The organism is Sphingobium sp. RS1, from assembly GCF_056156825.1.
Genome location: NZ_JBLZXE010000002.1, coordinates 794224 through 906308, shown reverse-complemented (window position 1 = coordinate 906308; position 112085 = coordinate 794224). Strand labels below are relative to the sequence as shown.

The 112085-nt window shown below is 59.6% G+C and carries 113 protein-coding genes, 1 pseudogene and 1 other annotated feature (1 of these 115 running past the window's edge); of the genes and pseudogenes, 48 read left to right on the top strand and 66 right to left on the bottom strand.

The features are described from left to right. The first annotated feature begins 11 nt into the window (after positions 1–11). From ACNHGR_RS05985 to ACNHGR_RS05975, 3 genes are read left to right on the top strand one after another with little or no spacing between them, the layout of a single operon-like run. Positions 12–962, top strand: a complete 951-nt coding sequence (locus ACNHGR_RS05985) for a transglutaminase family protein (protein WP_475284668.1) — start codon at positions 12–14, stop codon at positions 960–962. After that, entirely contained in the window at positions 956–1771 is an 816-nt protein-coding gene (locus ACNHGR_RS05980) for a transglutaminase-like domain-containing protein (RefSeq protein WP_475284666.1), read from the top strand. The genes ACNHGR_RS05985 and ACNHGR_RS05980 overlap by 7 nt, the downstream gene beginning before the upstream one ends. Continuing rightward, complete coding sequence (locus ACNHGR_RS05975; RefSeq protein ID WP_475284664.1) at positions 1749–3788, top strand: M3 family metallopeptidase; 2040 nt, start codon at positions 1749–1751, stop codon at positions 3786–3788. The genes ACNHGR_RS05980 and ACNHGR_RS05975 overlap by 23 nt, the downstream gene beginning before the upstream one ends. Before the next feature lie 235 nt (positions 3789–4023). Here the strand turns inward: ACNHGR_RS05975 and ACNHGR_RS05970 are convergent, their stop codons facing one another. From ACNHGR_RS05970 to ACNHGR_RS05960, 3 genes are all read right to left on the bottom strand, one after another. Next, positions 4024–4206, bottom strand: coding sequence for a hypothetical protein (locus ACNHGR_RS05970; RefSeq protein ID WP_475284663.1), 183 nt, complete (start codon positions 4204–4206; stop codon positions 4024–4026). A gap of 116 nt (positions 4207–4322) precedes the next feature. Beyond that, entirely contained in the window at positions 4323–4862 is a 540-nt protein-coding gene (locus ACNHGR_RS05965) for an ankyrin repeat domain-containing protein (RefSeq protein WP_475284661.1), read from the bottom strand. 2 nt (positions 4863–4864) lie between these two features. Then, entirely contained in the window at positions 4865–7060 is a 2196-nt protein-coding gene (locus tag ACNHGR_RS05960) for a catalase (protein WP_475284660.1), read from the bottom strand. A gap of 200 nt (positions 7061–7260) precedes the next feature. Between ACNHGR_RS05960 and ACNHGR_RS05955 the strand changes: the two genes are divergently transcribed. From ACNHGR_RS05955 to ACNHGR_RS05910, 10 genes are all read left to right on the top strand, one after another. Continuing rightward, entirely contained in the window at positions 7261–8007 is a 747-nt protein-coding gene (locus ACNHGR_RS05955) for a Crp/Fnr family transcriptional regulator (protein WP_475284658.1), read from the top strand. After that, the gene (locus tag ACNHGR_RS05950) at positions 8004–8264 is read left to right on the top strand and encodes a hypothetical protein (protein WP_475284656.1); all 261 of its coding nucleotides are present in this window, start codon (positions 8004–8006) and stop codon (positions 8262–8264) included. Before ACNHGR_RS05955 ends, ACNHGR_RS05950 begins: the two co-directional genes overlap by 4 nt. A 282-nt stretch (positions 8265–8546) precedes the next feature. Further along, positions 8547–9653 carry a glycosyltransferase family 4 protein gene (locus ACNHGR_RS05945; RefSeq protein ID WP_475284654.1) on the top strand — a complete coding sequence of 369 codons (1107 nt, stop codon included), beginning with the start codon at positions 8547–8549 and terminating at the stop codon, positions 9651–9653. Next, positions 9650–10570, top strand: coding sequence for a glycosyltransferase (locus ACNHGR_RS05940; protein WP_475284652.1), 921 nt, complete (start codon positions 9650–9652; stop codon positions 10568–10570). Before ACNHGR_RS05945 ends, ACNHGR_RS05940 begins: the two co-directional genes overlap by 4 nt. Next, positions 10567–11616: a glycosyltransferase gene (locus tag ACNHGR_RS05935; protein WP_475284650.1), complete on the top strand. Its 1050-nt coding sequence runs from the start codon at positions 10567–10569 to the stop codon at positions 11614–11616. Before ACNHGR_RS05940 ends, ACNHGR_RS05935 begins: the two co-directional genes overlap by 4 nt. Beyond that, positions 11613–12722, top strand: a complete 1110-nt coding sequence (locus ACNHGR_RS05930; RefSeq protein ID WP_475284648.1) for an acyl-CoA dehydrogenase family protein — start codon at positions 11613–11615, stop codon at positions 12720–12722. The genes ACNHGR_RS05935 and ACNHGR_RS05930 overlap by 4 nt, the downstream gene beginning before the upstream one ends. After that, entirely contained in the window at positions 12719–13381 is a 663-nt protein-coding gene (locus tag ACNHGR_RS05925) for a PIG-L deacetylase family protein (protein ID WP_475284647.1), read from the top strand. The genes ACNHGR_RS05930 and ACNHGR_RS05925 overlap by 4 nt, the downstream gene beginning before the upstream one ends. After that, positions 13378–13959, top strand: coding sequence for an SAM-dependent methyltransferase (locus ACNHGR_RS05920; protein WP_475284645.1), 582 nt, complete (start codon positions 13378–13380; stop codon positions 13957–13959). Before ACNHGR_RS05925 ends, ACNHGR_RS05920 begins: the two co-directional genes overlap by 4 nt. Beyond that, on the top strand, positions 13959–14804 hold the full coding sequence (locus ACNHGR_RS05915; protein ID WP_475284643.1) for a glycosyltransferase family 2 protein: 846 nt from the start codon (positions 13959–13961) through the stop codon (positions 14802–14804). Before ACNHGR_RS05920 ends, ACNHGR_RS05915 begins: the two co-directional genes overlap by 1 nt. Positions 14805–15329: 525 nt before the next feature. Beyond that, positions 15330–15737 (top strand): BLUF domain-containing protein, encoded by a 408-nt coding sequence (locus ACNHGR_RS05910; protein ID WP_475284641.1) that lies wholly within the window; start codon positions 15330–15332, stop codon positions 15735–15737. A gap of 298 nt (positions 15738–16035) precedes the next feature. Here ACNHGR_RS05910 and ACNHGR_RS05905 read toward each other — a convergent pair whose 3' ends face one another. The 5 genes and pseudogenes from ACNHGR_RS05905 to ACNHGR_RS05885 all read right to left on the bottom strand — a co-directional run bounded on the left by ACNHGR_RS05905 (position 16036) and on the right by ACNHGR_RS05885 (position 18848). Then, positions 16036–16470, bottom strand: coding sequence for a response regulator (locus ACNHGR_RS05905; RefSeq protein WP_475284639.1), 435 nt, complete (start codon positions 16468–16470; stop codon positions 16036–16038). Positions 16471–16478: 8 nt separating this feature from the next. Next, positions 16479–17132 (bottom strand): sensor histidine kinase, encoded by a 654-nt coding sequence (locus ACNHGR_RS05900; protein ID WP_475288340.1) that lies wholly within the window; start codon positions 17130–17132, stop codon positions 16479–16481. A 36-nt stretch (positions 17133–17168) separates the two neighbouring features. After that, a pseudogene (locus ACNHGR_RS05895) lies at positions 17169–17378 on the bottom strand (PAS domain-containing protein); the annotation flags it as partial. Between the two features lie 45 nt (positions 17379–17423). Then, a protein-coding gene (locus ACNHGR_RS05890; RefSeq protein WP_475284352.1) for an IS3 family transposase occupies positions 17424–18595 on the bottom strand; the annotation gives its coding sequence in 2 pieces (ribosomal slippage) (positions 17424–18331 and positions 18331–18595; 1173 coding nt in all). After that, positions 18546–18848, bottom strand: coding sequence for a hypothetical protein (locus ACNHGR_RS05885; RefSeq protein ID WP_475284637.1), 303 nt, complete (start codon positions 18846–18848; stop codon positions 18546–18548). Before ACNHGR_RS05885 ends, ACNHGR_RS05890 begins: the two co-directional genes overlap by 50 nt. A 203-nt stretch (positions 18849–19051) precedes the next feature. Here ACNHGR_RS05885 and ACNHGR_RS05880 point away from each other — a divergent pair, with 203 nt between their 5' ends. Further along, positions 19052–19534, top strand: coding sequence for a pyridoxamine 5'-phosphate oxidase family protein (locus ACNHGR_RS05880; protein ID WP_475284635.1), 483 nt, complete (start codon positions 19052–19054; stop codon positions 19532–19534). A gap of 549 nt (positions 19535–20083) precedes the next feature. Here ACNHGR_RS05880 and ACNHGR_RS05875 read toward each other — a convergent pair. The 7 genes from ACNHGR_RS05875 to ACNHGR_RS05845 form a co-directional block, all read right to left on the bottom strand. Further along, the gene (locus tag ACNHGR_RS05875; protein ID WP_475284633.1) at positions 20084–23212 is read right to left on the bottom strand and encodes a DEAD/DEAH box helicase; all 3129 of its coding nucleotides are present in this window, start codon (positions 23210–23212) and stop codon (positions 20084–20086) included. Next, positions 23209–23766 (bottom strand): PRC-barrel domain-containing protein, encoded by a 558-nt coding sequence (locus ACNHGR_RS05870; protein WP_475288338.1) that lies wholly within the window; start codon positions 23764–23766, stop codon positions 23209–23211. Before ACNHGR_RS05870 ends, ACNHGR_RS05875 begins: the two co-directional genes overlap by 4 nt. A gap of 591 nt (positions 23767–24357) precedes the next feature. Next, positions 24358–24672 (bottom strand): hypothetical protein, encoded by a 315-nt coding sequence (locus ACNHGR_RS05865; protein WP_475284632.1) that lies wholly within the window; start codon positions 24670–24672, stop codon positions 24358–24360. A gap of 68 nt (positions 24673–24740) precedes the next feature. Then, positions 24741–27134, bottom strand: a complete 2394-nt coding sequence (gene treY, locus ACNHGR_RS05860) for a malto-oligosyltrehalose synthase (protein WP_475284630.1) — start codon at positions 27132–27134, stop codon at positions 24741–24743. Then, positions 27131–28891 (bottom strand): 4-alpha-glucanotransferase, encoded by a 1761-nt coding sequence (gene malQ, locus ACNHGR_RS05855; protein WP_475284628.1) that lies wholly within the window; start codon positions 28889–28891, stop codon positions 27131–27133. The genes treY and malQ overlap by 4 nt, the downstream gene beginning before the upstream one ends. After that, positions 28888–31410: a glycogen debranching protein GlgX gene (glgX, locus tag ACNHGR_RS05850; RefSeq protein ID WP_475284626.1), complete on the bottom strand. Its 2523-nt coding sequence runs from the start codon at positions 31408–31410 to the stop codon at positions 28888–28890. Before glgX ends, malQ begins: the two co-directional genes overlap by 4 nt. A 45-nt stretch (positions 31411–31455) precedes the next feature. Continuing rightward, the gene (locus ACNHGR_RS05845; RefSeq protein ID WP_475284624.1) at positions 31456–31668 is read right to left on the bottom strand and encodes a DUF2934 domain-containing protein; all 213 of its coding nucleotides are present in this window, start codon (positions 31666–31668) and stop codon (positions 31456–31458) included. A gap of 157 nt (positions 31669–31825) precedes the next feature. Between ACNHGR_RS05845 and amyA the strand changes: the two genes are divergently transcribed. Next, the gene (gene amyA, locus ACNHGR_RS05840; protein WP_475284623.1) at positions 31826–33316 is read left to right on the top strand and encodes an alpha-amylase; all 1491 of its coding nucleotides are present in this window, start codon (positions 31826–31828) and stop codon (positions 33314–33316) included. Positions 33317–33655: 339 nt separating this feature from the next. Beyond that, positions 33656–34410 (top strand): IS5 family transposase gene (locus ACNHGR_RS05835; protein WP_475288337.1). Its coding sequence is split into 2 segments (ribosomal slippage): positions 33656–33989 and positions 33989–34410, totalling 756 coding nucleotides; the frame shifts between segments, so codons are not numbered across the junction. A 452-nt stretch (positions 34411–34862) separates the two neighbouring features. Here ACNHGR_RS05835 and ACNHGR_RS05830 read toward each other — a convergent pair. The 6 genes from ACNHGR_RS05830 to ACNHGR_RS05805 form a co-directional block, all read right to left on the bottom strand. Continuing rightward, a complete protein-coding gene (locus ACNHGR_RS05830; RefSeq protein WP_475288336.1) occupies positions 34863–35519 on the bottom strand; it encodes a sigma-70 family RNA polymerase sigma factor in 657 nt (218 codons plus the stop codon). A gap of 639 nt (positions 35520–36158) precedes the next feature. Further along, positions 36159–37247, bottom strand: a complete 1089-nt coding sequence (locus tag ACNHGR_RS05825) for a catalase family protein (RefSeq protein WP_475284621.1) — start codon at positions 37245–37247, stop codon at positions 36159–36161. Between the two features lie 70 nt (positions 37248–37317). Then, positions 37318–37518 (bottom strand): hypothetical protein, encoded by a 201-nt coding sequence (locus ACNHGR_RS05820; RefSeq protein ID WP_475284619.1) that lies wholly within the window; start codon positions 37516–37518, stop codon positions 37318–37320. Beyond that, on the bottom strand, positions 37515–38303 hold the full coding sequence (locus tag ACNHGR_RS05815; protein WP_475284617.1) for an SDR family NAD(P)-dependent oxidoreductase: 789 nt from the start codon (positions 38301–38303) through the stop codon (positions 37515–37517). The genes ACNHGR_RS05820 and ACNHGR_RS05815 overlap by 4 nt, the downstream gene beginning before the upstream one ends. A gap of 12 nt (positions 38304–38315) precedes the next feature. Next, positions 38316–39509, bottom strand: a complete 1194-nt coding sequence (locus tag ACNHGR_RS05810) for a zinc-dependent alcohol dehydrogenase (protein ID WP_475284615.1) — start codon at positions 39507–39509, stop codon at positions 38316–38318. Next, positions 39509–40099, bottom strand: a complete 591-nt coding sequence (locus ACNHGR_RS05805; protein ID WP_475284613.1) for an SRPBCC family protein — start codon at positions 40097–40099, stop codon at positions 39509–39511. Before ACNHGR_RS05805 ends, ACNHGR_RS05810 begins: the two co-directional genes overlap by 1 nt. Positions 40100–40301: 202 nt before the next feature. On the opposite strand from ACNHGR_RS05805, the gene ACNHGR_RS05800 reads away from it, so the two are divergent. Together ACNHGR_RS05800 and ACNHGR_RS05795 are read left to right on the top strand one after the other, a co-directional pair. Next, the gene (locus ACNHGR_RS05800) at positions 40302–42590 is read left to right on the top strand and encodes an FdhF/YdeP family oxidoreductase (RefSeq protein ID WP_475284611.1); all 2289 of its coding nucleotides are present in this window, start codon (positions 40302–40304) and stop codon (positions 42588–42590) included. Between the two features lie 592 nt (positions 42591–43182). Continuing rightward, positions 43183–44354 (top strand): IS3 family transposase gene (locus ACNHGR_RS05795; protein WP_475284352.1). Its coding sequence is split into 2 segments (ribosomal slippage): positions 43183–43447 and positions 43447–44354, totalling 1173 coding nucleotides; the frame shifts between segments, so codons are not numbered across the junction. 724 nt (positions 44355–45078) lie between these two features. Here ACNHGR_RS05795 and ACNHGR_RS05790 read toward each other — a convergent pair. From ACNHGR_RS05790 to ACNHGR_RS05780, 3 genes are all read right to left on the bottom strand, one after another. Further along, on the bottom strand, positions 45079–45261 hold the full coding sequence (locus ACNHGR_RS05790) for a hypothetical protein (protein ID WP_475284610.1): 183 nt from the start codon (positions 45259–45261) through the stop codon (positions 45079–45081). After that, positions 45258–45701, bottom strand: coding sequence for a pyridoxamine 5'-phosphate oxidase family protein (locus tag ACNHGR_RS05785; protein ID WP_475284608.1), 444 nt, complete (start codon positions 45699–45701; stop codon positions 45258–45260). Before ACNHGR_RS05785 ends, ACNHGR_RS05790 begins: the two co-directional genes overlap by 4 nt. 352 nt (positions 45702–46053) lie before the next feature. After that, on the bottom strand, positions 46054–46947 hold the full coding sequence (locus ACNHGR_RS05780; protein ID WP_475284606.1) for an SDR family oxidoreductase: 894 nt from the start codon (positions 46945–46947) through the stop codon (positions 46054–46056). Positions 46948–47108: 161 nt separating this feature from the next. Between ACNHGR_RS05780 and ACNHGR_RS05775 the strand changes: the two genes are divergently transcribed. Then, positions 47109–48947, top strand: a complete 1839-nt coding sequence (locus ACNHGR_RS05775) for a glycoside hydrolase family 15 protein (protein WP_475284604.1) — start codon at positions 47109–47111, stop codon at positions 48945–48947. 318 nt (positions 48948–49265) lie between these two features. Here the strand turns inward: ACNHGR_RS05775 and ACNHGR_RS05770 are convergent, their stop codons facing one another. Together ACNHGR_RS05770 and ACNHGR_RS05765 are read right to left on the bottom strand one after the other, a co-directional pair. Beyond that, a complete protein-coding gene (locus ACNHGR_RS05770) occupies positions 49266–50129 on the bottom strand; it encodes an NAD(P)H-hydrate dehydratase (protein WP_475284602.1) in 864 nt (287 codons plus the stop codon). 29 nt (positions 50130–50158) lie between these two features. Then, the gene (locus ACNHGR_RS05765) at positions 50159–50917 is read right to left on the bottom strand and encodes a histidine phosphatase family protein (protein WP_475288334.1); all 759 of its coding nucleotides are present in this window, start codon (positions 50915–50917) and stop codon (positions 50159–50161) included. Positions 50918–51068: 151 nt separating this feature from the next. Between ACNHGR_RS05765 and ACNHGR_RS05760 the strand changes: the two genes are divergently transcribed. The 3 genes from ACNHGR_RS05760 to ACNHGR_RS05750 all read left to right on the top strand — a co-directional run bounded on the left by ACNHGR_RS05760 (position 51069) and on the right by ACNHGR_RS05750 (position 53313). Then, a complete protein-coding gene (locus ACNHGR_RS05760) occupies positions 51069–51278 on the top strand; it encodes a hypothetical protein (protein ID WP_475284601.1) in 210 nt (69 codons plus the stop codon). Between the two features lie 149 nt (positions 51279–51427). Next, positions 51428–52519 carry a DUF3182 family protein gene (locus ACNHGR_RS05755; protein ID WP_475284599.1) on the top strand — a complete coding sequence of 364 codons (1092 nt, stop codon included), beginning with the start codon at positions 51428–51430 and terminating at the stop codon, positions 52517–52519. Further along, positions 52516–53313: an alpha/beta hydrolase family protein gene (locus ACNHGR_RS05750; protein WP_475284597.1), complete on the top strand. Its 798-nt coding sequence runs from the start codon at positions 52516–52518 to the stop codon at positions 53311–53313. The genes ACNHGR_RS05755 and ACNHGR_RS05750 overlap by 4 nt, the downstream gene beginning before the upstream one ends. 42 nt (positions 53314–53355) lie before the next feature. Here ACNHGR_RS05750 and ACNHGR_RS05745 read toward each other — a convergent pair whose 3' ends face one another. Next, positions 53356–53790 carry a DUF3597 family protein gene (locus tag ACNHGR_RS05745; protein WP_475284596.1) on the bottom strand — a complete coding sequence of 145 codons (435 nt, stop codon included), beginning with the start codon at positions 53788–53790 and terminating at the stop codon, positions 53356–53358. 121 nt (positions 53791–53911) lie between these two features. On the opposite strand from ACNHGR_RS05745, the gene ACNHGR_RS05740 reads away from it, so the two are divergent. Next, on the top strand, positions 53912–54481 hold the full coding sequence (locus ACNHGR_RS05740) for a DUF4142 domain-containing protein (RefSeq protein ID WP_475284594.1): 570 nt from the start codon (positions 53912–53914) through the stop codon (positions 54479–54481). Positions 54482–54646: 165 nt separating this feature from the next. Continuing rightward, positions 54647–54874 carry a hypothetical protein gene (locus tag ACNHGR_RS05735; protein WP_475284593.1) on the top strand — a complete coding sequence of 76 codons (228 nt, stop codon included), beginning with the start codon at positions 54647–54649 and terminating at the stop codon, positions 54872–54874. A 106-nt stretch (positions 54875–54980) separates the two neighbouring features. Here ACNHGR_RS05735 and ACNHGR_RS05730 read toward each other — a convergent pair whose 3' ends face one another. From ACNHGR_RS05730 to ACNHGR_RS05715, 4 genes are all read right to left on the bottom strand, one after another. Next, positions 54981–55244 (bottom strand): hypothetical protein, encoded by a 264-nt coding sequence (locus ACNHGR_RS05730; protein WP_475284591.1) that lies wholly within the window; start codon positions 55242–55244, stop codon positions 54981–54983. A 113-nt stretch (positions 55245–55357) separates the two neighbouring features. Further along, a complete protein-coding gene (locus ACNHGR_RS05725; protein ID WP_475284589.1) occupies positions 55358–55888 on the bottom strand; it encodes a GNAT family N-acetyltransferase in 531 nt (176 codons plus the stop codon). A 21-nt stretch (positions 55889–55909) separates the two neighbouring features. Next, complete coding sequence (locus tag ACNHGR_RS05720) at positions 55910–56218, bottom strand: type II toxin-antitoxin system TacA family antitoxin (RefSeq protein ID WP_475284587.1); 309 nt, start codon at positions 56216–56218, stop codon at positions 55910–55912. Positions 56219–56392: 174 nt separating this feature from the next. Next, positions 56393–56578: a helix-turn-helix transcriptional regulator gene (locus ACNHGR_RS05715; RefSeq protein ID WP_475288333.1), complete on the bottom strand. Its 186-nt coding sequence runs from the start codon at positions 56576–56578 to the stop codon at positions 56393–56395. Between the two features lie 387 nt (positions 56579–56965). On the opposite strand from ACNHGR_RS05715, the gene ACNHGR_RS05710 reads away from it, so the two are divergent. After that, a complete protein-coding gene (locus tag ACNHGR_RS05710; RefSeq protein ID WP_475284585.1) occupies positions 56966–57409 on the top strand; it encodes a hypothetical protein in 444 nt (147 codons plus the stop codon). On the opposite strand, the gene ACNHGR_RS05705 is transcribed toward ACNHGR_RS05710, so the two are convergent. Together ACNHGR_RS05705 and ACNHGR_RS05700 are read right to left on the bottom strand one after the other, a co-directional pair. Then, on the bottom strand, positions 57390–61121 hold the full coding sequence (locus tag ACNHGR_RS05705; protein WP_475284583.1) for a conjugal transfer protein TraG N-terminal domain-containing protein: 3732 nt from the start codon (positions 61119–61121) through the stop codon (positions 57390–57392). The genes ACNHGR_RS05710 and ACNHGR_RS05705 overlap by 20 nt on opposite strands. Positions 61122–61134: 13 nt before the next feature. After that, entirely contained in the window at positions 61135–62490 is a 1356-nt protein-coding gene (locus tag ACNHGR_RS05700) for a conjugal transfer protein TraH (RefSeq protein WP_475284581.1), read from the bottom strand. 193 nt (positions 62491–62683) lie between these two features. Between ACNHGR_RS05700 and ACNHGR_RS05695 the strand changes: the two genes are divergently transcribed. Next, positions 62684–63850, top strand: coding sequence for an ATP-binding protein (locus ACNHGR_RS05695; protein ID WP_475284579.1), 1167 nt, complete (start codon positions 62684–62686; stop codon positions 63848–63850). Between the two features lie 32 nt (positions 63851–63882). On the opposite strand, the gene ACNHGR_RS05690 is transcribed toward ACNHGR_RS05695, so the two are convergent. The 22 genes from ACNHGR_RS05690 to ACNHGR_RS05585 all read right to left on the bottom strand — a co-directional run bounded on the left by ACNHGR_RS05690 (position 63883) and on the right by ACNHGR_RS05585 (position 82361). Further along, entirely contained in the window at positions 63883–64479 is a 597-nt protein-coding gene (locus ACNHGR_RS05690) for a hypothetical protein (RefSeq protein ID WP_475284577.1), read from the bottom strand. Further along, on the bottom strand, positions 64476–65324 hold the full coding sequence (locus ACNHGR_RS05685; protein WP_475284576.1) for a conjugal transfer protein TraF: 849 nt from the start codon (positions 65322–65324) through the stop codon (positions 64476–64478). Before ACNHGR_RS05685 ends, ACNHGR_RS05690 begins: the two co-directional genes overlap by 4 nt. Next, the gene (locus tag ACNHGR_RS05680) at positions 65321–65920 is read right to left on the bottom strand and encodes a S26 family signal peptidase (protein ID WP_475284574.1); all 600 of its coding nucleotides are present in this window, start codon (positions 65918–65920) and stop codon (positions 65321–65323) included. Before ACNHGR_RS05680 ends, ACNHGR_RS05685 begins: the two co-directional genes overlap by 4 nt. Beyond that, the gene (locus tag ACNHGR_RS05675; protein ID WP_475284572.1) at positions 65892–66725 is read right to left on the bottom strand and encodes a type-F conjugative transfer system pilin assembly protein TrbC; all 834 of its coding nucleotides are present in this window, start codon (positions 66723–66725) and stop codon (positions 65892–65894) included. Before ACNHGR_RS05675 ends, ACNHGR_RS05680 begins: the two co-directional genes overlap by 29 nt. Then, positions 66697–67731 carry a conjugal transfer protein TraN gene (gene traN, locus ACNHGR_RS05670; RefSeq protein WP_475288332.1) on the bottom strand — a complete coding sequence of 345 codons (1035 nt, stop codon included), beginning with the start codon at positions 67729–67731 and terminating at the stop codon, positions 66697–66699. The genes ACNHGR_RS05675 and traN overlap by 29 nt, the downstream gene beginning before the upstream one ends. A gap of 59 nt (positions 67732–67790) precedes the next feature. Beyond that, positions 67791–69722: a hypothetical protein gene (locus ACNHGR_RS05665; protein ID WP_475284570.1), complete on the bottom strand. Its 1932-nt coding sequence runs from the start codon at positions 69720–69722 to the stop codon at positions 67791–67793. 367 nt (positions 69723–70089) lie between these two features. Further along, positions 70090–71103 (bottom strand): TraU family protein, encoded by a 1014-nt coding sequence (locus ACNHGR_RS05660; RefSeq protein ID WP_475284568.1) that lies wholly within the window; start codon positions 71101–71103, stop codon positions 70090–70092. After that, positions 71100–71732, bottom strand: a complete 633-nt coding sequence (locus tag ACNHGR_RS05655; protein WP_475284566.1) for a conjugal transfer protein TraW — start codon at positions 71730–71732, stop codon at positions 71100–71102. Before ACNHGR_RS05655 ends, ACNHGR_RS05660 begins: the two co-directional genes overlap by 4 nt. Beyond that, entirely contained in the window at positions 71722–71958 is a 237-nt protein-coding gene (locus ACNHGR_RS05650) for a hypothetical protein (RefSeq protein WP_475284564.1), read from the bottom strand. Before ACNHGR_RS05650 ends, ACNHGR_RS05655 begins: the two co-directional genes overlap by 11 nt. Beyond that, positions 71955–72284 (bottom strand): hypothetical protein, encoded by a 330-nt coding sequence (locus ACNHGR_RS05645; protein WP_475284562.1) that lies wholly within the window; start codon positions 72282–72284, stop codon positions 71955–71957. Before ACNHGR_RS05645 ends, ACNHGR_RS05650 begins: the two co-directional genes overlap by 4 nt. Further along, positions 72284–74803, bottom strand: a complete 2520-nt coding sequence (locus tag ACNHGR_RS05640) for a TraC family protein (protein ID WP_475284560.1) — start codon at positions 74801–74803, stop codon at positions 72284–72286. The genes ACNHGR_RS05645 and ACNHGR_RS05640 overlap by 1 nt, the downstream gene beginning before the upstream one ends. Further along, positions 74800–75378 carry a TraV family lipoprotein gene (locus ACNHGR_RS05635; RefSeq protein ID WP_475284558.1) on the bottom strand — a complete coding sequence of 193 codons (579 nt, stop codon included), beginning with the start codon at positions 75376–75378 and terminating at the stop codon, positions 74800–74802. Before ACNHGR_RS05635 ends, ACNHGR_RS05640 begins: the two co-directional genes overlap by 4 nt. An 86-nt stretch (positions 75379–75464) precedes the next feature. Further along, the gene (locus ACNHGR_RS05630) at positions 75465–76856 is read right to left on the bottom strand and encodes a TraB/VirB10 family protein (protein WP_475284556.1); all 1392 of its coding nucleotides are present in this window, start codon (positions 76854–76856) and stop codon (positions 75465–75467) included. After that, positions 76853–77632, bottom strand: a complete 780-nt coding sequence (locus ACNHGR_RS05625) for a type-F conjugative transfer system secretin TraK (RefSeq protein WP_475284554.1) — start codon at positions 77630–77632, stop codon at positions 76853–76855. The genes ACNHGR_RS05630 and ACNHGR_RS05625 overlap by 4 nt, the downstream gene beginning before the upstream one ends. Further along, positions 77616–78251 (bottom strand): TraE/TraK family type IV conjugative transfer system protein, encoded by a 636-nt coding sequence (locus ACNHGR_RS05620; RefSeq protein ID WP_475284552.1) that lies wholly within the window; start codon positions 78249–78251, stop codon positions 77616–77618. Before ACNHGR_RS05620 ends, ACNHGR_RS05625 begins: the two co-directional genes overlap by 17 nt. 8 nt (positions 78252–78259) lie before the next feature. Further along, positions 78260–78526, bottom strand: coding sequence for a type IV conjugative transfer system protein TraL (locus ACNHGR_RS05615; protein WP_062734244.1), 267 nt, complete (start codon positions 78524–78526; stop codon positions 78260–78262). 125 nt (positions 78527–78651) lie between these two features. Further along, positions 78652–78996 (bottom strand): hypothetical protein, encoded by a 345-nt coding sequence (locus tag ACNHGR_RS05610; RefSeq protein ID WP_475284550.1) that lies wholly within the window; start codon positions 78994–78996, stop codon positions 78652–78654. A 188-nt stretch (positions 78997–79184) separates the two neighbouring features. After that, the gene (locus ACNHGR_RS05605; protein ID WP_475284548.1) at positions 79185–79967 is read right to left on the bottom strand and encodes a DsbC family protein; all 783 of its coding nucleotides are present in this window, start codon (positions 79965–79967) and stop codon (positions 79185–79187) included. Continuing rightward, positions 79964–80236, bottom strand: a complete 273-nt coding sequence (locus ACNHGR_RS05600; protein WP_475284546.1) for a hypothetical protein — start codon at positions 80234–80236, stop codon at positions 79964–79966. The genes ACNHGR_RS05605 and ACNHGR_RS05600 overlap by 4 nt, the downstream gene beginning before the upstream one ends. A gap of 589 nt (positions 80237–80825) precedes the next feature. Continuing rightward, positions 80826–81323: a hypothetical protein gene (locus tag ACNHGR_RS05595; RefSeq protein WP_475284544.1), complete on the bottom strand. Its 498-nt coding sequence runs from the start codon at positions 81321–81323 to the stop codon at positions 80826–80828. A 184-nt stretch (positions 81324–81507) separates the two neighbouring features. Continuing rightward, entirely contained in the window at positions 81508–81702 is a 195-nt protein-coding gene (locus ACNHGR_RS05590; protein ID WP_475284542.1) for a DUF6961 family protein, read from the bottom strand. Further along, entirely contained in the window at positions 81699–82361 is a 663-nt protein-coding gene (locus tag ACNHGR_RS05585; RefSeq protein WP_475284540.1) for an SOS response-associated peptidase, read from the bottom strand. Before ACNHGR_RS05585 ends, ACNHGR_RS05590 begins: the two co-directional genes overlap by 4 nt. 300 nt (positions 82362–82661) lie before the next feature. Between ACNHGR_RS05585 and ku the strand changes: the two genes are divergently transcribed. After that, the gene (ku, locus tag ACNHGR_RS05580) at positions 82662–83573 is read left to right on the top strand and encodes a non-homologous end joining protein Ku (protein WP_475284538.1); all 912 of its coding nucleotides are present in this window, start codon (positions 82662–82664) and stop codon (positions 83571–83573) included. A 4-nt stretch (positions 83574–83577) separates the two neighbouring features. Then, positions 83578–83832 carry a hypothetical protein gene (locus ACNHGR_RS05575; RefSeq protein WP_475284536.1) on the top strand — a complete coding sequence of 85 codons (255 nt, stop codon included), beginning with the start codon at positions 83578–83580 and terminating at the stop codon, positions 83830–83832. A gap of 7 nt (positions 83833–83839) precedes the next feature. Here ACNHGR_RS05575 and ACNHGR_RS05570 read toward each other — a convergent pair whose 3' ends face one another. Beyond that, complete coding sequence (locus tag ACNHGR_RS05570; protein WP_475284534.1) at positions 83840–84052, bottom strand: KTSC domain-containing protein; 213 nt, start codon at positions 84050–84052, stop codon at positions 83840–83842. Positions 84053–84208: 156 nt separating this feature from the next. On the opposite strand from ACNHGR_RS05570, the gene ACNHGR_RS05565 reads away from it, so the two are divergent. Then, positions 84209–85156 carry a GNAT family N-acetyltransferase gene (locus ACNHGR_RS05565; protein WP_475284532.1) on the top strand — a complete coding sequence of 316 codons (948 nt, stop codon included), beginning with the start codon at positions 84209–84211 and terminating at the stop codon, positions 85154–85156. 39 nt (positions 85157–85195) lie between these two features. Here the strand turns inward: ACNHGR_RS05565 and ACNHGR_RS05560 are convergent, their stop codons facing one another. Next, complete coding sequence (locus tag ACNHGR_RS05560; RefSeq protein ID WP_475284530.1) at positions 85196–86341, bottom strand: extracellular catalytic domain type 1 short-chain-length polyhydroxyalkanoate depolymerase; 1146 nt, start codon at positions 86339–86341, stop codon at positions 85196–85198. A 193-nt stretch (positions 86342–86534) separates the two neighbouring features. On the opposite strand from ACNHGR_RS05560, the gene ligD reads away from it, so the two are divergent. From ligD to ACNHGR_RS05545, 3 genes are read left to right on the top strand one after another with little or no spacing between them, the layout of a single operon-like run. Next, on the top strand, positions 86535–89048 hold the full coding sequence (gene ligD, locus ACNHGR_RS05555; RefSeq protein WP_475284528.1) for a DNA ligase D: 2514 nt from the start codon (positions 86535–86537) through the stop codon (positions 89046–89048). Beyond that, complete coding sequence (gene xth / locus ACNHGR_RS05550) at positions 89045–89851, top strand: exodeoxyribonuclease III (protein ID WP_475284526.1); 807 nt, start codon at positions 89045–89047, stop codon at positions 89849–89851. Before ligD ends, xth begins: the two co-directional genes overlap by 4 nt. Before the next feature lie 52 nt (positions 89852–89903). Beyond that, complete coding sequence (locus ACNHGR_RS05545; RefSeq protein WP_475284524.1) at positions 89904–90143, top strand: hypothetical protein; 240 nt, start codon at positions 89904–89906, stop codon at positions 90141–90143. A gap of 420 nt (positions 90144–90563) precedes the next feature. Here the strand turns inward: ACNHGR_RS05545 and ACNHGR_RS05540 are convergent, their stop codons facing one another. Then, a complete protein-coding gene (locus ACNHGR_RS05540) occupies positions 90564–91478 on the bottom strand; it encodes an NAD(P)/FAD-dependent oxidoreductase (RefSeq protein ID WP_475284523.1) in 915 nt (304 codons plus the stop codon). A 307-nt stretch (positions 91479–91785) separates the two neighbouring features. On the opposite strand from ACNHGR_RS05540, the gene ACNHGR_RS05535 reads away from it, so the two are divergent. Next, positions 91786–92181, top strand: coding sequence for a hypothetical protein (locus ACNHGR_RS05535; protein WP_475284521.1), 396 nt, complete (start codon positions 91786–91788; stop codon positions 92179–92181). A 134-nt stretch (positions 92182–92315) separates the two neighbouring features. Here ACNHGR_RS05535 and ACNHGR_RS05530 read toward each other — a convergent pair whose 3' ends face one another. Then, the gene (locus ACNHGR_RS05530; protein ID WP_475284520.1) at positions 92316–93092 is read right to left on the bottom strand and encodes a Crp/Fnr family transcriptional regulator; all 777 of its coding nucleotides are present in this window, start codon (positions 93090–93092) and stop codon (positions 92316–92318) included. Positions 93093–93296: 204 nt separating this feature from the next. On the opposite strand from ACNHGR_RS05530, the gene ACNHGR_RS05525 reads away from it, so the two are divergent. Genes ACNHGR_RS05525 through ACNHGR_RS05505 form a run of 5 tightly spaced genes read left to right on the top strand, consistent with a single transcriptional unit; the run spans position 93297 to position 96723 of the window. Further along, complete coding sequence (locus tag ACNHGR_RS05525) at positions 93297–93512, top strand: RAD55 family ATPase (protein ID WP_475284518.1); 216 nt, start codon at positions 93297–93299, stop codon at positions 93510–93512. A gap of 12 nt (positions 93513–93524) precedes the next feature. Next, entirely contained in the window at positions 93525–94739 is a 1215-nt protein-coding gene (locus tag ACNHGR_RS05520; RefSeq protein WP_475284516.1) for an ATPase domain-containing protein, read from the top strand. A 37-nt stretch (positions 94740–94776) separates the two neighbouring features. Beyond that, positions 94777–95145: a response regulator gene (locus tag ACNHGR_RS05515; RefSeq protein ID WP_475284514.1), complete on the top strand. Its 369-nt coding sequence runs from the start codon at positions 94777–94779 to the stop codon at positions 95143–95145. Beyond that, positions 95145–95867: a PAS domain-containing protein gene (locus ACNHGR_RS05510; protein WP_475284512.1), complete on the top strand. Its 723-nt coding sequence runs from the start codon at positions 95145–95147 to the stop codon at positions 95865–95867. The genes ACNHGR_RS05515 and ACNHGR_RS05510 overlap by 1 nt, the downstream gene beginning before the upstream one ends. Then, complete coding sequence (locus ACNHGR_RS05505; protein WP_475288330.1) at positions 95803–96723, top strand: sensor histidine kinase; 921 nt, start codon at positions 95803–95805, stop codon at positions 96721–96723. The genes ACNHGR_RS05510 and ACNHGR_RS05505 overlap by 65 nt, the downstream gene beginning before the upstream one ends. A gap of 613 nt (positions 96724–97336) precedes the next feature. Here ACNHGR_RS05505 and ACNHGR_RS05500 read toward each other — a convergent pair. Genes ACNHGR_RS05500 through ACNHGR_RS05490 form a run of 3 tightly spaced genes read right to left on the bottom strand, consistent with a single transcriptional unit; the run spans position 97337 to position 98742 of the window. Continuing rightward, the gene (locus ACNHGR_RS05500) at positions 97337–97906 is read right to left on the bottom strand and encodes an alpha-ketoglutarate-dependent dioxygenase AlkB (protein ID WP_475284510.1); all 570 of its coding nucleotides are present in this window, start codon (positions 97904–97906) and stop codon (positions 97337–97339) included. A 2-nt stretch (positions 97907–97908) separates the two neighbouring features. Beyond that, a complete protein-coding gene (locus ACNHGR_RS05495; RefSeq protein ID WP_475284508.1) occupies positions 97909–98568 on the bottom strand; it encodes an SOS response-associated peptidase family protein in 660 nt (219 codons plus the stop codon). A gap of 9 nt (positions 98569–98577) precedes the next feature. Beyond that, entirely contained in the window at positions 98578–98742 is a 165-nt protein-coding gene (locus ACNHGR_RS05490) for a hypothetical protein (protein WP_475284506.1), read from the bottom strand. A 129-nt stretch (positions 98743–98871) separates the two neighbouring features. On the opposite strand from ACNHGR_RS05490, the gene ACNHGR_RS05485 reads away from it, so the two are divergent. Further along, a complete protein-coding gene (locus ACNHGR_RS05485; RefSeq protein WP_475284504.1) occupies positions 98872–99633 on the top strand; it encodes an ImuA family protein in 762 nt (253 codons plus the stop codon). Next, positions 99548–101068 (top strand): Y-family DNA polymerase, encoded by a 1521-nt coding sequence (locus ACNHGR_RS05480; protein ID WP_475288329.1) that lies wholly within the window; start codon positions 99548–99550, stop codon positions 101066–101068. The genes ACNHGR_RS05485 and ACNHGR_RS05480 overlap by 86 nt, the downstream gene beginning before the upstream one ends. A gap of 60 nt (positions 101069–101128) precedes the next feature. Here ACNHGR_RS05480 and ACNHGR_RS05475 read toward each other — a convergent pair whose 3' ends face one another. Continuing rightward, positions 101129–101479: a glycine zipper 2TM domain-containing protein gene (locus tag ACNHGR_RS05475; protein ID WP_475284502.1), complete on the bottom strand. Its 351-nt coding sequence runs from the start codon at positions 101477–101479 to the stop codon at positions 101129–101131. 152 nt (positions 101480–101631) lie between these two features. Here ACNHGR_RS05475 and ACNHGR_RS05470 point away from each other — a divergent pair, with 152 nt between their 5' ends. Next, positions 101632–101799: a DUF6771 family protein gene (locus tag ACNHGR_RS05470; RefSeq protein ID WP_475284500.1), complete on the top strand. Its 168-nt coding sequence runs from the start codon at positions 101632–101634 to the stop codon at positions 101797–101799. Between the two features lie 392 nt (positions 101800–102191). Here the strand turns inward: ACNHGR_RS05470 and ACNHGR_RS05465 are convergent, their stop codons facing one another. Further along, complete coding sequence (locus tag ACNHGR_RS05465; RefSeq protein ID WP_475284498.1) at positions 102192–102404, bottom strand: hypothetical protein; 213 nt, start codon at positions 102402–102404, stop codon at positions 102192–102194. 111 nt (positions 102405–102515) lie between these two features. Continuing rightward, positions 102516–103919 carry a Na+/H+ antiporter NhaA gene (gene nhaA, locus ACNHGR_RS05460; RefSeq protein ID WP_475284496.1) on the bottom strand — a complete coding sequence of 468 codons (1404 nt, stop codon included), beginning with the start codon at positions 103917–103919 and terminating at the stop codon, positions 102516–102518. Between the two features lie 250 nt (positions 103920–104169). Here nhaA and ACNHGR_RS05455 point away from each other — a divergent pair, with 250 nt between their 5' ends. The 6 genes from ACNHGR_RS05455 (at position 104170) to ACNHGR_RS05430 (ending at position 110910) form a co-directional block, all read left to right on the top strand. Further along, a complete protein-coding gene (locus ACNHGR_RS05455) occupies positions 104170–107424 on the top strand; it encodes an error-prone DNA polymerase (protein WP_475284495.1) in 3255 nt (1084 codons plus the stop codon). Positions 107425–107642: 218 nt separating this feature from the next. After that, positions 107643–108062 (top strand): helix-turn-helix domain-containing protein, encoded by a 420-nt coding sequence (locus ACNHGR_RS05450; protein ID WP_475284493.1) that lies wholly within the window; start codon positions 107643–107645, stop codon positions 108060–108062. 9 nt (positions 108063–108071) lie between these two features. Continuing rightward, positions 108072–108722, top strand: a complete 651-nt coding sequence (locus tag ACNHGR_RS05445; protein WP_475284491.1) for a GntR family transcriptional regulator — start codon at positions 108072–108074, stop codon at positions 108720–108722. A gap of 152 nt (positions 108723–108874) precedes the next feature. After that, entirely contained in the window at positions 108875–109009 is a 135-nt protein-coding gene (locus ACNHGR_RS05440; protein ID WP_475284489.1) for a benenodin family lasso peptide, read from the top strand. 84 nt (positions 109010–109093) lie between these two features. Further along, on the top strand, positions 109094–109735 hold the full coding sequence (locus ACNHGR_RS05435; RefSeq protein WP_475284487.1) for a lasso peptide biosynthesis B2 protein: 642 nt from the start codon (positions 109094–109096) through the stop codon (positions 109733–109735). Next, a complete protein-coding gene (locus ACNHGR_RS05430) occupies positions 109732–110910 on the top strand; it encodes an asparagine synthase-related protein (RefSeq protein ID WP_475284485.1) in 1179 nt (392 codons plus the stop codon). Before ACNHGR_RS05435 ends, ACNHGR_RS05430 begins: the two co-directional genes overlap by 4 nt. On the opposite strand, the gene ACNHGR_RS05425 is transcribed toward ACNHGR_RS05430, so the two are convergent. Beyond that, positions 110834–112062 (bottom strand): IS3 family transposase gene (locus ACNHGR_RS05425; RefSeq protein WP_475284053.1). Its coding sequence is split into 2 segments (ribosomal slippage): positions 110834–111774 and positions 111774–112062, totalling 1230 coding nucleotides; the frame shifts between segments, so codons are not numbered across the junction. The genes ACNHGR_RS05430 and ACNHGR_RS05425 overlap by 77 nt on opposite strands. Then, positions 111665–111781: a sequence feature (AL1L pseudoknot), on the bottom strand. Its footprint overlaps the gene before it by 117 nt. On the opposite strand from ACNHGR_RS05425, the gene ACNHGR_RS05420 reads away from it, so the two are divergent. Continuing rightward, positions 112043–112085, top strand: partial view of an asparagine synthase-related protein gene (locus ACNHGR_RS05420; protein WP_475284483.1) — the 5' end (the start) only. Its footprint extends 731 nt past the window's final position; only the first 43 of its 774 coding nucleotides appear in the window; it begins with the start codon at positions 112043–112045; its stop codon lies beyond the right edge, outside the window. The genes ACNHGR_RS05425 and ACNHGR_RS05420 overlap by 20 nt on opposite strands.

Below are 112085 nucleotides of genomic sequence, written 5' to 3'. Positions count from 1 at the left end.
ATATTCCTTTCATGCCGTTGCTGACGATCCATCACGTCACGACCTATCGCTACCAGCAGCCGGTATCGCTGGGCGAGCATCGCATCATGATGCGCCCACGCGAAGCTTTCGATCAGCGTTTGCTCTCCGCCCGGCTCGACATCGATCCTGAACCAAGTGAACTACGCTGGGTGCATGATGTTTTTGGAAACTCCGTCGCCTTCGCCTTGTTCAAAAAAAGAGCATCGCGTCTGGTCGTAAACAGCGAAGTGACGCTGGAACATGCACCACTGGCGCAGCAGGAGGTCGATGTCGAACCCTATGCCCGCCTGTTTCCTTTCACATACTCGTCGGAGGACATGCCCGACCTGCTACGGTCGATCGAACGGCATCATCTGGATCCTGAACGGGTGGTCGACAATTGGGCGCGCGGCTTTGTCCGAAATGACGGCAATACCGGCACGGTCGACCTGCTGACCCGAATTGCAACCGGCATCCAGCGCGACTTCACCTATGTTCCCCGGCATGAAAAGGGCACCCAGTCGCCGATCGAGACGCTGCGCAAACGGCAGGGCACTTGCCGAGACTTCGCGGTATTGATGATTGAGACCGTGCGGGCGCTGGGCTTCGCCGCGCGCTTCGTATCGGGCTATGTTTATAATCCGACGCGGCACGAGGGCGTGGTCGGCGGCGGCAATACACATGCCTGGGTACGTATCTTTCTGCCTGGATCGGGCTGGGTGGAGTTCGATCCGACCAACGGCATCGTTGGCAATCGCGGCCTCATTCGCGTCGCAATCGCGCGCGATCCCTACCAGGCGCTGCCGCTGTCGGGCACTTGGTTCGGCCTGCCCGCCAGCTTCGTGGGCATGGACTTATCGGTCGACGTTCATCGCGCCGATCCCACGCTCTTCCCCACCACAGGCCATGGCGCCATTAACAGCCGCATCGCCGGCGCTCCAGGAAAGACCCCGACATGCTGATCCGCTGCGGCTATGATATCGAATTTTCCACCGAAACGCGGATGGCGATGATGGCTCTGCTCAGCCTCCACCCCTCGCGACATCAGGATCTGCGCACGCCGCAGCGGCTGATCGCCAGCCCCGACATCCCGCTCTATCATTTCGAAGACGGATTCGGTAATGTTGCCACCCGGCTGACTATCCCGCCCGGCAATGTCACCCTGTCGTGCCACTTCGTAATCGAAGATAGCGGCGAGACGGACCGGCGCGCGCCCGACGGCCCGCAAATGCCGGTAGAGGACTTGCCCGATGCGGTCATGCCCTTCCTACTCGGCAGCCGCTATTGCGAAACCGACCGGCTAATGGACGTCGCCTGGGCCAATTTTGGCCATCTGGCCTCCGCGCGAGACAGGGTCGATGCAATCGTCGACTTCGTCCACAATCATATCGAATTCGGCTATCATCATGCCCGGCCGGACAAGACCGCCTGGAATGGCTATCAGGAACGGCAAGGGGTGTGTCGCGACTTTGCCCATCTCGCGATCACGCTGTGCCGCTGCATGAACATCCCGGCGCGCTATTGCACCGGATATTTGGGCGATATCGGCGTGCCGCCGGTGGATGCACCGATGGATTTCAGCGCTTGGTTCGATGTCTATATCGACGGCGACTGGTACACTCACGACGCCCGCCACAACCGACCTCGGATCGGCCGCATCCTGATGGCGCGGGGGCGGGACGCCACCGATGTTGCCTTGACCACCGCCTTCGGCCGGGCAAATCTTGTGCGATTTCAGGTCCATACCGATGAGGTTTCCTCCCTTGACTGATCCGATCGTCGACCCGCTGCTGCAACCTTGGACCGGTCCGCTCGGCGCCCCGCCCTTCGCGCAGGTGCGGGAGGTGGATTTCGTGCCGGCGCTGACGACCGCGATTGAATGGCATGCGGGTGAGATCGCCGCGATCGCCGGGCAGGATGCACCGGCGACCTTCGACAATACGATTGCCGCGTTGGAACGGTCGGGCGAGGCGCTGGCGCGGGTACGGCGGCTGTTCTGGACCCTATCCTCGGCGCAGGGCACGCCGGGCATCCGCGCGATCGAAGCGGAGATATCGGCCCGGCTGAGCGCCCATTCGGTCGCGATCAGTCACAATGCGACGCTGGCTGCGCGCATCTTCGCGGTTCATTCCACCCGGCATCAGAGCGGCCTCACCGCGGAGCAAATCCGGCTGGTGGAAAGCAGCTATGCCGGCTTCCTGCGTGGCGGTGCGGCGCTTGTCCCCGCCGACAAGGAGCGCTTTGCCACGATCGATGCGCGCCTGTCAGCTCTATCCGTGCAATTCGGGCAGAATGTACTGGCGGCGACAGCGGCCTGGGTGCTCGATCTGGCAGCGGAGGATCTAACGGGACTCCCGCCCGCCATGTGTGAGGCGGCCGCCGGGCGCGCAGCGGCCAAGGGGCAGTCGGGCCGCTATCATTTCGCGCTCGACCGCTCCGATTTTGAGGGCTTTTTGACGTTCTCGCAGCGGCGCGACCTGCGGGAAAAGTTGTGGCGCGCCTTCACCGACCGCTGCGACGGCGGGGCGCACAACAATTGGCCGATCATCGCCGAAACGCTGGCGCTGCGGCGGGAAAGGGCAGTGCTGCTCGGCTATGCCGACCATGCCCATTATGCGCTGGAAGACAGCATGGCGCATGATCCCGCTGCGGCGACCGACCTAATGCGCCAGCTCTGGGAACCGGGCAAGCGGCGCGCGACGGAGGAAGCGGCGGAGCTTCAGGCGCTGATCGATGCGGAAGGCGGCGACTTTGCCCTCGCGCCCTGGGACTGGCGCTTCTACGCGGAGCAGGTGCGGCGCGCCCGTTATGCGCTGGACGGCGCGGCGGTGGCGGCGCATCTGCGACTGGACGCGGTCCGGCAGGCTGCGTTCGATACCGCCGCGCGCCTATATGGTCTCAGCTTCATCCGGCGGGCCGACATTGCCGGCTATCACCCCGATGTCTGGGCCTGGGAAGTTACGGACAAGAATGGCGGGGAGGTAGGCCTGCTGTTCACCGACTATCTGGCGCGGCGGGAGAAGCATGGCGGCGCCTGGATGGGCAGCCTGCGTGTGCAGGAGGCGATGGACGGCGACGTTCGTCCGGTCGTCTATCTTGTTGCCAATTTTGCCGCCGCGTCGCCGCCTGATAGCGGCGCGACTCGCCTGTCGATCGATGAGGCGCGCACCCTATTTCATGAATTCGGCCACGCGCTACACGGCCTGCTTTCGCGCGTCACTTATCCCAGCCAGTCGGGTACGGCGGTCGCACGCGATTTTGTGGAATTTCCCAGCAAGTTCATGGAAAACTGGATCGTCAGCCGGGAAGTGCTGGCAGGCCTCGGTGTGCCCGACGATCTGATCGTCGCGATCCGTAACGCGGAGGCCTATGGCCAGGGTTTTGCCACGGTCGAACTGATCGGCTGCTCGCTGGTCGACCTTGCTGTCCATCAGCAACCGGCTGGGGAGGCGGACCCACGCGCCTTTGTCACGGCAGAACTTGATCGGCTGGGGATGCCGGCTGAAATCGGGCTTCGCCACCGCTTTCCCTATTTCACCCATATTTTCGACGGCGGCTATTCCGCTGCATACTACAGCTACGCATGGTCGGAGGCGCTCGACGCCGATGCGTTCGAGGCCTTTGTCGAGACGGGCGACATTTTCGACCCGCAGCTCGCTGCGCGTTTCTGCGACGAAGTACTGTCGGTTGGCGATAGCCGCGATCCCATGGCGTCGTTCCGCGCCTTCTTGGGCCGTGCACCCGACGCGCAGGCCCTGATGCGGGCGCGTCATTTATCAGAAGCGTAAAGTCTATGTTTCCACACAAGACGATTATGCGTAAGCGAGAGAAACCTTGATATAGCAAGAGCAGATTATAGCCTGCGATATCATCCGGATCCGAAGTTTGCAGGGCAGTAAACTTTACTTAAGCTGCATTCGCCCTGTCGAACGGGGATCAGGCCGTAAGGTGGGGTGGGCATTTAAACGATAGGAACAGAAACGCCGCCCGGTTCCGGGCGGCGCTGTAAGCACTAGAATTGCTCTATTCCTTGGCACCAGTGCCAGGCTCCGTGGTCTTGGGTGCTTTGCCGTCTTCGATGCGACCTTCGTTGCGAAGATCGCGACCTTCCTGCGCTTTCTTCTTGGATTCAGGCGAATCGCCATGCTCGTTCAGCTCTTCTTTCACAAAACCGGCGGCCTCTTTTGCCTTGCCTTCGATGCTCATGATGATCTCCTTTTCGTAGAGTATTTGTAAAACGCTCGTACGGACCGCGCGTTCCATTTCCGTTGTCACCCGCAGCCGACAATAATAAGCATTTGCGATGCTAATGAAACTGATCGTCAGAGTCCGGCAAATGTCGATTTCGCGGTCAAACGGGGAACAATTTTTACTTGACCTTGTGCAAGTGCTAAGGCCGCGGCATCATTACCGTTGTGGTCCCGCTGTTCGGGATTTGCTCCTGCGTCAAGAAGGATATCGATGACAGCATCGCGGCCGAACAACGCCGAAAACATCAAAGCCGTTTGACCGGCCCGGTTGCTATGGTTTGGATCTGCACCGGCACCGATCAGGGACTTCGCGATCTCTCCATAGCCTTTGAAGGCGACGCCCATCAGCGCGGAATTTCCTTCTTTCGCAACACCGTCGGGCGCTGCGCCGAGTGAAAGGAGAAGATCGGTAGTGGCTTTGTGACCATGATAGCTTGCGAGTATCAGCGCGCTATGCCCGCTCTCATCTACTGCCTCTATGTCGGCTCCAGCCTGCAGAAGAGCAACTATCATATCGTCGCGACCGAGCCGGGCGGCTTCGAATAGCAACGATTGAATCCGCGCTGGAGAAGGCAGCGGCGGAGCTGCGACGTTCGAGATGTCTGAAGTCATTCTCATAAGTCGCTCCCCTTCAGGAATGACGTGGCATCGAGATCGACCGTCAACTCGCGATCCCAGAAACGCACCTTACCGCACAGTTCGAGGAACGCTTTGGCGTCAGCGGGGCTGGCGATGGTCACGACTCCTTCGTCGCGATCTTCTCCAGCGACGCCGGCGGCATCGAACAGGGGTAACGCTTCGGCGTTGCAAGCGATGAACTTGGCGTGGCCAAAAGCATCATTCACGAAATCCTTGGCCGTCTTGTCTTTCGCAAACAGAGCGGCACCTTCCGGCGATACAAGAATGGCAACCGCGTCATAAAGGACTGACGGTCCACCATCGATCTTCTGCTTGGCTTCCAGAACTGTGCCGTCATCGAGGACGGCGCCAGCGATCTTCGGCGCGATGATCTCATAGGTAGCTGGCAGTTTTTCCACGGCATTGACCAGGGCGCTGACGAGCTTGGCTGGGGCACCATCGCTCACCAGGATCCCGAGTTTTCGTCCTTGAAAGCTATTAGGTCCTGCCTTGATGATGCTGAGAGCATCGGAGGGTGGCAAATCCGATCGCGGTGAAACCGATGCTGGGAATGCTTCGGGAAGTTCCGTCAGTCCAAGGCCACCTCCAACCACGGTAGCGAGCGTCTCGTCGATATTGCGCAGATGGGCGACGATCCGCTCGCGTATATCGGTACGCTCCACCTTGGACAGTTCGAAGACGAGTGCATCGCCGATATGCTTCTGTTCGATCGCTGTCTGGCTGATAAAGAACTGCCGGGCCTGACTATAGTGATCTGCGAAGGAGGGCGAGCGAAGCTGAGCCGTGCGGCCGCCTTCCTCTGCAGCGAAATGGCGATAGCCGGTCTGCGAGGCTTCCCGCGGGTTATCTGGTGAGGCAGCCCAGCTATTGGGCTCATAGTTCACTCGGCCTTTGGGATTGCGCATCGCCATGTGACCGTCCTGCTGGAAATTGCTGACAGGCACTCGAGGCGCGTTAACGGGAATGTGAGTGAAGTTCGGACTGCCAAGGCGCTTGAGCTGGGTATCCAGATAGGAGAAGTTTCTGCCGTGAAGCAGAGGATCGTTGGTGAAGCCGATGCCTGGCACCACGTTCTGGGTGCAGTAGGCGACCTGTTCCGTCTCGGCAAAGAAATTGTCGACAACCTGGTCGAGCACGAAACTCCCGATCACCCGCACCGGCACCTGCTCTTCAGGTATCAGCTTTGTGGCATCGAGGATGTCGAATTCGAACTTATCTGCAAAGGCGTCGTCGAAAATCTGAACGCCCAGATCCCATTCCGGCGGCGTTCCCATGGTGATGGCATCCCACAGATCGCGCCGGTGGAAATCCGGATCGGCGCCATTGATCTTGACCGCCTCGTTCCACATCACCGACTGAAGGCCTAGCTTCGGTTTGAAGTGGAATTTGACATAGGTTCCGTTTCCCTCCTCATCGATCAGTCGGAAGGTATGGACACCAAATCCTTCCATAAAGCGGAACGAGCGCGGGATAGTCCGATCGGACATGATCCACATCACCATATGCATGGATTCAGGGGTGAGGCTGATGAAGTCCCAGAAATTGTCGTGCGCGGTTTGCGCCTGCGGGAAACCTCGGTCCGGCTCCTGCTTGGCCGCATGGATCAAATCCGGAAACTTGATGGCGTCCTGAATGAAAAACACCGGAATGTTGTTTCCAACGATGTCCCAATTGCCTTCCTTGGTATAGAATTTGGCGGCGAAGCCGCGCACGTCGCGCGCGAGATCGGCTGATCCCTTGTTGCCAGCGACGGTCGAAAAGCGGACGAACATCGGCGTCTGCTCACCCACCTCCGTCAATATCTTGGCCACCGTGTATTCCGCCAGACTTTCGGTCAATGTGAACGTACCGCGGACGCCAAAACCACGTGCATGAACGACGCGCTCGGGAATGCGCTCGTGATCGAAATGGAAGATCTTCTCGCGCAGAATGAAGTCCTCGAGCAGGGTCGGACCACGCTCCCCGATTTTGAGACTGTTCTGATCATCTGAGATCGGCACGCCTTGTTGCGTAGTGAGGACAACTTCCTTTGCGACCTGGTGGAGTTCGCCACCTGCACCCACTTGAGTCTCGAACTCATCGCGTTGAATGGTTTGCTCTGTCTGGCGTGTCGCAGGAGGGCGCTTGCCGGCAGCACGCGTCTTGGCACCGTTCGAGGGGGTTCTGGCCATCGCAAGGGTTCCTGTTTTCCGTTGTGGGTGGAGCATGAAGTGCATGCCCGACCGACCAACCACCTGATGGCGATCGCGTTGCCTGGTACCGTCACGGATTAACAAACATCATAACGAAAGATGGGAGGTTTGGGATCGCATGCGAGGCTCTTCGGTTTAGCATGATGCAATCATTCACGAAGAGGATTTGCTGCTTACCTATGTTCCTGGATCGTTTTCTAGCCAACCGTCGTGGCGTCGATCTCACAAGTGAGGAGAGATTGTTGCTTGAAAGCGCGATCAGCGAAATCCGCTCGGTGGAACCCCGCCGCACGATTATAGAGGCCCGCGAACCGGTGTCTGTCAGCACCTATCTACTCGAAGGCATCTTGTCGCGATATATCGACGATAATAAAGGTCTTCGACAGTTGGTGGCCGTGCATGTGCCCGGCGAGTTTGTGGATCTACACGCCTATCCAATGCGCGAACTGGATCACTCTATCGGCACCTTGACCGCCGCGACCGTTGCTATCGTTCCGCACGAGGCCCTTAAAGACATTCTCGATCCGCGACCTGAGCTTGCCCGAAAGCTTTGGTTCTCGACCCTGATCGATGCGGCTATGCATCGCGCCTGGCTTTTTCGTGTGGGCCGGCTCGACGCGGTAGGCCGGGTCGCCCACTTCCTGTGCGAGATCAATGCACGTTTGGAAGCCGTTGCCCTTTCCGACGGTCGCCGCTTCGTGCTGTCGCTCACTCAAAGCGACATTGCCGAGATTTGCGGGCTAACGACTGTGCACACCAATAGAGCCTTTCGCCAACTACGCGAAGCAGGTCTCTGCAACATGCGCGCGTCGTTGGTCGAAATAGAGGATATCTCCGCTTTGATGCGGCGTGGGGATTTTAATCCCCATTATCTTTATCTGGGTGAAAACCCGCTAGCCGACAACAACGATGGAGAGCTGAGATGAAGGATAATCGATCTATTGAGCCGTTTGCTGACGCAGGCGTTGCAGCAGTGGAAGATGGTCATGTCGTGCTGGATGGTCCGGATGGCATTGCGATCACTCTGACGCCAGAAGCGGCGGTGGCAACCGGGCGCAGCCTCCTCGAAGCGGGAGAAGCGGCGCTGGGGAAGGGGAAGGGGAAGGGGAAGGGGAAGGGGAAGGGGAAGGGGAAGGGGAAGGGGAAGGGGAAGGGGAAGGGCGCTGAAGGCGGCAAGCCGTAGACCGACAGCTGCTTCTTACCGCGAGAAACGCTGAGTTCTTTTAAATACACATTTTATCGAGCGCGGTTCGGCCAAGGACATCTGCGCCAATCCAGGTCACCTCGGGAGTTAGAACGGTCGTACGGCTCCCATCAGCAGGATCAGGCGACGAGGAGGGGCGGACTATGATTTTTATCAATATGATTTCTGGCCAGTGATCTGGCGCCCATTGGAAATATTATACGTCAGCAACGTTTAGAAATAGACGGATGGCACTTCCTGCACATCGTGTCGGGAGGCAAAATGCGCATCGCGATCATTGCTCATTTGAAATATCCTATATCCGAGCCGTTCGCTGGCGGCCTCGAAATGCATACGCATATCCTCGCGCGCTCTCTGCGCGAGCGCGGGCATGAGGTGACGCTATTTGCTTCGACACGGTCGGACCCTTCACTGGGCGTCGAAGCCATCTGTCCCGAAACTTCGCTTCTCGAGACCGGGATAGCCGAAGCCAATGACGTCGCCTTCTTCCGTGAACACCATGCCTATTTAGGGCTGATGACCGAACTGCGCTCACGTGCGTTCGACGTGATCCACAATAATTCGCTGCATTATCTTCCTGTTAGCATGGCCGAAACGCTTAGTACGCCGGTCGTAACAACACTGCACACTCCGCCATTCTGTTGGTTGGAAAGCGGCATTCGGCTCAACCGGGGACCTATGACCTACGTTGCCGTATCCCAAGCGACTGCTGCCATGTGGAGTCACGTGGCGCGAACGGATCATGTCATTTCCAACGGCATCGATCTGACGCATTTCCCTTACCAGCCAATCGCAAGCGAAACGCCCTATCTAGTCTGGTATGGCCGGATCGTGCCGGAAAAGGGATTGGATCTAGCAATCGATGCTGCCCGCCTGGCGGGTTTACCGCTGAGGATCGCAGGTCCCGTATCGAACCAGAGCTATTTCCATCAGTCCATCGCGCCACGTCTGGGGGCAGATGTCGAACATGTGGGGCATCTCTCTCATCACGACCTTGCCCGTCTCGTGGGAGGGGCAATGGCCGCCCTCTGCACACCTCGATGGGAGGAACCGTACGGCCTGGTTGTGGCTGAAGCCCTCTCCTGTGGCACGCCCGTCGCTGCCTTCCGTCGCGGCGGCGTACCTGCGCTTCTCGCCAACGATTGCGGCGTTCTGGCGGAGCCCGACGATGTAGCGTCACTGGCGACGGCAGCGCTTGCCGCGTCAATGCTGAGCCGCGGAGCCTGCCGAGCGCATGCGGAGCGATACTGCGACGCCCAACGGATGGTCGATCAATATGAGACCGTTTATCGCGAACTTGCTGCCGCGCATGAAAGGCATAGCGTCGGACCGGTGATCGCTGCGCCACGTGTTGCGAGCGTCGCATGACCCTTGCCGCGTGCGTTTGCATACCCGCCCGCAATGAGGCGGAGCATATCGGTCGCCTTATCGAAGCATTGGCACAGCAGACTACTCAAAGTTTCTCTGTAGCGCTCTGCATCAACAACAGCAGCGACGCGACACGCGCAGTGGCGGTGAGAGCGATGCTGGAAACCCGTGCATGCTTCCATCTCCAGATCGTCGAGCATGAGTTTGAACCTGATCTTGCCCATGCCGGATCCGCTCGTCGCGCTGCGATGAGCCTGGGGGCGGATATGCTTCCCTCTGACGGTATTCTGATTTCCACTGATGCGGATTGCCGTCCACCGCAAGATTGGGTGGCTGCCAATCTTCAACATTGCGCAGCGGATCATATTATTGGTGGTCGCATTGCATTGGACGAAATGGAGGCCGGAAGCGCGCCGGAGATTTTTTCGCTACGCGGTCGCTTCGATGCTTACTGGGCGGCGGTCCGCGCGATAGAGGATGCGATAGACCCGGTCGAGTGGGACGCGCCGCCGAGGCATGGCGACCATACCGGCGCAAGCCTTGCATTGTCCGTCGATCTTTACCGCCGCGCCGGGGGTGTGCCGCTTATCCCCACCGGCGAGGACCGCGCCCTAGTCGAAGCAGCCATCGTGGCAGGTGGCAGGCTTGTCCATCCCAATGCCGTATGGACCAGAGTGTCTTGCCGGACAGCCGGGCGTGCTGAAGCAGGCATGGCAGCCGACATGCAACGATGGGTCGATTGCGTGTCTCGCGGAAATGTACCGGCCGTTCCTGCCCTCAGGCACTGGCAGGCGCGCGCAAAATGGCGCCGCGATGCAAGACGAAAATTGGGGTCGGCAGCGCTCTGGCATGCCGAACGCTCTCTTCCCGCCATGCCATGTGACATGCCGCTGCCCCAAGCCGTGGCATCCTTATGACCCGCCCGATCGGATACTATGTGCATCATCATGGCGACGGCCATCGTCGGCGCGCCATCGCTATCGGTTCTATCTTGGAGAATGTCACGCTCGTCGGAACTGGCCTTACAGGTAAGTCCGACCATTTACCCGTTCTTGATCTTCCCGACGACCGCCTCGGCAAGGAATTTACTGGCATGGACCACGCGGATCGTCCATCGTCACTACATTATGCTCCACTGGATCATGAAGGTATACGCCAGCGAACCGCATTGATCGCGGGCTGGATAGCGCATGCTCAACCGCGTCTGATGGTGGTCGATGTGTCGGCGGAAGTGGCGATGTTGGCCCGGCTAGCTTCGGTGCCCACCGTCTATGTTCGCTTGAGTGGTAGCCGGCTCGACACCGCGCATCTTGACGCCTTTCGTGGCGCGACTGCCCTCATGGCTCCTTTTCATGAAGCGCTGGACGATGAAGACATTCCGCCGTGGGTACGCGAAAAGACATTTTATGCGCCGGGGATCGTTCGATCGCTGTCCACGGCGATAAAGGAAAGCGACAGCGTTATCCTTGTCGTTCTTGGCCGCGGCGGCGGCATATCCAACGGTGAAAGGTGGGCAGATGCCGCTCGATCGACGCCGGAGCGGCAATGGCGGATCCTGGGTCCTTGCACTGTCCCTTTGGATGTCCCGGACAATCTCGACCTGCAAGGCTGGGTGGATAATGCTGAAACCCATATCGGCGGGGCAGATGTCGTTATTGGGGGCGCCGGGGACGGTGTCGTCAGCGCCGTTCTAACGGCCCGCCGCCCCTTCATCTGCCTACCCGAGCCCCGACCTTTTGCTGAGCAACTGTCCAAAGCCAAAAGGCTTGCGGTAACAGGCGGAGCGATCGTGCGTTATGGTTGGCCAGAGACAGGGGAGTGGCCAGCACTGGTCGCCCAGGCGATCGAACAGGCCAAATGCTGGCCAACCTGTCTGACTGGTAAGGGAGGACCGGAACGGGTCGCTGCCTGGCTGGATAGCCTTTCCGCTACAAACCGCGCAGATAGGAGTGGCTTCGCGTGATTCCGGATGTAGAGGAGCAAGTCGCCAGCCCCATCGATGTCGTCGATCGGCTTGCCACGCTTGGCGCACGTTATGACGCCGCACCCAATTTCCCTGCCGACAGCATGACCTTCCTGATCGAAAGCGGGCATCATCGGCGCTTCGCGCCGCAAGCGTGCGGAGGGGACGCGTTCGTTGATGAGGTCGCCCGTAACTGCGCGATGGCAGCTGCCTTGCGGCAAGTCGGACGCGGCGATCTTAGTATTGGCCGCCTTTATGAAGGCCATGTCAACGCGATGTCGCTGTTCGAGTGGTACGGAACGGCGGAGCAGCTTAGCTGGCTGGCTCAGGTGCTCGACCAGCGCGCCTGGTTTGGAGTTTGGGCTACGGAAGCGGCCCCGGGCGTCCAACTGACGCAGGGTGCGAACCTCTCGCTAATGGGCGAAAAGATGTTCGCAAGCGGTGCCGGCGGCCTTGACTACGCGCTCGTAACGGCCGCCAGCGAGAACCATGCCCGCAGGTTGGTCATCGTGCGCGCCAATGAGAGTACACGCGCCGACCTTTCCGGGTGGCGCGTGCGCGGTATGAGGGCGAGCGTGAGCGGGCGCTATTCATTGGAAGGCATGGCCGTCGAACCGCTGATGCTCTTGGGCGAGCCAGGAGATTATGATCGCGATCCTCGCTTCACGGCAGGCGCCTGGCGCTTCTGCGCGGCGCAGCTTGGCGGAATAGAGGCGCTTGTCTGCGAGATTCACCGCTCGATGCGCGATAGTGCGCGTGAGGATCCGGTCCAGCGGGCGCGTTTTGCGGACGCAGTCGTCGCCATGCGAACCGCTGGCTTCTGGGTAGCTGAGGCTGCGCGATGCTTTGCATTGGATCATCAGGATTCCGTCGCGATGGCTCGCCTGGCACGCGGAGTCGTCGAAAATGCGGGGTTCTTGGTCATGGAAGCGGCTGCGCGGATACTTGGAACACAAAGCGCTTTCGATGGGCAGCGCGTAGACAAGGTCATTAGAGACCTCTCTTTGTACCTGCGGCAGGCAGGTCCCGATCATGCGCGCGATGAAGCCGCAAGGACGCTTCTCGATCACGATATATGGACTAAGGGCGAGCGGCTTTGGGCATGAGCGAGCCCTTGGCCCGCAGCCGCTGGTCGCAGGCGCGCTGGCTCATACTAGCGCCTCACCCCGATGACGAAACGCTGGGCGCGGGCGCGCTGATAGTGGATTGTTCCGTTCGTGATAGGCTGGGCGGGATCATATTCCTGACCGATGGAACGGGATCCCATCCTGATGGGACGCCGCGCGTTGCCATGACTCGGCGGAGGGAAGCGCGCCACGCAATCGGCAGGATGGGCGCCGCGGCGATTCCGAAGATCTGGATGGGCTGGCGCGATGGCCACCCCCATCCTGTCGACAGCAGCGCATTCACGCGAGGCGCCGACCGGCTAGCAGCCTTTATTCGCTGGCACCGTATCGATGCCCTAGCCGTGTCTGACCTTAGCGAAGCGCATTGCGACCATGTTGCGGCCTATCATCTGGCTGAAGCCGCTTTGCAAAGAGCCAAACGGCCTGTCGCCTTGTTCGCCTATCATGTCTGGAGCGACGCGCCGCTTTGCGTCCGTCGGATTGTCACGCCCGCCATGCTTCCAGGGCGGCGCCTGCATGCGCTCCGGGCTCACCGTAGCCAGATGTCACCCGTGCTGGGACCTGGCTTTCGGCTTCCGCGCGAGAAGTTTCGCATGGCAACACGAGACATACTGACATTAAGGAGTGATCGCAGATGACCGGCCCGAGCCTGCAAGCTGCGTATTTCGACGGAATCTTCGCATCGGACGATGATCCATGGGATCTCGTGTCGAGCGAATATGAGGCCGCCAAGTTCGCGCACACCCATGACGTGCTCGCAGATCGTCGATATCCCCGTGCACTGGAGGTCGGATGCGCCCATGGCGTTTTGACGCGCCATCTCGCGACCCTCTGCGACAGCTTGCTGGCGATAGATATCAGCGCCGAGGCGTTGGCCAAAGCCCGAGACCGGGTTGGCGATCGTCCCGGCATAATGCTTGCCCGTATGGCGTTTCCGAAGGAGGCACCGGATACTGGGCCGTTCGACCTCGTGATACTTTCCGAGGTGGCCTATTATTGGGATCTGGTCGATCTCGCCCGTGCGAGCGAGTGGATGTGCGACAATGTGGGGCTTGGTGGCCGCGTCATCCTCGTCCATTACACAGGCGAGACCGACTATCCCCATAGCGGCGATGACGCGGTCGAGGTCCTGTGGTCAAAGTTGTGGTCAGATTTCGAAGTTGAGCGGGCGGAGCGCTGTGAAACTTATCGGCTCGATCTGTGGAAGCGTCGCTGATGAGCGTTTCTGTCCTCACCATCGTTCGCAATCGCAGCGCGCATCTGGCGCAGCTTGTGGAAGGGCTTAGGCGCAGCGAACGCAAGCCCGATGAACTCATCGTCGTTGACATGAGTGATGAACCAGTCGAAGTGAGGCCAACCGGTTTTCCTGTCCGCATTGATCGGTTCGAAACAGATGGGCTGCCACTCGCCGCCGCCCGCAATCGTGCAGCATCCCTAGCGAAACATGACATGCTGATGTTTCTCGACGTTGATTGCATTCCGATGCGCGGTTGCGTTGGTCTTCTATCTGACACGCTTACGAACCATGACGCCATCCTATGTGCCGATGTCCGCTATCTTGGACCGCATTCCGCCCGGGAATGCTGGGATGAAGCAGAATTATTAGCTGACGGTCGTTCCCATCCCGTACGCTCTTTTCCTGACCATGGAGTTAGAGAGGAGGTAAATCCGGGGCTGTTCTGGTCGCTCGCCTTCGCGCTTCGCCGATCGACTTTCGAAGCGTTGGGCGGGTTCGACGCGGGATTTACAGGATATGGAGCCGAAGACACCGATTTCGGGTTTCGGGCCGCTGAGGCCGGATTGAGACTGCTATTCGTCGGTCAGGCGATCGCGTGTCATCAATATCATGAGAGCTATGATCCGCCCGTACAGCATGTCGTCGACATCGTGCGTAATGCGATCCGGTTCCGCGCCCGGTGGCAGCGGTGGCCGATGGAGGGCTGGCTTGAGGCGCTTGCACGCATCGGCTTGGTCGCTTGGCACGGCGATAGGTTGGAGCTGGTCCGGTTGCCGACGCCTGCGGAAATGGCAGCGGCCAAAGTCGAACCGACAGGTTGGTAGAGGTTTCACGAACTAGAGATTGAGAATGGCCTGTGACGCAAGAGCCTTTGAATGGGCAGAAGCAACAACGGCCAAATAGACGCCGGATTTGTTTTTGAACCTGGCGCCGACGCCGACTCTTGATGACGATGTAGCTTGCACGCCATGATCGATGTGGCACCGGTATCAGCGTGGGAGAGCCAGTTGACATAATCGACTATAATTCTCTGCGAACAAGGCAGTTGCATCGCTGAGGTGATGGGCGTTGCCCGATCGGATTGACAGCATCGATGAGCCGGTCGACCTTGGCACCGCGCGTTAGTCCGCCGAGCAGGAAAAATTATGAACGCGCGTTGGCGCCACGACGCCATAGCATCGGCAGTGGTGTTTGCATGCCATCCCCGCGATGGTCCCGCCCAGTAAAGATCGGCCAGGGCGGTATTTCTGCACGGATCGATAAGGCGGATGCAACATAGGTTAAACAGGTCGTTAACATTGTGTTTGACCTTCTGGTTTACTGCTTCCGTACATGCCCGGAGATCTACCATGAAGCGCCTTCTTTATATCAGCACGGCACGCTCGATTCTGAGCCAGACCGAACTGGATGACCTCTTAGAAAAATCACGAAAGGCTAATTTCGCTGCGGATGTGACCGGGTTGCTAGTGGTAGGGGGGCGCCGGTTTTTACAGCTTCTTGAAGGTTCTGAGGAATCTGTACTGGCAACCTATGACCGTATCAAGCGCGACCCGCGTCATTTCGCATTGGTCAAACTTCATGACAAAGACGTGGAAACGAGGTCGTTTGCTGCATGGGCGATGAGGTTTGAACAAGGCGGAAAAGCCTCGGCATCGGGATCACTGGAACAACAAATAGAAGCCATCGTCGCGCCGATCGCCGATCCGACATTGCGCGCATATTTCACGGGCTTCGCAAACACTCACGCATCTGTATGAGCCTATCGCCGCGCGCGCTGCCTCAAAATTCGTCAGCTTGCCCGTGGCCGACCCGATCGATCCAATAAACCGCTCTTTCCAGCTTCTTCGAAATCGGATCTTTACTGCTTGCAATTCGCCTGTCTCTTCTACCGAACGGCGTTGCGATGGTCCCACTGCTTTTCAGAATCTAAGTCAAACCTTGGCTGTTGGTCGACAGCGGCATATCCTTTTTTGAGCAGCGAAATGCCACCAGATGGGTCAACGATCAGAGTATCTTTTAGGTCAGTGTCGGCTGGCGAGGCTCGTGAGATTGCCTTCAGGCTGCCGCCCACCGGCGCTCCAGATGGGACGAAACCATTAAACTGGAGGGGCGGGGCACTGAGGGAGGGGGCTCAAAGACCCCATCCGCCAGATAATTCAGCGCGTTTACCACGCCGGCATGAGAGAATGGCTTGGCAATCACGCCATGGGCTCCGGAGAAGTCGTCGGGTATTTTCGAAACGTTGGCGGTTACGAAGACGATGAGACTGTCGGGCCATCGCCGCTGAATAACCTGGCATACATCCAGCCCGTTTGAGCCTTCTGCAAGATGAAGATCCACAAATGCTAGTTGAGGTTCCAGATCGCCAGGTAGCGCTTCGACCTCTTTAAGACATACCGCTTCCGCAAGGACATGGTGGCCACTATCTTCGATCATTGCCTCCAGATCCATGGCAAGGAGCATCTCATCCTCGACGATTAGGACGTTCAATGATTTCCTCATCGGGCGCCCTCGGTCCGGGGAAATGTAATTGTGACACATGTTCCCGGCGCCATGTTGCTCCATGTGGCTTCTGCCTTGGCTTGGCGAGCCAACCTTGTGATTAAGGAAAGGCCGATGCTTTTGGTTCGTTTTGCGGAGGGAAAGCCGGGGCCGTCGTCGCAAATGCGGATCATGCCGCAAGCATCTTCATTACGTACCTGCAAGCTAAGCTTGCCGGGGCGGCCATCAGCAAAAGCGTGCTTGACCGCATTGATGAGTATCTCATTTAATATTAACCCGAGGGCGGAAGCATGGGCCGCATCGACCAGCAACGTGTCCGCATCGATTGCCAGCATAATATCCGTCCGTCCGCTCGAACCGATTACGTCGCGCGTCAGACTGCCGGCAAACTCTCCAATGTCGAACGTGGCGATGTCCTGCGACTGGTACAGCTGTCGATGTACGACAGCAAGAGCATCCACTCGCTCGAGCATGCTGTCTAGCTTGGCCGTTATGACCGGATCGTCGATCGTCCTTGCTTGCAATCGCAGCAATGAGCCAATCATGGTGAGATTATTTTTGACCCTGTGGTCTACCTCGTGAAGCAATATCGTCTTCGCATCGAGCGCGGCGCGCAATTCAGCAGTTCGCCGTTCAACCTCACGCTCCACCAGATCTTTCTGCTCGTGAATGGAATTTTGAGCTTCCACACGGTCGGTCACGTTTAGCTGCGAAGCAAAGAAAAACCTTATGATGCCATCTTTGTCTCGTACAGGCGACATATACAGGGCATTCCAAAACGTCGTCCCATCCTTTCGATAGTTCAACAGGTCGATATCGACGTCGTGACCGTCACATATCGCCTCCCGCAACTTTGCAATGGACTCGGAGTCGGTTTCGGGACCTTGAAGAAAGCGGCAGTTTCTTCTGACCTGCCCCCACCGAGTGGACCGATTGGTTTGTTAGTGGATTAATCCCATCGCCGCCATATCCGGACGGAGGTGGAGCGAAGCGGAACCGGAGGCCGGATATGGCGGTGTTGCCGTTTCTGGTGCCGGTGGTCGGTATCCAAGGCTGCTGTGCGGGCGAACGGTGTTGTAATGCCGCCGCCATGCCTCGATCAGCACCTTGGCCTCCGCGAGGCTGTAGAAAATCTCGCCGTTGAGCAGTTCGTCGCGAAGCGACCCGTTGAAGCTTTCGTTATAGCCATTCTCCCATGGTGATCCCGGCGTGATGTAGAGTGTCTTCACGCCGATCTGGCCCAGCCATTTCTGGACGGCGGTCGCAATAAATTCGCTGCCATTATCGGACCGTATATGTGCAGGCGGACCGCGCGAGACGAACAGGTCGGCCAAGGCAGCCAGAACATCCTCATGCTTGAGCTGCCGTGCAACGATGAGCGCCAGGCATTCCCTGCTGGCCTCGTCGATGATCGTGAGGATGCGGAACTTGCGGCCATCATGCGTCCGCCCCTCGACGAAATCGTAGGCCCAGACATGTCCCGGATATTCGGGTCGTAGCCGGATGCATGAACCGTCATTGAGCCACAAGCGTCCCCGCTTTGACTGGCGCGGCGGAACCTTCAGCCCCTCACGCCGCCAGATCCGCTCAACCCGTTTATGGTTCACCGTCCATCCTGCATGACACAGTAATGCCGTCACCCGGCGATAGCCATAACGACCATATTGCTTCGCCAAAGCGACGATATCCTCTGTCAGTGCCTGTTCGTCATCCGCCCCGCGCGGCACCTTGCGCTGTGTCGATCGATGCTGACCCAGCACCCGGCATATCCGTCGCTCGGACACCGGAAGCTCTCGTCGTAAATGATCGATGCAGCGCCGCCGCCGCGCAGGGCTCAGAAGTTTCCCTTGGCAGCCTCCTGCAGGATCAGCTTGTCCAGCGTCAGGTCCGAAATCGCCCGGCGAAGACGCTGGTTCTCTTTCTCCAGATCCTTCATCCGCCGCGCTTGGTCGGTCTTCAGCCCGCCATATTCCTTGCGCCAGCGATAATAAGTCTGCTCGCTGACCCCGATCCGACGGCATGCTTCGGCGGTCGAAGTCCCCTGCGCCAGCACAATCTCAACTTCACGCAGCTTGCCGATGATCTCTTCCGGCTTGTGCTTCTTGAATGGCATCTGTCGTCCCTTTCGTGGTCCAGACTATCATAGTCTCTGGGCCACTCAGCAGGGGGCAGATCATTTCTTCGCGTGCATAGCCCGTCAATTCCTGAAAGGCCACATTCCAGAACACGATAGGGTTATCGTTCTGGGACGGGTCCGTAATGACCATGGGCATCCGTGTTGCCCTGACGGCAGCGGCGAATGGATCGCCGCGACCATGTTCATAAGCAAGCTGATCCGTCAAATGCCAGTCGTCGCGTTGTTTCAAAGCCCGTCTCCGGTGATGCCGACGGGCTTCACACCTGTCCAAACCTGAGATCGAGATTCAAAGTTCCCGGCCCATTGGGACAAGTTGGCAACGACGTTATCAATGGCCACCGATGTTGCAGCCACCTGAATTATCTATGGAGTCGCCGAGAAACGCAAATTGCTATCGCGCGTTGTCCATGACGCAATCTCTAGGAGAGTAGAATGGCAGTCGACGTGCATGAGCTCAAGCGACATATGTGGGAAAAGCTTGAAAAGGGCCCCTTTATAATGATCGGCCTAGCGAATGGCGAAAGCCATTCGGAACCGCTGACCGCTCAGCTCGACAAGGACCAGGTCGACACCATCTGGTTTTTTATCGGCAAAGACAACCGCCTCGCCAAGGGCGGTCCGGCGATGGCTCAATTCGTCTCAAAGGGGCAGGACTTCTTCGCTTGCTTGTCGGGTAATGTAGCGATCGACAATGATCCGCACATGATAGAAAAGCTATGGTCAAAGCCTGTTGAAGCCTGGTTTCCCGAGGGAAAGTCAGATCCCAATCTGGCACTTCTTCGCTTCGACATTGACAACGCCGAACTCTGGGAATCAGATATGTCTCTGACCGGTAAGCTGAAAATGCTTTTCGGCGGCCGCATCCGCGTCGACGAAGAGGGCAGCCACGCCGTCGTGTCAAACACGATTGTCTAGCACCGCGTGTTGGGCAGCGTAGCATTGAACTATGGTGCCCGATCCGCTCAGCGGTAGGCAAATCCCTGGCGTCAGGCCAGCACGAGAAAATTACTGATGTCAGCGGGACCAGCTTCTCTAGCCGGCTTGCAAGGCAAAGAGATCCGCTACGGCTTCAACCTACGAGATACCGCTGCCCAATATAATCAATCCGAAATCACCAGATGCAGACGTTGCCGGATCGCCTTTCCGGACACGATGCCGCGCCTGCTTCACCTATCAGGGAAGGCGGATGTTCCTCCGATCGGTAAGGTTGCTGCTCGATGCGTAGCAGTGGGACTGAAATTGAGGCGTGAGAATATGAAACCTCTACGTAGGTATTAAGGTCTTTCGCTTGGAGCGGGCTATTGAGCTAGGTATTTCGTCGACGTCCAGTAGCACATTCGGTTGCTCTCGCTGGAGATTTCGTGGGCGCTTTCGCAAGATCGGGGGGAGGCGTGGCAAATAAACTCTGCGTCCCCTTTGAGGATGCCCGGACGGCTATCTCCTGGATGCATCCCAAGAGCTCTATCATCTGCCCTCAGGCCGGAGAAGTCTCTCAAGAAGCGCAACGATGCGCGCCGGCAGGGTGATGCCTTGGTGCTGCTCCTTTAGGAGCCAGCGTCCACCCTTTCTGGTAAGATTCAGGGAAGGAGGAAGTTTGCGCTTCTGATCGCGGGGCGTCAACGCAATACCGCCGGGGCCAGCATCGATCCGCTCGATATCAGCCTTTCGAGCTAATATCGTGATGCGGGCCGCTTCAATGAGCTTTTGTCCCGCTGGTGGCAGTGGGCCAAACCTGTCAAGCAGTTCTGCCTCGAGACTGTCGAGATCGCCTTCCAGGGCAATATGCGCGAGCTTCACGTAGAGACCAAGACGGACGTCGTCGTCGGGTATCCACGATGAGGGAAAGGCTCCGACATTACCGATATTGATATTCGGTTGCCAAAGCGTGGCATCCTCACCGCGCGCGTGGCGCAGTGCTGCCTCGAAAAGATGCTGATAGAGATCGACGCCGATGAGCTTCATATGCCCGGCTTGTGTCTGAGCAAGAGGATCTCCCGCGCCGCGCTGGTCGAGGTCGGCAGCACTGATCTCGAAACCGGCGCCGAGCCGGTCATATGTCGCCAGCGTGCGGAGCCGTTTCATGGTCCGCTCCGCGATGACCTTTTCGGTTATCAAAATCACTTGACCCCGACGGTTGCCACGCCCTACGCGGCCGCGCAACTGATGTAGCTGGGCAAGCCCAAACCGGTCGGCTCGCCAGACGATCATCGTGTTGGCGCGGGGCACGTCGAGGCCGGCTTCGATGATGTTGGTTGCAAGAAGTATGTCTCCATCGCCGTCGCTAAAGCAAACCATGGCCTCATCGATCTGGGCAGGCGCCATCTTGCCGTGAGCCTCGATTTTCCGGAGCGTGGGCACGATACGCATGAGCCGTTCAGAAAGGGGGCCGAGGTCCTCGACGCGAGGAACGACGACAAAGCTCTGGCCGCCCCGCGATTTTTCGCGAAGCAGGGCTGTCCGGATCATGGTATCATCGGGCGGGGCAATGCTCGTCCTGATCGGCTGGCGCCGAGCAGGGGGCGTTGCGATGATCGAGATCTGCTGAAGGCCGATCATGGCCCGGTGGAGCGTGCGTGGTATAGGCGTCGCACTCATCGCAAGCAAATGAACCGTCGCATCTCCCCGCAGCCTTGTCTTGTCGGCGGCGCCAAATCTTTGTTCCTCGTCAATGATAACGAGGCCAAGTCTCGCATAACGAACATCGTTTGCCATGACCGCGCCCGTGCCGATGACGATGTGGATAGATCCTTCGGCAAGTCCGGTCTTAACGGATTTCTTTTGCGCAGCGCTCGACAGACGGGACAAAGAGGCGACATTGAGACCGAAACCCGCAAACCGGCGCTGGAAGCTTTGCAGATGCTGGCGCACCAATATCGTCGTTGGAGCGGCCAGCACGACCTGATGACCGGCAAGAGCCGCCAGAGCCGCTGCGCGCAGTGCGATCTCCGTTTTTCCATAGCCCACATCGCCAACGACAAGCCGATCCATGGGCCGACCGCTCGCCAGATCGTCACGCACGGCCTGTATCGTTCGCGCTTGGTCCACCGTTTCGTTGAAGGGGAAGGTTGCGACAAACCTTTCATAGGCAATAGGATCAGGATCCAGCACTGGCGCTTCCAATCTGGCCCGCTCACGCGCCAGCTTTGTCAACGCCCGCGCGCTTGCTGCCAGCTCCTCGTCGATGGCGTGCCTGCGCTTCTCCCAGCTAGATCCGCTCAGTGTATCGAGCTTTACTGCACCCGCGTCGGCCCCGTAACGCCAGATCCGTCGCGCCTCGTGAATGGGTACTAGGCGGCGCGCGCCTCTGTCATATTCCAATGCGATGAGCTCGGCATCGTCCTCACCAGGAGCAGGTTCAAGACCGATCACCTTGCCTACCCCATGGTCCTGATGAACAATAACGTCTCCAGCGCGGATGTCGCCGTCGGCGCGGCCAAGTACAGTCATGGAAGTTACGGGTGCTTCGCCGGTAATCGCGCGGCTGCCCAGCAGATCGGCTGCGGCGATGAGAAGCAGTTTCTCGCTCATCGCACCTCCATCAACCGGCGCGGAGAGCGCTGCCAGCGCGCCCGGCGGCAGCGCGAAGACCGCTTCCATGCCGTCGACAGTTTCGATTCTTTTTCCGAAGGATTTTTCGATCTTGGCCTTCAGGAACCGCACGTCGCGCTGGCTACCGACCAGCAGAAGCCGCTTGCCCTGCTCTAGATGGGGGAGGGCGAACCGATGCAGCGCGCCTAGGGCAGCGCGTTGTTCGACAAACCTCGGGACACCCGTAATCGTGGCGCTGCACACCTTCTCCACCCAGGCTGCAATATGCTTTGACCAATGTGCTGGCGTTGCAGCATCGACCTTAGCTTCTGCGCCGGCCGCTTGTTTCGCTAGGCGATAAAAGCGTTGACGCTGATGCTCTGCGTGTTGTCCGACGTAGAGATGGCCAGGGCGCAGATGAGCGAGAATAGTGACCGTCTTCCTGGATTGGGGTTCGATCGCCCGTCCGATATCGAGGGCTTCGCATGTCTCGCGGGTCAGTTGAGTCATAGGGTCATAGCGGCGAATGCCTATGATGCGGCCTTCGGCGACATCGATGCGCGCGGGCAGACCTGCATCGGCCGGGAAAATGTCGATCACCCCACCACGGACTGCTACCTCTCCGGGCTCGTCGACCCGGTCGTCAACGACATAGCCAAGAGCCTCCATGCTGGCGGCGAAACTTTCCATATCAACCGCCTCTCCCTGCCTTAATCGAGGTGGGGCGGCGTCGAAAGCGCAAGGATCAGCATATAAGCGAGCCGCTGCTTCACCGCTTAGTACTGTGATGAGAGATGATCTGCCTTCTTCACTCATCAGCGTTCGCAAATGCCGGAGCGCCGCCACCCGCCGACCGACATTTGCGGGCGAGGCGGGCGCGCCGTCACCAGGCAGAGTATCGCTCGAGGGCACGAAGACGACATGCCGCTTCGGAGCCAACGCACTTAGTGCTGCGGCGACCGCTTGCGCCTCCTGCTCGTCGTCAGCCATATACAGGAGGTCGTTCTCATCTGGCGATCCGAGAAGCTGCAACACAGTCTCGCCCAATCCGCGTTTTGCAGTCATGGCGCGTCCTCATTCGTGATGTGTCCGGGCGCGGCTGGCCAGTCAGCGTCGGCAAGCACGGGCAGAGCCTCGAACCATTGGAGTGAATGACGTAGGGTAAGCCTGTCGCAGGCAAAATCTATCTCGGCGCGCGCAACCGCACGCAGCGCTTCACCGATGCCGCCAATCCCGCTCGAGGCAACGACGACATAGCTGACATGACCATCCTTGCAGGTCACCAGCGCCTCGACGGCATTACCAACAGTCTCTCCGTCGCACGCGGTGACCGGCATACCGGCGATGCCGGTGGCGGTGAAGAGTGTTGGAAAAGGCGATATGCGGCTGGCTTCCGCAGCGGACTTGCCACCATCTTCATAGGCGCGCTGGCGCCCGAGCCACCGCCACACCCCCAACAGATTAACAAGTGTGAGGAAGCCGTTAGTGGCAAGAAGATTGGTCTGGTTCGATGAAAAGCCCACGATCGACCAAGCGATGGATCCTACGGTGAAGACAATAAAACCCCATCCGGTTACGCGCGCGCCAAGATTGGCAGCGGTCATCATTGCCGCGATCATTGTAGCCACAGGCGCAATCCAGGCAGCGACATCTTCCAATTGCGTTGCTCCGTGGGTGAAAGGTCAGAAGGTAGCGGGATGCCTTCTATGCCGGGTTGGAGTCTTCCGCTGCAGAACGTTCCAAGCGCAACTCGTTGCTTTCTGAAGCGCTCGCGGGCGGAAAAAGTAGAACGACGGGAGCGCCAAGCCGTCGAGCCGGCTCGGAAAAAGGGTCTTGGAAAAAGCCAGCGTCCAATTGAAATAGTCAATGGTCATATGTCGACGATATTGTCGCGCGTAAAACAAGGCCATGTCGGCTACCAACCGCAGATGGCGGGCGGCTTACGGGCTGCTGCTTAAGCCTCCAGTTGAATGGCTGCACGGATGCCGACGGACGGCACCCATGCCAAGTCGCTCGATCAGGGTTATGACTGAGCGACGAGCAAGCTGGATGCCTTCCCATATCTGTTGTTTTTCAGTCCTTTGATTATCGGAACCCACAGCCGAGCTACGACAAGTTTAAGGGTTGAATTCGCCGGCCTCGGGAAGACGTCGGTGGCAAAATGGAGCTATCCAAGAGGCCTCTGATGCAAGACTGCCCGTGCCAGCTACTCAGGCTGCGGCAGCTTGTGAAATGTAAAGTCGATCAACCTTCTGGAGTAGTAACACACAATTCTCGAATTTCGCCGACGCCACATGCACTTGCTGCCCATCGATATGACGGAGACTCAGCTCCCATAGGATATCGCTGTCGACGCATTGCTGGCGCGCGTTTTCGCTCTCGAACAGGATTTTCTCTCCCCGGCGTTCACGGTCGAGCAGATGCCGCGCTACGGTTGTATGCATATCGCGATGAGCATTGCAGCGCAGCTCGATTGTGTCGACGCGGGCAGCGAACCATTCAAGCGTTCGGGACTCAAATACCACGAGCATCTCCCATTTCGGCCAATAAAGAGCCTTGACGGAGACGCGTTGTCCAAGCGGTTGTTCCGCATTTATTTCGCAACTTTATCGAGGTTAATAAGAAAGGGGTCGCGCGCAAATATTTCGCGCGCCAGCAGAGGCTGATCGAGCCGTAGACAGGTGTCCTGCCAGAAGGACGGGGGAGGGAGGCCGCCATAGGCAATTACGAGTGCTGCCGAGCGAATGACGACGGCGCATGTGAGCCGGCGCTGCTCATGGAGTCGAGTAAAGGCCAGAATGTGGCCGGCAAGCGGTCCCTCGACGAGTACCGGCTCATAGCTGCCAGCTGCAAACAGAGGTGCATTTTCGCGGCGTATCGTCAGCAGTCGGCGAACAAGGTCGAACTTGGGGTCACGGGGGCCATCTGTGTCGGACAGCTGCATCTGTCGGAATTGATAGTCGACGTCCCGCCGATTGTCCGGATCGACAAGGCTGAGGTCGGGCAACTCACATCCCTGAAAAATGTCCGGGATTCCTGGAAGGCAGAATTTGAGTACAGTCTGCGCCAGACTGATGATTCTGGCGGCTGGCGCGATCTGGCCGACGAAGCGATTGAGGTCGGCCGTAAATACCGGATCTCCTAGGAGACTGTCGACAAGTCGTGTCGCGTCACGTTCATAATCCAGTCGAGGTGCTTCCCAGCTGGAGCGCAGGCGCGCTTCCCTGAGTAATTTGAGTTGCCACGCCTGGATCCGGCTGAGAAAGGATGATTGGTCGGTTTGGCTAGGCCAGGCGCCCAAAATGGTCTGGAAAAGCTGATATCGGTCGGCTGGATGGACGCAGGCACCATGACCTTGGGCTATATGGCTCCAGCGCTCGACAGTTTGCCGCCACAAATCTGGTATGCCGCTCAGGACTGCGATCCGCGCACGGCCGTCCTCGCCGCGCTTATGGTCATGCGTCGCGGTGGCGAGCAAAGCTGCTGGGAAATCCCGTGCGCGATCCATTGCCCGGCGGTGAAATTCGGCTGGAGGGATGGCAAATTGTTCGGGCAGCGATCCGACCTCATTGGCCGATAGTAGCGGGGCGCGGCGATAGAAGGCGGTATCTTCCACACCCTTCGCCGCGATGGGCGCCGAAAGTTGTTGGAAACGACGCACGGCCTCGGCGGCCAGGTCCGGGTCGCCCGGGCCATCTCCAGCAAGCCATGCCAGGATCTGCCGCGCGACGGGTGCTTCGCCGGGGGGGAGAAGAGGCTGAATGGCCTCCCACGCTTCTGTTCGTGCGGCCTCATCGCCTGACGGCGCAGAGCGCCCATCCCCATAGGTGCGGTAGACCGGAAAAACCTGGAGCAGGCAGGTGATTGCTCGGCGCAGCATGGCGGTCGTAAAGTCTTCCAGTGCTGGGCTTTCGGTCCTTTGCGCGAGCGCCTCGAAGGCGAGGACGCAGGCACTTAGCTGCGCCTCGAACTGCCACTCGAGCATATCACGTCTAGACTTGAGGAGGACGGTCCGGATGTCCGATTGGTCCGGATCGAGAGCGGTCCAGAGCTCGCCCAGTGGCGCTTCACCCGCAGGTTCATGAAGCAGCGCCATGACATCGCGCATGAAGTCATAGCCAGTGGTGCCATCGACGCCCCAGTCGGTCGACAGCTGCTCTTGGTCACCCAGTATCTTTTCAACAAGGATGGTAGCACCCGGACGGATGGCGTCCATTCGGGCGCGCAGCTTGCGGCAATAACCGGCCGGGTCGGTCAGCCCATCGACATGGTCTATCCGCAAACCGTCTATCAAACCATCCTCATAGAGGCGAAAATAGAGCGCGTGGGTCACCTCGAAGACAGAAGGATCTTCGACCCTGAGGCCGGCAAGCTCATTGATCGAGAAGAAACGGCGCCAGTTCAGCCGATCATTGGCCGCGCGCCAGTGTAGGAGTAAATAATGTTGCGCCCGTACGATCGCTGCGATGTCACCATCCTGCGGCCCGTCGGGGCGCAGCGGCAATTTTTGATCGCCATAGAGAAGCAAATGCGGCTCGCCATGCGATCCCAGAATCAGATCGCCATGCTCAATGACGTCTGCCAAGGGCTCTCCCAGAATGGGAAGCGCAAGCGGACCGTTCCAGTCGATATCGAAAAAACGGGCAAATGAACTGGCGCGGCCAAGCCGCAAAACATCATTCCACCATGGGTTCTCGCCGCCCGCGACGCCCATGTGATTAGGAACGATATCGATGATGATGCCCATTTCATGAGCGCGGAGGTTAGCCACGAGACTGCGAAAGCCCTCTTCTCCGCCCAGTTCTGGATTTATGCATGTGGGATCGACCACGTCATAGCCATGGGTCGATCCGCGTCGCGCGGTCGTGATTGGGGAGGCGTAGAGATGACTAACGCCAAGATCCGCCAGATAAGGGACAATCGCCTCGGCCGCTGCGAACGGAAAATCGCTGGTGAGTTGCACCCGGTAAGTTGCGCGTGGCGTCATGCGGGCTTCCTTTGTCGCGGGCTCTCATTCGGGCGAGCCCTTGTCAGGCGGGCGATGCGGCGCTTTACATCGGGTCGCGTGAGGAGGGTCTCGATGCGAGCGGGAAGGCGGCGGCGCCAGTTGGGATGCTCGACCGTGGTGCCCGGAAGATTGGGCTGATCGACAAGGCCTACCAAATCCTCCATTGGCACCAGCAGCAACGGTGCGCGGGACATGGCCAGAAAGATCAGAGCCTGCTCGATGACGGGTGCCGGATCATCGTCGGCAGGTTGCGGCTTGCCCGCCCCGATCGCCGCCCACAGAGCGCGGCGGCCTTCTGCTCGCTCGCTCCTCGTTTCTCCGCCACGGTCGAGCTTTCGGTTCCAGTCAAGATCGCGTCCAGTCCACCACCCCGCGATCGTCGCCACATCATGGGTGCCGCTCATAGCGACGGAAGTCTGCGGGTAGCTGGAGTTGTCCACGAACCCATTCTGATCGCGGGCAAACGGCAGCACCGTCATACCGTAGATACCCGCAGCTTCGAGCGCTTCGCCAAAGCCGGGCGGCCGAGTGCCGAGATCCTCCGCTACGACGATTGCGCCAGCGCGCCAGGCTTCTAGCTTAAGCAGGCGGAGCATGTCGGAGAAGGGATAGGCTAGGTAGGCGCCTTCGGATGCCGGGTGCCCTTTAGGTATCACCCAAAGCCTCTGCAAGCCGAATGCATGATCGATCCGGATGCCCCCGCCTCGCGGCAGATTGGCTCGTAACATAGCTATGAAAGGCGCAAATCCCCGTTCGGCAAGGCCTCGGGGACTGTAGCTTGTGAGGCCCCAGTCCTGGCCGCGCGGTCCGAGCGGGTCGGGCGGTGCCCCGATGCTCATCCCATGAAGAAATGCGCCCGGATCGCCGCAGACTTCCGCTCCGAGCGGATCGACGCCTACCGCAAGGTCGGCGATGAGACCAATAGCCATACCGGCTTGCCGAGCAGCGCATTGCACACTCTCCAGTCCAGCGTGCGCCTTCTTCTGAAGGAAGCGCTCGAACGCGGTCTCGTCGCGTCCGTCATCTGCGCTGAGGTTGAATTCGTCACGTAGCGCGGTCAGCTTAAGGGGGCCAGCGACCTCCCAGTCGATCAAGTCGCTGGCCGCTGCGACGCCGGGCCTGTCAGCGGGGGCCAGCAAGGCATTAAGAGCGACGCGGCTCGACGGCGAATAGGGTGAGAAGCGGCCCGGTTCGGTAAGCGCTAGGGCGTGCACCGGGCTGAGCGCGATGGCGTCGGCGCCGCAGGCTCCAAGCTTTGCAACGGCATCGGCAAGCAGGCCAAAATCGCCAAAGTCTTTGTTTTCGCCGCGCAGGGAAGGTATCTGAATGGTGACACCCCAGATGCGCTGCTTGATAGCGGGACAGCGCGCAGGCGCGGCTGCTATCAAGATTGTGCCGTCTTCATAGTCGGCATGATAGTAGCCGGGCCGGGACAGACCCTGATCGATATTAAGTTCAATAGCTTCGCCCGTCTCGTAGCGAAGGCCAAGCGCGCCTTCGAGCATGGGGAGCGGCGCGCCGCAGTCAACCGTGATTAATGAAGGGGGGAGCGGCCGTTGCTGGTGCAGTGTCTCGCGTGCGACGGCGATCGTCGCATCGTCACTTGCCGGATATCCCAGTGCTGCGAGGATCGCACGCAAATTCTCGTCAGTCACGACCTGTTCTTGGCCGTTCGAATCGGTCCAGAGGCGCGCGATACCTGCTTCTTGTGCCAACTCGTGAAGCAAGGCGCTCATGGCGCCTGGACCCAGCAGGCACATGAGGCGGGTGCTCCCGGCTGCCCGGTCGCAAAAAGGGGCTCCGTGCAAAGGGGCGCGCTGACGGCTGTGTCACCCAGATTGATAAGGATGGCGAGAAGGCGGCCGTCTCCTAGGGTCCAAGACGCTTGGACGGCTGCCTTGGACAATGCGCTTGCCTCGCGGGCGCGGACGCCAGCGAGGCCTGGAACGATCTGCTCGCGCCGAAGCGTCAACAACGACTGGTAGAATCCGCACCAGTCGCCGGCGTGGGGCCCTTCGACGACGCTTGCCCTCTCGAAGGTATCTGGCGAATTGGGATCAGGAATATGCGCGCGCGCCTCCTCGCTAGCGAAGGCGGTGAAGCCCATGAACTCGCGCCGCCGGCCCTCGCGCACGGCGTCGGCGAGATCATCATGAAAGTCGGTGAAGAAGAGGAACGGGCTCTGCGCGCCGACCTCCTCACCCATGAAAAGCAGAGGGATTTGCGGCATCAGCAACAGAAGCGCAGCCGCCGCCTTCAGACGTTTGCACGAGGTCAACGTGATCAGCCGTTCGCCAAGTGCGCGGTTCCCGGTCTGGTCATGGTTCTGGAGGAAAGAGATGAATGCTGTGGGGGACAAATGGGCACTTGGTGTGCCGCGCGGTTTGCCTTCTTGATGGGGCGAAGGCTCGCCCTGATAGATGAAGCCTTCTGACAGGCAGCGGGCCAGCTTTTGCGCGGGGCTCTGCGCAAAATCCTCATAATAGGCGTCGGCCTCGCCGGTGAGCAGAACATGCATGACATTATGGAAATCGTCGTTCCACTGCGCAGCATATTTCCCCGGCCCCAGGTGCCCGGCATCGTTGCGTTCATTTTCCAACATAAGGTGGATATGGCGACCCGGTGTCGCCGCGTGGATGTCGCGCGCGAGGGCATCGAGGAAGACATCATCATCTATCGCATGGACCGCATCGAAGCGAAGTCCGTCAAAACCATAATCGTTGAGCCACATCAGCGCATTTTCGCGAAAGTAGCTTGCGACCTCTGGCCGATCGACCGCGATCGAGCCGCCCCAGGGCGTATGTTGTTCGGCATGGAAGAAGGATCCGGCATAGGCCCCCAGATAATTGCCGTCCGGACCGAAATGATTATAGACGACGTCGAGGAAGATCATGAGGCCCAAATCATGCGCGGCGTCGATCAGCGCGCGCAGGTCCGCCGGGCTGCCATAGGCCTCGGTCGGGGCAAAGGGCAGATCGGCCCGTTGCCCGGGATCGCCGCGCCAAAAACGCCGCGCAGTATCACGATATTTGTCGTTCCATTCGGCAAAGCCAGGCGGGAAATTGCCAAGCTGATAGCCGCCCATGCCCACATCCCATGGTTCGGTGATAAGCTTGAGGCGTCCGAGCACTGGATCCTGTCGCAGCACGTCAAAGAAACCGGCATTGGGATCAAAGCCATGATCGGTGCGACCTAGCGTCAGCCCAAGGTCAAACCGAAAACCGTCGACCCCGAAGCTGGTTGCCCAGTAGCGCAACGAGTCCGCCACCATCTGAATGACCCGGGCGTGGGTGAGTTTGAAGGTGTTGCCGGTGCCGGTATCGTTGAGACAATAGCGCGGGTCGTCGGGCAGCAGACGGTAGTAGGTCGCATTGTCGATGCCGCGCCAGGACAATGTCGGGCCGAGCTCGCTACCTTCGCTACTATGATTATAGACGACATCGAGGATCACTTCGATTCCGGCTGCGTGCAGGCGTCGCACTGCGATGCGCAATTCGTCATGGTTCTCGCTGGAAAAATAGCTTGGTTCGGGCGCGAAAAAGCTAAGGCTGTTATAGCCCCAATAGTTTCGCAAGCCCTTTTCAAGCAGGAACCTGTCCTGCGTAAAGGCATGGATCGGCATCAGTTCGAGCGTGGTGATGCCGAGGCGCTTCATATGGTCGATGACCTTAGGGTGCGCGAGCGCGGCGAACGTGCCACGTTCCTTCGCGGGCGCTGCTTCAAAGAGTTTAGTCAGGCCCTTGGCATGGGCCTCGTAAATCACTGTCTCTGACCAGGGGACGTTGGGTCGGACATCGCGCGACCAGTCGAAACTGTCATGGGTGACGACGGCTTTTGGCATGGCGTTGGCGCTGTCACGCCGGTCAAAGCCCAAATCTTTGCGCCGGCCACGAACGGGGTAACCGTGCAGCACGTCATTCCATCTTATGCTGCCTGACAGCCGGCGCGCATAGGGATCGAGCAGCAGCTTGTTGGGATTGAAGCGATGGCCTCGTTCAGGGGCGTAGGGGCCATAAACCCTGTAGCCATAGACAAGCCCGGGCCGCGCATCAGGCAGATAGCCATGCCAGACCTCGTCGGTACATTCCGGTAGAGTTAGCCGCGAGACTTCCTTTCGACCTCCAGGATCGAACAGGCAAAGTTCGATCCGATCGGCATTGGCGGAAAAAATCGCGAAATTTACGCCGAGCCCGTCAAAGCTCGCGCCCAGCGGATAGGGTGAGCCGCCCTCGAGGCGGTCTGGATGCGAGTTCAACAGCGCTGGTCCTGTCCTGAAGGCAACGGGCAACATCCAACCGGTTCAGACCTTGGATTTCGGCGGCCTTGCCTTGGTGAGTGCGTGTGCCGCTGCTCCGGTAGCGAGGGGAGGGGGAAGTTCGGCCAGCCTATCTACTTGCGTCACTTCCTCCGTGGCCTGACGCCAATGTTCCTCGGCGAGCCCATCGGGATGTCCCTGCGCTTCCCAGATGGCGTGTGCCCGCTCGCGAATGCGATCATCAAGGTTGTTCTGCAAGAAACCCTCCATGCGATGCCGCAATAGGCAGCGGAAGGTAAATGCTCAGCGTTCATAATAGATGCGACGCTTGATGCAGATCAGCGAGATTTTTTGGTGCACTGCAAATGACGCATTTGCTGCTCGTTAACTGGCGGCCTCTGACCAAGGATTTTCCATGGCTTCTCGCACGCTGCTCCAATTCTTTCACTGGTATTATCCTGCCGACGGTTCGCTCTGGAACGAGCTGGCGAGGGCTTCTGCTGAGCGTGCTACCATGGGCGTGACTGATGTCTGGCTCCCACCTGCATATAAAGGCGCTTCGGGTCAGCAGTCCGTAGGCTACGATAGCTACGATTTGTTCGATCTTGGCGAATTTGATCAAAAGGGTTCGATCGCAACCCGCTATGGGGACCGGTCCAAGCTCGAAAGCGCAACCCAAGCCCTGCGTGACGCCGGGATCGGCGTGATCCATGACGTCGTCTTCAACCACAAGATCGGCGCAGACGAGATTGAGCCCGTCCGCGTGCGCCGCACGAACCCTGATGATCGCACTCAGATCGAGGAAGATGCTTTTGAAGCTCATGCCTGGACACGCTTCACCTTTCCCGCCCGGCAAGGGCAATATTCGCAGTTCGTCTGGGACAGTCGATGCTTCACGGGTGTGGATCATGTCGAAGGACCGGACGAGGATGGGGTCTTCCGTCTCGTCAACGACTATGGAGACGGAGAATGGCATGACGAGGTCGATGGCGAGAATGGCAACTATGATTATCTTATGGGTGCCGACGTCGAATTTAGGAACAACGCTGTTTATGAGGAACTGAAATATTGGGGGCGGTGGCTTGCCGAGCAGGTGCCGTGCAATGGCTTCCGTCTTGATGCTGCCAAACATATCCCCGCCTGGTTCTTCCGCGACTGGGTTGGCCATATGCGTGAGAGCGTCGATCCCGAGCTTTTCGTGGTAGCTGAATATTGGCATCCCGACATGGCGGCGCTGGGCCAGTATCTCGAGCAGGTTGATCGGCAATTGATGTTGTTCGACGTTGCATTACATCATCGCTTTTACGAAGCCTCGCGCGCCGGCGGCGAATTCGACCTTCGGACCCTGTTCGACGGTACGCTCGTCGAAGCCATGCCAGATCATGCGGTGATGATCGTGGGCAATCATGACACTCAGCCGCTGCAAGCGCTAGAGGCGCCGGTCGAGGACTGGTTCAAGCCCCACGCCTATGCGCTGATCCTTATGCGGGAGCGAGGTACGCCCTGCCTCTTCCATCCCGACCTCTACGGCGCGCGCTACTGTGACAAAGGTGGTGACGGAGAGATGCATGACATAGTGATTGCCCCCGTCGACTGCCTGCCGCGTCTCGTTGAAGCCCGCAATCGCTTCGCCCACGGCGTGCAGACAGACGTTTTCGACGATCCGCACTGCCTCATGGTCGTGCGACATGGTACGGACGCGCAGCCCGGCGCCGTCCTCATTCTCGCCAACCGTGACGGCATGGAAAAGACCGTGGATCTGGGCAGCAGTCATGCCGACGCGGCGTTTGTAGATTTTCGTGGGCATTGCGGCGAGGAGCGCATCGCTGACGCGGCGGGTAAGCTAACTGTGCGGATGACACCTGGCTCGGTAAGCCTTTGGGTGCGCAGGGACGCACTTGGCTGATCAGCAAAATGGGTTGAACTCGGCATTCCCCATGCATCGGGTGGCGGTCGAAAGATCCAGCCGGCTTCAGCCTTCTGTTTGAGGATAGCGCGGCGCTCCTCGGTCGTGCGATCGCGGGCATCGGTATGTGGGCCAGCCATTATTTCGCCGAGCCGCGCATTTACGGAGTGGCATCGATCGCTGGCCGGATCTTAGCCGGGGTGGCTGCGCTGTCGGCATGAGAGGGAAAAGGCCTCCTGATCGGTTGAAGCGTAGACCCTAGGTGGTGTGGACTCTAAGGATTTCCATTTACGGTGAAGTCTGATTCAAGGCTGTCTTTTGGAGGCGGCTTTGGGTGTGATGGATCGATTGGTGCTGAGCGATGCGTCGTGGGAGCGGATGGCGCCGCTGATCATCGGGCGTCCTGATCAGAAAGGTTCGACGGGCCGGGACAACCGGATGTTCGTTGAGGCTGTGCTCTGGATCGTGCGGACGGGCGCCCCCTGGCGCGACCTTCCAGAAGTGTTTGGGGACTGGAATAGCGTTTTCCGGCGTTTCAGCCGATGGAGCGCGAAGGGCGTATGGTGGCGGATATTCGAGGCGATGTCCGATGATCCGGACTTCGAATATCTGATCGTCGATTCTACCGTGGTTCGTGCCCATCAACATGCGGCGGGGGCCAAAAAAGGGGGGCTGAAGATCAAGCCATTGGCCGTTCGCGCGGTGGCCTGAGCACCAAGATCCACCTTGCTGTTCGCGGGCTGGGCTGCCCGGTCCGGTTCGCTCTCACCGCCGGTCATCGCGGCGATGTGCCGCAAGCCGCACCGCTGATCGATGGACTGCCAGCCAAGGTCATCATGGCCGATACAGCCTACGATGCCGATCACTTCCGGCAGGCCATCGCTGCAAAGGGTGCTGTCGCTGTCATCCCCAGCAACCCGTCGCGCGCCCGCAAACATCCGCTCGACAAAGATCTCTACGCCCAGCGCCATCTCGTTGAATGCTGCTTCAGCAAACTCAAGCAGTTCCGGCGTGTCGCCACACGCTTCGAAAAAACCGCTCGAAACTACCTTGCCGTCGTAACACTCGCCGCTACCGTCCTATGGCTCAGATAAGTGTCCACACCACCTAGAGCCTCGCGTCCAAGAGCCCGCATATATTGGGCAAGGCGTTCGACATCAAACCTCGCGAACCTTCATAAGTGGCGCTTTCGCTGCTAGCTGGCGAGGTCGGCTATTATCCCGAGAGCAATTTCGTTTATGTCGACACCGGTCGGTTCGGCACGGGTAGCGATCGCATCAACCTGATCAGGCGAGACCATGAAACTTGTCGCGGTCACGCTGATCGTCCTGATAGTGGTTGATAGCGCTATATCATTGGCTGGCTTGAAACCGCCAATTGCGCGACTGTCATAGCCCATCTGCCAAGCAGGCCTTCATTTAATGCCCTTTATCGGATCGATGGACCTTGGGCATGGCAGGGTGTTCTGCTGGCGATCGGCAGGATACCAGCTTATCAAGCGCTTAGAAGGGCGCGGTGAAGCAAGCTGGACGTTGCTTCGAATTGATCAGGCGGCTGTCGTCAAGGCTGAGTATCTGTCTGACTTGATCACTTCGGTTTGGCGTGACTGAATTTCTTCAATATAAGCAAAAATTGATATGACGGCATCGGTTTTGCAGTCGACCTCGCTTCGCTGTCCATCAAGGTTGCCGCTATTCAGGATCGCTTCCAGAGCGATACGTGCTCGAGCGACCCGGCTTTTGATAGTTCCAACAGCTACCCCAGCGATCTCGGCGGCCTCCTCATAAGAAATGCCGCCAGCACCCACCAAAATTAGGGCTTCGCGCTGCGGGACGGGCAACTGAGTGAGTGCCCGCATGGTATCACGAAGTTCGACAGAACTGTCCTGCCCGGCTGGGGCTGCCAACACGCGTTCGGCGACCAGATCATCCCAATCACCCACAAAACGCTTGCGGCGCGTATCACTGAGGAAATGGTTACGCAGGATGACAAAGGTCCAGGCGCGGAAATTCGTACCAGCGATATAACGGTCGCGCGCGCGCCAGGCCTTCAGCATCGTTTCCTGAACAAGATCATCTGCGGCGTCTGCATTTCCGCAAAGGCTGCGGCCGAAGGCGCGCAGCTGAGGAATGACACGGGCAAGTTCTGACTTGAATTCCTTGTCCGAAAGCCTCGGTGTTTCCATTGCAGCACCGTCAGACATATTCATACCTTTGGCCTTCGATCGAGAATTTCGATAACGTTCTGGCGAGGTGCCGGTTCCTCGTTACCCTCGCAAAACAAATCTGCAGATGTGATGGCATCGGACGAGGTCTGACGATCGAAAATAACGCCGGAAGGCAAAGTAGCAGTTGAGATCTTAGCCCGCTTTCACCCAAAATGACATTTGCTGCTGCGGGCTGGCAGGCTATCTATCCGCGCCCGCTTGCCCGATCGCACATTGAAATCTGTTTCTGACCACCGAGCTCGATCAGTTTATACAGGCTCAGCTTTGAAGCGGGAAAAATGGCAATGCGACCAACGCTGTTTGCACGGCCGTAGAGCTGCTGCAGAATATAAATAGTGTTTCATGGGGCAGCTTACGTTGGCTGAACGGGCAGGGGGCTGGCTTCGACGTTTTGCGCTAGTTCGATTGGGCTTTGACTGAACCCGGCATCACAGTGCGTTGGTCTGTCAACTCTTGGAGACCGCCATGATCTCTTCAATTCGACCATGTCGAAGGTTATTACCCGGATGCGGACCAAATCACGACTTGCTATGGCGGTTTTGTCGCGATTGCTGAATATGATTTTGGTAGCATTTTTCACCACTTCCCGACATTGCTTCCCTAATGCCAATATAGTTAGATTTCGACATTTTCGAGGCTTGCTGGCTCATGTAGCGGGCAGCCGTTGAACCGGCTCCGATAGTTTGCAGAGTGACGATAGCTGTCCTGTCGCACCCGATTGACCCCGCCCAATGGCCTGTGCGCGGCAAGGCCATGCCAAGGACTGAACGACAGACGATCTTCCGCTTCTTCGCTTGATCCATAGTTCCATCCTGGTTGTGGTGGAACGGTTAATATCGCGACGGTCCGGAAAGGACTTTCCGCCTCGCTCCAGACGATCGAAGCATCTTCGATCGGCATCCTTTCGAGATCAGTGCAGAGTTGAACTTGCAACTCCCATTTCGCGCCGGCCTGGAGCAGACTTGCAGTCAAATCTTCTCGGATTGCATCCGGACGGCCGGTCGCACGAATGTCCTCGTCACTCAAAGCTATGTTATCGCCGATCGGAGCGAGCGAGAATTTCGCGATATAGTCTCCGAAGCGAAAGGGGGTCTGGCTAAAGTAGGTGGCGCCCAAAGGATGGACTGGCCTTGCACCACCAAGCGTAGTCAGCATGGCTGACTGCGTGCCGACGGCTTCCAACGTCGCCTCAAATCCGCGCAGCATTGCGGAGAGTAGCTTCTTTCCTGCTTCGGCCTTATCAGTCGTGGTCGCCAGCAGTTTGAGATTGCCTAGAAATTTCTTGGGATTTGGGGCAGCAAATGCTGGCGAATTTACCATGATGAAGTCTTGGGTTGTCTTGTCCTCGCTGCCTGTTAAACGGTCGCCACTCACGTTCAGGATCTTAAGTGCGATGCCGCGAGGAAGGCGGACAGAATCGTCGAGAATATCGCCCGCATTTGTCGAAAAGCGCACAATAGCTTCATAGTCACCCGCATTGCCGAACAGCCCCTGAGCGAGTTCTTTGGGCAGATCCGGCGCTATTGCCAGCCGCCCCTTCACCAATCCATGGCCTTTGGCATGGACGGCTCTGACGGCATGGCCGTAATCACGCGAAGTAATGTCCAGGATCTTGTGAAATTGCTTTTCAAGCCCTGCCAGGGTTTCTGCCTCGTCGGGCTCTATCCGTTCCACATCGGGGGAGTATCGGACGGGCGTGATCATTTGATATTTCTCCAAGCGCTATGGAAGGCGTCACTAAGTCGCCGGGGCTGCGGGGGCCTCGGCACGCCAATCAAGGACGTGACGATTCTCTGTCGGCCTGAGGATAGTCATCGGGTTTTACCGTGCCGACATTGGGCCGGTCGTCGACGTCCTCCTGTTTCTGAGCGCCGCCGGTCCGGGGGTCTGCCTTTTCGCGCCCTGGCAATGGGTCGCCAAGCGGTCCGCGCGGCGTTTCGGAGTCTTCCCGAGGATCGGGTTTTTTTTCGGTCATTGCTCTCCTCCTGATCCAGGTTCTGCCATCTTGCGATGCTGTTCCGCCAGAATATTGGCTGGGGTCACATGGGCTGCGGCAGCCTGGAGCTTGTTCTTCCAGCCCGATATGACATGCGCCTTTCCGGCCATCAGTGCGTCCCAGCCGTCCTGAGCGACCTTGGCCGGATCGTCCTTTTGCTGGGTGCCGACGCTGGTGTCCTGCATTTCGGCACGATCAAAGAATTCGGTTTCCGTTGGGCCGGGCATCAGGTTAGTGACGGTGACGCCTTTGGCATCCTTGATCTCGTTGCGGATCGCATCGGCGAAGCTGTCGATGAATGCCTTGCTGCCGTTATAGACAGCCTGGAAACTGCCGGGGATAAAGCCGGCAATCGATCCGGTGATGAGGACTTTGCCTGCATTCCGATCGACCATGGATTTGAGCAGAGTGTGCAACAAATAGAGTGTGCCGGTGATGTTTGTGTCGATCACCCGGCGCCAGTCGGCGACCTGCTGGTCGAGAAAACCATGGCCCAGCCCTCTGCCTGCATTGGCGCAAAGGAGGTCGACTGACCGGCCATGGGTGGCGGCCAGCAGCCTGTCTACGCCTTCCAGCGTCGACAGATCGGCCACCACCGTCTGGACTTCCACGCCGTGGCGGCGGAAGTCGGTGGCCGCGGCATCGATCAGCGGCTCGTCCGCTGCGACCAGCAGGTCATAGCCATTTTGCGCAGCGAGATGCGCGAGTTCAAAGCCTATGCCAGTGGATGCGCCGGTGACGATCGCGAATTTGGGTGATGCCATGGCTCGTTTTCCTTAGATTGTTGGTTGCAGGTCCAGGCCGGGCTTCAACACGATCTTGGTCACTTCATTCTGCTTGTCATGGAACATCTTGTAGCCTTCCGCGGCCTGTTCCAGTGGCATGCGGTGGCTGATGAGGAAGGTCGTATCGATCTTGTCTTCCATGATCGCATCGAGCAGCGCGGGCATATAATGTTGAACGTGGGTCTGGCCGGTTTTGAGCGTCAGCCCTTTCTCCATGAAGGCACCCAGCGGGAACTTGTCGACGAAACCGCCATAAACCGCGGGCATCGATACGCGTCCGCCCTTGCGGCACGCCAGGATCGCCTGCCGGATGCTGTGCGTCCGGTCAGTGCCGGTAAAGGTCGACACCTTGATCTGGTCCCAGACATTGTCCGCGAAGAAGCCATGCGCCTCCAGCCCGACGGCGTCGATGCAGGCGTCGGGGCCGATGCCGCCGGTCATCTCCATCAGCGCTTCATAGGTGTTGCTCTCTTCATAATTGATCGTTTCCGCGCCGAACCTGCGGGCCAGATCCAGCCGGTTGGGGAAATGATCGATTGCGATGACGCGCTCGGCCCCCATCAAGAAGGCGGACTGAACGCAGAAGAGGCCGACCGGGCCGCAGCCCCAGACAGCCACAGTGTCGCCAGGTTCAATCCCGGCATTCTCTGCAGCCTGCCATCCGGTCGGCAAGATGTCGGATAGAAACAATACCTTGTCGTCATCGACGCCATCGGGAACGACGATCGGGCCGACGTCGGAGAAGGGAACGCGGACATATTCGGCCTGACCGCCCGCATAGCCGCCGGTCATGTGGCTATAGCCAAAGAGGCCGGACATGGGCTGGCCATAGGCGGCCTGCGCGATATCCTGATTATCGGCGGGAAGGCCATTGTCGCAGGCGGAATATTGATGCTTGCTGCAATGGAAACAGCTGCCGCAAGCGATGGTGAAGGGAACGACAACACGCTGCCCCCTTTGCAGGGTCGATTTAGGGCCCGTTTCCACAACCTCGCCCATGAACTCATGGCCCAATATGTCGCCGGCCTGCATCGTGGGGATATAGCCATCGTAAAGATGGAGGTCGGAACCGCAAATGGCGGTCGAGGTGATCTTTATGATCGCATCACGGGGATTGAGGATTTCCGGATCATCCACCGTGTCGACGCGGACATCATGCTTCCCATGCCAGGTAAGGGCGCGCATCAGTTCATCTCCTCGGCCAGTTGTGTGGCGGTGCGGGCGCTGGTGGCGACCTCGCCGGTTTCCATCAATTGCTTGAAGCGACGCAGATCGCGGCGTGCCTGAATGGCGGGCTCGCGCTGGAACAGCTTCGCCACCAATTTGCCGATGATGCCGCCCGGTGGATCATAGAGAATGGTAGCCGTTATCCACGAGCCGCGTCCGCCGGGCGCGTCGCGAAAGTCGATGCGGCCACTATTAGCGACATCCGCACCGTCTTCCGACGCCCAGGCGATGACCTCCCCCGGTCGATCCTCCGTGATTGCGGCAATCCATTCAACACTTTTACCCGCTGGCGCCTTGACGACCCAGCGATAGCGACCGTCACCTACCGCTTCGACCCGCTCAACATTCTCCATGAAGCTGGGCAGATTTTCGAGCTCACGCCAAAAGTCATAGAGCACCTGACGCGGACGGTTAATAGTGACCGTCTTGGCCAAAAGGGTGTCGCCTTTCGCCTCGACCAGCGACACGGTGGCCTCTTCAATCTTGTCGGCGCGCTTGGATGTGCTTAGCGGCGCGTCATCGCGTGCCGGCGTCAGGCTATCGCCCATAGCGTTTCTCCTTACAGGGATAGGCGGGCAACCCGCGCCTGCCTGCATCTGTTCCGGTCGTTCAGCACGTAAATGCGCAAAGCTGATTTACATCAGTCATTTTCTTGACCCGACAGCATCTGGCCCTGAACATTCGCGATCATGATACGTTTGCCGCGCTACCACCCCTGTAGATCGAGCGGACCCAAGGCAAAGGATGATCATGACCAAGCAGCGCGCCGACCATCCGGAGATTATGCCGTTTGAGGGACCAGCTGGCGGCTGGGGCTCGGTTCGGTCTCTGGCCGACATCCTGCCGCGCGAGCGAGTTAGGCCCCCAGTGCTGCGCGAACTGGCACGGCAAAATAAGACAGACGGTTTCATGTGCGTGAGCTGTGCCTGGCCAAAGCCAGCTGACCATCATCCCGCGGAGTTTTGCGAGGAAGGCGCCAAGGCGACCGCCTGGGAGCTGACGACGCATCGTACCACGCCTGCCTTCTTTGCCGACCATAGTTTAACTGAGCTGCGCGGGTGGAGCGATTACGACCTGGAACAGCATGGGCGCCTGACCCATCCTCTACGCTACGATGTAGCGACCGACAAATATATCGCCTGCGGATGGAAAGAGGCGTTTGACGCGATTGGTATTAGGCTACGGCAACTGGATCCGAAATCTGTGGCATTCTACTCATCTGGGCGCACCAGTCTCGAAGCCTCCTACATGTATGGACTGATGGCGCGAATGTACGGCAACCAGAACCTTCCCGACAGTTCGAACATGTGCCATGAATCGACGTCCGTTGGTCTCAAGGCAGCGATCGGCGTGCCGGTGGGCACGACCCAGCTCAAGGACTTCGAGGACTGCGACGCGATCTTCTTTTTCGGTCAGAATGTGGGCTCGAACGCGCCGCGCATGCTTCATGATCTACGGGCAGCGCGTAAGCGCGGGGTCCAGATCATCACCTTCAATCCCTTGAAGGAGAGGGGACTTGAGCGCTTCACCGATCCCCAAAACCCAATTGAAATGGCGACAGGCGGCGAGACTTCCATCTCGACCCAATATCATCAGGTGAGAGCGGGCGGGGATATAGCGGCGATTGCGGGGATCGCGAAATTTATCATAGCCTGGGACGATGCGGCTCATGCGGCGGGCGATCCCCTTGTGCTCGATCATGATTTCATCATCCAGCATTGCGAGGATTTCCAGCTTTTTGCTGACGCTGTCCGAGCGATGGATTGGGCCGAGATCGAGGAAGAAAGCGGACTGTCGCGAGGCGCTCTCGAGCAGGCCGCGCGCGTCTATTCCAAGGCAAAGGCGGTGCTAGCGGTATATGGCATGGGGCTCACCCAGCATGTAAAGGGCGTAGAAAATGTCCGGATGGTGGTGAATCTGCTCCTTCTGCGCGGCAACATCGGCAAGCCCGGTGCCGGCCCGACACCAGTGCGGGGACACTCCAACGTTCAAGGACAGCGGACCGTAGGAATCACCGAGAAGACAGAGCTCGCGCCGGTCGAGAAACTCAAGGAGTTGTACGGTTTCGATCCTCCAACGGAAAACGGTCTCGACACCGTAGGCACCTGCCGCGGCGTCATTGATGGTTCGGTCAAGGCGGTGGTGGCACTAGGCGGTAATTTCCTGCGCGCGGTTCCTGAAACGGAGGCGATGGAAGCGGCATGGCCGCGGCTCGACCTTTCCGTCCAAGTCGCCACCAAGCTCAACCGTAGTCACCTGTTCGCTGGAGCCGACACATTTCTGCTCCCATGTCTCGGGCGCATTGAGCAGGATGTTCAGGCCAGCGGGCCGCAGGCGGTTTCGACCGAAGATTCGACGAGCTGCATCCACGGATCACGGGGTAAGGCAACGCCTGCTAGCCAGCATCTTCTGTCCGAACCTTGCATCGTCGCGGAAATCGCCAAACGCATAACGCCGCCCAACCCGCATCTCGACTGGGATAGTTGGGTAGCAGATTATAGCCGCATCCGGGCCGCGATCGAGGCCACCTATCCTGAAATCTTCCAGGATTATGAGGCGCGCCTCTTCACGCCGGGCGGCTTTTGGAAAGGGAATAAGGCATCAGAACGCATCTGGATGACGCCCAGCAAAAAAGCCCATTTTCAAGTGCCAACGGGTCTTTGCGCGACTGGTTTTTCCGATCTACCCCACCGCTTTCGTCTGATGACACTCCGCTCAAACGATCAGTTTAATACCACCATATATGGATACCATGATCGTTTCAGGGGCGTAAAAGGCACCCGCGACGTGCTTTTCATCAACCCTGCTGACATGGAAAGTGAAGGCCTGGTCGCTGGCCAGATCGTGGCGCTTGCAAGTGACGCGAATGATGGTCGCGAGCGCCGGCGGGATGGACTTATAGTGACGCCCTATGAGATCCCGTCTGGATGCCTCGGGGCCTATTACCCTGAGGCAAATGTGCTCATGCCGCTGGAACATCATGCACAGGAGAGCCACGTCCCGGCGGCTAAGTCCGTGCCGGTCCGAATCTGCGTCTGACATCGTGAGGCGCTACTCGTAACAGCGTGGACACAACTCAGGGACAGGCAAACGACTTAAGAACGCCACATCGGTCACAATATGAGCCCCGAAGACCAAACCTATCTATTAACCAAAGCTGCACTGAGAGGTGAGGGTGTGACCCTAGCTTTGAACTCACGTTGAGCTAGATCAGTAACGGCTAGGAAATGATGATGGAAGCCACATTCAATTCTCTCGCCGGCGCGCGACTTAATCTAATCCGGATTAAATGGCAGGCTTTTTCAGCGAAGACGGCGTAGAACACTTTACTGGCGAATAACGCTCAAAGCGGGCGGAGGTCGACGCTCCAGGCCATCTGACGCTAGTGGATATCAGGCGAATATATATCCAGGCTCAGTCGGTTGTAAGCGCCTTTTCTGCACTTCTTGCTTTACCAGATGTTCGATCGCGACGTTTCGCGTTTGTCTGCAGTTCGACCCTGGTCCTTCTCCAGGCGCAGGGGCTTACATCGCGGCGAAGTGAAATTTTTCGAAGACAACGCCGAGGCTGATCTGCCCCCTGCTGAGTGGCCCAGAGACTATGATAGTCTGGACCACGAAAGGGACGACAGATGCCATTCAAGAAGCACAAGCCGGAAGAGATCATCGGCAAGCTGCGTGAAGTTGAGATTGTGCTGGCGCAGGGGACTTCGACCGCCGAAGCATGCCGTCGGATCGGGGTCAGCGAGCAGACTTATTATCGCTGGCGCAAGGAATATGGCGGGCTGAAGACCGACCAAGCGCGGCGGATGAAGGATCTGGAGAAAGAGAACCAGCGTCTTCGCCGGGCGATTTCGGACCTGACGCTGGACAAGCTGATCCTGCAGGAGGCTGCCAAGGGAAACTTCTGAGCCCTGCGCGGCGGCGGCGCTGCATCGATCATTTACGACGAGAGCTTCCGGTGTCCGAGCGACGGATATGCCGGGTGCTGGGTCAGCATCGATCGACACAGCGCAAGGTGCCGCGCGGGGCGGATGACGAACAGGCACTGACAGAGGATATCGTCGCTTTGGCGAAGCAATATGGTCGTTATGGCTATCGCCGGGTGACGGCATTACTGTGTCATGCAGGATGGACGGTGAACCATAAACGGGTTGAGCGGATCTGGCGGCGTGAGGGGCTGAAGGTTCCGCCGCGCCAGTCAAAGCGGGGACGCTTGTGGCTCAATGACGGTTCATGCATCCGGCTACGACCCGAATATCCGGGACATGTCTGGGCCTACGATTTCGTCGAGGGGCGGACGCATGATGGCCGCAAGTTCCGCATCCTCACGATCATCGACGAGGCCAGCAGGGAATGCCTGGCGCTCATCGTTGCACGGCAGCTCAAGCATGAGGATGTTCTGGCTGCCTTGGCCGACCTGTTCGTCTCGCGCGGTCCGCCTGCACATATACGGTCCGATAATGGCAGCGAATTTATTGCGACCGCCGTCCAGAAATGGCTGGGCCAGATCGGCGTGAAGACACTCTACATCACGCCGGGATCACCATGGGAGAATGGCTATAACGAAAGCTTCAACGGGTCGCTTCGCGACGAACTGCTCAACGGCGAGATTTTCTACAGCCTCGCGGAGGCCAAGGTGCTGATCGAGGCATGGCGGCGGCATTACAACACCGTTCGCCCGCACAGCAGCCTTGGATACCGACCACCGGCACCAGAAACGGCAACACCGCCATATCCGGCCTCCGGTTCCGCTTCGCTCCACCTCCGTCCGGATATGGCGGCGATGGGATTAATCCACTAACAAACCAATCGGTCCACTCGGTGGGGGCAGGTCAAGGCAGACGCGTGGCTCACACGATAGCGGTGACAGAGCCTCAGCTTTTGTCGTCTTGGCTTCTTGGCGGGGACTTGATGCCCGGCGACCTGTAGGTTCCAGGCGCTGTGTGCGCAGCACTGGACGCCTTTGATCGCGGCGGGCTTTGAAGAGCAGCTTCCTTCACATTTTTCTCAAACATCTTTTTTAGGATCCATCCCACGGCAAATGTTACCGTTGCTGTCACAGCCGCGCGACCGGCCGTCTCTGCGAGCGACATCTTCATAGCCGCTTGCGAAGAGCTATCACTCGGTTTCACGACGCCCGCTTTTTCCAAGAGCCTGCGTTGGGGTGTTTTCATGCCTGGATCCTGCAAGTGGTTGTTCAGATGCGAACGCCCAGTGACCGCCATTGTTTCAGCGGAAAAAAAGGAATCCGGGCGCGCGATAATCGGGGCAGAGCGCTACCTCAACCGTTGAGCCCGCCGCCTGCATGGCTCGCAGTGATGGATTGTCAAAAAGGCGGCCTATTCAACTGAGAGCTGCCTGCGGATGTCGATCTGAAATTCGTCTTCATGCCGGCGCTGGCATATCAACGACCATCCCTCAGACCCAAACCCGCTTTGTCTAGAAGCTGCAGGTTGCTTACGTAAACGAGAGGGCTCGGCTACACCGACCCTGGGAAAAGCCGAGCCCCATTTCGTCAGGGGCTGTTAGTCGTAAGAGGGGCCGGTGTGCTCTGTAGCGACGTTGTTTCCCGTCATTTGCTCATCCTTCAATTCCTCACTGTGCCAAATATTCCGCGCCAAGAATATGATGATGATCACAGCGATGACAATGGTGGCAACGGCCAGACCTGCCTTGGCCATTCGACGAGGGGAAGGATGCTCATTCATGCCCGTGTGCCGAGCGCCAGCTCGCCCTCGTCCTCGCCATCCCAATAGTGGGCGCGCTTGCCCGATACCCTGATTAGCAAAAGGCCGGCTGTGTCGATGCCTTCGGGCCACCAGCGCTCCAGACCTTTGGTCCAGTGCGCTTCGAATGCTGTCTTGTCTTTTATGAGGGAGGCAGTCCCCTCAACGGCGAGAAAGAAAGGCTGTTGGCCAAAGAGCCCGGATGATCCTTGATAGCTAAGGTTTACATCGGGATTGGCTTGGATGTCATTCACCATGAGCGCACTATCATCGGTGAAGAACCAGGCGTCGCCATCATAATCCACCTCGCGATTATTGCTCATCGGGCGCGCCCCGATTTGTCCGCCTACGGTGTGAGTAGCGAGCATTGCGAAGTCGATTTCCTTCATCTTGCGCGATAAGTCTTTGATCGTCATCGTCATCGATCTACTCCTTCAGCGGTTTTCTCGGTAACGCATGGCTTGACGTTCGGAGCCTGACGCTCAATCATTTTTTTCTGCAAGCGCGCAAATCTTGCTGTCGTTTATCGTCTGAGCCAGGCAGGCTGATGTAAGGCGACGCCACTGTATTTCAAAGAATAAGCAGGATGTCCGTTCCGAGCATGTCGGCGCCTTCGCGCCGCATAAATTAGTTAAGCTTTTTGGGGGCAGATGGCCGGTCGCCTGGGCATTGCGCGATCGGGGGTGTGGGCGCGCCGTCAGGCGCGCCCACACCCCCGATCGCTTAGAAGGGAAGGCGGTGTGAAAAGCTTAAAATCAGCGATTGCGCCCAGTTTCAGGCAATGCCGGCGCCGCCGGTTACACCATAGACCTCTCCTGTGATATAACTCCCTTCCTGAGAGGCCAGAAGAACATAGACAGGCGCGATTTCCACGGGTTGTCCGGGCCGTCCGAACTGGCTCTGCTCACCGAATTTCTTGACCTTTTCCTGCGGCTGTCCGCCACTTGGCTGCAACACAGTCCAGAATGGGCCGGGCGCCACGACGTTCGCCCTGATACCATTTTCAATAAGCTGCTTTGCAAGAGCCTTGGTATAGGCAACGATACCCGCCTTCGTCGTCGCATAGTCCAGCAGTATGTCGGATGGATCATATGCCTGAACAGAGGCTGTCGTGATGACCGCGCCACCTGCGGGGATATGGGGTACTGCTGCCTGCGCGATCCAATGCAACGCGTAAAGGTTGGTTTTTAGCGTTTTATCAAAATCCTCTGAGCTGACCGCTCCGACATTGTCATGATATTGTTGTCGTCCCGCATTGATCACCAGAATGTCGAGACCGCCCAGACCGGAAACAGTTTTTTCCACAAGGGTGCGACACCATTCTTCACTCGTGATATCCCCTGGAAGGGCAATTGCCGTACGGCCCTCTGCTTCAATGAGGGCGATAACTTCCCGAGCGTCATTTTCTTCATCCGGAAGATAGGAGATGGCGACATCTGCACCCTCGCGCGCATAGGCTATCGCAGCGGCGCGGCCAATGCCGGAATCTCCGCCGGTGATGAGCGCTTTGCGGCCCTTCAGCTTACCAGCGCCGATGTAGCTTTCTTCGCCGTGATCAGGTTTGGGGTTCATGCTGGCTGCGATACCTGGTGCAGGCTGGGGTTGCTCGGGGAAGGGCGGCTGCGGATATTGATGCCGCGGATCCTGCATGCTGAGCCGGTCTGCCATATATGCTCCTATAATGTGAGTGAAAGCGCCATTTCGCTGAGCGCAAGACGCTGAAATTACGAAAGGAGGCAGCTCTTGTTCCGCGCTGATAGGCACAATCAGCGAAGATTTATCTGCAAATTTACATGGATCAGTGCACTTGTGCGGGCGTTACCGCCGACATGAGCTATAGCCGTAAGGAGAATAAGAGCATCGTTTCCACCGCAACATCTCCCGGCCAAATCAGTCGCAGCACGGAGGGGTTTCTCCAACTGGAATATTATGGAGCTCTAGGTGATGGGCGTTCGGTTGCCCTGACTGGCGCGGATGGATCGATCGACTGGTGGTGTGTACCAAATCTTGATTCGCCTCCGCTTTTTGATCGCCTCCTTGACCCGGTTGAGGGCGGCTACTTCTCGATATCCCCCAAAGAGCCATTTAGTGTGGAACGAAACTATCGTCAGGGGAGCAATGTGCTCGAGACCCTGTTCGTTACGCCAACTGGCTCGGCGAGGCTTGTGGAATCACTCAACAGCGGCACAGCGGGTCGCCTGCCCTGGTGCGAACTCGCGCGTCGCATCGAGGGCATCGATGGCTTTGTCGAATTCGATATCCAGCTTTGCCTGAGCGCTCTCGCAGGACACGCATCGCCTTATGTACAGAAAATCGGTGAACATGACGTCTTCCATGTCGGCCATGTTCTGGGCCTCTTTCTCCACAGCGCCGGGATTGTCATTCAGGATCAGGACGATAGGCAGATGAGGGCAACCTTGCGCATCGAGGCTGGAAACCAAGAGTTAGTCGCCATAGTGGCGGGCGAAGATGAGCCGCTGGTTGCGCCCTCCATCGATGAAATCAGTGAGCGGCTCGACATCTCGGATCGGGAATGGCGGAGCTGGACCGAAAGGATCAAGAGAAGGGGAGCTTTCAATGAAGCGATTTTGCGCCATGGCCTGGCGCTCAAACTTCTCCTTTATTCGCCGAGCGGCGCTATTGCCGCAGCCGCCACGACGTCATTGCCTGAACGGATGGGGGGCGGAAAAAACTGGGATTATCGTTTCGCCTGGTTGCGGGATGCGGGATATACGATCAACGCTTTTCTGAGCATTGGGGCCCAGGCCGAGGCGAAAGCGGCGTTCACATGGTTGCTCAAACAGATAGACCAGGTTGGTCCACGGGTATGCTACGCGCTATCGGGAGGCGAGGTGAACGGCGTCAGCGAGGTCGACGTTCCAGGCTATAGGGCATCACGACCTGTCGTGGTCGGAAATCGCGCCTATAATCAGCATCAACATGGCATTTTTGGCGACATTTTCGAGACCGCAGCGCGCTTCGTGCGTGCGGGCAACATTCTCGATACGCGCAGCGCCCAGACATTGTCCCGGCTTGGGGATCAGTGTGCTGATCTTTGGAGGCAGAAGGACTCCGGCATATGGGAACTTCCCGAACTGCAACATTATACCATGTCAAAGATTAGCTGCTGGCAAGCTCTAAACCGCGCTGTCGAACTGGCGGACCAAGGTCAGTTGCCCACTACGTGTCGAGATCGTTGGTCACGAGAGCGGGACCGCATCGAGGAATGGATCGACCAGAATTGCTGGTCTGACGATGTGGGAGCTTATGTTTTCTACCCGGGCACGACCAAGCTCGATGCATCGTTGGCTCTTGCCGTGCGATTTGGTTTCGACGGCAAGGATCGCTTGAGAAAGACGATGGATGCGATCGATCGCAAGCTAGGAGCTGGAAGCTTCCATTACCGGTTTACCGGCGCGGAAAAGGAAGAAGGGTGTTTTCTGGCCTGCAGTTTCTGGGTGGTGGAAGCCCGGGCGTTGCTGGGGGATGTCGAACAGGCGCAAGCGGTTCTCGCCAAGCTTCAGGATGATTTGTCTCATGGAACAGGCATTTATCCCGAAATGATCGACCCAAAGGACCGACATTTTCTCGGAAACTTACCACAAGGCCTGTCTCATCTTGCTGCTCTTCAGGCGATGATAACAATCGAACAGATGATATCAAGGTGAAACGCTATCGTGAAATCTTGAAATTGTATCAGTGCACGTATTCCATGGTAGGATCTGGGTGAGGACATCGTCTTGCAAGACCGTATTGCTTGAGGCAAGCTGACATGTGCTATTGCACCGTCCCGCAGCCAAGGACGTGATGATCCCCAGGATGAAATCCCCAAGCCCATCCGGGATGATTGTTTCGCTGAAACCGGGATTTCGTGTGGCGACGACAGGTCGGATCCAGCAGCGTTGATGATATTGGGTCAGGCGTGGGTACTATCAGGTGGAATGCGGGTAAGTAGAGAACATCTAGACATGCAGCCAATGTTAGGGCTAGCAGTGCTTCCTGACCTTACTGTCCATGATTGACGGAATAAGTGGCAACAGTTCCCGTGCAAGAAAGCCGACTTGGCCGGTCTTCTCTGTAAGTTGATTGCCCGCCTGCCCGTGAAGCCAAGCGCCCCACGCAGCAGCTTCCAGTGGAGGCGCACCTCGTGCCGCAAGGCCTCCTATGATGCCGGCGAGGACATCGCCCGATCCGCCAGTTCCGAGCCCTGCGCAATCGCCATGATAGACGAGACAGTCGCCTTGCGGCGACGCAATATAGGTGACCTCGCCCTTGAGCAGGATTACCGCGTTCCATCGTGATGCCACTTCAAGGGCTATTGCCGAGGGGGCGGCCTTTATGTCTGCAATAGGCCGCCCGGTGAGCGCGGCCATTTCCCCATGATGGGGCGTACAGATTATGTCTCCTTTTGCCCGCAATCGGCAAGGATCAAAGCCACGCAGCGCAACGAGCGCGGCAGCGTCGAGAATAAGGGTGCCTGTAAACGACATTTTACTAAGGACGTCGGTCACAAATTGGCATGGGCCGGTCGCAGTGCCCATGCCTGGTCCCAAAACTACGGTGTCACAGTCAGTGATGTGGCTCAACAATATGTCGGCGGCCTCAGGCGCGATGTCTCCGTCTGCGTCGCTTGGAAGCGCAATCATAGCGGCCTCCGGGACGAGCACCCCTAGCGATAATGCTGCAGATCGCACAGTTGCCATTTGAAGCTTTCCAGCGCCCGCGCGGAGCGCCGCTTCGCCGGTCAGGCGAATCGCCCCGGGGACGAACTCTGAACCACCCACGATAAGCACCCGGCCTCTGCTGTTTTTGTCGGATCCTTGCTCGATGGCAGGCAACGGGTGGCTCACCAGCCAACCCCTGTCGAGTGGAAGCCAGCTCATCCACGGGCGCCCACAATTGCGTCAGGAGCGCGAGTGACAGACTTGCCCTCAAGTTTAATCGGTGCAGTGACATTATATCGGTTAAGGAACAGGCTCCCCTCGTTGCCTCTGTCCGCATCGAACAGATATTCTGTGATCGCGCAATTGGCTACGTCGCCCTTCCGGTCGATCTCCAATATGTCGCCCTCGGTCATGCCCTCGATGATGTAACGCAGACATAGCACGACCACTTGATGCGAGAAGATCATCACATGTTGATCCGCATGATGAAGCGCGATCGTATCCATGACTGAGCGCAGTCGCAAAATGACGTCGCACCAGCTTTCTCCTCCTGGCGGGCGATGGTAGAATTTGCCAAGCAGTCTGCGCAACTCCGCTTGTTGCGGCTCGGCAGTGGCTATCCCCACGGACGTCAGCCCGTCGAGGATACCAAATTCCTTTTCTCGCAGCCTTTCGTCGAAGCAAATCGGCACGTCGGCGCGGCAACCTCCGGCTTCGCGGAAAAGATCGGCCGTCTGGCAAGCGCGCCTATAAGGTGATGCCAGAAGAACATCAGGCCGATCACGCGGGGCCTCATTGGCATACCATCGGCCCAGCGCAGCAGCTTGATCGCGGCCGAGATCGCTCAAGGGCACGTCAGCGTCACGTTCAGTCAACTCTATGCGACCGATATTGGCTTGCATCGCCGCATCCCGCGCAACGTTCCCGGCGCTTTGACCATGCCGGACGATCGTCAGTTTCCTGGGCCAATGCATCTGGTTCACCGCCTTTCTCCTTTGCAGAGAAATGACTGGCTAAGATAAATGATCCGTCCATCCAATGCGGGGATTTTGCTTTGAGATCGGATATTTCGCTCCAGCGTCGAGTTAATCAAAATGAGAGGAGCCAAAGGGCCGGAGCATTCATATGCGTAATGATATCGAAGCGTTGACGCTGCTGGCAGAGGAAATATCTCTCCTTCGCGACCTTGCCGCGCAGAAAAAGAGCGACCCCACCTGGATTCTGGTTCGGGCCTGCGCAGATCATATACACGAGATCATGGAGCATTTTGCAGGAGATGACGGTCGTTTGCGCGGGGAAATGCCCTGGTGGCGCAAATTTCAGGAAAAGTCGTGACTAGCTGGACTTGAGGTCTATGTTCGTTACGGCCCATTTCCGTAAATAGGGGATATAAATTCGGGAAGGAGGGTTATGGAAAGACTGTCCTGTGGCAGCCCTTCCAAGACCTGTGAGGTGCAATGGCTAGCTCGCATCAGACCCGCCTTGTGAAAATCTATTCCGCTCCTGACAGCAGCTTAAACAACGAGCATGACAGGGCGTCTCGTCGGGAACTTGCAAGCAGGATCGCCCGGCTTGGCCATGCTGCTCTTGTCGAGGATGGCGCGTCAGTGGACATGGGCCGGGCAGGCCCATTGGAGAGCACGCTGTTCATTCCGACAGCGACAATCGACCTCCGCACTGCCGAACAATTGGGTATCGAAACTGAGGACCAGATTTACGGTGGCATCGTGCCATTTTCCTTCGTAGGAAGCAAAGTTATCACGCATCCGGTATTCAAGAACGACGACATTGTTCCTGTCGGATGGCACCGCGATCTTGGCCGGGTCCTGGCGCCCCATGTCCTTTCAGGCTGGTCGGCTTTCAGTCTGGAAGCGGCGCGGGTGGCCGGCCTTGCCATGCTTGAACATTCGGCGATCCGCCTCAAAGAAGTTGAGGCAACCGCGGGGCTGGGGCAATTCGTCGTCCGGTCGGTTCTAGAACTTGACGAAGCACTGGCACGGCTGAATGAAGACGCCGTTCGAAACAACGGGGTGGTGATCGAGGAGAATCTCGATGACGTCGTCACCTATAGTGTTGGTACAACTCGCCTGTTTGGAGAGGCAATTTCCTATTGGGGCACGCAACGTCTCACAAAGAACAATCAGGCGACCACCGTTTATGGAGGCTCCACGCTTCATGTTGTCAGGGGAGGCTTCGAGCGACTTGCGACCCTTAGCCTGGCTGATGAACTGCACCAAGGAATCGAAAAAGCTGTCGCTTACGATGCGATCGTCGCCCAATTCTATCCGGATTTAATGGCATCTCGCCGCAATTACGATGTCGCCGCCGGCATCACGTCCTACGGGGAGCGGCGCATTGGGGTTCTTGAGCAGAGTTGGCGGGCCGGTGGTGCAAGCGGCGCAGAGATCGCCGCGCTGGAGGCCTTCGCGCGCGATCCTGGCCGATCGGCTATTACATGCGCGACGGTGGAGGTTTACGGCAAGGTCGATGCCGCACCAGAGGGTAGCATCGTCTATTTTAGCGGTATCGATCCTGTTGCAGGACCGATGACAAAATATGTAACGGAGCTGGAATGACAGGCAGTGACCTATCCTTTGATGTCGAGGGCGAGAGCTTGGAGGCAACGTTATTGGCGCCAGACAAACTGGTTCCGGGCATTCTCTTTATTCATGGTTGGGGCGGTTCGCGCGAGCAGGACATGGTGAGAGCCGAGGAAATCGCTCAGCTTGGTTGCATCTGCTTTACTTTCGATTTGCGGGGCCACGCCAAGCATGCCGAAGAGCGCAATATCGTGACCAGGTCGCATGGCCTTTCAGACGTGACAGCCGCCTATGATTACCTTGTCAAGCAAGATCAGGTCGATCCGTCTGCGATCGCTGTCGTGGGCACCAGCTATGGTGGCTACCTTGCCGCGTTGCTGACAGCAGCGCGCCCAGTGAACTGGTTGGCGCTACGGGTGCCTGCCCTTTACCCGGACGAACATTGGGATGTGCCCAAGGCGAAACTCGACCGTGACATCATAGACGCCTATCGGGCCCGGTTTCGCACAGGCCGGGAGGACAAGGCTCTGGCTGCCTGTGAGCGTTTCGCGGGCGATGTGCTGATTGTTGAATCAGAGCATGACGAGTATGTGCCGCATGCCACAATCAGTTCTTACATGTCCGCGTTTCAAAACAGCAATTCACTGAGCTACCGGATTCTTAAAGGCGCAGATCATTCGCTGCGAGATGAGAGCGGTAGGCGTGCGTATAATCAGTTGTTGCTCACGTGGATCGAGGAAATGGTCAGGGGTGGCCGCCGTCCGCCGGCAGTAGAAGCAAAAGGGGATCCCATCATGCCATCGCAGGCGATGAAGTTGGCCCAAAGCTAGGTCGATGGGAGCGCGCAAATGATGGCGCGCCCCCCCAAACCCTCAGCCGCGCAGGCTATCTGGAACTACGCCGCCGTTTTCGGCAAGTTTGGCCATCACGGCTCGATGGAGTGCAATATTCTGTTCCGCACTTCCGGCAGCGCCCTCATTGACAGCCAGTTCGTCAGCAAGCTCCTTACGTGCCGCGAGGCTGGAATCAAGATCGAGCAGCTTCAGCAAATCGACGATCGAACTTTGATAATTTCCGCCATTGCCCTTGGCGTCTGCCATAGCTGATAGGACTGCGCCCACATCTGTCTGTTGGGTGGTAGACGCCTCTGGCGCCGCAGAGGCCGCCGACGGAGAGGCGGTCGGCGCAGCAGGGGCTGGGGCCGGGCCGGAATTTTGGACTTTCCTGGAGTGATCGGGCTCGCTGCCTGCCGCCTTGCCCTCATCATGGCCGAAAATCTTGTCCTTGATGCTGCTGAAGATGCCCATGTGCCTGTGCTCCTTGTGTCTGAACTTTCACCAACGACGGGGGGCAGAGAAGGGTCCAGTGGGAACGAGCTCGAAGGCGGCGGGTTGAGACTTCGGAAAATGGTGATCCGGGAGACGATTGATGAAAACGCAGTTTGCGATGGTTGCAATTTCAGTGGCAGCCCTGACACTCTCAGGTTGTGGCAAAAAGACCGAGAACACATCCAACGACACAGCCGCCGCGTCTATAAACAGCGTCGATACCGGCGAACAGACGCCGGTTGTGGAAAGCGCGGGCCAAAAATTCGCCAACGCGGCAGCCGCAAGCGATACATTCGAAATCGAAAGTTCGGAGCTGGCGCAGGCCAACAGTCAGTCGGCGTCCGTCAAGAAATTTGCCACATCCATGATAAAGGCGCACACCGACTCAACGGAAAAGCTAGGTCAAGCCGCGAGCGCCGCATCTCCGGCAATCATTCCCAAGCCGCTTTTGACCGACGATCAGCAGCGGACCCTCGATATGCTCAAGGGCAAAAAGGGTGCGGACTTCGATGCTGCTTATATCGAGGCGCAAACCAAGGCGCATCAGGAGACCCTGGACAAGCTCAAGGTTTATTCGGCCAGCGGAGATGTGCCCTCTTTGAAAGAGTTTGCGGCTAAGCTTATCCCTGTCGTAACGGGCCACCTTAATATGGCCAAGGGCCTTAAATGAAAAGTGGCTGCATCTCGGCGTTTATTGAGGGTATACGGAAGGACTACCGCGCTAAGTGCGGCTAGTGCGGCTCCCATCCCCTTCGATTTGCCTGAAGCGGATCGAAGGGGATAGGAATGTCTGACATAATGTCGGCGTGCGGAACTCGAGCGCGACCGCGATCGCATGATCATCGATCTTGTTTTGTCGCATGTGGCCAAAGGCATATCGGCATCGGAGTGGGCCTATAACCGCGCACGCTACCTCAAGCCGCGGCGGGAGATGCTGCAGGCCTGGGCCGATCTGATCGGCGACGGGCTGAAAAACCTGCTCGCCTGGGTGAACACGAAAATGGCCAAGGGCAAGCTGCTCTCACGCTGGGAAAACGCGCCGACTGGGCCAAACGTCATCTAGTTCAGGCCGGCCCGGCGTTAGGCCAGTCGGTTCTGTCCATTAGGTTCAAGCGATGATTTGCCATAAAAAGGGCGTTGCGTTTGTGGGAATCCATTTCCAACAAACATTATGTCGCGAGAGGTAATGCACAGCCCGAAAGCCTCGAAAACTGATCGGCAACCTTCCGGGCCGCCAAAGCATCGATACCCATCTCGGTGAGAAACTCCCTTTGAATGCCATAAGGCACCTCGGAAAAGAATGAAAACACGAGAGCGTTGAAGGTGTTCGCGCTTTCTACATCGGTGAGAAGGTTGGCCAACTCATTCGCAGAAAGATCCGTCCCGTATGGAGCGTTAATTGTTGTCAGAACCTGTATCGCTACGCTGCTCATCCAACTACCTGTCGCGATATCGAATAATGTGAAATCACAATATTTCTGACCTAGATCATTAATTCGCGGTGAGCGCAAACGACAACTATTTGCCTCAGGTTCTCGCGATCTGGCTAGCTGACGGCTTTTTCATCTAATAGCGCCCTGACCGATTCCATGGGCAACAGCAGAACCAGTTCGCCTAAAGGCGAAGCTATGAAACCATGTCGAGCGTAGAATGCGACCGCCTTTTCATCGATCGCATGAACGACCACGGCTCTCGCACCAACGATTTCCGATGCTGCCGCGCACCGGCAGAGTGCATCTGCCAACAGGTCGGCGCCCAGCCCAATACCCTGAAACCCCGCATCGACAGCGAGCCGGGCAATCAGTAGCAGCGGGACTTGCTCGGGCATTCCGCGGCGCAGCTTTGCGGATGGCAGGGCCACGCGCTGCTCCATCGCAGTGGTAATCGTATAAAAGCCGACAACCCTTTGGCGCTGTGCTGCGTCACACACCACATAGGTACGCGCCGAATTGCCCTCGCTTGCGAGCGCCCGATCATGCAACCATGCATCGAGCGATCCATGCACGCCATTTGTAAAGTCGTTGACTTCATGTTGAGCAGCCAGACGCTCCGGCGCGGTGACGCTAATTTCTGCCATGGATCGCTCGCGAACCGACCGTCAACGTTCCCAGGACGGCTTCCGCTGCATCAGCTTCTTTAGCTGCTCTGACGGCACCGGGGGAGAATCGAGCGTTGCCAGGAACTGCTCGTGCTGCTCTGCGTCCAGGAAGAACGTGCGCTGGTCCAGGATCGCATCTTCGGCTTCCCGGCGTGCGCTGTCGAGCATGAACTCGGAGAGCTTCTGACCACGTAAAGACGCAGCGCGGGTGAGGATGGCTTTCATGCTTGCAGAGGCACGAATCTGAATGACATCATTCTTGGGCGCTGGAGTACGGCGGGTAGAATGAGGTTGTGCGGTCTGTGCCATAGTTCCAAGCTTTCCTTTAAGCTTTCAATATGCAACTCTGTATTGACAATGTCAATACGCGGTAATGTCTCGACGGCACATGATCCAGCCGGACTGACGAATGAGGCTGAGATACCATCCGTTGCCTAGATTGGCCGACGGCAACGAGTAGGGAATTCTCCATGTCGCGGACCATCATCGCCGCGGGGATTTCCTTTTTACCGAGCGCATGAAGGCATTTGGGTTTGCTATAAAATCCTCGATGTCGCTGCCATACCATCCAACGCACCTTGGACTGATCTGCTGCCGACTGGGGAAGTTGCCCGCCGCTTCCAATCTGTAAATTGTTGCGCGTGAGAGACCAGTCCGTTGAGCAACCATGGCAATGCGCCAGAGGGTATCAATGCGACGATCCTTCGCAGAAGATGTGACGAACTCCGGGGTATCCGGGGGCATCGAAACTTTTTTAGGCATCAATCAACCTCTTGAATGAGGTCTGCCGGCCAAACAAAACGATTCCGCCGAACCGCCGGAAAATCAATGGATTTGGTCGATTTATCTCGTGGCTACGGCATTCTGTGAGATTGAAAACTGCACCCGAGATAATGGGGATCGTGGGAGGGAAGGGGGAGGGCGCGACGGGTAGCAGGGGGTAGAAATGAACGGCTCTCGGTGAATCAGATGAGAGGATGTCGAAACTTCCTGATTTCCAAGGGTTAGCTATTTTCTGCGGGGCTCTAAGATGGTAAGTTCGGCAAAGAGGAATTGATGATGGCTGCAACCATTGAGCCCAGTGATGCGGATCGGAACCTCGACGAACTTCGTCTCAGGGATTGGCTTTGGCGACCCTGGTACGCGAAGCTCTGGTGGAGTGGCGTGCCAGTCTATTGGCTGGGCATGCTTGCTGCCCTCATGCCGGATGCTTTGGCAGAAGTTTATCATTCGGCTGCCGGTGGATTTTTAAACGTCTTGTTCTTTCCGCCAATTATGGCGCTCGTCCTCTCGTTTGGGTTCCTTCGACAGTGGTTGGCGTCGTTGCCAACCCAAGAGGACGGTGAGATCGACGGGCATGATTTTTGGGATCGCAACAAATACGGCCCATCCGGGATGCTTCGTGAATTTGATCCACTCGACCCAGCGTCCGGGGCGCTTTGGATCGGCAGCCCTCTGAACCCGCTGAACCCCGGCTACATCAATCGGCACCCTTCTTGAAATCCGGATCGCCGTCGAACGGCCCCGACCTTAGATCGGTCGAAAACCGTCCGCTGCTCAGTAGCGAACTCTGCTCGATCGAGGTCAGAGGGGCGGTTAGATCAGCGGTTCCGCGCGCGCTGTCGGTCTGACCAATATATCGGTTTCTGAGTCCATTCGAGCCGAGAATTTCCTCTGACAATCGGTTGGCGAATGCCTCAGCTGGATTGATGGTTCTTGCCGCCGATTGTTCTGAATTGGCCAACGCTTGTCGGACATCATAGTTTACAATGTTGAGCTGCGCGTTTGCGGTCTCGTTAGTCGAGCCACCTTCTTGACTGGAAATACCTAGAGATCCCGACATGCGGCCAAATGACGCGCCACTGTTGGACTTTGTCATCCGACCCGCGTGCGTACCAGTACCTCCACCGATCTCGCCTTTTACTCCAATTGAAAATGCGTTTTGGTCCTGCGCGGTGCGGCCGATCGAGCGTTCCCACCCCGTCTGCGCTATAATAGCCTGCACATCGCGCTGTAGCGTGTCCGCGACCTGGGGCTTCAACCGCCAATTGCCTTTCCGGTCCATCTCGAACCCACCCTTGAGCCAGTTCGCCATGGCGGCGCGACCTTCGGCACCGCCGCCCATGAAATGCTCGATCGTGTCGGGCCCGGCCTGCTTGCCAGCCTCGAACCGCGTGCTGGTGTCATTGCGCGCCGATATCTCGAAACCCGCGCTGCTGGAGACCAGCAGGTCATTATGGGCAAGGCTGAAGCGGGCATGACCGCCATTGGCGACCGCGCCGAGTTGGCTTTCGTTGAGAAGTCCGGCTTGCCACATCTGCGCGGCGGTTGCCGGGGTGAGGTTCATCCTGAAATCGCCATTCTGGTCCATGGCGATCTGGCGCTTGCTCATCTCAATGCCGTTGGCCCGGAGCAGCCCCTGCATGCGTGACAGACGCTCGCGCTCGACGATGCTGGTCATCTTGGCGTTTCGCGCCCGATCAGCGATGCCGTCGGCACCGCCTTCCGCCATGTCGAGCTGGTTGCCACTCGTATCGGCCAGGGTCCGGATGAAGCTGTCGAGGCGGGCCGCCTCGCGCGTGGACATACCGGCGGCCTCGGCGCCTTGCGCAAAACCAAAATTCTCCGACTGCCGCCGCTGCTCGCCGATCCGGGCGGCGCTGCGGGTGCCGTCGTGCCCGACCTCTTGCTGCGCGTCGAGCTTTCCCGACCGCTCGGCAAAGTCGTAGCCAGCGGCTTCCCGGGTCCGCCCATAAACACTGGTGCCTTCGCGCGCCGCTTCAGCCGTTGCCCCGTCCGCCGTGCCAAGATCGCTCGCTGCCCTGTAGGTTTCGAGGGCTTGGGTCACCTGAGCCTCATTGCGGCCAGTTGCGCGGGAAAGTTGGGTGATGGCGGAGGAGCGCGCTTCGCCAGAGAGGGCGTTGATGAAGGAGATGCGGCGGCTCATTTCATCGACGGGAATGCCGAGCATCGCGGCGGCGTTGCGCTGGCCCTGGTTCCCGCCGGTGCGATGGGCCTGCTCGGTGGCAACATTGCCCCGTTCCACTTGGCCGACCCGATCGCCGGCATAATCCCGACGGCCCTCCATGGCGCCGACCTGCACCTGCGCGGAGGTCAGGTCGTTGAGCAGCATTTCCTCCTGCGCATAGCTGTTGGCGATGAGCTTGGCGAAAGTCGGATCGGCGCTCGCCTCGGCGATAACTCCGCTCGCCTTCAGCGCCGCGTCCTGCGGTGAATAACCCCCGCGCTCAAAATGCCGCGTCGCCGCCTGCATCATCATGCCATAAGCGCGAGTGTCGCCGAACGCCCGCCATTGGACCAACCCTTGGGTGAAGGCTCCGAATGCCTTCTCGCCCGCTTCGCCCGACCCGAAATAGCTGGTGCCAAGGCTCCGCAGTGCGTCCTTTTCGGCAAAGTTGTGGATCGCGCCGGTTGCCGCCGCCGCGCGCACAGCATTCGCCGTGGCCGGATCATTGAGGTCTCGCCCATGTAGTGCGGGCGCAAGGCTGCCCAGTTCTCGTGCGGCGTCGGTGTTTCCGAGGCCCATGGCCGCGCTGCCGGGCGCCCCGCCGCCATGGGCCGCACCAACAGCGCCTGCTGCACCGAAACTCCGGTTGGTGCCGAAGGTCGAGCGCTCTCCGAAATCCCCGAAGCCTGAAGCGGCGGTGCGGCGGGAGCCTGTGCCCATGGCCGAGGCCTGTGCCTCCAGAGCCGAGGCAAAACCTTCGGAGGTCGAGACCCCGGCAGCGGCGGCTGATCCTTGGGCCTGGACGCCAAGCGAACCGCCGGTGAAAGAGGAGAAGACATTGCCCGAGAAGCGGAACACCGTGAACACGAAGGCTCCGGCAAGGCCGGCGGCGGCCGTGCGGAAGCTCCCAAAGATGGCGAGCGCTTTCATCGCCGAGGAGGGAGCGAGCATCCAGGTCGTGGCTGCCACATGGTTGGAGCGCATCTCGGCAAGGACCGCCATCGCGCGACCAAGGGTCAGTTGGTAGATGCCAGCGTCGATACCGCCCCAGAGCGCTACGAACACGAAGAGACCCAGCGCAAAGCTTGCAACCCGCAGATTGATGGGGGTGAGGATGAACAACAGTGCGATCGGCATCATGAAGAGCATGATTCCGAACACCGTGGCCCGGATCGTTGGCATCCAGTCATTGGCGGTCGACATGGTGGCAAGGCCACCCGCCACCACCGCGCGGTTGGCCATGACGCGGGCTGCAGTCGCCGGGCTGTCCTCGAACAGCACATCGCCCACACTGTTTCCGAGCAGGATGTTGGTGAAGAAGGCCTGAGCGGTAAGCGGCGTCCCCAGCATCATGTCACCCATCTCAGCCAGATTGCTGCGGCAACGCGCGAGTTGATCCGCCTTGGCGATGTCATAGCCAGTGCGTTGGCAGACCTGGGTGGAATAGCCCTCGAAGATCGCCGGGTCGGAGAGCCGGTCCCCGATATGCGCCCAGGCCTCGTTGCAACTGACCGTCGTGCCGCCCTTGTCCGAGGCGGTGAAGACCGTGCTGAACGTTGAAGGCCCCGCCATGGCGGCGAAGGATGCGGGGAGGTCGGTGCTGGTGCGGAAGAGCTGGTCGTCATCGATGCCATAGGCCGGCGAGACGCGGGCGACCGGATAGCATTGGCGGACATAATCCTTGATCGTCGCATCGAGAAACGCGTCGGTCATCGGTCCGCGCGGGCTGACGGCATTGAGGAACAGGTCGAAGGCATGGCCGCCCGCGCCGAACTCGAGCTTGGCATGCGGGTCGAGCGTATTGTCGTCGATCGTCTCGGCGAGCGCCCGTCCCATCATGTTGGTGACGCCCGCCACCAGAACTATGAGATTGGGGACGTCGCCAACCGGCTGATAGGCGTTGCGCACCCGGTCGTAGACATGGACGGTGCCCGTCGTCGCAACGAGGCCGACGAACATGCCGATGCCGACCAGCATCTGCAGGCCAAAGGCGACCAGACCCATGCCGGTGCCACGGATCATGGCGAGCACCGCGCCCAGCGCCATCCCGACGACCGCGATGATCAGCACCAGCGTTTCATAGCGCGGATCGGCGAAGATCATTGAGACGAGCCGGAACGCATCCACCGTCTCGGCAAAGCCGTCATAGGTGTGAAAGCTCGTCTCCAGCGCGAGAGCAGGCGAGGTAACCAACAGGCTGGCGAAACCGCCCAACAGTGCGGGCAAGCGGGAGATGCGGCGCATAGCGTCTTATCCTTTAGCGGCTGCGGCTGGCAGCCGTGCCGGCGGCGTCGCGCGCGTCCCGATCGCGCTGGCGGATGAGGCCGGCATAGCCGGTCGAAAGGTTCGCCTGGGAAAGCGCCGCCATATAGGATTGCCGCATCTGTGCCCGTTGGCGCAGCACCTCCTCCCGGAGGTCGCGCAGCTGCTCGATGCCCTTGGTGAGGATCCGCGTCTGACAGATGTTGGCGCTCGTCCCGTCGGCGGCGCCTGCTGCATTTGTCCCGCGCTCGGCATTGGAGATGGCAAAATCGATGCTGCGGGTGAGGTCGTTCAGCATCTGATAGGCAAGGGTCAGCGCGACCAGTTCATCGGTATCACCAATGACGGAGTCGACCACATCCTGGCGCACGCCCCATTCGAGCATCCGATAGACCGGCAGGGTCCGTACATTCGCGACGAACTGCTTCTCTTCGGCCGAAAGCGCGGCGCGCGTCCTGATCTTCTCCGCGATCGAGGTCATGCGCTCGCGGGTTAGGGCCAGCGCGCCTTTGGTGCCGTCCTGCGTGCAATCGGCGGCGGTGGCCGGCATGTTGAGGGCGCGGCGCATGACCCGACCGCTGAGAAAATCGTCCGAAGATTCGGTGTCCTGTCCGGCGCAGGCGGGGATGGCCGAGAAGATCGGCACCTTGTCGGTCGCGTCCCAGCGCATATAGACGTCGCCCACCCGCGCGCGCATGACGCTCGCCCAATCGGCGGCGCCGACGCGGGAGGCGGCATGGGAGAGAAGCGATCCGGTGCGGAAGATGTCGGTGACTTCAGTCGGGCAGTTGGCGAGCGCATCCTTCAGATCCTCGGTCGGGCTGTTCCCGTTCGCCTGGATCTTCTCGCGGCTCTGCTGATAGCTTTTGGCGTAGCCTTCCTTTACCGACTTGTAGCCGGTCATCTCCTCGATGATCCCCGACATATTATCATCGCCCCTGGCGATCTGGACCATCCGGTTGGCGAGGCGGCAGTCATTGACCTGGATAGAATTCAGAAAATTCGTGGCCGCCTCCATCTTCGAAATGATGTTGCCCATCTTCTCATCGAGGGTTTCGAGCAGATATTGGAACGCGACGGCGGGTGCGGCCTGGAGGATGCTCTCGAGCTTCTGGACGAGGTAATCGGGGTCGAGAAAGGACATGCCGCCTAAGAACATGTCGATGCCGCCGCAGCCCGCCTTCACCTTGGGCATGGTGAGGCTCATCAGATAGTCACTATGGACATCGATCCGACCCGACATGCCGCCCGCGGTCACATAGCCGCGCGTCTGGTCCTCGAAGCTGCCAGGGCTGGTGTAAGTCACATTGTCGAACCAATGCTCGGCCCAGCTCTGGGCATGGGCGGGCATAGTTGTTCCGCAGGTTGCAAGCAGAGCCAGAGCGGGTAGGGTCGCGCTACATTTGAGATCGGGCATGGCGGCTTCCTTGTCGTGAGGAGAAAAGGAAGGGCCCGCCCGCCATATGCGAGCCCTTCTGCAGCATTCGCAGAATATCGAGACATTTAACCTTGCAAATTCGGAATGATGATCCGAATATACAAGGATGATTGAGCGTCGTATCAGAAGCGATCTTATCGCCCGACTGGATGAAAGCCCTGCGGTTGCCCTGCTCGGGCCGCGTCAGGTCGGTAAAACGACGCTTGCGCATGAAGTGGCCGATGAGCGGCCGTCCATCTATCTCGATCTTGAATCGGATCGGGATCGCGCGAAGCTTACCGATCCCGAGCTGTATCTTGAGAGCTATGAAGACAGGCTGGTCATACTCGATGAGGTGCACAGGCTGCCCGGCCTGTTCCAGCTTTTGCGCGGCCTTATCGACCGGGGTCGGCGGAAGGGCTTGCGGACAGGGCGGTTTTTGTTGCTCGGTTCGGCTTCGATGGAGTTGCTGGCGCAATCGGGCGAAAGCCTTGCCGGACGCATCGCCTATCTGGAAATGAATCCGCTCGATGCCCTGGAGGTGGGGGAGGGGGATGCCGAGCGCCTCTGGATTCGCGGTGGCTTTCCCGACAGCTTTCTCGCCACCAGCGATGCCGCGAGCCGGCGCTGGCGGCAGGACTTCATCCGAACCTATCTCGAGCGCGACATACCCATGCTGGGTCCACGCATCCCTGCCGAAACGCTGCGGCGTTTTTGGACGATGCTCGCCCACCATCAATCGAGCTTGCTGAACGCATCGGACCTGGGGCGGAGCCTTGGCGTCGATTCCAAGACCATCGCCTCCTATCTCGATCTTCTGGTCGACCTGCTTCTCGTCCGGCGGCTGGAGCCGTGGCACAGCAATAACGGCAAGCGGCTGGTCAAATCGCCGCGCGTCTATGTGCGCGATAGCGGCATCGTCCACAGCTTGCTGGGCCTTGCCACCCGCGAAGATGTGCTGGGGCATCCTGTCGCTGGTGCCAGCTGGGAGGGATTTGCGATCGAAACCCTGATATCGGCGGCGCCTGAGGGAACGCAGGCAAATTTCTACAGGACATCGGCGGGCGCTGAGATCGATCTTCTGCTCACCATCCCGGGCCATGGCCTCTGGGCTTTCGAGATCAAGCGCAGCCTTTCGCCCAAGGTCGAGCGGGGCTTCCACCACGCCTGCGCCGACCTCGATCCGGCACGGCGGATCGTCATCTATCCTGGCGAAGAGACCTACAGGCTTGCCGAGACTATCGAGGTTTGCTCTGTCGCCGAGGCGGGCCAATGGCTGCTCTCCCTGCACTGATTGCAGGCCAGCATGGAAGATGAGGGGCTTGGTCATTGCTTCTCCTTGCCCTTCGAACCGGCACCGTCCGCGACAATGCCGGTGAACTTGGCCATCGCGCGCACGCCGACCGCTGCACGCACACCGGTCTGCATCTTGATCCCGAGATAGATGTTGCGGGCGAGATTGGCCGCATGGTCCGTTCCGATCGCGATCGGCAGGGTGCGGGCTTCGTCGGAGATCGGACGTAGCCAGGCGACGGGATGGCCGATCCAGGGGAGACCGAGGCGCCCTGAGCGGAGCATGGCTTCGTCCCTGCCGATTGGCCAGACCGTCAGACCATATCGACCTTTGAGCGCATCGAATTTCGTCCAGAGATCGCCGCATGGGAGGCAGCCGGGCGCCGTGCTCATCTCGATCACGAAGGCCGATCCCTGGCCCTTCAAGGTTGCCTCGAAATCTGGCGGATAATCGGCGGTCCGGGGAACGCGGGCGAGCCAGCTTTGCATTTCGCGGACGCTGGACACCGGATGGATAGCGGCGCGGGCGGCCTGTACCCGGTCAGGCGGGCGCCGCTCCACTTGCGCGCGGACCGAGAGCGGCAACGCGCCAACCAGCGCTATCCATGTACTGAGGGCGAGGACTCTCATGGGCGACCACCGACCGGGTTTGCCATCGGATTGGCGGCCGCGACCGGACCATTGGCCAGCGCGTCGAAAAAGCCATTCTCCTCCCCGGCGCCGGTCAGGAACTGTTCGGGCCTGATGTCGCCTGAGAGAAGCTTCACCGCCTGATAGGCCGTCTGGATAAGCGTCGGGAATGCTTCGACGCCATTGGCGATGACCATGCGCTGCGCGGAGTTGCGGCGGATGACCATGGTGGTGGGCGTCACCTCGACGCCGAAGCGGGCGCCAAGCTCGGGCCGCCGGTCGAGATCCTCGCGAATGATCTGCCAGCCCGTTTCCTCCTGGAAGCGCTGGAGTATCGGCCATTGCACCCGGCAATAGCCGCAGGATGTGCGCGAGAACATGACGAGCGCAAATTCCGGGCCGCGCGAGCGAAGATAGGCTCGGCGCACCGCATCCTTCTGCGCGCCCAGCGCATCGCGGGCGTCGCCGATCATCGGATTGGCGGACTTGGCGCTGAGCTCGGGATGGGCGAGCATTGCAAGCTGGGTGACGCCGGCAAAGGCGCGGGCCTTGCGCCGCGCAAAATCTTCGAGCCGCCAGAAATCCGACACCGCTTCGACGGTAAGGACCGTCGCGGCATAGTCGCGCTGGTCGGTGATCAGCTTGGCGATCCGGGGCGGGCTCCAACGGGCGAGTTCGGCCATGGGCGGAATGACCGGCGCTGGCGGCACATCATCGGGCGGCGTCTCGGCGGGATCGGCCTTAGGTCGATACCACCAGTAGCCCTGACGGATTGCGTCTTCCGCAACGGCTTTCGTTGGGAGCAGCAGGCCGGCCACGGCCAGCAGGGCGATAGCGCGCCTCACAGGATGCGCTCCATGCGGGTGAGGCGATCGAGCCGGACCGGCCCGAAATAGCGGCTGTCAAAGCCCCCGGCATGATCGGAGCCAACATAGATATAGCCCGCAGGTATGGGCCGATCGCCCCAGCGCAGATGCGGAAGCGGGCGGCCATCGCGGCCGAAGGGCCGGCTCGCACCCAGGAAGCTGCGGCCACAATAATACCAGCTGCGGGTGCCCTCGCGACCATCGACTGACGGCCGTTCGATTTCGCGGAGCCGCTCGCCGGGGAGGCAGAGCGCTCGCTTGGTGACGCTCACCGGCTTGGGTCCCGCGATGGGATGGGAGAGCATGAATTCGACGAGATCGCCCTTGTGGATCGGGCCGGACGAGCGGCGCACGGCCCAGGCGTCGATCGATGGGCTCATGACGAGCGTTACGCTGGGTAGTCCGACCCAGGTGAGTGTCGCGACCGGCAAGATGACCGCGAGGTTCAGGGCCAATCGCCCGTTGTCGGCGGGCTGGTTGCCGACCGCACCGCCCAGCGCGCAGGCCGTCTGCGCGGGCAAGGCTTTGAGAAGTGACCAGAGCCGACTAGCGGTGAGACAGGCGAGACGCAGCATCGCTGACCTCCTCCTTGCCGCCGAGGCGGGCATATTCGTCCATCAGTCCTGAGAGCGCGGCGTCGCCAAAGACGATATGGCTGGCGCGGGGGGCAATCTCCTCGTCGCGCTCGCAATAGGGTAGGGTGGGATCGCCCGGCACCATGGCGAAGGCGGGCGCCTGATTGACACCATGCTGGCGGAAAAGGATCGGGTCGACGACGATCTGCACATTGCGCATCGTGCAGGCCGGGCCTTCGCAGCCCGAATCGACGCGCAGGATCTGCGCAGTCAGCTTCACCATCGGGCCGATCTTGGTGAGGCCGCCTGGAACCCCGCGAAAGGCGATGATCCCGCCCACCGTTTCGAGCTGCGTGGCATAGTTGCGCAGGGTCTGGAGCGGCATGGATGAAGAGGCGAACAGCATCGGCACCCAGCTTTTTGCCGAAGGCGCCGCGTGCATATCCTTTGGCTTCGCGGCATCGAGCGGCGCGGCAAGCCCCAGGGCTTGGTAAAGGCGCGCTTGCATGGCGTCATGCTCGGCCGCCATGCGCTGCCTGGCGTCCTCCCTATGCTCGCGCGCCCGCGCCTCGATTTGCGGAAAGCGGCCCTTCTGTCGCATCGCTTCGAACGCGCGGCGGCGCATGGGCTGCGATGGCTCGGGGATGCCGGTTGGGCCAGAGATTGTGGGCCGGTCCGATGTTGGCGGTTGGCCGCTGCTGGCGTTCGGGCCGGTCTGTGCCAGCGCAGGGCTGGCGGCGCAGAGCGCGGCTACGGCACCGGCGCACAGCAGTCGGTCAGGGGTGGATGATGCTGAGCGTCGCATCGATCTTCTCCTTCATGTCGATCTGGATGTCGGATTGGGCGCGGGCTTCGATGTCCGAATAATATTCGGAGAGGTCCATCCGGCTGAAATCGAGCGCCTGGAACTCTTCGGCAGAAAATCCGCGGCAATAGGGATGTTCGGGTGTACCCCAGCCAAGGCTGTTGAAAGCCGTCAACTGTGGTCGACCCTGCTCCTGGATGATGCGGCCGAGCTTGGTATTGAAGCAGCAGTGGCCGCGCGCCTTCTGGATACAGATGCCAAGGATACTGGACGAGCAATAGGTGCCGACCTCATGGCACATGCCCGAGCCGCGCAGCATGCCGGTTTCCATATCCTGTTGGTCGCAGCCCTGGAGCAGCAGCTCGACCATATAGTTGATGGCGAGGCTGATCGCGATCGAGGTGGGATCGATGCCGAGGATGATCGCATGGGCGCCTGCCGAGGCCGCCTCGCTCGCGGTCGCACCCGCCTTGAACGCGGTGTAGGCCGCTTTCATGCCCGTGAAGACGCCCTTGGCGATCGCGATCTTGGTGGTGATCGACGTGAGCGACCCGCCCATCCCGTCCTTCACGATCTTGCCCTTGTCCTTGCAGCAATTCTGGAAGGTGACGCTGGTGCCGGGCGGCCGGCAGCGCAGCGCCCGACCGCCGAATATCTCGATGGTGCCGAGACAATTGCCGTCGGCATCGACCGGCCCATCATTGGGCGCGCCGGGATCGTCGACGACCTCTTCATTCTCGATCGGCATGGTCGCGGTATCGATACAGCTATTGGGCGAACAGGCCGGCACGGCACCTGCTGTCGGCCTATTGCAGGCAAAAGCGGCGCCAAGCGGACAGGCATAGGCGCCTTGCGCGTCGTCCACGCAGTCGACCTGGCCGATGGGGCAGAGCGCACCGCCGTCCGTAGTTGTGAGGCACTGCGCCATTTCCCCCTCATCGGCGGCATCGCCATTGCCGCTGAGGTCCGCCGCGCAAATCTGCGCTGCGTGGGCGGGCGGGCTCATTGCAATGCCAAGCGGCGTCAGCGCACAGGCGAGCGAGACGAAGGATGAGAGCCAGCGGATCATCGCGCCACCGCCGTGCAGGCAAGGTCCGAGCCAGCGAGCCGGACGGTCTGCATCATCACCACCGCTTCGGGGAAGTCATCAAGGCAACCGCAGGGCGAGACGATCTCTTCGCCAGCGCTCAGGGGACAGACATTGTCGCTCGAACAGACATGATAGAAACTGTCCCAGCCTACGGGCACATTCTGTTTCTCCGCCACGGTCCCGGCCGGAGCGACGCCGCTATTGGCGCTGGGCGCGCGGGTCTTGCAGATGGATTCGCATGCCGCAACGGCGGGGCGGACGGGGAGCGCGAACGCGCGGGTCGATTGGACGAGAGCGCCGTCGCTGGCCCGGGTCTGGTCGGCGAGCATCGTCTCGGTCGAATGATCGATGATATAGGTTGCCCGGCTGAGATCGGGTTGCGCTGTTCCTGATGTATCGACGATGCAAGCATAGCGGCGCGTCCGCAGGAAGAAGTCGCGGCTATATTGGAAAGTGCAGCTGCCTGTTCCGAACAGACGGGTGAGCGGCAGGGGTTTAAGCCCTGTGACGACTCCATTGCGGATCGTCTCGACCCCGTCGACATCTTCCTGGGTCAGTCGGCAGGCAACGTCACTTGCATAGCCAGCGCAGAGATCGACAAGCCGCTCGCTGACCTCGCAGCTGGTGTCGACCTGAATCTCTACCGTGACATAACCCCAATTGCCGCCGCCCCCGCCGCGCACGCGCGCGCTGACGGACGTAGCGCCGGATTTGAGCCTGTCGGTGAAATCGATGGGCGTTCGATTATACCAGGGATCGTCGCTGATCCGGCAGTCGCCAGACGGCAGGCCATCACCGATCCACGGGCGTTTGCCGGCGTACCCCACAACCTGACCATTGATCCGTCCCTGGACCCAATCGTCTGCGCCCATCTCGATGATGCGCGCCGAGACGATCCGGCTCGGCATGAGCGGATTGAAGGTTACGGTATAGATTGGCGGGTTGCTGCCGCAGGTTCCTGCACCCCGGATCTGGAAGCGCAGGCATCCGGATCCGCAACTGCTGGTCGATGTGATCGAGCCGCTTGCCGAGACGATATCGGCAAAGCCCCATTCCTTGACTTTGATCTCGCGCTCGATCGTGCAGGAGCGGGTCTCCTCCGCCTTGCCGTTGCCAGCAGGCGATGCCGCCAGCGCGGTGAACACCGAACTTGCCTGTGATGCGGCATAAGCGTCGCCATTGATTGCGGTCGGGTTGGCGCGATAGCTGGTCCCGGACACAGCGGGTGAGGCGGTGCAGGCGGTGGTCTGCGCGCCAACATAGCGGATGACCGGGCCATCGATACTGGCCTGCGCCACCGCGATCCTGGGGTCTGCGGTTGTCAGCGCACCGATGACGCCGCCGCCCAGATCCTTCAGGACCGATGGCAGATTTCCCGATACGAGGTTGGCGCCGCAGCTTGCGTTGACGCAATAGCAACCGGAGAGGTCGGGCAGGTCGACTTCAGTGAGTTTCAGGTCGCCGGCACCGCCGACATCCCATTTGAAACTCTGGCACTGGTTCCAGCTTCCGGGGGAACAGGAGATAACGCCATTGGCGCAGATTCCCGACACCGGGACCGGGAGGGTCAGCGTGCGGTCAAAGGCGCCGTCCAAATCCGTGTCGCGGGAAATGGTGAGGTGCGTGATGTCGCCTGTGCTGCCGGGCTGGACCAGCATTTCGAGCATGGTCGCGCTTTTCTGGCAGGCGAGGTTGGCCGTGAAGCTGCGGCTGTTGTCGACTGTATTGACCGGCTGGTTGGCAAGGCCCGGCGTCAGATAAGTATCGCTGATCGCGTCGCTGGCGCCGGACTTGGCGCGCGAGGCTGCCGCCGCCGCCCGTGCCCGCGCGTCCATGTCCTGCGCGAACGCTGTTTGAACAAGGAACGCTGACAGCATCGCAAGGCTGTGTGCGAGGACGATCCTCATGCCTCATTCTCCTTGCTCCGCGAACGTCCCATGGCGCGGAGCCGGAACAAGGGGCACGACCCGGCAATGTCGGGTGGTGCCGAGAGGCATTGGAAGGCGCCCCTTCCGTCGATGATGATCAGCACGGCCAAAGCGGGCGAGGATTGAGGCGCAGGGGGGCATCCTCGCTCGCCAGGGGTATATCTGGCCGTGTTGACCTTCTCCCCATGCGCTTCCAAAGCCGCATAGGGAGAATGGGGTGTTGGAGCGACGCCGGATGGCGCCGACGCCGCTCCGTCCGCGCAGCGGCCGGCCGGGCCATCATGGCCTTGGCGGGCAGACCGGGCATGAAGCCGGACCGCTGTGGGACATGGGGAAAGGGGCTGGCTCATGGCGTCGATACCCCCGCGCAACAGATCACCTTCTCAAAAGACATGAACTGGGCATTGTCCTTGCCCGGCGCATGTTTGGCCGAGGACCAGAGCGCGCCCGGCCGGCCGATATTAACGCATTTGCCGCCCTTGACCGGCTCCATGATCTGGAGCTTGTAGCGGCTCTTGGTCCAGATCGGCTGGGCCTTGAACGAGCAGCCATCGGCCGAGGAAATGGCAAGGGCGCCCAACCGCCCCATCATGAAGGTGCCGCGCGCGGCAAGACCAGCCCAGGCTTCGACGCTATCGCCAAAATGGATGTCGCCGGCGACCGGATAGGTCGCGCCCCAGCTTCCCATGCACCAGAACAGCGGATCGATGACCTTGCCAGCCGCCGCGGCTGCGCTGTCGGCCATGCAGGCCAGGCCCGCAGCGGGATTACCGAAGAGAATGCCCTCGGGCTGGATGATCGCACCCAGCGTTCCCGACTGCCAGGTCGGCAGCACCTCGGTGATCATGGCGACGTCGAAGCCATCATCCTCGATGCAGGGCAGGTCGGTGAACATGTCGAGCATCTTCCAGACCGGCGAGATATAGTAGTGCATCTGCGCGAACATCTTCTGGCTGTTGGTCCCGTCGGCGATGGACGACTGGCTGCCCTGAAGCCTGCCGCCGGTCGGCAGGAGATCGGCGCCGAGCGCCATCATGCATCCCGGTTCGGTCACGACGTCGATCATCCGGTTGGGCGACCAGAAGCTTACCTTCACCCCGAACCAGAAGGTAGCGCCCTTGCGGCAGGCGCAGAGCGGTTTCGAGGCGGACTGGGCATCCAACTCCCTGTCGAGCTTGTCGAAGCTGCCGACGCGCACGCCGCCGATGGTGATTGGGAAGATGCAGTTCCAGCGGACCTTCGTGATGGGATTGAAGATGGTGCCGGCCTCGCATTTGGAGGCTTGAGCGGGCGCAGAGGCGCCGCCGGCGGCTAGCGCCAGTGCGAGCGGCGCCATGCGCGCGAGGAGCCTACGCCTCATGGCCGCGCGCTCCCAACCGCGGCGCGGATCGGCGCATATTCGGTGAGGACGATCTTCTTGCCCTGCTGGGCGACGATCACCGGCGCGACGGTGAGGCCGAGCCGATCCTTGACCCGCTCCTCCAGGATGAAGAGCGGTCGACCGCTGCGTTCGGAGAGTTCGAGCGCGTCGCCGGCGGTCAGCAGGATGAAATCGGTGAACCGCGCCTGCTTCAGCGCCCAGCCCAGATCGCGGGGATGGACGATGACGAGACGCTGTGGCAGCGACACATAGTCGAGCGGGTTGAAGGTAAAGCCCTTGGGATAGAGCAGCCGGCCATCGGGCAGGCGGATATCCTCCTCCACCGTGTAAAAGGGAATGAGGCTGCGGACCTGGTCGACCCTGGCCTGTCCCAATTGCGCAGCCCGGAGCGCTGACCAGTTGGAGCGAGGGCCGAGTTGCGATGCGAAGCTGGGCGCCTTGGCGGCGCGGGCCTCGATTTCCGCCATCGCGTCGGACTCCGCGATCGGCCAGGTCCGACCTATGGTGGAGGTCGCAGCCGTTGCCGTCTCGGCGCAGGCAAGGGCGAGCATCAGCGCGCCGATAAGGGCGTGGCGTGCGCGATCGGGGAAGCATGGCTCAGCTATCATGACGACGCCTCCACCATGGTCTGTCGTCTGAGCTGTCGCCGCAAACCGCGCAGATGAGCGCCGAGACGCCGAGCACCCAGCCAGCAAGCAGCAGGCCCTGGAGGCGCAGCGGCAGGGCGCCGGGTGTTTCGAGCACCAGGACAGTGAGGACGAGCAGCATCAACTGCGTCCCCACCAGAAGGCGGATGGGCCCGGCTGCCGGGGCGGCGCTGAGGATGCCCTTCATCGCCGGTTCCACCAGCTGTGCAGCCATTTGCCCGACTTGTCCGCGGCGCCGGTCATGCCGATGAGCAATATGCCACTCGCAAAGCAGCCCGCGGCCACCATAACCGCTGCGCGCAAGATCAGAAAGGGCGGCTTCTGAAGCGCGATCCCGGCGGCGCCGACGAGGCAGCCCAGCATCATCGTCTCGATCGTCACGAGCCGGAAGCGCCATTGAAAAGCCTGCGCCTCTGCCTTGGCGGCGGCGCGCGCCTCGATCAGCGCTTCCAGTTTCGGGTCGGGCTCGAATTCGAAGCGAGGCTGGTTCTTGTCGGCGGGAAGCTTGCTCATCACAGCTTCTCCCCGAATGCGGCGGGACCGAGGATTTCGGTCGCATCGACACCGGCCAGATCGCAGATCGCTTCGAGCGGCGACATACCCCTGCGCAGCCGTGTCTCGAAGGCGGCGACCTCCTGCGGCGCGCTGGTGTTTATCCAGTAGGAGAAGGGATCGACCACGAGGCGAGCGATGCCCAGACCCAAAGGCGAGTCGATGAAGACTTCCGAATAATTGGGCTTGTTGTTGCGGACCGATTTCAGGAGATCGAGGACAAAGCCTGAATAGTCGAGGATCTTGTTCTCGACGGCCCGCTCATAGGTCGATCCCTGCAGCAGGAAGCGGGTGGCGGCATTTTCGAGGATCACCTGGCCTGTGCCACCGAAGAGCAGCAGATCGTTCATCGACTGGAGAACAACCCCGAAGCTCCCCTGATATTTGCGCGCGCGCCTGTAGCCCTGACCGAACACCTCGGCGAGGCGAGACAGGTCCTGCCCGTCGGTCCGGGTCATGAACTGGGCTGCCTCATCGCACAGGACAAAGCGGGGTCGGTCGCGCGCGGAGAGATAGAGTTCCTGCGTGACGGCGTTCACCACCACCATCACAATCACATTGAAGAGATCGGGCATGGCTTTCAGGCGCTCAAGCTCGAGCACGACAAATTCATCGGCGGAAATGTCGAAGGTCGATGGGCCGCTGAAATAATGACCATAGGCGCCCGAACTTGCAAAATCGCGCAGGTTGAAAGCGAGTTCGCGAGCGGCGGGGATCAAATGATCGACCTTGTCGAGATCGCTTGTTGCATAAGCGGGATAGGCGCCGAGCCAGTCGCGCACCGCATCGATCCCCGCCTCGGCCCGGCCGCTGTCGATCGTCCACTGGACCGCCGATTTGAGGAGGTTCCATTCCGATGTGCTGACACCCTTGCGGGTCGCGGCATTGGCCATTTCTGCGACGATCGCGACCGCCATGGAGATAGCCGACTGGCGATCGTCGCCATCGAGCGCAAAACCCATGTCGAAGGGGTTGAGAACGAGGTGCTCCTCGCCCATGTCGATATAGCGGCCCGAACAAAGGGTGCAGAGCTTGGCGTAGCTTCCGCCGATATCGATGATGCGGATGAGCGCGCCCTGCGCATAATATTGTTGGCACAGGTTATTGAGGAGGAAGCTTTTGCCCGCGCCGCTCTCGGCCGAGACGATGAAATTATAGTTGTTGATGCGCGGGTCGAAGAGATCGAGCGTGATGAGCTGCCCCTTGCGCCCGGCATAGAGCAGGGCAGGGCGGCCGCCGCCGCGAAAGTCGGTCTGGACGGGCGCGAGCAGCGCTGCCGCCTTGGCGGGCATGGGGAGGTCACGTTCTAGCATTCGCACCGTGCGCCGGTCGGGATAGAAACCGAAGGGGAGCGCCATCGGCAGCAGGACGGGATTGAGATAGCTTTCTTCCTGCATCATCCATGGCAGCGGTTCGCTCTCCCAGAGGCGCTTGGCGCGCGCCGCCATCTCGCGGGCCTGCGCGCTGTCGCGGCCGAAGACCCAGATGACCGGGATCACCGAGACGAAGCGGCTATTGCCCGCTTCGTCGAGCACCCAGCCAATCTCTTCGATCTGCTTTCCCACCTCGACCGCGAAACTGCCCGCAGCCTTTTGCGCGGAGAGGATCTGCGCGCGTTTGTGGATCTCGAAGCTCGAATGATCGAAGAGGATGTTGAGCGTATAGAGGAAGGGGCCGCCAATCTGGTCGCTGTCTTCCGAGGCGCCGCGCATGCCGCCCAGCAGCCGATTGCAGCGCTCGGCGGTGACGCGCCGGGCGGGCGACTTGGGCGTCAGGCAGCGTGCGACCTGATCGCCAAGAAACAGTTCGGGACCATCAAAGACGAGATCAGGACCGGCGTCGATCAGCTGCTTGCGCACTGGACGCGCGGGCATGTTGTTGCTGCTTTGGGCGAAGACGCCGGGCGCATTGTCGAACACGCCATTGAAGATACGGCGATAGAAGGTGACCAGCGCCTCGGGCGCGAGGCGGGTGATGCCGAGCTTGGAGAGCTGCTCCTCGATCTGGCGCCGCAGGTCATGGCCCAAGGGTTTGCGGGTCTTGATCGACAGGAGCAGACGGAAATTGCGCAGCGGAATGCCGTGGAGTGCATCGAGCCCCTGCGTCCCCTCACGGAGATAGTCGCGGGTCCGACGCGCCGATGCCTGGATCAGTGGATCGGGCCGGGATTTCAAATCGAGGAAGGCGTCGAGCGCATCGTCGATCAGCGGGTCGGCAAAGCAGTGGAGCTGGACGACGGTTCCGGTCGCGAACTGGATGTTCAGCAGGCCCAGCAGCGCCTGATGGACATGGGCGAAGAGATAGGCGGAGGGGATGAGTTCCCAGGCCTGGCCCCAGCCATCGTCAATGCAGAGAAAGGCGTCCTCCTCCTCGACCCAGGCGACCATCGGAAGAAAATCCGAATAGGCGTCGCGCGAGACGCTCTGGCGCAGCCGCTCGAAGGTCATGCCGCCGCCATGGCGGGTGCCGGGCGCCCTCATTGGCCTGACTCCCCAAGCTGCTCCTGTGGCGGCGCGGGAATGTCGCTGCCCTCACTTGTGGCGGACTTTGCCTTCACCTGTTCCAGAACCGGCATGCGGGCCGCCTGATTGACCGGGCTCACAAGATAGTCGCCGACCACCCATTGAGGCTTGTCGAGGATCGAATAGACATAGCGCGGCATGTAGAGCCGATCGGGCCTCTCCCGGTCGGCATAGGGAAGGATCAGCGTGCGGATCGTGCGGCCGGGACGCAGCATTGGCGTCACCGGCGCTTCGACCAGACCCTGCAATTCGCGATAGACGCTGTCGCGATAGCCCAGATAAGGCGTGGCGTCCTTGCCTCTGGCGCGGCCGGTTGTGCCGGACGACGCGGCCGTGCTGCCCTTCAGCATTTTGCTGTCGTTCGTCACCTTGGGATCGGACCGAGAGACAGCGCCGGCGACGGCGTCCTCATAGGCGCGCTCGGGGTGGATGCACTGGCCGTGATCGCTATTCTTGCAGCTGAACTTTTCGGGGTAGGGCGACATGACCGACCCGATGGCGGTGCAGGCGGGCAGGGCGGCGAGCATCAACATTGGGATGCCAGTGTGACGTATGGATGAGGCTGGAGGAAATGCGAGGAGCGGCATGGGCGTGTCTCCTTGTGTGAGGTGCGGGCGCATCAGAATTTGCTCCCCGCAGTCGGCTTGATTTCGAGGGCGACGCCTTCCTGGATCACCACGACCACATCCTTGGCGGCGCCCACTTCGACGATGGGACCGGCCTGGCGCGCGAGATCGAGATAGAAGTCGGTGAGCTTGTCGGAGGATTTGGAAAGTCCGCCGGCAATGCCGGTTTTGGCCGCATCGCCCGCATCGAGCGACCGGACGGTGCCGAGCGCCGAGACAGAGGTATCCCCGAATGTGTTCTCGACGCTCTGGCTCATGCCTGAGATCGTGCCGGCAATGAAGCTGCGCGCGAGCGCGGCGCCGGCGCGGGTGACGACGCGGCCCGAAAGCCCCTTCTTCCCGTCTGTATCGACGAAGAAGCCCTTGATCGGCTGATCGACCACCGAGTGTTCGTCGAAATCGACGCAGGAAAGGGAGACGAGCTGGACCTCGACCCGCTCCTTCGCAAGGCTGCCGGTGGCATTGCCGACGACAAAGCAGCCAGAGAGGTTTGCCTTGACGTCATTGGGCAGCACGGCGGGCGCCTGGACGCGAGCGATCAGGGGTTCCGGGTTCGAGGTCGCGTCCCGGCTGGCGAGCGCGTCGATCCCGGTCAGCAGCCGCGCCTTCATGAAACCAGGTGGCAAATAGATCGTCCGGGTCTTTTTTTTAACACTTATTGCCCCTTTGTCCCCAGCGTCGGAGACGAGCGCAGCGGTGGCAGTCCCGATCGAGCCGACCTGGCGATCGACCGGCGGTGCGGGCGGCGCGGGAGGCGCCGACGGCACGGGCGGTGGTGGCAGGCTGCCGTCGGCGCTCTCAAGTTCATGCGCGCTGGGGCTGGGTGGGAAGGCCGGGATGTCGCCGGGCATGGCGCTTGGGAGATCGCCTTCCGCGGCGTCCGTGGTGGAGCGCGAGCCGGGGGCGATCTTGCCCTCCTCGATCGCGGTCACCCTGTCGCCAAGCAGCGCCTGGCCATCGAGGATTTTCTTCAGATCCCCGCGCACCTTGGTTTCGAGGCTGTCGCCGCGCAGGCCGGCGCCCATGTCGAGGCGGGAGGCCGCAGGCGCGGTCGGCGTCTCGTCCTTCGATCCGATCGAGGCGGTGTAGAGGCCATAGCCGAACATGGCGATCACGACGCCGACGCCGGCTTGCCGGGCGCGAAGTTGCTGCTTGGCGCTTAACGCGGCCCAACGGGCTTTGAGGTCGAGAAGCGCAGGGCCGCGCAGGGGGGCGTTCTGTGCGTCGCCATCCTTTGCAGCATCAGCTTTCTTGGGAGGGCGGGAATAGCCCTGCATCCCGGCATGTTTGCGCGGTGCGTCGGGGCGCTGAGTAGGATTGCCGCTGCTGGTTCCCTTGTTGTGTGCGCCCTCGTCACCGGGGCCTTGATTGTCGCCGCCGCTCATAGCGCGTCTCCGCGGCGGAGCAGGATGAGGCGGGCGCTCTCGCCGGCGCGCAGTGACAGGCGATCGAGGGTGACGCTGAAGATCCGGGTGCCCATGGCGGTGTCGAGAAACAGCCGCTCGTCGATCTCGCTATCGGCGCTCGCCTCAATCCAATATTCCGACGCCGAGAGACCCGTGCCTTCGATCGCGACGCGGCGGCGCTCGGTGATCCGCAGTGCGGGCGCGGCGGCAAGCGCAAGTGGTCTTGGTGAGACGGCGACCTCCGTAAAGCTGGCGGGCACCCGGTCCTGCAGCATCGAGAGGGTGATAGAGACGGCGCGCTCTTCCTCCACCAGCGGTCCCAGCAGTTCGCCATTGGCGCGGGCGCGCTGATTGGCGCCCGATGCAAGCGTCACGGTCTGGGCGGGAATATCGGAAGGCTCTGCATAGAGCGGATAGATCGCGCCATTGCAGGTCACGAAAAATTCTGAAGGCGTGGTGATGAAGCTGCGGGTCACCTGGCCCGCGTCATCGCTCTCCCTGACGAGGAATTTGACCCAGGCGTCTGCCCCGGCCTTTTCGACCGCGATCGCCTTTTCGGCCGAGAATTTGACGTCCTCGATCTCGCCGCCCTGGCAGACGAGATGATTGATGTCCCGGTTAGAAAGGCGGATGCTGCTGGTCTGATCGGGCAGGGCCATGATGGCATTGCTGGTCGTCTCGGCCATGGCGATGCCGGGGAGACAGGCGGTGATGAGCGCCGCAGGCGCGCAGAGGCGCTTACCGAAGTTCGGCATCGAAATTCTCCTCGGTGAGGGACAGGAGCCAGAAGCGGCCGGCATCGATCGTGTAGCGAACGCGTAAATTGCCCCGGAACTTGCGGATGACGCCGCCGATAACGCGGACCTTTTCGACGGGCACCAGTATCTGGCGGTCGGTCCATGTGACGGGCTGATCGGGCCGGATATAGGTCGCGATCGAGAGCGTAGGATTATTGGCGAGCTCGTCGAGGATCGCGTTCAGGCTGTCGCGGATGCCATTATAGGCGGTCGGATGGACGATGCTCAGCAGTTCCTGGAACTGCCGGTCGGCCGAGAGCGCGGAGTAGGTGCCCGAAAGCGCCACGATATTGCGCGTCATGGTGCGCAGATAGGCTGGGGAGGGCTTGCCCCCGGTCACATAGAGATCGCCGCCCGCGCCGAAGGGTACGACCACAGTGCGCTGGTTCTGGCTCGTCGTATAAAGCGCGATGCCCAGTACGGCGGTGATGCCGAACAGGCCGGCAATCGAGAATTTAAGGAGCCGGTTTTCTTCGAAGAGGTTGGATGATCCCTGCAGATAGCGATGGATGCCGAAGCTCGCCGGCTTTTCCAGCAGTGGCTCGCTGCGCTCTCGGGCGGATGATCTGCCGAACATAGGATACCTCACTCGCAAAAGCGGGTCTGGGTCGGGCCGGGGTAGCGGGGGAGCTTGAGCAGCCCCCAACGCCAGGCGAGATGCGGCATGAAGCCGCGCGGCTTGGTCCGCTTCCAGGGAATGAAGAGGAGAAGAACGCCGAGGAGTGACCAGCCCACCAGCCCGCCGACGATGACGGCGACGAAGATGGTGGACACCACGACGATGAACTCCTGCGCGTCGAACCAGAGGATCTGGACCGGCTTGTGCAGAAATTGTGGAAGTCTCTCGTCCACGTCCTTCTCCCTTGCTTCATCACGCCTGGACCAGGCGTGATTGTTACGAGGAGCGACCATTCGCTCCTCATTTCCGGCGCAGGGTGGACAGTCAGACCCGCGCCAGTCCCTGTTTCAGGCGAGCCTCAGACCATCATGCCGAAGGTCTGAAGGATGGAATCCGCCCGGATCAGGCAGACCGCGGCAACGATCGTCGGGATGCCGATCATGATGTTGGAGAAGAGGCGGCTGACCCCGAACAGGAAGGCGGCGACGCCGCCCACGAAGCCGAGCGGACCCTTCACCCCCTGGTTCACCACGATGTCGTAGATATCGTAGCCAAGGTCGCCGGCGGCCGGCGCCTGGAAGGCGTGAGCGGCCGATGCCAGGGTCATCGCGACGAGGAGGGTTCCCACGGCATCGGCCGACGCAAAAGAGAGGCGGCGCATCCGGTTCCGGGAGGGTACGGACAGTGAGGCAAGTTTGAGCATGGGTTTTCTCCAGGCAAGAAGGAGCCGTCCCCTGTGAATGCCTGCCGGCACCGACATGGTTGATCGTTGACGGCCAGTGGGAGGGATGGGTGGCTCCTTGGAAAACGGGGCCCTCTCGCCGGCATCTCGTGCTCAAGGTGTCGGCGCTTGTTGGTCCGTCGCCATGAGCCCGCCAAATTTCATGAAGTTCAGCTGGGCGGCTTTTTGGGCGCCAGCTTCTCATCGAGCCACGCTTCGATCTCGGCCTGCTGGAAGCCGGAGATGACGCGGCCATCGAGGATGAGGGTCGGGGTTCCAGAGATGCCCATGGCTTTGACCGCCTCGGCGTTCCCGGCGACGCGCGCTGCACCCTCAGTGCAGGTCATAAGAGGCTTTTGCGGCTCGCCAGCATAGGTGGCGCGGAAGGCGGCCGCCTGGTCCTTCGAGCAGAGGATATGTTCGGCCTTGGACGCGGCGTCGGCATGGATACCGCTCACGAAATAAATCTGGCGGCGGACCGGTTTTCCTTCGGTGGCCTTCGCCGCCCAGAAGCGGTCGAGGGCGCGGCAATAGGGGCAGTCGGGGTCGGTGAACTCAATGACGGTGGGTGCCCCTGGCGGTCCAATGGTGAGCGTCCGGGTGAGATCAAGGCTGCCGATCTTTTTGCGCGCGCTGGCATCCTGTGCGAGGGCGGTCAGGTTGACGCCGTTCCTGTCATAGATGGTGGCGAACAGCAGATGGTCGCTCTGTGGTGCATAATAGAGGATGCGGCCGCCAGCGCTTGCCTGGAAGAGCGGACCCGTGACGGGCGCCGGACCGAAATCCTCAAACTGGAGATTGGCAAAACTCTGATGGAGCTGGGCCTCGGCAGCGCGGGCTGCCACCGACAGATGGGTTTTGGACGGAGTGTCTTCGGCCGCAGCCGCTGGATGGGCGGCAAGGATGGCTAATGCCGCGATCGCGCGCCGATAGTGGGATAGATGATAGGTCATTGGCCCGTCTCCCGTGCGCTGTGGTACCGCGATCCGAACAGGGCCGCGTCCATCATGATGCCTTTGCCAAGCGAGATTGGCGGCTGTTGGACCGGTGCAGTACCGATAGCGGCGTGCACGAAGAACTCCCCTTCGATCTGAGCGATCAGCAAGGATTGCGGCTTGGACGGCTCCTGCGTTTCTACCCTGTGACGGGCGCCAACAGCAGGCGCAGTCAACAAGGCGGCAGGCAGCAATCCGGCCAGAACGGCCGGGCGATATGCCGACATTGGATGGTCTCCTTTTCTTCAAGGCACATTGCCTTGTCAGACCGTCGGGGGAGCGAGGCGCTTGCCTTCAAATCTGCGCATCTTGGCGCTCGCATCGGCATCCCCGTTCGGGATGAACCAGAGTTGCGTCGAGATTGGGCTCGGCCGCAACAGGGAGGGCACTGAGATGCCGAAAGCGGCACTGAAGTGCCGAAAGCGGCATATCAGTGCCGCTTTTCGCAATAAGCAATTCTGTTTTGGAGGGCGACGGCCGGCTGATGGAGGTCTAGCCGCGAATCGAAGGAGGTAATGCCTTCGCCGCGAATCACTTGGCACTGAGGAGATTTTGCCGCCGGAAACGAGAGCAACGCGCCGCAGATCAGTGTTTGTCTAGAGCGGGAGCGTCCGTTCCGATGGCGTGACGCCCATGGGGTTGAGCGTGTCATCGGCCAAATCGATTCCGTTCCAATATGTGTGCCATCTGCGCACGGGAAGCTATCGTCGGCATGAGAAAGCGCGTCGCCTGCCGGACTTGATACTTGCCTCCAGGGAGCAGGAGGGCAGCCGGACGATCAGCCGATCAGATCATATCTGGCGCGTACCCGCTTGGTCAGTTGATCGTCCCGTTCACCGAGCCTGCTTTCGAAACGTCTGCGAGCTGTTCTTCAACGTCGCGAAAGGTGGTGACAAAATTGTCGCGTAGCGTGTCAGCAAACTGTCTGCGCGCCCTGAGGGTGGTGATATCGCCCGATTGTGCAGCGATCGATGCCAGGACGAAAATAAGGGCCTGGGCAACCGTCGCGAGATCATAGCGCATTAAGGTGCCGGTTTGGCCAAGGGCATTGACGGTCACGTCTCGCGGGTGGCTCGCCTTGATTATCGCGGACTGGATTTCATGAACCAGCTTGCCCAAATCACTGTCATCCACATCGGACGCCGATGGGGACACAGGCTTATCGACAGCTATGCCGTCCAGCATGTGCGTACCGGTCTCGCGCGAATGGTCGCGCAAAAAATGAAGAAAGGCCAGATGGTCTGCGGCGAGATTTTTTGTCGCCTCGCTGAGGCTGTCTTCCGTCGCATAATCGGGATGGGCTTCCTGGATCATCGCAGACAGGAAGGAAAGGGCGTCCAGAGCAAGATTTGCGTCGAGCGCGCGGCCCCCGCTGGCCTGGGTTAGTGTCGCTGCGCCGAAAAGGGCTTTGGTAAGCTAAAGAAAATGAGGGTTTTCGAGCAATTCATCGATCGACGTCGCACTTGCCATCTTGTTTCTCCGAAATCCGCGCTAGCGCCTAATGCCACGGCCTCCCGCCATGCGCCTGAAGCTGATCATATTTGCCCGCAATGGCGATCCATCGTTCGACACCGGCGTCATCTCCGGCAAGGGCAAGCTTGGTCACACATGCTGCGATGTGATCGGTTGCCCTCTTACCGAACCGTCGTTCGATCGCGAGCGCTTCGGCCCATCTTTCCTGCTCAGATGTCATAGCAGGGTGGGCGCCCCAAGAGCTGTGCGCGGCTTATTCCATGGCTCACCGGTGCGATCCATCGCAATCAGCTCATTGGGGAAACAGCGCTCCTGGAAGCTGACGATTTCGTCGAAGCTACCGTGAAGCCACTGCGCATACTCGTCCTCGTGCAAGAGAACGGGCATCCTGTCATGTATGGGGCGGATCGCCTCATTGCAGTCTGTCATCGCGCCGGAAAATACGGGTCCCCACTCGATACTGTCGCGCCATAGGCCTGCCCAGGCAAATATGGGCCGGTCGTGCAGTGAGAACCAGGTCCGGGTCTTGGCGCCTTTAGGGCCTTCGGCTTCGGCAAAATGGGTGAGAGGGATGAGGCATCGAAATTCAGGCTTGCGGGCCGCACCAATCCAGAAGGGCTTCTTCAGATCGGCAATATTGTTTACCGGTTTGGGTTTGGATTCCGGCTTCATCGTTTTGAGCCGCACCGGCCAGCCCCACGTCATGCTTTGAAGCAAGCGCTCGCCGCTTTGCTCGCGAACCACCATCCCGGGATAGCCGGGATAGACCTCCTCAGGCGCATTGAACTGCGCGGCTGGAAGCGTAACGCCGAAATGCGCTGCGACTTCCGCGGCACTCTTCCGCACGGTGAAAAGGTTACAGATGGGGAGCTCCTCCATAAGTTTTACCGGTCGCCACAGTAACATAGGCGATCAGGCAGTAAAGCCGACCGTTGTTTTTGTACGCTTTTCCATCGGTAACTGGTACCCGCGGCCCCCTATTTTACGATCAGCTCCAATCTCCGATAGCGAACGATACATGTTCCGCAGATCGGAAATATGGCTCGATGCCTGTTGCTAGTGGCGACCATGGCGGGCGTTCACAGCCGCGCTTTGCGACGCATAGGCCGACGTTCAGCGGACCTGTGGAACGCACAACTGGATAAGAGGTTGTGAACCTGTACCCATCAGGAGACGATCATGGCTGCGCGACCCTATTGGAAAGGCCAGATCCGGCTGGCTCTCGTATCGATCCCTGTCGAAATTTATTCGGCGACCAAGAGCGGCGCGACGATTTCCTTTAACCAGATTCACGAACCATCGGGCAAGCGCATCAAATATGAGAAGGTCGTACCCGGCATCGGGCCGGTCGATCTTGACGAGATCGTCAAGGGCTTCGAATATGCCAAGGGCGAATATGTGCTTCTGGATGAAGACGAAATTGAAGGGGTCAAGCTTGAAAGCAAAAAGACTCTCGAACTGACCCAGTTCGTCGATGCCCATGACATCGACATGATCTATTTTGAAAAGCCCTATTATATAGTGCCTGCGGACGATCTGGCCGAAGAGGCGTTCATCGTCCTGCGCGAAGCATTGCGCCGTAGCCGCAAGGTGGGCCTTGGTCAGTTGGCGATGCGGGGTCGTGAATATGTGGTGAGCATCAAGGCCTGTGGCCGCGGCATGGTTATGGAGACGCTCCGCTATGCAGACGAAGTGAACAAGGCGGCCAGCTATTTTCGTGAGATCGGCGATGGCGATCCGGATGAAGAATTGCTCGATCTTGCTACCACGCTCATCGACAAGAAGACCGGCAAATTCGATGCGAGCGAATTTCACGATCGCTATGTCGATGCCTTGAAGGATCTGATCGAGCGGAAGAAGAAGGGCAAAACTCTTAATATCGATAGCGATGACGACGGCGGCTCTGATCCGCGTGGCAGCAATGTCGTTGACCTGATGGCGGCGCTCAAGAAATCGATTGGGCCTGCAGGCGGAAGCTCCGCAAAGGCCAAGGCGCCGGCCAAGAAAGGGACGGGCAAAACGCCCGCCAAGGCCACGACAAAATCGGTAGCCAAGTCGACGCGCAAGGCTCCTGCCAGGAAACGGGCTTGACGCGGTGAACGATAATTCGCTGCGCGCCGAAGATGATGAAAGCGATACAGCCTTTGCCGAAGCATCCATCACTTTATGGAGCAATCTTGTGGCACTGATCGGCACGCACATGCTGGAAACCGGTATGCCCCGGCAGGAACTGCTCGACATGCTCATGATGCTGCACGAAACTAATGAGGAAACGATCCGGTCGCCGCGGGCGCGTAGGATAGCGGGTCGTCATCTCATGTCGGTCTATCGCGCGCTGGAGGACGCCTGAACGATCTTCATGCGTTTGGACCAAAGCGCTTCCTGTCCGGGTCGCGGCTGCATCGAAATCGATCCTTCACATGCAAGTTGAAAAAGGCGCCTGCAGACGGCGCCTCGCAAAACGCTTCGAAGGTCGAGACCGGAACATCATGGTATAGATATTTGCCGGTATCGCGGAAGGTGACGATGAGGATGCGTTGATCCTCGTCATATCCGATCCGGTCGATCATGGAGGAGTTTAGACGTCTAGCGCGCATGGCTATCGAGCGTCTGAACAGCCAGGACGGTTCCGGCTTCAACAAGTCCTAACCGCATCCAGCACCTTGCGGATGGATAGTCGGCCGCGCGCTCTATGAACCTCCTCATGATCGGCGTGTTATGGGATCATGACGGATGAACCGATCGACCAGAAGCTGCGGGACATGGCGGAGCATCGGGGCCTCAAGCTTTTGAAGTCACGCAAACGCAAGCCCGGCAGCGGCGACTATGGGAAATTCGGACTGATTGATGCCGAGGGCAAGGCTCTGCTGGGCGTCAGCGAGGAGGGGCTGACCGCTTCGCCAGGGGACATTGAAGCCTATCTGCGAAAGGGGGCTACCAGCACCTGGAAAGCGTCGGCGGAGGCGACGCCCGCCCGATCGCCACATCCGTCCAAAGCGCGCGCGCAGGATGAAGGACCGGACGAGGAGCCAGTCATTCGGCGGCGGCGCGGAACTGCAGACAGAGCGAGGGCGCCTGGGCCGGCAGGAACGGCGTTGGCCCAGGCGGCCGGGAGTCGGCCATTTTCGCGTGCCTCGGACAAAAGCGCAAAACAAGCTACGCGCAGGCGCGCCAAAATCACCGCTGCGACTACAAGAAAGCATGATCGACAGGCAGATGCTCCCGCCGAGCCAATCCCCGCCGCCCTTGCAACAAGGATCGCCAAATCGTCAGATGCGGCAGGACTGGCGGGGCTGCTGCGCCAGCTTGCAGCCGTTAAAGCGGACGAACTAAGCATCGCGCGCAATCTTGAGACACTTCGCAAGGCCGGCGGCGGGGCCTGCATCGCTGAGAAAGGCAAGATCATCGGCTGCTGCTGTTGGACCAGCATCCAGACGCTCCAGCATGGCCTCATGGGCCGTATAACCCTATTGTTGGTGGACAAGGGCCAGAGGCGGCAGAGGGTCGGAAGCGCCTTGCTGAACGAAGCATGCGCAGCGCTTCGCAAAGCCGGATGCAGTCGAATAGAGGCCATGAGCGATATTGAGATCAGCAACGCCCATAATTTCTTCCGCGCGCTCAACTTCGAGCAGACCAGCTACCGGTTCGCGCGAGATATGGCGTCAGACGACTGATCGGTTATGCTTGGTTGCCAGCCTGACCGTTATGCGCGGTTACCGCATGAGACCGGCTGCACGGAGGGCGTCATGGATGACTTTCTCAACGCCCGCTCCTACGGAACCGGCAGGGGTTGAATACTGAGACATCGGCTCCAGACGGCTGATCTTCGCCGCCGGCAAATGCGCGGGCGTTTCATCTGGGCGCTTATAGGTAGGGGACGCGTAAGCCGTTTTATCGGCGTCAAGCAGGCCCCAGGTGGCCGCAATCCGCCGTGTCGAGGAGAGGCCGGCGTCGAGCATGTAGGGCATTGCGCTACCACATGCTTCCGGACCGGTGGTCGCGATTGGTGTGCCATGGCCCATATTGGAAATGCGATAATCCTCGACCAGGGAGCAGCCTGAGCCGTCCTTCCAGACGCGGCGGCGATGCTGCCCGATCATTTCGGTGGCGGCGGTCGCGGGATCAAGATCGTGAACCGACAGCCATTGAGCAAGGGTCGCGTCAGCATTTCTGCTGCTGACTGTCTGATCTGCACTGCCGTGCCAGATCGAAATGCGCGGCCAGGATCCTCCATGGCGCGACGCTTTGCGTACGAGATCCCCGAGCTGTGTTGCGTTGATCGCGCCCGGATCGCGCATGGTTTGCAAGGCTTGCTGGACATTGTCGGCCGACCCATGAGGAAGCCCTGCGATGATGGCGCCGCCTGCAAAAACCTCAGGATAGCTCGCCAGCATGACGGATGTCATGGCCCCTCCAGCTGACAGGCCTGTCACGAAGACGCGCGAAGGATCGATATCATAGACCCTCACCGTGGTATCAATCATCTGGCGAATGGAGAGGGCTTCGCCTCTGTCTCGGCGATTGTCTGCCGGAGAGAACCAGTTGAAGCAGAGATTGGGATTGTTCGTTCGCTGCTGCTCCGGAAAAAGGCACACAAATCCCTGTTCGTCAGCAAGGCGCGACCAGCCCGAGCCATGGTCGTAGCTGGCAGCGTTCTGAGTACAGCCGTGAAGAACAACCACGAGCGCGGGCCTTTTACCAAGCTGGGAGGGGACATGAATCCTGGCCATCAAGGCGCCCGGATTGGCGCCGAAGTCCTCCATATCTTTCAAACGGCTTGCATCGACGGCATTCGCTGGCACGGCCGTCACGCCGCGCAGAGCGGCGAGCTTTGCGATAGTTGCGGATAATTTGGTCACGCGGATATCTCCCGTTCGCCCGGCAGCGCATGAGATCGTCCTGGAGGGCGTTTATGCTGCACTGCACAATATGGTGAACAGGCAGGCATGTGCAAGGTGATAGCGACGAACGACGCGAATGAACTCGTTACGTGATGCGGTGGAACGACTTGCGCGTGCCGCAGGTTGATCGGCGGTAGCCTGGAGGAGGAAAATGGCCGAGGCATCGACGCAAAAAACTGGAGATAGTCTCGCGCTCTATCGTGCGAAACGGGATTTCACGCGAACGAAAGAGCCGTCCGGCGCAAGCGCGGCGACAGGTGGCAATGGCTTCGTTGTACAGAAACATGCCGCATCCCGACTCCATTATGATTTCAGGCTGGAACTGGACGGCGTTCTCATAAGCTGGGCTGTTACCCGGGGGCCGAGCGCCAATCCGGACGACAAGCGGCTCGCGGTACGCACCGAAGATCATCCGCTCGACTATGCCCGGTTTGAAGGCACGATCCCCAAGGGTGAATATGGCGGCGGCACGGTCATGCTGTGGGACAATGGCACCTGGGAACCGATCGCCGGGAAGGATCCGCGCAAGACGTTGCCGGAAGGGCATCTTCATTTCATTCTTCATGGGCGACGCATGCAGGGCGAATGGATCCTGTTTCGCTTGAAGCCCCGCGGCAAGGAAAAGGGCGAAAACTGGATTCTCAGGAAGGTGAATGACGCTCATGCGGGAGGTTCGGACGATCTTGTCGGCACGCATCTCACCAGCGTCGATACCGGGCGAACCATGGAAGAAATTGCGGCCGGAAAGCCCAAGTCAAAGCGGAAGACGGCGCGCGGCTCAGCTCTCAAGCCAGTTCCTGTGCCGGTCGCCGCACCTGCAGAAAAAGCACGCCAGAGGGGTAAAGCGGCACTGCCTCCGTTTCAGCCCGTACAGCTGGCAACGCTGGTCGATCATGTCCCGGCGGGAGACCGATGGGTCCATGAACTTAAATATGACGGCTATCGCACCTTATTGGCGGTCGGCGGCGGAGAGGGACGGGCTTATACAAGGTCGGGCCTCGACTGGTCCGACCGGTTCGCAAGCCTCATCGCGGACGCTGTGAAGCTGGATGCCCATAGCGCGCTTATCGATGGCGAAGCTGTCGTGATCCTGCCTGATGGACGGACGAGCTTCCAGGCACTTCAGGCGGCGCTGAAAAGCGATCCGGGCAAAATTGACTATATGGCTTTCGATCTGCTGGCGCTTGATGGCGAAGACCTCACAGGCCGCCCACTGCTTGAGCGGAAGGAGAAGCTTGCAGCGCTGATGGGTGAGGGCCGGGGACATATCCGCTATTCGGACCATATCGTCGGGCGGGGCGAGCAGTTGTTCGACAGTTTTTGCGGCGCCGGGCTGGAGGGCGTCATCTCCAAACGCACTGATGCGCGCTATACGGGTTCGCGATCGGGCTCATGGGTCAAGACCAAGTGCATTCGCCGCCAGGAATTCGTCATCGTGGGCTGGACGCCGTCGAACAAGCAGCGCGGTTTCCGTGCGCTTCTGCTCGGTGTTCACGAGGAGGGAAAGCTGCGCTATGCCGGTAAGGTCGGAACCGGCTTTAGCGGGGACGAAGTCGAGCGGTTGATGGCGCTTATGGCGCCCCTCGAACAGAAGAAGCCAACCGTTGATGCGCCGAGGGCTGCCGTGCGGGGGGCGACCTGGATCAAGCCCAGGCTCGTCGCCGAGATCGCCTATATCGAGTTCACTAAAGAGGGTGTGCTGCGGCATTCAAGCTATCTGGGTTTGCGGGAGGACAAGAAGCCCGAAGCTGTACTGCTGGAGGTCGAGACCCCTGTCACGACCGCGGCGCGATCGGCAGGGACCAGCGGCGTCAAGATCAGCAACAGGGACCGGGTGATCTTCCCCGAAGGCAAGCTGACCAAGGGTGAACTGGCTGACTATTATGAGGCCGTGGCTGATATCATGCTGCCTTGGGCCGGAAGCCGACCTGTCAGCCTCGTGCGATGCCCGCAAGGTCGCGACAAGAAATGCTTCTTTCAGAAACATGATGCAGGAAGCTTTGGCGACAACGTCAAGCAGGTCGCGATCCTGGAGAAGGATGGCCATGAGGAACCCTATTTGTTTGTGGATTCACCTGTCGGTCTGCTCACCTGCGTCCAGATGGGCACGATAGAATTTCATGGCTGGGGCGCGCGGATCGAGGATGTCGAAAAGGCCGACCGCCTCGTCTTTGATCTCGACCCGGATGAAGGGCTTGGTTTTAAGGATGTCGTCTCCGCTGCGCTCCACCTGCAGGATGTGCTGGGACAGATGGGGCTGGTGACCTTTCCGATGGTGACGGGCGGAAAAGGAGTTCATGTGATAGCGCCTCTTACGCCGACGGCGGAATGGCCGCAGGTCAAGGACTTCGCCCACCGCTTTGCACAGGCCTTGGCGCAGGCCGATCCTGAGCGATTCACCGCTGCGCTCGCAAAGGCCAGACGCACCGGTAAGATATTTATCGACTATCTGCGCAATCAACGCGGCGCGACCGCCGTCATGCCCTATAGCGCGCGCTCAAGGCCGTCTGCCCCGATCGCCGTGCCGCTGACATGGGAAGAGCTGCGCGATCTCGATAGCCCAAATCATTGGCATATCGGCGACGCGGCAGAATTGGTGATGCGGGCGGCTTCCAGGAATCTGGCCAACTGGGGGCGGGCCGACCAGATCCTGCCGGACCTGTGAAGATCGCCACCTATAATGTGAACGGCGTGAACGGACGACTTCCAGTCTTGCTGCGTTGGCTTTGCGAAGCAGAACCCGACATCGTCACGCTTCAGGAATTGAAAGCGCCGCACGAAAAATTTCCCGAAGCGGCTATCCGCGATGCCGGCTATGACGCGATCTGGCATGGGCAGAGCCGATGGAATGGCGTGGCGATCCTGAGCCGCGTTGGCGAAATTCATGAAACCAGGCGGGGTCTGCCGGGCGATCCCCACGACGAACAGAGCCGCTATATCGAGGCGGCGGTCGGCGGCGTGCTCATTGCCGGCCTCTATCTTCCCAACGGTAACCCAAGACCCGGGCCCAAATATGATTTCAAACTGCGTTGGTTTGAGCGGCTGCACCAGCATCTTGCAACGCTTATCGATCTGGACGCGCCGGTGGTGATCGCCGGCGATTATAATGTCATGCCGACAGACCTCGACGTCTATGCGCCAGACCGCTGGCGGGACGACGCCTTGTTTGCGCCTGAAGTGCGTGCGGCCTATGAGCGCCTGCTGGATCAGGGTTGGACGGACGCCCTGCAACATCTGCACCCGGACGAGACAATCTACACCTTCTGGAAATATCTGCGCTTCGCCTTCGAGCGCGATGCTGGCCTTCGCATCGATCATTTCTTGCTAAACGCCAAAGCAGAGGCGCGACTGATCGCAGCCGAGGTCGATAAGGCGGTGCGCGGCTGGGAGAAAAGCAGCGACCATGCGCCGGTCTGGATTGAGCTGGGAGAAAAGCCACGTCGTCGCAGAGCAAAGAAGCCGACCTGATCAGACACCGCTCGGCTCTTCGGAACGAAGCCATGCGGTCCCCCGTTCGACGTTGATCAAAGATGAAACGCAACAGGAGCGGACAGTGGAAGAGCCTAACCCCGGTCAGAAGCCGAATGCTGAAAAGCGCGCCGCGCAGCAGGGCATCCATGAACAGGCCGCACCTCGGCCTCAGCCCATTACCGACAAGGAAAAAGCGCTGATAAAAGATGGGCAGGCAAAGGCGCGCCGGGACCGGAATGAAGCGCTGGCTGGTGGCCATGGCGATCATAAGGGAGAGGAAGGCAACTGAACGCTGCGACCAGGACTGTCAGGCAAAAAAGAAGGTCGGTCCTGAAAGGGCCGACCTTATTGAGTTTAGGAGAGGATGCCTGAAAGGCCACCCCCATATGGTATAGGGCGCTTGAGCTCGCAAATGCGGAGAGAGAACTGTTACATGCAGCATTTGCAATCGGCTTAGCTGTCCTTGGCATCGAGCGCCGCAATCAATCGGCGTACGGCATATTGCGGGCAAGGTGGCGGTTATAATCTGGGCCGCGATCATCTCACCAGACCGGGGCCCGTTCGCCTGGCCCGTTCGCCGCTCGTTTAGCAACACCTGATGCCGATGCCGACAAGTTAGAGCGGCAGGCGCAAGCACGGCGGTACTTAGCGAAACCGCAAGCGCTCGATGGTCAAGCGAATATTATTCTTCGATATCAGCGATTATCGGTCAGCGCAGCAGGGCGCCTTGCGCGGCAAGGTCATTACGAATTGTGGCGGCAGCAACCCCGGCCTCGCCCATAGCGTGACTAATCTGGTCCAGGCCTTTTGCGACATCTCCAGCGGCATACACCCCTGGAATGGATGTACGCTGATGACCGTCCACGACAAGACAGCCTTCCTCGGTGCCGTCAGCGCCGATCGCTATTGCCAGTTCGGATCGTATCACAGAACCTAGCGCGGGATAGATGCTGTCGAATCGTAGATCGCCACCAGGCGTTTTTACGATCATATGGTCGCCCTCGATCTGCAGCGGCGCACAAGGTCCCTCAGCAAGAGCGACCCCGGCGGCAACAAGCTTGCGTCTCTCTTCATCCGAGAGGTCATGTTCTCCATCGGTGGCGATCAGCGTTACGTCGCGGCTATACATTCGTAGGAAGATTGCTTCCTTGAACCCGCGGGAACGTGTGCCCAGCACAGCGATACGCTTGTCCGTCACCTCATACCCGTCACATATCGGGCAATAGCGAAGCAATCCGCGGTGTAACGCTACGTCATGGATGTCGGGGGCGACCTGAGGACGATTGTTCACGACCCCCGTGCTAAGCAGGACGGATCGCGCGGCCCATCGGTGCCCAACACCAATCGCGACAAAGCCATCATCAGTCCGCTCCAATGTTTCGATCCGTCCCTTGCTGATAGGAACGCAAAAGCTTTCTGCTTGGTCGCGCATCAGTCGCAGCAGGTCCGCACCCGAAATCCCGCCGGGGTAGCCGGCGTGGTTGTGCGTGCGAGGGATCAGCGCAGCTCGGCTATGGCCTGCATCTACGACGGCGATCGAAAGATGAAAGCGGGCCAGATAGATGGCCGCGGTCAAACCGGCAGGCCCTGCGCCAATGACCAGACAGTCGAGCGGTTTTTCCATCTCATGCGAAAGTAGCGAGAGAATAGTCCGGTTCCATCAATGAGGCAAATATGCCGGAATCCCAGATGACCGCGATGGTTGCCATATTGATGATCGATTAACTTCGAGGCGCAGGATGGCAGACAACAAATCGCGGAGTGGTGCGGTCGTCCGAGGAGGGGTGCAGTGGAAGAGGAGTATGAGGTCGATTATTTCGCCAGAATGCATGGGCTAACACGGGAGCATGCACAACACCTCATCGATCGCTTTGGCAAACATCGTGACAAACTGGACGCGGAGGCTGAGAAGACCAACAAGGGGTAGGTCCTTGCGCCCCGGCTATAATCTAGGGCATGTTTTTATGCATTCAGCGGATGATCCGTTGCTTGGACTTTTAACGGAGTTCGGCAACTGGCCTGCTTGCCTGATCCTAGATCTGGGCACCTGCCTCGACCTCGATGGTGGGAAACAAGTACAGCGCCGCGCCTTTGCGGCCGCTTATCGGAGAGACAGCTCCGTCGCCACGCAATCGATATATGGGATTGAAGAAGAGGTTAAAGCGGCAACTCGGCAGGGATCGCGTCGCGCCTTGTCGCCAGAGCGATGGACGTTGGTGGGACAACCCGCGCTGACCGGCGACAGGGCCGATAAGAAAAGCACGGATCATCAAGCGCCTTCTAAAACACGCCTCTGCGTAAATGCCGAACATTGGCTCTATCTCTAGAATATCGCTTTGGGCGGCGCGGGCTCGTAACGGTCTGGCGCCCGCCTTTAGCTTGCTGAGATGGAGAAAAGTGCGATTGGAAGAATGACAAGGCTTTAGGTCTCCAAGATCGGCGACGGCTCTGCTAGCCCGGCTCAGCCACGATCAATTGCCAGCGCGGTGCCCGTCGCATGATGGTCGTTGTTGAACTTAAGATAGGCAGGGTCAAATTCCGCGACGGTAGCCAACTCCTGCGGGTTGAGAATCAATAGCCTCGATCCCGAAATGGCAATGTAGCCCGCTATGCGAAGCGCTTTTATTGATCGATTTACATGGACCGCCGTCAGCCCCAAGACATCACCTATCTGTTCTTGAGTCATGAGAAGCGGATAGCTCAGATCTGTCACCTCGCTGATCCGCCCATAGCGAAAGGCAAGCTCGCAGAACAAATGAGCGAGGCGGGCTAAAGCGCTTTTGCGCCCAAGGTTGACCAGTCGCTGGGCAACAATTTCCCTCTCAGCGGCACAATCCCGCCAGAAAGCTACGGCAAGCGCCTGATCCCGTAACGCCAGGTTCAGCAAGGTCGCAAGTGGCATTTTAAAAACTGTGGTCGGCGCGAGTGCATGCAAAGGGGCATCGGGGCCAGAATGTACCAGAGGCTGAAGATTGGGGAGATCGCCGGGAATATATAAATTGACGATCTGACGGCTTCCTCCATTTAGTTGCGCGTAGCTGGCGAGAAGACCTTCAACGACAAGATATCTGAACTGACTATCTGCCCCCATGTGCAACACATCCCGACGCGCTGCGAGGGTCACAATCTCGCCTTCCATTTGGAAGACCGCGCCGCTTTGCTCATCAGTGAGGGGCGAATGATCTTGCAGTCGCTGGATAAACATGCCCAAGGCTTTTTCTTGCTGATTAGTCTTCACTTGCGACAGCTCTCCCTCATGCAGCCCCCGGCAGTCATGATAGATGCTAAACCGATCGCCGCCTTGATCTACATTAGTCGAGCACCGACTGATGGCTCTGCGCGATTAGATAAAAAACTATCGATGTCATCCTGACGGCAGCTTTCCAGACTGCTATCAGCGCGAGCAGGCCTAGCGGCCATTATGTGCTGATGAGGTTATTGCGTGACACAGACCCTTCCCCGTTTTTCAACCGGCATATCCGGTCTGGACACCGTATTTGGCGGGGGTTTTGTCGAAGGGGCCTCCTACATCGTCCAGGGCCATCCTGGTGCCGGCAAGACAATCCTTGGCAATCAGATTGCCTTTGCAACAGCTGTAGCGGGCAAGAAGGTGCTCTATGTCACTTTACTTGCCGAAACGCATGATCGGCTGTTTTAGTCGCTTTCCACGATGAGCTTCTTCGAGAAGGATCGGCTCGGCGACAACATTGTCTATGTCAGTGTTTTCCAGACCCTGAAAAAAGACGGGCTTGGCGCGGTCGTGGATCTGCTGAGGAAAGAAACGAAGCGCCAATCCGCGTCGCTGATTGTTTTCGATGGCTTATTGAACGCTCGTGACCGCGCAGAAACCGATTTGGACGTGAAGACCTTTGTGGCCGAAGTTCAAAGTCAGGCCGCGTTCGTGGGGTGCACTGTCCTGTTTCTGACCAGCGCCGGCACACAGGAAGATAGCCCGGAGCATACGATGGTCGACGGTGTCCTTGAACTTCACGAGGAGCTTGTCGGGGTTCGCACGGTGCGGCGCCTTCGTGCCAGAAAATCTCGGGGCAGCGCGGCGTTGGGCGGCTATCATCAGTATGAAATTGTTGACTCCGGGATTTCGGTCTTCCCGCGGATCGAAGCGGCCTTCCATAGCCCGTCAGCGACCGACGAACCAGACCCAAGACCCCTTCGTTCGGGGATAGAAGGTTTTGACGCGCTGACGGGCGGAGGCCTTCCGCAGGGCTCAATTACTTTGCTGATCGGACCGTCCGGCTGCGGCAAGACTTCCTTTGGTCTGAATTTTCTTTCAGCTGCTTCAGCTGCGGAACCTGGTCTTCATTTCGGCTTTTACGAATCTCCCGACCGGCTGCTGCTGAAGGCAAGTGCGCTGGGGCTCAACCTCAAAGCGAATGTGGAGAGAGGAGAGGTTGATATTTTGTGGCAGCCGTTGACGGAGAATCTCATCGATAAAATGGCCTACCGGCTTCTCGACGCCGTGTCTGCTAGAGGGGTGAAACGGCTCTTCCTTGATTCACTGGGAGGGTTTGAACGCGCAGCCGTTCATCCGCCCCGCCTGGTGGAATTCTTTGCAGCGTTGACGAACGAATTGCGGGCTATGGGCGTTACCACCGTTGGCACGTGGGAATTGCGTGACCTTTTCGCGTCCCAGGTTGCAGCGCCCGGGCCGGAAATCTCTAGCCTGCTCGATAACCTCATTATGATGCGCCAGGTCGAGATTCGGTCAGAATATAAGCGAGTGCTATCTGTGTTGAAGATACGCGACCAATCGTTTCAAGCTTCGCCACAGGAAGTGTATATCGACGGCCATGGTCTTGCGATCAGGGGTCCGTTTGAACCGGCAACCGGGATTTCCACCGGGCTCGCAAAGCCTCTCGAGACATGACGGCTGTCATGGCCAGAACCCGCAGGTGGAAATCTCCATGAAGATCGTCATTGCCGAGGACGAATTCCTGATCGCCGATCTGCTGGTAGTTTGCCTGGAAGAAGCGGGCTACGAGGTGCACGATGCCCCCCATGGCGCAGACGCGCTGGGGCTGGTGCGCGCTTTGACCCCGGATTTGGTGATCACGGACTTCATGATGCCCTTGATGACCGGGCTGGAATTGGCCGAGTCAATGAAGGCTGACGACGCTATGCAAAACATTCCCATCATTCTTGTAAGCGGCGCCCAGGGTGGCATAGCCAGGTCGCGCACCGATCTTTTTGACCGGGTGTTCGACAAGCCTTATGCAATGGACCGATTGCTGGCGGCCGTAGCGGAGCTCGGCGGGGAAAGGATTCACCGTTGATGGCCGGGGATGACGCTAGCTCTCTTAGGAAGTGGGATGCGCAGACGCGGTCTGGTGGATTAACGGCTGCAGACCGCCTGTCAGCAATCGTCGAATCATCGGGTGACGCGATTATCGGCAAGACGCTCGACGGCGTGATTACCGATTGGAATGCAGGTGCGGAGCGCATTTTCGGCTATGCTGCGTCTGAAATAATAGGGTCGTCGATCCTGACCTTCATACCGGAAGACCGCCGGGCGGAAGAAGACGAGATCATCGCGCAGCTGAAAAGGGGCGAGCGCGTCGAACATTTTGAAACGTTGCGCAAGCGCAAGGATGGCGCGCTTATCCATATCTCCTTGACTGCTTCACCCATCAGGTCGGCAGACGGTCAGATCGTCGGTGCCTCCAAGATTGCCCAGGACATTAGCACGCGCAAGCAGACCGAGATCCTCCTGGCGCAGCAATCCGAGCGGCTGCAAACCCTCTATCGGGTCGCAGGTGAAATTTCTCGGGATCTCGATCTTGATCGGATCGTGCAGTCGGTGACGGACATCGGCACGGAACTGAGCGGCGCCAAATTTGGCGCGTTTTTTTTACAATGTGACCGACGAAGCCGGCGAATCCTACCAGCTCTTTACGCTTTCAGGAGCTGCCCGCGAAGCGTTCAACTTCGGAATGCCCCGCAACACGGCTGTCTTCGCGCCGACCTTTTCTGGCGAGGCGGTGATACGCTCAGATGATATTCGGCGTGATCCACGCTATGGCCGAAGCGGTCCTCATCATGGCATGCCCTCGGGCCACCTTCCCGTCGTCAGCTATCTGGCAGTGCCTGTGACTTCGGTTTCGGGCGAGGTTCTGGGCGGTCTTTTTTTCGCTCATGATGAGCCAGGGAGGTTCACGGCCGACACAGAAAATTTGGTATCTGCCATCGCTGCCCAAACGGCTGTCGCGATGGATAATGCGCGACTGCATAAGGCAGCGCAGATGGAAATAGAACAAAGGAAGCGCGCCGAGGAGGCGAAGGAACTTCTTCTCCATGAGCTGAAACATCGGGTCAAGAACACGCTGGCAACGATCCAGTCCATCGCTATGCAGACTTTTCGTCAAGCCCCCCGCACGGAGACAGAAGCGTTTAATGCCCGCCTCTTTGCGCTGTCGGAGGCGCATGATCTTCTCACCCAGCGCGATTGGGAAATGGTCGATGTCGAACATATCGTCCGACGTGCGGTCGCACCCTTTGCCGCCCAGGCAGATAGGCGGTTCCATATCTCAGGACCAGCTATTCAGATTTCTTCCGAACGCGCACTGCAAATTGCCATGGTCTTGCATGAACTTGGGACAAATGCCGCAAAATATGGAGCCCTTTCGAACCTGGCTGGAACCGTAACGGTCGTCTGGGAACTCCAAGAACACGTCAGTACGCGATCGCTCGAAATTGAATGGACCGAGATCGGTGGCCCGGAAGTCTCCAAACCAACTCGAAAGGGCTTCGGCTCCCGTATGATCGAGCGCGCTTTGCGAGGAGCGGGCAGCGGCGCTGAGTTCGACTTTCGGTCCCAAGGACTGTCTGTAAGACTAAAAATTCCGATTGGCTGATCCCGGGACATTTGCTTCGTCGAAAGACGCAGACAAAGAGCTGTGTCCAAAGCTGAGACAATGCGCCATAAGCGCCTCGACATGTTGCAGACCCCAAATAGCACTTTGCCGCCCTGGCGCTATTGGGGTCTTGATCTGAGCTGTCGCCGCCATCCGGCATTGCTTTCGTTTCTTTCAAAGATATAGATCAGGCGCTTAAACGCGCGATTCAGCCGCCTTCCTTAGAAAATAGGGGCGGTTACAGGTCTTTAGTGACACCCGGAATAACCTCGACCTTGATAATTCAGGTCTCGGTGCGGGATTACTCATCCGCCATAGCCGTGCGCGCACAACGACTTAGCGACCATTCGGCGTTGCGAGATGGACGGTAGGTCAGCTCTTGTGCTCAATCAGCTTCCCCCACTTGATGGCAGCGAATTCCTCTGGCTGCTTTTGCGACATGAATTTTCCATCTCTTTCCATGCGCTTTGAGGTCTGATTTCAACATCTCGCTGCGTTTGGCGAACACAGGCAGCGCCTGCGACTTTTCTGTTGTACTTTGGACATGCCGGGCATGGCGTCATCCTCTTCTACGCTTGGGCTTCAATGCAGGTCGCTAAATTTCAGGCTCCGCCTAGTCTCTCATACTACGAAAGGTAATTGACCAGCGCGGCACTTCCATCTCGGCGATACTATGCTCCCATTCTTGCCTTGCCTCGCCCGACAATCGGTAGATGGAGCGAGGCTCGAGCGGAACCGTCTGGCGCTCAAAGCCAGTTGGGGTCCGCCGCCTGAAGCGCATGGGGGCAGGGGCGCCGAGCGAGATGCCTACTACCTCATCGAACACCGGACGATCACGATGCCAACCGATACCCGCGCCCACATCGTACCGGATGAGCAGGGCCTGGATCAGAATTTCTGGCGTGAGGCCGGCGAAGCGTGCCGCCCGATCGCGGATAGGGGTCAGCCAGTCTGGCATTGGGTCGGTTGGACCAAAATGGCCATTCTCGAAATCATAGGTCCAGCCATAGCTGGTGATGAGCCGCTTGCCGGTCCATTGCTGAAACCGAAAGGGCGTGAGTGGCGCCGCATCGATCCGCTCGATAAACATCGCCTCTTCAGCCTCGCTCAAAAAGTCCGGGGCATAATCAAGGCCGGGGAGCAGGGGCGGCGCGAACAGGTCGATTTGCCGGGCGTTGGTCATCTTCAGAGCAAGGCCATCTGACTGTCTGCCGAAGGGGGCAACTGCCGGCTTCTCCAGAGGTCTTCGGTATGCTCGACGCGGAATCGCTCGGCCGCAAAAGGCGGGCGATATTGAAATCCGATCACGGTTTCGATCGGACCATGGAGCCAGGCGTCATATTCATGGGAGTCCAGCAATACGGGCATCCGGTCATTCGTCCCCATGATCGCCTCATTGGCGGGCATCGTCATGCCGGCATAAACCGGTCCCTCGTCAGGCATGTTCCGGCAAAAGCCGGCCCAAGCCATGATCGGCTGGCGCTTCAAAGAGAACCAGGTGCGCGTGCGGCCGCCGGGCGGCCCATCAGGATTGGCGAAATGGGTCATCACGATGAGACACCGATAGCGCGGATCTGCTACCATCTGATCCCACATGGGGTTGGTGAGGTCTGCAACCAGCCCGATCCTGCCCGGCTCTTCGCCGCGTTCGCGCATCTCGCGTGTCAGCCGACGAAAACCCCAGATCACGGCGCGCATGATCCGGCGGCCGCCATTTTCGAAGACGACGAGGCCAAGCGCGCCCTCGCTCGTTTCACTGGGCAGCTCGATCGGGGCGGGCATCGCTGCCCCGAAATGCTGGGCGACGTCTGACAGTCCGGTTGCCATGCAATGAAGTCGGGACATAAGCCAAGCCTACCAGGGAATTTCGTCGTCTGCGACGAGTTCGGGATCATGCGCCAAATGATAGCGCGGTGTGTCCGAGTCGGATCCCCGACTGCTGGCGTCGCGATCAACTTCGGGCGCTTCCCCCTCATGACGATCATGCTTCAAACTTAATTTTTTCCGGCGCTCGGCCATGATGTTCCCTGCTTCGTTTCAGAACCGTTCCGGGTCACCAACCTCTTGATCCGATTGTGGCCAGTTGACTCGGCTCTTGAATAGAACAAAATAGGAACAATTCCAACCGCCGAGCTGAGGAGGCCCTTCATGACGGATAGAGGGGCGCGCCCCCATGTTGCTGCCTTGCGCGCCCAAATTGCCGAGATTGAAGGAGCTGAGCGCCGGGGCAAAGAGGTTCTGCCATTCGGACTGGACGTGATCGACGCGAAACTGCCAGGAGGCGGTCTCGCGCTTGGCGCGCTTCATGAGGTTGCAGGCGGCGCGCAGGGCGTGACGGACGGCGCGGCAGCGGCCCTGTTCACCGCCGGCATCCTCGCCAGGGTGAGTGGCAGCATCCTGTGGTGCATGACCGAGCCGGATCTTTTCGCGCCAGCGATCGCGCAAGCGGGGCTTGATCCTGACCGGATCATCTATGTCGAGGCGCGTGACGAGACGGCGGTGCTTGCCTGTTTCGAGGAGGGTTTGCGCCATGGAGGGCTGGGCGGCGTCGTCGCTGAACTCAACCGATTGTCCATGACCTCCTCACGCCGGCTCCAGCTGGCTGCTGAAAGCAGCGGCACGATCGGCATCGCGATCCGGCGCTGGCGGCGCCTCGCCGAAGCCTCGGACTTTGGCCAGCCAACCGCGGCCGCCACGCGCTGGCGGGTAACTGCCGTTCCCTCCGAACCTTTGCCAGTGCCGGGGGTTGGCCGGCATCGCTGGTTCGTTGAGCTCATTCGGTGCCGGGCTGGAGAGAGCGCCGATTTTCTGGTGGAAGCTTGCGATGCGACAGGTTGTCTCGCTCTTCCTGCCGACCTGGCCAACGGATCGGCTGCGTCGCAGGCTTGGGCGCAGCGCGCCGCCTCCTGAAGCGCCGCTGATCCTTGCTGGCATGGATGGACAACGCCGGGTGATCACCGCGGCGAATGCCGCGGCGCGCGCGATCGGCTTGTACGCAGGCATGGCGGTGACCCAGGCGCAGGCGCTGGTGCCCGATCTCATCATCATGGATGCTGAGCCTCAGGCAGATCGGGAAGGGCTGGAGCGCCTCGCCATCTGGTCGCTGCGCCGCTATGCCCCGATCATCGCGGTTGACCCACCCGACGGCTTAATGCTCGATATCACCGGGGCGGCCCATGCCCATGGCGGCGCTATGGGCGTGCTCAAGGATGTGGTGACGCGTCTTGCTGAGGTAGAGACGGCTGGGCGCGCCGTGTGCGCGCCCACTTATGGCGCAGCCCATGCGCTGGCGCGTTATGGGGCAGAGCCGCTGCGCGTGGTCGATCCTCTCTTACTTTCCGAGGCCATCGCCGATTTGCCGCTGGCCGCGCTTCGCCTGGAGGTTGCGATTGTCGTTAATCTTGGCAAGCTGGGTCTGGAAACGATCGCCGATCTTGAAGCCATGCCGCGCGCCTCGCTCGCGCTGCGGTTCGGCTCGGCGCCTGGTCTGCGGCTTGATCAGGTCTATGCGCGGGTTTCCGAGCCTTTTGAGCCAGTCGCCCCGCCCGAGACGATTGCGATTGAACGTCGTTTTGCCGAACCCATTGGTGCGCCCGAGACGCTTGCGCGCTATACGCACAAGTTGGTCGATGGGCTTTGCCAGCAGTTGGAGGAGGCAGGGGTTGGCGCGCGACGGCTGGACCTGCGCTTTCACCGTGTCGACAACCGGATCGAGGCGATCCAGGCGGGCCTTGCCAAGCCAAGCCGGGACAGGAAGCAGATGGGCCGGCTGCTCTGCGACCGGATCGAGACCATTGATCCAGGCTTTGGCATTGAGCGGATGCTGCTTGTGGCGCCCGTGGTAGAGCCGCTGGGGCTACGGACTATCTCACATCTGGGCGAAGCGCCCGCGCCCGATGTTGCAGCGCTCGTCGATATATTGGGGAACAGGGTAGGGGAGGAACGGCTCTACAGGGTTGCCGCGCGCGAAAGCGATATTCCCGAGCGGTCAGTCACGCGCATTGCGCCCATGGCGGATCCGACCTTGCTGCGCTGGCCTGAGCGCTGGCCACGCCCGGCCCGGCTTTTCAAACGCCCGCAACCGATCGACACCATGGCCTTGCTGCCCGACCATCCGCCCGTCCACTTCGTCTGGCGAGGCATGCGCCGGAAGGTGAAGCGGGCGGACGGGCCGGAGCGCATCTATGGCGAATGGCATGTCAGCGACGAGGAATGGCTGAGCGTCCGTGATTATTTCCTGGTCGAGGATGAGACAGGCGCGCGCTACTGGGTGTTTCGCCAGGGCGACGGGATGGACGGCGCGACTGGTAGCCAGGGCTGGTTCTTACACGGGCTGTTCGCCTAACCGGCAAAAGGCGACGGCGTCCTTGAACACCGCCGCCTGGCGCAGGCTCATGAGAGGAAATTAGCAGCTCGAACTACGGTCGATGGCGCGGCCGGCAAGGGCACCGGCGCCAGCACCAATGATCGTGCCGGGCGCGCGGTCACCACGGGTATCGACCGCACGGCCAAGCAGGGCACCAGCGACGCCGCCCAGCAGGAGGCCAGTCGTGCCGCCCGACTTGCGGCAGCGATAGCTACGATCGTCACGATAACCACGGTCGCCCCGATAGCTGCGATAGCCGATATTGCGGGCGCGTTCGTCGCCGCGATACCAGCTACGGTCATGGTCACGTGCAAAAGAGGTGGCAGGAGCAACCGCTGTGAAAGTGGCAGCGGCAGCAGCAATGGCGAGTAGGGATTTGCGAATGGTCATGGTCATCTCCTCAACCTCTATTGTCTTGAGGGCCTTATTCCATGATTTGCTTGGCGCGACGCTGAACCGACCTGTTATCGAAGGTTAAGCCGCTGGTCGGGCCAGGATCCCTATGATTGCGCTGATGGAGGCCAGCAGTCATAGGCGGAGGGATGGACGAAAAGACAAACTCAACGATTCTGCGTGTGATCGAACGTGCGCCTCAATGGCTTCGGCATGATCTGGAGGCGAAGGATGCTGCGGCACGAGCGCGGGCGGAAGAAACGCTGGCAGCGATGATCTGCGATGCCCTGGCGTCGGCTCCACCATCTTCGGGCTGATCCGGGCCTTATGACCTCAGCGATCTGGGATGTATATTGATTTGCACCGCTGGACGAAGCGGACTTGCACCATTCAGCATCGTACCTAAGTTTACGGGGTCGCTCTTTCCCCCTTTGAGCGGCACCTCCCTGAACCTTGGCCCCGCTATGGAGCATGCTCCGGCGGGGTTTTCTTTGCCCGCCGCTCGTGGCTGATCAGCGGCCGCTGTCGTGGGACAATTGGCATTGCTTGATATGGAGGCAGTCAAACTTTCTATGAGCCGACCGAACCTACCGCGATGCCGATGTGGGTTGCCAATTGCCTGGGCGCTGACCTATCTGGCCTTCCAGTAGCAGGCTCCGGCCTGGGGGCGGCACACGCTTCGAATCGCGGCCGCCCTAAAAACTGCAATCTATTGATAGCCGCCTTCGTGTTCGCGGTTCTCGGCCGCATCCCGCTGGGCGTCTTCGAGCTCCTCGGCGTCCTGACTTTCCTCTTCGGAATCGACGTCGACATCCACCTCTTCATCACTGCCATCGGCTTGATCGGTGCCGGGCAAGTCGTTCATCGACGTACCCTTCATGTCAGCTTGGTCATTTTCGCCGGGAATATGTTCGGGGATCATGTCTCTCTCCTTTTTGAGTAGCTCCCAAACCAACAGGTCACAGCGATCCATGTTCCCGTCATTTCGAGGCCGAATGTTTCTTCGCTCGGTGTCGCCATTAAACCCGAAAAATCATCTCGATTGCTGCGGTCTGGCAGTGCCTGCAGCAGCTAGGCGCAGCGTGACATAACCGGCGATGCCAGCGACGAGAGAGGCCAGGATGATAGCGAGCGCTGCTATTTCTCGCTGTGCCTGATCGGGGAAAGCGAGACCTGAGATGAAGAGTGAGATCGTAAAACCGATGCCTGCGGTGCACCCGATCGCGCCGATCATCGACCATGTCACATTCGCAGGAGCCTCGGCCATACCAAGTCGGGTCGCAACCCAGCTGAAACCAAGAAAGCCGATGGGCTTTCCGATGACCAGTCCTGCAAGAATGGCTGGCGCCATCGCCGAGCCGAGCGCGGCTGTGATGAGATCGGCGCTGATATGCACACGGACATTGGAAAGCGCGAACAAGGGCAACACGATATAGCTGATCCATGGCGTCAGCAGGGTGATCAGTCGCTCGCCCGTCTCGTGGGTGGCGCCGGTCATTTCGTGAAGATAGCCCAGGCGCTTTTCTGCCTTTCTTCCTGAGGCCGCGCTTTCTTCCTCGTCGCTGCTCTTTTGGGCGTGTTCATGCGCGGCCTGAAATTCATCGACCTTCTCCTGGACCGTGTCGGCGAACCGGGCGCGGCGGAGTCTGGGGTGGACCGGCACGAGAAAGCCGACGAGCACCCCGGCGATGGTCGTGTGGATGCCCGACTGGAATATGCCGGCCCAGAGCAGCAGCGCGAGCAAAACATAGGGCAAGGATGCGCCCCATTGCAGCCTGCGGAGCAGAAAGATGCCGGCAAATGCCCCGCCTCCAAGCAACAGCCCCTCAATATGAATGCCCTGACTGTAGGCGATGGCGATGACCAGCAGCCCACCAATGTCATCGATTGCGGCGAAGGCCAGGAATAGAGCACGGACGCCGGGCGGCAGGGACGTCGCAAAAAGACCGATAAGGGCAAGGCCAAAAGCCGTGTCCATCGTGATCACCGTGCCCCAGCCCCCCTGCGCGTCGGTCCCGCCTGCGATCAGAAGATAAAGGAAAACAGGGACGAGCATGCCGCCTGCCGCCCCGGCGATGGGGAACGCCGCCGTGCGCCAGCGTGAGAGTTCGCCGCGGACCAACTCTCTTTTGACGTCGGTGCCGATGATGACGAAGAAGAGCGGCAACAGCGCATGATCGATCCATTCAGCTAAGCTATGCCGGACCGAAAGGTCGCCCAGCATGATCGTAAGCGGCATATCCCAAAGTCGTTCATAATCCTGTTGAAGCGGACTGTTTGTGCAGGCGAGCGCAATGATCGTCGCAAGCAGCAGCGGCCCTCCTATGACATCGCGTCCTGCAAAAAAGGGCGTAATCCGGTCGAGAAAAACGGTCTGGGCGGAGGCATGGTGCGCGCGCGCCTTGATCGCACCTTTTTGTCGGGGAGAGATATTCATAACAACCAAGCGAAGCGGAGAAGCGCGGGTTCCAGAGCGCCGTGGCGGAATATAAAATGCCCCGCCAGCGGGGGAGCTGACGGGGCTTTGTACACCGGGCCATGATGCGGGGGGCAAATGACATGACCCGATACTGGCTTAACGATGATGGTTCAGATCGGTTCCTTGCAAAGAGATATTGACTCTGGTTAGTAACGAACAGATAGCGAACAAATGCGTTCGATCAGAATGAAAACCAACGAGGGCCGGCGTGCGATATGCTGAGCTGCAATGCGCCTCGCATTTCTCTTTCCTGCGCGGGGCATCGAGTTGTGAAGAGCTGTTCGCGCAAGGCGAGGCGTGTGGCCTCGACGCCCTTGCGATCACGGATCGCAACAGCCTCGCTGGAATCGTACGTGCGCACGAAGCCGCCAAGGTCACCGGCGTCAGGTTGATTGTGGGCTGCCGCCTCGATCTGGTCGAAGGGCAGTCTCTCCTTGTCTATCCCCTGGATCGGGCTGGCTACGGGCGGCTCTGCCGTTTGCTCAGCCGGGGTAAAAAGCGGGGTGGCAAGGGCAAATGCGTTATCGGCTGGGATGATGTGGCCGATCATGCCGAGGGACTGCTTGCCATCCTGCTGCCAGGTGAAGTGGGAGAGGCGGAGCCTGTGCTGGGGCGCTTTGCCGCCATTTTCGAGGGCCGTGCCTACCTTGCGCTCACGCTGCGGCGGCGCCCGGGCGACCAGCTACGGCTGCACGATCTTTCTAATCTTGCGGCACGGCACCATGTGCCTACCGTGATCACCGGAGACGTCCTCTATCATCATCCCCACAGGCGCGTGCTTCAGGAGGTCATGACCTGCACGCGCCATCGCTGCACGATCGATGAGCTCGGCGCGAGGCGCGAGCTTTATGCTGATCGCTATCTGATGCCGGCCGCCGAAATGCATCGGCTTTATGGCCGCTATCCCCAGGCGCTTGTCCGAACGCTGGAGATTGCAGAACGCTGCCGCTTCTCGCTCGACGAACTCAAATATCAATATCCCCAGGAGGGGAGTGCTATGGGCATGACGCCGCAGGCGACGCTGGAGCAGCTGAGCTGGGAAGCAGCCAAGGCCCGTTATCCAGAAGGCGTGCCGCAGAAAGTATCCCGGCTGATTTCCCATGAACTCCGGCTTATCGGGGAGCTTGGCTATGCGCCCTATTTCCTGACGGTCAATTCCATCGTGCGTTTCGCACGCAGCCGGGACATTCTCTGCCAGGGACGGGGTTCGGCCGCCAACAGCGCCGTCTGTTATGTGCTTGGCATCACCTCGATCGATCCTGAGCGCTCGGACCTGCTGTTCGAGCGGTTCGTCAGCCAGGAACGAAAGGAGCCGCCCGATATCGACGTCGATTTCGAGCATGAGCGGCGCGAGATCGTCATGCAATGGGTGTTCGACACCTACGGGCGCGACCATGCGGCGCTCTGTTCGACGGTCATTCGCTACAAGGCCAAAGGCGCAATCCGCGATGTCGGCAAGGCCCTGGGGCTGCCGGAGGATTTGATCGTCGCGCTCTCCGGCCAGATCTGGGGCTGGAGTGAGGAAGGCGTGCAGGAGAAACATGTCGACGAGCTTGGCCTCAACCTCATGGATCGGCGTCTCCGGCTCGCCATCGATCTCGCCCGAGAGCTGATTGGAACGCCGCGCCATCTCTCGCAGCATCCCGGCGGGTTCGTCCTCACCCACGACCGGCTCGATGAACTGGTGCCGATTGAGCCTGCGGCGATGGCAGACCGCCAGGTTATCGAATGGGATAAGGATGATATCGACGCCTTGAAATTCATGAAGGTCGATTGCCTCGCACTGGGCATGCTGACCGCGATGAAACGTGGGTTCGATTTTCTCGCTCAGCATAAAGGGATCGAGATGGATCTGGCGTCCATCCCGCCCGAGGACCCGCGCACCTACGCAATGATCCGCGCGGCCGATACGCTCGGCACCTTCCAGATCGAGAGCCGCGCCCAGATGGCGATGCTCCCGCTTATCAAGCCGCGGACCTTCTATGATCTGGTGATCGAAGTGGCGATCGTGCGACCGGGGCCGATCCAGGGCGACATGGTTCATCCCTATCTGCGCAGGCGAGCGGGCAAGGAGAAGGTCGAATATCCAAAGCCTGAGCTGGAGAAGGTACTGGGCAAGACGCTGGGCGTTCCACTGTTTCAGGAACAGGCGATGCGAGTGGCGATCGAGTGCGCGGGGTTTAGTCCATCAGAGGCGGACCAGCTCCGCCGGGCGATGGCGACATTCAAATTCACTGGCGGGGTTTCGAAGTTCAAGGAGAAGCTGGTCAGCGGCATGGTGGAGCGCGGCTATACCGCCGAGTTCGCCGAGAAGACTTTCGGCCAGCTGGAGGGCTTTGGCAGTTATGGCTTTCCCGAGAGCCATGCCGCCTCATTCGCGCTCATCGCCTATGCCTCGTCCTGGCTCAAATGCTGGCATCCGGAAGTCTTTTGCGCGAGCTTGCTCAATGCGCAGCCCATGGGTTTTTATGCACCGGCGCAGATCGTGGCGGACGCGCGGGCGCACCGCGTCGAAGTCCGGCCCGTGTGCATCAACGCATCGCGCTGGGACTGCACTCTTGAGCAGGCAGACGACGATCGATGGGCGATGCGGCTTGGTATGCGGATGGTGACCGGGCTCAAGGAGGCCGACGCCGCCCGCATCATCATGGCGCGTGCGGATGAGCCCTTTATCTCCGTCGAAGAGCTCTGGCGGCGGGCCGGTGTTGGGGTCGGTTCCTTGAATCGGCTGGCCGAGGCCGACGCCTTTCACCCATCCATGCGTCTGCGGCGTCGAGAAGCGCTCTGGGCGATCAAGGCGCTAAGAGACGAGCAATTGCCGCTCTTCGCTGCGGCCGACGCGCGGGAGAAAGGGTTCGTCGAGGAAATCGTAGAGCAGCCGGTTGCATTGCGGCCGATGAGCGAGGGGAGGGAGGTAGTGGAGGATTATGGCCATGTCGGCCTTACCCTGCGCCAGCATCCGGTCTCATTCCTGAGGAAGGACCTGCTCAGGAAGAAGATGGTGCCCTGCAGCGCGCTCGATACGACGAAGGATGGGCGCTATATCTGGCTGGCGGGCCTGGTCCTGGTGCGTCAGCGCCCCGGATCGGCCAAGGGCGTTATGTTCATCACTATTGAGGATGAAAGCGGGATCGCCAATCTGATCCTGTGGCCCAACATGTTCGAACAGAACCGGCGGATCGTCATGGGCGCGCGGATGCTGGGGCTTTACGGTCAGGTGCAGCGCGAGGGCGAGGTGGTGCATGTGATCGTGAAGAAACTCATCGATCTGTCGTCCCTGCTGGGATCGCTGGGCCAGCGAGGTGAGGCGTTCCCACTCTCGCGCGGGCGTGGGGACGGCGCTAAAAACGGTGGTGGGCCAGATCCTCGGGGAATGCCCAGTGGTCGGGACATTCTTATTCCTGATCTGCACATCGATGAGATGAACGAAACGCGGCTAGCCAGGAGCCGGGACTTTCATTGACCGGCTTGAGGACCATGGAATTGACGGCGTCGAAGTCTCTATCAACGTCTGTTTGATCGTTCACTGTTCAGCTGCGTCATAGCCACAAGTCTAACAAGGATCAGCTCTGCCAACTTTCAAAATGAGAGCGATATTATTTGACCCATCGGATTTTTCACACAACATAGCTTTCGTTGGAATGTGCATGGAAGCTTTGAGGCGCAATCAGGGAGGACCTGATGACCTCATATCAAGACGACGATCCCCAAGGGGATGCGTCGATATTGGCCGAGGTCAAGTCGATCTCGGGTCGCCGCATTGAAGAACGACGTAGACGCCATCGCATGACCCAACGGCAACTCGCCGCCGATGTCGGGATCGGCGTGCGCTGGTTGCGAGAGATTGAATCGGGCAACCCGAAGTCCCGTTTCGATGACCATATCGCCTGCGCCCATGCCCTCGGGCTCTCATCGGCGCATCTTCTCATTCCCATGCTGTTCTTGGAGCATCATATGCACTTCCCGCGACACTTCTTCGTTGACGACATGCATGAAATCGAACGGCTCTGCATCGAGTTCATATCTAACCTCACCCTGAGAACCTTCCTTCAGCCGGGCGGCAGAACGCGTGGAAGATTCGGCTCCGCGCCAGCAGAGTGAGAAGCCGCCATGGCCCCCGAAGCTCTGACGGCCGACCGGCTGCACCGCGACATAAAGGCGCTCATTCTGCGCGGCTATTTCGGGGCAGGTTTGCCGCTCACGGTCCACGCCATGGCAGACGCGTTTGGCACCAGTATCTCGCCGGTCCGGGACGCGCTTAACCGTCTGGTCGGCGAACGACTGGTCGAGATCCAGGGCGGCGGAGGCTTCGCGATCCCAGCCATCACCGCCCAAAACACCTATGATCTTTATGCCCTCCATGCCGATCTAGTACGGGCGGCTGTCAAAGATGCGCAGAGCTTTGACGGGGTGGGTCAGCCTCCCTCACTGCTCGTCGGGGGCGTGGTCGATAACCACATCCTCGCCACTGAGACGGCGAGTTTTTTCGTTCGGGTCGCAGGCTGTTCCTTCAACGTCGAACTGCACAATATGACCGTTGGGACAGGCGAACGACTCGCCGTTCGCCGCTTGTCTGAAAAGGCAACCAAGCGCCACGTAACAGAGCTCGTGGCACTATGGAATTTAACAAGAAAAGGAAATAAAAGCACGATACGTCGAGCAATGTGGCAATATCATCGCCGCCGTTTGTTGCACGTTGAAGAAATTTCCAGTGCTGCATCCCAATGGATTTCATCACAGTGGACCTCGCAAATCCGTTGATCCTGTCGTGCAGAATTTAGAGCGAGCTGAGTCATCTGGCATGTCAAGCTTATAAGCTCCCAATATGAGGACTTATAAGATCGGATATAAGCTGCCCCATCTTTACAATCGAACGGGCCGCCAATCCTGGTGGTCGTTCGATGGAGATGAAGATGCAGAATATCCATGACAATGACGAGGTGATCGTCGATCTGGGTACCGCCTCGGTGGAGACCCAGGGGTCCGTCCGCGGCGATGTCGATCAGATCGGCCTGCAACTGCTCGCAATGGGCATTGCCGACGACTGAACCTCGGGGCGCGCGTCATTCTTGGCGCGCGCCTTTTCGAGCCGATGACGACATCTTATCGAAAGCTTCGCTATGGGATACCGGATGAGGGAGGGACTGACCTTCTGCATCACAGGAGGTCGTTCGATCTTCCTTGATGTCGAGGCAGACCGCTATTTCGGCCTAAAGACTGACTGGGATCATGCCTTTCAGGCCTTGGTGGCTGATGGCTCGGCAGGTCCGGCGGTCGCTTCACTAATCGGTGCAGGCATCCTTGTAGAGGTGGAAACGCAGGGCGTTCTGGCGCCGCAGCAAATAGCAACCGCGAGCCAGGAGATAGTTGCGATCCCGGCAAAGCCAGATCTGATCCTCACTTTGAAATTCATTATCGCGCAAATCCGCGCGGCAAATGCGCTACGCACGCAACCCTTGGCCACGATAATGCGTGGGTTCGACCAACGCGCTTCCCGCATGGCCGACGCTGCAGGGGCTGATGCCGAACCGAATTGGGGGCCGTTGGTGGTTGCCTTCTTCGCTTCGTCTCCGTTGCGACCCAGAAGCAGTCACTGCCTGACCAACTCGATCGCGTTCCTGCGCGTTGCCCGATCGCTGGGATATAAGCCCCAGCTAGTCCTTGGCGTTTGCGCCGCACCCTTTTCTGCGCATTGCTGGGTCCAGGCAGGTGACCATGTTCTCAACGACCGGCTTGAGAATATCCGGTCCTTTGAACCGATCTTTGCCCTATGACGCTCCTTCGCTACCTGATCCTGGTGGATCGCTCCGGGTCGTCGTTGCCGCAAATAGCGTCAAGGCTAAAGGGCATATTTCCCGTTCACATTGCATTGGCCGAGCATCGCTGTGTCATCCTCATGAATGTCGAAGGGCACGCGCTCCACCTTCCGGACGGAAAGGGCGTGGCCTTAGGAACGGTTTTCCCGCGCCATGGGGCAGCAAGGCCTATCGATAGCGACGATCGTCAGTGGAAGGACGAGCTGAACGGGCCGGAGCCGCTCAAAACCTTGCGTGATCGTTATTGGGGTGGCTTCATTGCGCTATTGGCTCAGGACGAGGGCATTGAACTGATCCGCGATCCAGGCGGCGCCATGCCCTGCTACTTCATGGCGACGTCGACCGGATGGGCTGTGGCGTCCGATGCCGAAACGCTTGTCAGCGTCGGCCTCCTGCGGCCACGGATCGCCTGGTCGGAAATCCCGCGATATCTTACTGCCAAGGACCTGCCTTGCCCGCGCACAGGGATCGAAGGCTTGCAGGAATTGCTGGCTGGCACCTCTATCAAGCTTGGGGCGAGGCCAAGCGATCCATCAGGTTTTTGGTCTCCCTGGGACTATGTGAGCGAAGCCGAATGGTGGGATGGGGCCGAGACGGCTGAACGTCTCCGGCGGACGATCGATCACTGCACAGCGTCCTGGGCTTCGACAGCAGATCACATCCTTTCAACCCTGTCGGGCGGTTTGGACTCGTCGGTCGTCGTGGCCAGCGTAGCCAGGGCGAACGCCGACCAACAATGCATAACCCTCGTCACACAAGACCGGCTTGGTGACGAACGGGAATATGCTCGGGCCATGGCAAAGCATGTCGGTGCCCCACTGCATGAGCCTTATTTTGATCTGGCCGACGCCGATCTTGCTCGATCCGTGTCGCGACATTTTCCAAAGCCGATCGGTACAATTCACGAAACGGCCTACCATGCCGCTGTCGACCGCGCCGCAAATGGCATCGGGGCTGATGCTGTCTTTACCGGCAACGGTGGCGACAGCATATTTTATAACAGCGCGTCCCTCCGACTGAAGCGCCCCGGCTTTTCAGGAGGCAGTTTTCATTGGGCTATGCAGCCATATCGAGGTTCTCGAGGGCTGCATAGTAATTGTCTTCGGCCTCAGCGGGCGGGATGTGCCCGATAGGGCCGAAGAGCCGGTGATTATTGTACCAATCGACCCAGCGCAGTGTTGCCATTTCCACGGCCGAAACGCTTGGCCATGACCGCTGCCGCCAGATGACCTCGGCCTTGTAAAGGCCGTTGATCGTCTCAGCTAATGCATTATCATAGGAATCGCCGACGCTGCCCACCGAGGGAACGAGCTTGGCCTCGGCCAAGCGCTGGGTATAGTTCATCGCAAGGTATTGAACTCCCCTGTCGCTATGATGGATCAGCCCATCATCGGGACTTGGCCTGCGGGCATGAATCGCCTGCTCCAGGGCATCCAGAACGAAGCCTGCAGTGGCTGACGTGCTGACCTTCCACCCCACAATCCGCCGGGCAAAAGCGTCAATCACAAATGCGACATAGACGAAGCCCGCCCAGGTATGCACGTAGGTGAAATCGACAACCCACAGAGCGTTGGGCCGGCTGACGCGAAACTCCCGATTGACCTTGTCCAGCGGACACGGTGCCTTCGGGTTGCTGACAGTGGTGACTGTCTTCTTTCCACGCCGGACGCCCGCCAGTCCCATGGCGCGCATCAATCGTTCCACCGTGCATTTCGCCACCATGATGCCGTCACGCCGCATCTGGTGCCAGACCTTGCGTGCGCCATAGAGGCCGAAGCTGGCCTCATGGACTCGCTTGATCTGCTCCCTGATCTCCTCATCGCGCCGGGTACGTGCCGGACGCCTCCCGGGATCGGCACGGCGTGCAGCATGTTCATGGTAGGAGGAAGGGGCGATCGCCAGTTCGCGGCAGATCGGCTCGATCCCCAAATCCTCGCGATGGGCGTCGATGAACGCCATCATCATCTCCCGGGGCGGTCGAGCTCCGCCAACGCAAAATATGCTGATGCCTTGCGCAAAATCTCGTTGGCCCGGCGCAACTCCTTCACTTCGCGCTCAAGCAATCTCAGCCGCTCACGGTCATCGGCAGCCAGCGCCGCTGGTCCCGCTCGTCGGCTCGCCTCCTCCCGGCACCAGCGGCGCAGCGTCTCCAGCGAGCAGCCGATCTTCGCCGCGATCGACTTCATCACTTCCCATTCCGAGCCATATTCAGCTCGCTGCTCCGCGACCATACGGACCGCGCGCTCCCGGACTTCAGGAGAAAATTTGTTCGTCGTCTTGCTCATCACGGATGCTCCTTCTCACAAGT

Coding starts and splice junctions, on each gene's coding strand:
- ACNHGR_RS05870 (WP_475288338.1), bottom strand. CDS start 23,766: ATGATCGCGGCAATGATGACCGCTGCCAATCTTGGCGCGCGCGTAACC.
- ACNHGR_RS05635 (WP_475284558.1), bottom strand. CDS start 75,378: ATGTTGATGCTCGCCGCCCTGCCCGCCTGCACCGCCATCGGGTCGGTC.
- ACNHGR_RS05480 (WP_475288329.1), top strand. CDS start 99,548: ATGCGACAGGTTGTCTCGCTCTTCCTGCCGACCTGGCCAACGGATCGG.
- ACNHGR_RS05925 (WP_475284647.1), top strand. CDS start 12,719: ATGAGCGAGCCCTTGGCCCGCAGCCGCTGGTCGCAGGCGCGCTGGCTC.
- amyA (WP_475284623.1), top strand. CDS start 31,826: ATGGCTTCTCGCACGCTGCTCCAATTCTTTCACTGGTATTATCCTGCC.
- ACNHGR_RS05920 (WP_475284645.1), top strand. CDS start 13,378: ATGACCGGCCCGAGCCTGCAAGCTGCGTATTTCGACGGAATCTTCGCA.
- ACNHGR_RS05495 (WP_475284508.1), bottom strand. CDS start 98,568: ATGTCCCGACTTCATTGCATGGCAACCGGACTGTCAGACGTCGCCCAG.
- ACNHGR_RS05790 (WP_475284610.1), bottom strand. CDS start 45,261: ATGAATGAGCATCCTTCCCCTCGTCGAATGGCCAAGGCAGGTCTGGCC.
- ACNHGR_RS05975 (WP_475284664.1), top strand. CDS start 1,749: ATGAGGTTTCCTCCCTTGACTGATCCGATCGTCGACCCGCTGCTGCAA.
- ACNHGR_RS05450 (WP_475284493.1), top strand. CDS start 107,643: ATGACCTCATATCAAGACGACGATCCCCAAGGGGATGCGTCGATATTG.
- ACNHGR_RS05490 (WP_475284506.1), bottom strand. CDS start 98,742: ATGGCCGAGCGCCGGAAAAAATTAAGTTTGAAGCATGATCGTCATGAG.
- ACNHGR_RS05665 (WP_475284570.1), bottom strand. CDS start 69,722: ATGAGGATCGTCCTCGCACACAGCCTTGCGATGCTGTCAGCGTTCCTT.
- ACNHGR_RS05880 (WP_475284635.1), top strand. CDS start 19,052: ATGGCAGTCGACGTGCATGAGCTCAAGCGACATATGTGGGAAAAGCTT.
- ACNHGR_RS05630 (WP_475284556.1), bottom strand. CDS start 76,856: ATGAGCGGCGGCGACAATCAAGGCCCCGGTGACGAGGGCGCACACAAC.
- ACNHGR_RS05940 (WP_475284652.1), top strand. CDS start 9,650: ATGACCCTTGCCGCGTGCGTTTGCATACCCGCCCGCAATGAGGCGGAG.
- ACNHGR_RS05745 (WP_475284596.1), bottom strand. CDS start 53,790: ATGGGCATCTTCAGCAGCATCAAGGACAAGATTTTCGGCCATGATGAG.
- ACNHGR_RS05825 (WP_475284621.1), bottom strand. CDS start 37,247: ATGATCACGCCCGTCCGATACTCCCCCGATGTGGAACGGATAGAGCCC.
- ACNHGR_RS05600 (WP_475284546.1), bottom strand. CDS start 80,236: ATGTCGGCATATCGCCCGGCCGTTCTGGCCGGATTGCTGCCTGCCGCC.
- ACNHGR_RS05705 (WP_475284583.1), bottom strand. CDS start 61,121: ATGCGCCGCATCTCCCGCTTGCCCGCACTGTTGGGCGGTTTCGCCAGC.
- ACNHGR_RS05970 (WP_475284663.1), bottom strand. CDS start 4,206: ATGAGCATCGAAGGCAAGGCAAAAGAGGCCGCCGGTTTTGTGAAAGAA.
- ACNHGR_RS05720 (WP_475284587.1), bottom strand. CDS start 56,218: ATGGCACAGACCGCACAACCTCATTCTACCCGCCGTACTCCAGCGCCC.
- ACNHGR_RS05915 (WP_475284643.1), top strand. CDS start 13,959: ATGAGCGTTTCTGTCCTCACCATCGTTCGCAATCGCAGCGCGCATCTG.
- ACNHGR_RS05510 (WP_475284512.1), top strand. CDS start 95,145: ATGGCCGGGGATGACGCTAGCTCTCTTAGGAAGTGGGATGCGCAGACG.
- ACNHGR_RS05565 (WP_475284532.1), top strand. CDS start 84,209: ATGACGGATGAACCGATCGACCAGAAGCTGCGGGACATGGCGGAGCAT.
- ACNHGR_RS05950 (WP_475284656.1), top strand. CDS start 8,004: ATGAAGGATAATCGATCTATTGAGCCGTTTGCTGACGCAGGCGTTGCA.
- ACNHGR_RS05760 (WP_475284601.1), top strand. CDS start 51,069: ATGCGTAATGATATCGAAGCGTTGACGCTGCTGGCAGAGGAAATATCT.
- ACNHGR_RS05585 (WP_475284540.1), bottom strand. CDS start 82,361: ATGGAGGAGCTCCCCATCTGTAACCTTTTCACCGTGCGGAAGAGTGCC.
- ACNHGR_RS05750 (WP_475284597.1), top strand. CDS start 52,516: ATGACAGGCAGTGACCTATCCTTTGATGTCGAGGGCGAGAGCTTGGAG.
- ACNHGR_RS05735 (WP_475284593.1), top strand. CDS start 54,647: ATGATCATCGATCTTGTTTTGTCGCATGTGGCCAAAGGCATATCGGCA.
- ACNHGR_RS05985 (WP_475284668.1), top strand. CDS start 12: ATGCCGTTGCTGACGATCCATCACGTCACGACCTATCGCTACCAGCAG.
- traN (WP_475288332.1), bottom strand. CDS start 67,731: ATGAGCCCGCCCGCCCACGCAGCGCAGATTTGCGCGGCGGACCTCAGC.
- nhaA (WP_475284496.1), bottom strand. CDS start 103,919: ATGAATATCTCTCCCCGACAAAAAGGTGCGATCAAGGCGCGCGCGCAC.
- ACNHGR_RS05815 (WP_475284617.1), bottom strand. CDS start 38,303: ATGGCATCACCCAAATTCGCGATCGTCACCGGCGCATCCACTGGCATA.
- treY (WP_475284630.1), bottom strand. CDS start 27,134: ATGACGCCACGCGCAACTTACCGGGTGCAACTCACCAGCGATTTTCCG.
- ACNHGR_RS05980 (WP_475284666.1), top strand. CDS start 956: ATGCTGATCCGCTGCGGCTATGATATCGAATTTTCCACCGAAACGCGG.
- ACNHGR_RS05590 (WP_475284542.1), bottom strand. CDS start 81,702: ATGACATCTGAGCAGGAAAGATGGGCCGAAGCGCTCGCGATCGAACGA.
- ACNHGR_RS05440 (WP_475284489.1), top strand. CDS start 108,875: ATGCAGAATATCCATGACAATGACGAGGTGATCGTCGATCTGGGTACC.
- ACNHGR_RS05620 (WP_475284552.1), bottom strand. CDS start 78,251: ATGTTCGGCAGATCATCCGCCCGAGAGCGCAGCGAGCCACTGCTGGAA.
- ACNHGR_RS05465 (WP_475284498.1), bottom strand. CDS start 102,404: ATGATCCCCGAACATATTCCCGGCGAAAATGACCAAGCTGACATGAAG.
- ACNHGR_RS05700 (WP_475284581.1), bottom strand. CDS start 62,490: ATGCCCGCCCATGCCCAGAGCTGGGCCGAGCATTGGTTCGACAATGTG.
- ACNHGR_RS05810 (WP_475284615.1), bottom strand. CDS start 39,509: ATGCGCGCCCTTACCTGGCATGGGAAGCATGATGTCCGCGTCGACACG.
- ACNHGR_RS05715 (WP_475288333.1), bottom strand. CDS start 56,578: ATGGTTGCTCAACGGACTGGTCTCTCACGCGCAACAATTTACAGATTG.
- ACNHGR_RS05655 (WP_475284566.1), bottom strand. CDS start 71,732: ATGATAGCTGAGCCATGCTTCCCCGATCGCGCACGCCACGCCCTTATC.
- ACNHGR_RS05650 (WP_475284564.1), bottom strand. CDS start 71,958: ATGAAGGGCATCCTCAGCGCCGCCCCGGCAGCCGGGCCCATCCGCCTT.
- ACNHGR_RS05875 (WP_475284633.1), bottom strand. CDS start 23,212: ATGACTGCAAAACGCGGATTGGGCGAGACTGTGTTGCAGCTTCTCGGA.
- ACNHGR_RS05690 (WP_475284577.1), bottom strand. CDS start 64,479: ATGAGAGTCCTCGCCCTCAGTACATGGATAGCGCTGGTTGGCGCGTTG.
- ACNHGR_RS05570 (WP_475284534.1), bottom strand. CDS start 84,052: ATGATCGACCGGATCGGATATGACGAGGATCAACGCATCCTCATCGTC.
- ACNHGR_RS05640 (WP_475284560.1), bottom strand. CDS start 74,803: ATGAGGGCGCCCGGCACCCGCCATGGCGGCGGCATGACCTTCGAGCGG.
- ACNHGR_RS05435 (WP_475284487.1), top strand. CDS start 109,094: ATGAGGGAGGGACTGACCTTCTGCATCACAGGAGGTCGTTCGATCTTC.
- ACNHGR_RS05500 (WP_475284510.1), bottom strand. CDS start 97,906: ATGACCAACGCCCGGCAAATCGACCTGTTCGCGCCGCCCCTGCTCCCC.
- ACNHGR_RS05695 (WP_475284579.1), top strand. CDS start 62,684: ATGATTGAGCGTCGTATCAGAAGCGATCTTATCGCCCGACTGGATGAA.
- ACNHGR_RS05910 (WP_475284641.1), top strand. CDS start 15,330: ATGAAGCGCCTTCTTTATATCAGCACGGCACGCTCGATTCTGAGCCAG.
- ACNHGR_RS05660 (WP_475284568.1), bottom strand. CDS start 71,103: ATGAGGCGTAGGCTCCTCGCGCGCATGGCGCCGCTCGCACTGGCGCTA.
- ACNHGR_RS05445 (WP_475284491.1), top strand. CDS start 108,072: ATGGCCCCCGAAGCTCTGACGGCCGACCGGCTGCACCGCGACATAAAG.
- ACNHGR_RS05765 (WP_475288334.1), bottom strand. CDS start 50,917: ATGCATTGGCCCAGGAAACTGACGATCGTCCGGCATGGTCAAAGCGCC.
- ACNHGR_RS05515 (WP_475284514.1), top strand. CDS start 94,777: ATGAAGATCGTCATTGCCGAGGACGAATTCCTGATCGCCGATCTGCTG.
- ACNHGR_RS05800 (WP_475284611.1), top strand. CDS start 40,302: ATGACCAAGCAGCGCGCCGACCATCCGGAGATTATGCCGTTTGAGGGA.
- ACNHGR_RS05610 (WP_475284550.1), bottom strand. CDS start 78,996: ATGCTCAAACTTGCCTCACTGTCCGTACCCTCCCGGAACCGGATGCGC.
- ACNHGR_RS05605 (WP_475284548.1), bottom strand. CDS start 79,967: ATGACCTATCATCTATCCCACTATCGGCGCGCGATCGCGGCATTAGCC.
- ACNHGR_RS05475 (WP_475284502.1), bottom strand. CDS start 101,479: ATGACCATTCGCAAATCCCTACTCGCCATTGCTGCTGCCGCTGCCACT.
- ACNHGR_RS05540 (WP_475284523.1), bottom strand. CDS start 91,478: ATGGAAAAACCGCTCGACTGTCTGGTCATTGGCGCAGGGCCTGCCGGT.
- ku (WP_475284538.1), top strand. CDS start 82,662: ATGGCTGCGCGACCCTATTGGAAAGGCCAGATCCGGCTGGCTCTCGTA.
- ACNHGR_RS05730 (WP_475284591.1), bottom strand. CDS start 55,244: ATGAGCAGCGTAGCGATACAGGTTCTGACAACAATTAACGCTCCATAC.
- ACNHGR_RS05780 (WP_475284606.1), bottom strand. CDS start 46,947: ATGGCAGACCGGCTCAGCATGCAGGATCCGCGGCATCAATATCCGCAG.
- ACNHGR_RS05955 (WP_475284658.1), top strand. CDS start 7,261: ATGTTCCTGGATCGTTTTCTAGCCAACCGTCGTGGCGTCGATCTCACA.
- ACNHGR_RS05645 (WP_475284562.1), bottom strand. CDS start 72,284: ATGAGCAAGCTTCCCGCCGACAAGAACCAGCCTCGCTTCGAATTCGAG.
- ACNHGR_RS05775 (WP_475284604.1), top strand. CDS start 47,109: ATGAGCTATAGCCGTAAGGAGAATAAGAGCATCGTTTCCACCGCAACA.
- ACNHGR_RS05505 (WP_475288330.1), top strand. CDS start 95,803: ATGCCCCGCAACACGGCTGTCTTCGCGCCGACCTTTTCTGGCGAGGCG.
- ACNHGR_RS05945 (WP_475284654.1), top strand. CDS start 8,547: ATGCGCATCGCGATCATTGCTCATTTGAAATATCCTATATCCGAGCCG.
- ACNHGR_RS05935 (WP_475284650.1), top strand. CDS start 10,567: ATGACCCGCCCGATCGGATACTATGTGCATCATCATGGCGACGGCCAT.
- ACNHGR_RS05805 (WP_475284613.1), bottom strand. CDS start 40,099: ATGGGCGATAGCCTGACGCCGGCACGCGATGACGCGCCGCTAAGCACA.
- ligD (WP_475284528.1), top strand. CDS start 86,535: ATGGCCGAGGCATCGACGCAAAAAACTGGAGATAGTCTCGCGCTCTAT.
- ACNHGR_RS05595 (WP_475284544.1), bottom strand. CDS start 81,323: ATGATCCAGGAAGCCCATCCCGATTATGCGACGGAAGACAGCCTCAGC.
- ACNHGR_RS05520 (WP_475284516.1), top strand. CDS start 93,525: ATGAGCTTCTTCGAGAAGGATCGGCTCGGCGACAACATTGTCTATGTC.
- malQ (WP_475284628.1), bottom strand. CDS start 28,891: ATGAGCGCCTTGCTTCACGAGTTGGCACAAGAAGCAGGTATCGCGCGC.
- ACNHGR_RS05710 (WP_475284585.1), top strand. CDS start 56,966: ATGATGGCTGCAACCATTGAGCCCAGTGATGCGGATCGGAACCTCGAC.
- ACNHGR_RS05675 (WP_475284572.1), bottom strand. CDS start 66,725: ATGCGACGCTCAGCATCATCCACCCCTGACCGACTGCTGTGCGCCGGT.
- ACNHGR_RS05470 (WP_475284500.1), top strand. CDS start 101,632: ATGGACGAAAAGACAAACTCAACGATTCTGCGTGTGATCGAACGTGCG.
- ACNHGR_RS05830 (WP_475288336.1), bottom strand. CDS start 35,519: ATGTCTGACGGTGCTGCAATGGAAACACCGAGGCTTTCGGACAAGGAA.
- ACNHGR_RS05625 (WP_475284554.1), bottom strand. CDS start 77,632: ATGCCGAACTTCGGTAAGCGCCTCTGCGCGCCTGCGGCGCTCATCACC.
- ACNHGR_RS05965 (WP_475284661.1), bottom strand. CDS start 4,862: ATGACTTCAGACATCTCGAACGTCGCAGCTCCGCCGCTGCCTTCTCCA.
- ACNHGR_RS05680 (WP_475284574.1), bottom strand. CDS start 65,920: ATGCTGCGTCTCGCCTGTCTCACCGCTAGTCGGCTCTGGTCACTTCTC.
- ACNHGR_RS05820 (WP_475284619.1), bottom strand. CDS start 37,518: ATGACCGAAAAAAAACCCGATCCTCGGGAAGACTCCGAAACGCCGCGC.
- ACNHGR_RS05740 (WP_475284594.1), top strand. CDS start 53,912: ATGAAAACGCAGTTTGCGATGGTTGCAATTTCAGTGGCAGCCCTGACA.
- ACNHGR_RS05960 (WP_475284660.1), bottom strand. CDS start 7,060: ATGGCCAGAACCCCCTCGAACGGTGCCAAGACGCGTGCTGCCGGCAAG.
- ACNHGR_RS05485 (WP_475284504.1), top strand. CDS start 98,872: ATGACGGATAGAGGGGCGCGCCCCCATGTTGCTGCCTTGCGCGCCCAA.
- ACNHGR_RS05725 (WP_475284589.1), bottom strand. CDS start 55,888: ATGGCAGAAATTAGCGTCACCGCGCCGGAGCGTCTGGCTGCTCAACAT.
- ACNHGR_RS05430 (WP_475284485.1), top strand. CDS start 109,732: ATGACGCTCCTTCGCTACCTGATCCTGGTGGATCGCTCCGGGTCGTCG.
- ACNHGR_RS05785 (WP_475284608.1), bottom strand. CDS start 45,701: ATGACGATGACGATCAAAGACTTATCGCGCAAGATGAAGGAAATCGAC.